Origin of the sequence: Rhodanobacter sp. Root627, assembly GCF_001427835.1 — a bacterium.
In the GTDB taxonomy this organism is placed as follows: Bacteria; Pseudomonadota; Gammaproteobacteria; order Xanthomonadales; family Rhodanobacteraceae; genus Rhodanobacter; species Rhodanobacter ginsenosidimutans.
Genome location: NZ_LMGW01000001.1, coordinates 270,146 through 385,488 on the forward strand (window position 1 = coordinate 270,146; position 115,343 = coordinate 385,488).

At 63.9% G+C, this 115,343-nt stretch carries 97 protein-coding genes and 3 tRNA genes (1 of these 100 cut by a window edge); 24 read left to right on the top strand and 76 right to left on the bottom strand.

Features of this window, described 5'->3' with window-relative positions:
- From ASD68_RS01325 to ASD68_RS01350, 6 genes are all read right to left on the bottom strand, one after another.
- Window positions 1–759: the 5' end (the start) of an ABC transporter ATP-binding protein gene (locus tag ASD68_RS01325; RefSeq protein WP_082545915.1), read on the bottom strand. Its footprint begins 1,044 nt before the window's first position; the window shows 759 of its 1,803 coding nt (coding positions 1–759); the start codon lies at window positions 757–759; the stop codon falls past the left edge of the window.
- Window positions 760–1,295: 536 nt separating this feature from the next.
- Entirely contained in the window at window positions 1,296–3,314 is a 2,019-nt protein-coding gene (locus tag ASD68_RS01330; protein WP_056602686.1) for a hypothetical protein, read from the bottom strand.
- A gap of 26 nt (window positions 3,315–3,340) precedes the next feature.
- On the bottom strand, window positions 3,341–5,383 hold the full coding sequence (locus tag ASD68_RS01335) for a tetratricopeptide repeat protein (RefSeq protein ID WP_235578600.1): 2,043 nt from the start codon (window positions 5,381–5,383) through the stop codon (window positions 3,341–3,343).
- Between the two features lie 105 nt (window positions 5,384–5,488).
- A complete protein-coding gene (locus ASD68_RS01340; RefSeq protein ID WP_056602690.1) occupies window positions 5,489–5,950 on the bottom strand; it encodes a pilin in 462 nt (153 codons plus the stop codon).
- A gap of 340 nt (window positions 5,951–6,290) precedes the next feature.
- On the bottom strand, window positions 6,291–6,722 hold the full coding sequence (locus ASD68_RS01345; protein WP_056602693.1) for a pilin: 432 nt from the start codon (window positions 6,720–6,722) through the stop codon (window positions 6,291–6,293).
- Between the two features lie 174 nt (window positions 6,723–6,896).
- Complete coding sequence (locus ASD68_RS01350; protein WP_056602695.1) at window positions 6,897–8,888, bottom strand: acyltransferase family protein; 1,992 nt, start codon at window positions 8,886–8,888, stop codon at window positions 6,897–6,899.
- A gap of 163 nt (window positions 8,889–9,051) precedes the next feature.
- Here ASD68_RS01350 and ASD68_RS01355 point away from each other — a divergent pair, with 163 nt between their 5' ends.
- Both ASD68_RS01355 and ASD68_RS01360 read left to right on the top strand, forming a co-directional pair.
- Entirely contained in the window at window positions 9,052–11,172 is a 2,121-nt protein-coding gene (locus ASD68_RS01355) for a S9 family peptidase (RefSeq protein ID WP_056602697.1), read from the top strand.
- Between the two features lie 301 nt (window positions 11,173–11,473).
- Window positions 11,474–11,971 (top strand): transposase, encoded by a 498-nt coding sequence (locus ASD68_RS01360; RefSeq protein ID WP_235578601.1) that lies wholly within the window; start codon window positions 11,474–11,476, stop codon window positions 11,969–11,971.
- A 113-nt stretch (window positions 11,972–12,084) separates the two neighbouring features.
- Here ASD68_RS01360 and corA read toward each other — a convergent pair whose 3' ends face one another.
- From corA to ASD68_RS01385, 5 genes are all read right to left on the bottom strand, one after another.
- The gene (gene corA / locus ASD68_RS01365) at window positions 12,085–13,101 is read right to left on the bottom strand and encodes a magnesium/cobalt transporter CorA (RefSeq protein WP_056602698.1); all 1,017 of its coding nucleotides are present in this window, start codon (window positions 13,099–13,101) and stop codon (window positions 12,085–12,087) included.
- A 54-nt stretch (window positions 13,102–13,155) separates the two neighbouring features.
- Complete coding sequence (locus ASD68_RS01370) at window positions 13,156–14,367, bottom strand: DUF4105 domain-containing protein (RefSeq protein WP_056602700.1); 1,212 nt, start codon at window positions 14,365–14,367, stop codon at window positions 13,156–13,158.
- A gap of 128 nt (window positions 14,368–14,495) precedes the next feature.
- A complete protein-coding gene (locus ASD68_RS01375) occupies window positions 14,496–15,341 on the bottom strand; it encodes a transporter associated domain-containing protein (RefSeq protein ID WP_056077928.1) in 846 nt (281 codons plus the stop codon).
- Between the two features lie 134 nt (window positions 15,342–15,475).
- Complete coding sequence (gene ybeY / locus ASD68_RS01380) at window positions 15,476–15,931, bottom strand: rRNA maturation RNase YbeY (RefSeq protein ID WP_056602702.1); 456 nt, start codon at window positions 15,929–15,931, stop codon at window positions 15,476–15,478.
- 86 nt (window positions 15,932–16,017) lie between these two features.
- A complete protein-coding gene (locus ASD68_RS01385; protein ID WP_056077931.1) occupies window positions 16,018–17,001 on the bottom strand; it encodes a PhoH family protein in 984 nt (327 codons plus the stop codon).
- Window positions 17,002–17,114: 113 nt separating this feature from the next.
- Between ASD68_RS01385 and ASD68_RS01390 the strand changes: the two genes are divergently transcribed.
- Window positions 17,115–17,510 carry a S4 domain-containing protein gene (locus ASD68_RS01390; RefSeq protein WP_156458303.1) on the top strand — a complete coding sequence of 132 codons (396 nt, stop codon included), beginning with the start codon at window positions 17,115–17,117 and terminating at the stop codon, window positions 17,508–17,510.
- 180 nt (window positions 17,511–17,690) lie between these two features.
- On the opposite strand, the gene mutS is transcribed toward ASD68_RS01390, so the two are convergent.
- Together mutS and ASD68_RS01400 are read right to left on the bottom strand one after the other, a co-directional pair.
- Complete coding sequence (gene mutS / locus ASD68_RS01395; protein ID WP_056602704.1) at window positions 17,691–20,231, bottom strand: DNA mismatch repair protein MutS; 2,541 nt, start codon at window positions 20,229–20,231, stop codon at window positions 17,691–17,693.
- Window positions 20,232–20,344: 113 nt separating this feature from the next.
- A complete protein-coding gene (locus ASD68_RS01400; RefSeq protein WP_056602706.1) occupies window positions 20,345–22,150 on the bottom strand; it encodes an FAD-binding oxidoreductase in 1,806 nt (601 codons plus the stop codon).
- A 142-nt stretch (window positions 22,151–22,292) separates the two neighbouring features.
- Between ASD68_RS01400 and ASD68_RS01405 the strand changes: the two genes are divergently transcribed.
- The 11 genes from ASD68_RS01405 to ASD68_RS01455 all read left to right on the top strand — a co-directional run bounded on the left by ASD68_RS01405 (window position 22,293) and on the right by ASD68_RS01455 (window position 33,546).
- The gene (locus ASD68_RS01405) at window positions 22,293–23,144 is read left to right on the top strand and encodes a LytTR family DNA-binding domain-containing protein (RefSeq protein WP_056077942.1); all 852 of its coding nucleotides are present in this window, start codon (window positions 22,293–22,295) and stop codon (window positions 23,142–23,144) included.
- A 100-nt stretch (window positions 23,145–23,244) separates the two neighbouring features.
- Window positions 23,245–23,754, top strand: coding sequence for a CinA family protein (locus tag ASD68_RS01410; protein WP_056077945.1), 510 nt, complete (start codon window positions 23,245–23,247; stop codon window positions 23,752–23,754).
- 117 nt (window positions 23,755–23,871) lie between these two features.
- Window positions 23,872–24,909, top strand: coding sequence for a recombinase RecA (gene recA, locus ASD68_RS01415; protein WP_056077948.1), 1,038 nt, complete (start codon window positions 23,872–23,874; stop codon window positions 24,907–24,909).
- A 142-nt stretch (window positions 24,910–25,051) separates the two neighbouring features.
- Entirely contained in the window at window positions 25,052–25,558 is a 507-nt protein-coding gene (locus ASD68_RS01420) for a regulatory protein RecX (protein ID WP_200945310.1), read from the top strand.
- A gap of 78 nt (window positions 25,559–25,636) precedes the next feature.
- Window positions 25,637–28,264, top strand: coding sequence for an alanine--tRNA ligase (gene alaS, locus ASD68_RS01425; RefSeq protein WP_056602710.1), 2,628 nt, complete (start codon window positions 25,637–25,639; stop codon window positions 28,262–28,264).
- A 272-nt stretch (window positions 28,265–28,536) separates the two neighbouring features.
- Window positions 28,537–28,746 carry a carbon storage regulator CsrA gene (csrA, locus tag ASD68_RS01430; protein ID WP_056077959.1) on the top strand — a complete coding sequence of 70 codons (210 nt, stop codon included), beginning with the start codon at window positions 28,537–28,539 and terminating at the stop codon, window positions 28,744–28,746.
- A gap of 69 nt (window positions 28,747–28,815) precedes the next feature.
- Window positions 28,816–28,908 (top strand) — tRNA-Ser (locus ASD68_RS01435).
- A 384-nt stretch (window positions 28,909–29,292) separates the two neighbouring features.
- Complete coding sequence (locus ASD68_RS01440; RefSeq protein WP_056602711.1) at window positions 29,293–29,802, top strand: arsenate reductase ArsC; 510 nt, start codon at window positions 29,293–29,295, stop codon at window positions 29,800–29,802.
- Between the two features lie 5 nt (window positions 29,803–29,807).
- Window positions 29,808–30,887 carry an ACR3 family arsenite efflux transporter gene (gene arsB, locus ASD68_RS01445; RefSeq protein WP_156458357.1) on the top strand — a complete coding sequence of 360 codons (1,080 nt, stop codon included), beginning with the start codon at window positions 29,808–29,810 and terminating at the stop codon, window positions 30,885–30,887.
- A gap of 128 nt (window positions 30,888–31,015) precedes the next feature.
- Window positions 31,016–31,384: a metalloregulator ArsR/SmtB family transcription factor gene (locus tag ASD68_RS01450; RefSeq protein WP_056604985.1), complete on the top strand. Its 369-nt coding sequence runs from the start codon at window positions 31,016–31,018 to the stop codon at window positions 31,382–31,384.
- A 218-nt stretch (window positions 31,385–31,602) separates the two neighbouring features.
- The gene (locus ASD68_RS01455) at window positions 31,603–33,546 is read left to right on the top strand and encodes a cytochrome c/FTR1 family iron permease (RefSeq protein WP_235578602.1); all 1,944 of its coding nucleotides are present in this window, start codon (window positions 31,603–31,605) and stop codon (window positions 33,544–33,546) included.
- A 125-nt stretch (window positions 33,547–33,671) separates the two neighbouring features.
- On the opposite strand, the gene ASD68_RS01460 is transcribed toward ASD68_RS01455, so the two are convergent.
- The 8 genes from ASD68_RS01460 to ASD68_RS01495 form a co-directional block, all read right to left on the bottom strand.
- Complete coding sequence (locus ASD68_RS01460) at window positions 33,672–34,574, bottom strand: cation diffusion facilitator family transporter (protein ID WP_056602714.1); 903 nt, start codon at window positions 34,572–34,574, stop codon at window positions 33,672–33,674.
- On the bottom strand, window positions 34,574–35,194 hold the full coding sequence (locus ASD68_RS01465; RefSeq protein ID WP_056602715.1) for a cation transporter: 621 nt from the start codon (window positions 35,192–35,194) through the stop codon (window positions 34,574–34,576). The genes ASD68_RS01460 and ASD68_RS01465 overlap by 1 nt, the downstream gene beginning before the upstream one ends.
- Before the next feature lie 3 nt (window positions 35,195–35,197).
- Window positions 35,198–35,431, bottom strand: a complete 234-nt coding sequence (locus ASD68_RS01470) for a hypothetical protein (protein ID WP_156458304.1) — start codon at window positions 35,429–35,431, stop codon at window positions 35,198–35,200.
- 97 nt (window positions 35,432–35,528) lie between these two features.
- A complete protein-coding gene (locus ASD68_RS01475) occupies window positions 35,529–35,852 on the bottom strand; it encodes a P-II family nitrogen regulator (protein ID WP_056602717.1) in 324 nt (107 codons plus the stop codon).
- Window positions 35,849–38,983, bottom strand: coding sequence for a CusA/CzcA family heavy metal efflux RND transporter (locus ASD68_RS01480; protein WP_056604990.1), 3,135 nt, complete (start codon window positions 38,981–38,983; stop codon window positions 35,849–35,851). Before ASD68_RS01480 ends, ASD68_RS01475 begins: the two co-directional genes overlap by 4 nt.
- Window positions 38,983–40,080, bottom strand: coding sequence for an efflux RND transporter periplasmic adaptor subunit (locus tag ASD68_RS01485; RefSeq protein ID WP_040670371.1), 1,098 nt, complete (start codon window positions 40,078–40,080; stop codon window positions 38,983–38,985). Before ASD68_RS01485 ends, ASD68_RS01480 begins: the two co-directional genes overlap by 1 nt.
- Window positions 40,077–41,240: a TolC family protein gene (locus tag ASD68_RS01490; RefSeq protein ID WP_235578660.1), complete on the bottom strand. Its 1,164-nt coding sequence runs from the start codon at window positions 41,238–41,240 to the stop codon at window positions 40,077–40,079. The genes ASD68_RS01485 and ASD68_RS01490 overlap by 4 nt, the downstream gene beginning before the upstream one ends.
- A 212-nt stretch (window positions 41,241–41,452) precedes the next feature.
- Complete coding sequence (locus ASD68_RS01495) at window positions 41,453–41,785, bottom strand: hypothetical protein (protein ID WP_235578603.1); 333 nt, start codon at window positions 41,783–41,785, stop codon at window positions 41,453–41,455.
- A 329-nt stretch (window positions 41,786–42,114) separates the two neighbouring features.
- On the opposite strand from ASD68_RS01495, the gene ASD68_RS01500 reads away from it, so the two are divergent.
- Window positions 42,115–42,579 carry a DUF305 domain-containing protein gene (locus tag ASD68_RS01500; RefSeq protein ID WP_056602721.1) on the top strand — a complete coding sequence of 155 codons (465 nt, stop codon included), beginning with the start codon at window positions 42,115–42,117 and terminating at the stop codon, window positions 42,577–42,579.
- 68 nt (window positions 42,580–42,647) lie between these two features.
- Here ASD68_RS01500 and ASD68_RS01505 read toward each other — a convergent pair whose 3' ends face one another.
- The 15 genes from ASD68_RS01505 to ASD68_RS01575 form a co-directional block, all read right to left on the bottom strand.
- The gene (locus tag ASD68_RS01505) at window positions 42,648–43,001 is read right to left on the bottom strand and encodes a copper-binding protein (protein WP_056602723.1); all 354 of its coding nucleotides are present in this window, start codon (window positions 42,999–43,001) and stop codon (window positions 42,648–42,650) included.
- 3 nt (window positions 43,002–43,004) lie between these two features.
- Complete coding sequence (locus tag ASD68_RS01510) at window positions 43,005–46,181, bottom strand: efflux RND transporter permease subunit (RefSeq protein ID WP_056602725.1); 3,177 nt, start codon at window positions 46,179–46,181, stop codon at window positions 43,005–43,007.
- Window positions 46,178–47,467 (bottom strand): efflux RND transporter periplasmic adaptor subunit, encoded by a 1,290-nt coding sequence (locus ASD68_RS01515; protein ID WP_056602727.1) that lies wholly within the window; start codon window positions 47,465–47,467, stop codon window positions 46,178–46,180. Before ASD68_RS01515 ends, ASD68_RS01510 begins: the two co-directional genes overlap by 4 nt.
- Entirely contained in the window at window positions 47,464–48,735 is a 1,272-nt protein-coding gene (locus ASD68_RS01520; protein WP_056602730.1) for a TolC family protein, read from the bottom strand. The genes ASD68_RS01515 and ASD68_RS01520 overlap by 4 nt, the downstream gene beginning before the upstream one ends.
- A gap of 82 nt (window positions 48,736–48,817) precedes the next feature.
- A complete protein-coding gene (locus ASD68_RS01525) occupies window positions 48,818–49,231 on the bottom strand; it encodes a hypothetical protein (protein WP_056602732.1) in 414 nt (137 codons plus the stop codon).
- Between the two features lie 289 nt (window positions 49,232–49,520).
- A complete protein-coding gene (locus ASD68_RS01530; RefSeq protein WP_082545916.1) occupies window positions 49,521–51,869 on the bottom strand; it encodes a heavy metal translocating P-type ATPase in 2,349 nt (782 codons plus the stop codon).
- Between the two features lie 137 nt (window positions 51,870–52,006).
- Window positions 52,007–52,336 (bottom strand): four-helix bundle copper-binding protein, encoded by a 330-nt coding sequence (locus ASD68_RS16435; RefSeq protein WP_082545917.1) that lies wholly within the window; start codon window positions 52,334–52,336, stop codon window positions 52,007–52,009.
- 108 nt (window positions 52,337–52,444) lie between these two features.
- Window positions 52,445–52,897 (bottom strand): DUF411 domain-containing protein, encoded by a 453-nt coding sequence (locus ASD68_RS01540; protein WP_056604997.1) that lies wholly within the window; start codon window positions 52,895–52,897, stop codon window positions 52,445–52,447.
- A gap of 14 nt (window positions 52,898–52,911) precedes the next feature.
- A complete protein-coding gene (locus ASD68_RS01545) occupies window positions 52,912–54,027 on the bottom strand; it encodes a c-type cytochrome (protein WP_056602739.1) in 1,116 nt (371 codons plus the stop codon).
- Between the two features lie 13 nt (window positions 54,028–54,040).
- Window positions 54,041–55,279: a copper resistance protein B gene (locus tag ASD68_RS17080; protein ID WP_200945311.1), complete on the bottom strand. Its 1,239-nt coding sequence runs from the start codon at window positions 55,277–55,279 to the stop codon at window positions 54,041–54,043.
- Window positions 55,276–57,099, bottom strand: a complete 1,824-nt coding sequence (locus tag ASD68_RS01555; protein WP_056605004.1) for a copper resistance system multicopper oxidase — start codon at window positions 57,097–57,099, stop codon at window positions 55,276–55,278. Before ASD68_RS01555 ends, ASD68_RS17080 begins: the two co-directional genes overlap by 4 nt.
- A 1,241-nt stretch (window positions 57,100–58,340) precedes the next feature.
- Window positions 58,341–59,234, bottom strand: a complete 894-nt coding sequence (locus ASD68_RS01560; RefSeq protein WP_056602741.1) for a hypothetical protein — start codon at window positions 59,232–59,234, stop codon at window positions 58,341–58,343.
- Between the two features lie 14 nt (window positions 59,235–59,248).
- Complete coding sequence (locus tag ASD68_RS01565; RefSeq protein WP_056602744.1) at window positions 59,249–60,226, bottom strand: lambda-exonuclease family protein; 978 nt, start codon at window positions 60,224–60,226, stop codon at window positions 59,249–59,251.
- Window positions 60,227–60,309: 83 nt separating this feature from the next.
- Window positions 60,310–60,750: a hypothetical protein gene (locus tag ASD68_RS01570; protein ID WP_056605009.1), complete on the bottom strand. Its 441-nt coding sequence runs from the start codon at window positions 60,748–60,750 to the stop codon at window positions 60,310–60,312.
- A 24-nt stretch (window positions 60,751–60,774) separates the two neighbouring features.
- Window positions 60,775–61,731, bottom strand: coding sequence for a DUF932 domain-containing protein (locus ASD68_RS01575; RefSeq protein ID WP_056602746.1), 957 nt, complete (start codon window positions 61,729–61,731; stop codon window positions 60,775–60,777).
- A 1,223-nt stretch (window positions 61,732–62,954) separates the two neighbouring features.
- Between ASD68_RS01575 and ASD68_RS01585 the strand changes: the two genes are divergently transcribed.
- Window positions 62,955–64,196 (top strand): inovirus-type Gp2 protein, encoded by a 1,242-nt coding sequence (locus ASD68_RS01585; RefSeq protein ID WP_056602749.1) that lies wholly within the window; start codon window positions 62,955–62,957, stop codon window positions 64,194–64,196.
- Here ASD68_RS01585 and ASD68_RS01590 read toward each other — a convergent pair.
- Both ASD68_RS01590 and ASD68_RS01595 read right to left on the bottom strand, forming a co-directional pair.
- On the bottom strand, window positions 64,162–65,304 hold the full coding sequence (locus tag ASD68_RS01590) for a hypothetical protein (RefSeq protein ID WP_056602750.1): 1,143 nt from the start codon (window positions 65,302–65,304) through the stop codon (window positions 64,162–64,164). The genes ASD68_RS01585 and ASD68_RS01590 overlap by 35 nt on opposite strands.
- On the bottom strand, window positions 65,297–66,511 hold the full coding sequence (locus ASD68_RS01595) for a site-specific integrase (protein WP_056602752.1): 1,215 nt from the start codon (window positions 66,509–66,511) through the stop codon (window positions 65,297–65,299). Before ASD68_RS01595 ends, ASD68_RS01590 begins: the two co-directional genes overlap by 8 nt.
- 1,036 nt (window positions 66,512–67,547) lie before the next feature.
- Here ASD68_RS01595 and ASD68_RS01600 point away from each other — a divergent pair.
- Window positions 67,548–68,528: a polysaccharide deacetylase family protein gene (locus tag ASD68_RS01600; RefSeq protein ID WP_056077963.1), complete on the top strand. Its 981-nt coding sequence runs from the start codon at window positions 67,548–67,550 to the stop codon at window positions 68,526–68,528.
- On the top strand, window positions 68,518–69,288 hold the full coding sequence (locus tag ASD68_RS01605; protein WP_056602754.1) for a formyl transferase: 771 nt from the start codon (window positions 68,518–68,520) through the stop codon (window positions 69,286–69,288). Before ASD68_RS01600 ends, ASD68_RS01605 begins: the two co-directional genes overlap by 11 nt.
- Before the next feature lie 62 nt (window positions 69,289–69,350).
- Here ASD68_RS01605 and ASD68_RS16730 read toward each other — a convergent pair whose 3' ends face one another.
- Window positions 69,351–69,722 (bottom strand): hypothetical protein, encoded by a 372-nt coding sequence (locus ASD68_RS16730; protein WP_156458305.1) that lies wholly within the window; start codon window positions 69,720–69,722, stop codon window positions 69,351–69,353.
- A gap of 530 nt (window positions 69,723–70,252) precedes the next feature.
- Here ASD68_RS16730 and ASD68_RS01610 point away from each other — a divergent pair.
- Together ASD68_RS01610 and ASD68_RS01615 are read left to right on the top strand one after the other, a co-directional pair.
- A complete protein-coding gene (locus ASD68_RS01610) occupies window positions 70,253–71,281 on the top strand; it encodes a polysaccharide biosynthesis/export family protein (protein WP_056602756.1) in 1,029 nt (342 codons plus the stop codon).
- Between the two features lie 378 nt (window positions 71,282–71,659).
- Window positions 71,660–72,955, top strand: a complete 1,296-nt coding sequence (locus ASD68_RS01615; protein WP_235578604.1) for an undecaprenyl/decaprenyl-phosphate alpha-N-acetylglucosaminyl 1-phosphate transferase — start codon at window positions 71,660–71,662, stop codon at window positions 72,953–72,955.
- A gap of 44 nt (window positions 72,956–72,999) precedes the next feature.
- On the opposite strand, the gene ASD68_RS01620 is transcribed toward ASD68_RS01615, so the two are convergent.
- The 16 genes from ASD68_RS01620 to ASD68_RS01695 form a co-directional block, all read right to left on the bottom strand.
- A complete protein-coding gene (locus ASD68_RS01620; RefSeq protein WP_056602761.1) occupies window positions 73,000–74,433 on the bottom strand; it encodes a glycosyl hydrolase family 28-related protein in 1,434 nt (477 codons plus the stop codon).
- 136 nt (window positions 74,434–74,569) lie between these two features.
- Window positions 74,570–75,727, bottom strand: coding sequence for a glycosyltransferase family 4 protein (locus tag ASD68_RS01625; protein WP_056602763.1), 1,158 nt, complete (start codon window positions 75,725–75,727; stop codon window positions 74,570–74,572).
- A 43-nt stretch (window positions 75,728–75,770) separates the two neighbouring features.
- Window positions 75,771–77,738: an asparagine synthase (glutamine-hydrolyzing) gene (asnB, locus tag ASD68_RS01630; protein WP_056602765.1), complete on the bottom strand. Its 1,968-nt coding sequence runs from the start codon at window positions 77,736–77,738 to the stop codon at window positions 75,771–75,773.
- Window positions 77,738–78,823 carry a glycosyltransferase family 4 protein gene (locus ASD68_RS01635; RefSeq protein ID WP_056602767.1) on the bottom strand — a complete coding sequence of 362 codons (1,086 nt, stop codon included), beginning with the start codon at window positions 78,821–78,823 and terminating at the stop codon, window positions 77,738–77,740. Before ASD68_RS01635 ends, asnB begins: the two co-directional genes overlap by 1 nt.
- Window positions 78,820–80,139, bottom strand: a complete 1,320-nt coding sequence (locus ASD68_RS01640) for a hypothetical protein (protein ID WP_056602769.1) — start codon at window positions 80,137–80,139, stop codon at window positions 78,820–78,822. Before ASD68_RS01640 ends, ASD68_RS01635 begins: the two co-directional genes overlap by 4 nt.
- Window positions 80,136–81,413, bottom strand: coding sequence for a glycosyl transferase (locus ASD68_RS01645; protein ID WP_056602772.1), 1,278 nt, complete (start codon window positions 81,411–81,413; stop codon window positions 80,136–80,138). The genes ASD68_RS01640 and ASD68_RS01645 overlap by 4 nt, the downstream gene beginning before the upstream one ends.
- A 98-nt stretch (window positions 81,414–81,511) precedes the next feature.
- Window positions 81,512–82,969, bottom strand: coding sequence for a lipopolysaccharide biosynthesis protein (locus ASD68_RS01650; protein WP_056602776.1), 1,458 nt, complete (start codon window positions 82,967–82,969; stop codon window positions 81,512–81,514).
- A gap of 31 nt (window positions 82,970–83,000) precedes the next feature.
- Window positions 83,001–84,302 (bottom strand): glycosyltransferase, encoded by a 1,302-nt coding sequence (locus ASD68_RS01655; protein WP_056602778.1) that lies wholly within the window; start codon window positions 84,300–84,302, stop codon window positions 83,001–83,003.
- On the bottom strand, window positions 84,299–85,402 hold the full coding sequence (locus tag ASD68_RS01660; RefSeq protein WP_056602780.1) for a hypothetical protein: 1,104 nt from the start codon (window positions 85,400–85,402) through the stop codon (window positions 84,299–84,301). The genes ASD68_RS01655 and ASD68_RS01660 overlap by 4 nt, the downstream gene beginning before the upstream one ends.
- Window positions 85,399–86,520, bottom strand: a complete 1,122-nt coding sequence (locus ASD68_RS01665) for a DegT/DnrJ/EryC1/StrS family aminotransferase (protein WP_056602782.1) — start codon at window positions 86,518–86,520, stop codon at window positions 85,399–85,401. Before ASD68_RS01665 ends, ASD68_RS01660 begins: the two co-directional genes overlap by 4 nt.
- Window positions 86,517–87,104, bottom strand: coding sequence for a UDP-2-acetamido-3-amino-2,3-dideoxy-D-glucuronate N-acetyltransferase (gene wbpD, locus ASD68_RS01670; RefSeq protein ID WP_056078004.1), 588 nt, complete (start codon window positions 87,102–87,104; stop codon window positions 86,517–86,519). Before wbpD ends, ASD68_RS01665 begins: the two co-directional genes overlap by 4 nt.
- A gap of 12 nt (window positions 87,105–87,116) precedes the next feature.
- Window positions 87,117–88,076, bottom strand: coding sequence for a Gfo/Idh/MocA family oxidoreductase (locus ASD68_RS01675; protein ID WP_056602784.1), 960 nt, complete (start codon window positions 88,074–88,076; stop codon window positions 87,117–87,119).
- 62 nt (window positions 88,077–88,138) lie between these two features.
- Complete coding sequence (locus tag ASD68_RS01680; RefSeq protein ID WP_056602790.1) at window positions 88,139–90,340, bottom strand: polysaccharide biosynthesis tyrosine autokinase; 2,202 nt, start codon at window positions 90,338–90,340, stop codon at window positions 88,139–88,141.
- A 31-nt stretch (window positions 90,341–90,371) separates the two neighbouring features.
- Window positions 90,372–90,806 carry a low molecular weight protein-tyrosine-phosphatase gene (locus ASD68_RS01685; protein WP_056602791.1) on the bottom strand — a complete coding sequence of 145 codons (435 nt, stop codon included), beginning with the start codon at window positions 90,804–90,806 and terminating at the stop codon, window positions 90,372–90,374.
- 607 nt (window positions 90,807–91,413) lie between these two features.
- Window positions 91,414–91,489 (bottom strand) — tRNA-Ala (locus tag ASD68_RS01690).
- A gap of 51 nt (window positions 91,490–91,540) precedes the next feature.
- Window positions 91,541–92,656: an HRDC domain-containing protein gene (locus tag ASD68_RS01695; RefSeq protein ID WP_056602793.1), complete on the bottom strand. Its 1,116-nt coding sequence runs from the start codon at window positions 92,654–92,656 to the stop codon at window positions 91,541–91,543.
- A 115-nt stretch (window positions 92,657–92,771) separates the two neighbouring features.
- Here ASD68_RS01695 and ASD68_RS01700 point away from each other — a divergent pair, with 115 nt between their 5' ends.
- Both ASD68_RS01700 and ASD68_RS01705 read left to right on the top strand, forming a co-directional pair.
- On the top strand, window positions 92,772–94,709 hold the full coding sequence (locus ASD68_RS01700) for an SUMF1/EgtB/PvdO family nonheme iron enzyme (RefSeq protein ID WP_056602795.1): 1,938 nt from the start codon (window positions 92,772–92,774) through the stop codon (window positions 94,707–94,709).
- A 213-nt stretch (window positions 94,710–94,922) separates the two neighbouring features.
- The gene (locus ASD68_RS01705; RefSeq protein ID WP_056602799.1) at window positions 94,923–95,351 is read left to right on the top strand and encodes a response regulator; all 429 of its coding nucleotides are present in this window, start codon (window positions 94,923–94,925) and stop codon (window positions 95,349–95,351) included.
- A 92-nt stretch (window positions 95,352–95,443) separates the two neighbouring features.
- On the opposite strand, the gene ASD68_RS01710 is transcribed toward ASD68_RS01705, so the two are convergent.
- The 20 genes from ASD68_RS01710 to ASD68_RS01805 form a co-directional block, all read right to left on the bottom strand.
- Window positions 95,444–95,529: transfer RNA gene (locus tag ASD68_RS01710), tRNA-Leu, on the bottom strand.
- 56 nt (window positions 95,530–95,585) lie between these two features.
- The gene (locus tag ASD68_RS01715; RefSeq protein WP_056602801.1) at window positions 95,586–96,728 is read right to left on the bottom strand and encodes a homoserine O-acetyltransferase; all 1,143 of its coding nucleotides are present in this window, start codon (window positions 96,726–96,728) and stop codon (window positions 95,586–95,588) included.
- Window positions 96,725–97,774, bottom strand: a complete 1,050-nt coding sequence (locus tag ASD68_RS01720; RefSeq protein WP_056605012.1) for a hypothetical protein — start codon at window positions 97,772–97,774, stop codon at window positions 96,725–96,727. Before ASD68_RS01720 ends, ASD68_RS01715 begins: the two co-directional genes overlap by 4 nt.
- Window positions 97,771–98,148, bottom strand: coding sequence for a cytochrome c-type biogenesis protein (locus ASD68_RS01725; RefSeq protein WP_056605015.1), 378 nt, complete (start codon window positions 98,146–98,148; stop codon window positions 97,771–97,773). Before ASD68_RS01725 ends, ASD68_RS01720 begins: the two co-directional genes overlap by 4 nt.
- A 146-nt stretch (window positions 98,149–98,294) precedes the next feature.
- Entirely contained in the window at window positions 98,295–98,837 is a 543-nt protein-coding gene (locus ASD68_RS01730) for a DsbE family thiol:disulfide interchange protein (protein WP_056078032.1), read from the bottom strand.
- Window positions 98,834–100,810 carry a heme lyase CcmF/NrfE family subunit gene (locus ASD68_RS01735; RefSeq protein WP_056078034.1) on the bottom strand — a complete coding sequence of 659 codons (1,977 nt, stop codon included), beginning with the start codon at window positions 100,808–100,810 and terminating at the stop codon, window positions 98,834–98,836. The genes ASD68_RS01730 and ASD68_RS01735 overlap by 4 nt, the downstream gene beginning before the upstream one ends.
- Window positions 100,811–100,942: 132 nt before the next feature.
- Complete coding sequence (gene ccmE, locus ASD68_RS01740; RefSeq protein ID WP_056078037.1) at window positions 100,943–101,404, bottom strand: cytochrome c maturation protein CcmE; 462 nt, start codon at window positions 101,402–101,404, stop codon at window positions 100,943–100,945.
- 5 nt (window positions 101,405–101,409) lie between these two features.
- Complete coding sequence (ccmD, locus tag ASD68_RS01745; protein ID WP_200945341.1) at window positions 101,410–101,628, bottom strand: heme exporter protein CcmD; 219 nt, start codon at window positions 101,626–101,628, stop codon at window positions 101,410–101,412.
- A gap of 5 nt (window positions 101,629–101,633) precedes the next feature.
- Complete coding sequence (locus ASD68_RS01750; protein WP_056602805.1) at window positions 101,634–102,392, bottom strand: heme ABC transporter permease; 759 nt, start codon at window positions 102,390–102,392, stop codon at window positions 101,634–101,636.
- 5 nt (window positions 102,393–102,397) lie between these two features.
- Window positions 102,398–103,084 carry a heme exporter protein CcmB gene (gene ccmB, locus ASD68_RS01755; protein WP_056602807.1) on the bottom strand — a complete coding sequence of 229 codons (687 nt, stop codon included), beginning with the start codon at window positions 103,082–103,084 and terminating at the stop codon, window positions 102,398–102,400.
- A 198-nt stretch (window positions 103,085–103,282) separates the two neighbouring features.
- Window positions 103,283–103,918 carry a cytochrome c biogenesis heme-transporting ATPase CcmA gene (gene ccmA, locus ASD68_RS01760; RefSeq protein ID WP_056602809.1) on the bottom strand — a complete coding sequence of 212 codons (636 nt, stop codon included), beginning with the start codon at window positions 103,916–103,918 and terminating at the stop codon, window positions 103,283–103,285.
- Between the two features lie 209 nt (window positions 103,919–104,127).
- Window positions 104,128–104,535 (bottom strand): DUF3293 domain-containing protein, encoded by a 408-nt coding sequence (locus ASD68_RS01765; protein WP_056602811.1) that lies wholly within the window; start codon window positions 104,533–104,535, stop codon window positions 104,128–104,130.
- Window positions 104,528–105,931, bottom strand: a complete 1,404-nt coding sequence (locus tag ASD68_RS01770) for an NAD(P)/FAD-dependent oxidoreductase (RefSeq protein WP_056602814.1) — start codon at window positions 105,929–105,931, stop codon at window positions 104,528–104,530. The genes ASD68_RS01765 and ASD68_RS01770 overlap by 8 nt, the downstream gene beginning before the upstream one ends.
- Window positions 105,932–106,041: 110 nt before the next feature.
- Window positions 106,042–106,803 (bottom strand): acetoacetyl-CoA reductase, encoded by a 762-nt coding sequence (phbB, locus tag ASD68_RS01775; RefSeq protein ID WP_056602816.1) that lies wholly within the window; start codon window positions 106,801–106,803, stop codon window positions 106,042–106,044.
- Between the two features lie 111 nt (window positions 106,804–106,914).
- On the bottom strand, window positions 106,915–107,415 hold the full coding sequence (gene phaR / locus ASD68_RS01780) for a polyhydroxyalkanoate synthesis repressor PhaR (protein ID WP_056602818.1): 501 nt from the start codon (window positions 107,413–107,415) through the stop codon (window positions 106,915–106,917).
- Between the two features lie 90 nt (window positions 107,416–107,505).
- Window positions 107,506–109,062, bottom strand: a complete 1,557-nt coding sequence (locus ASD68_RS01785; RefSeq protein WP_056602819.1) for a DHA2 family efflux MFS transporter permease subunit — start codon at window positions 109,060–109,062, stop codon at window positions 107,506–107,508.
- A 14-nt stretch (window positions 109,063–109,076) separates the two neighbouring features.
- A complete protein-coding gene (locus ASD68_RS01790; protein WP_056602820.1) occupies window positions 109,077–110,276 on the bottom strand; it encodes an HlyD family efflux transporter periplasmic adaptor subunit in 1,200 nt (399 codons plus the stop codon).
- Window positions 110,263–111,753 carry an efflux transporter outer membrane subunit gene (locus ASD68_RS01795; protein WP_056602821.1) on the bottom strand — a complete coding sequence of 497 codons (1,491 nt, stop codon included), beginning with the start codon at window positions 111,751–111,753 and terminating at the stop codon, window positions 110,263–110,265. Before ASD68_RS01795 ends, ASD68_RS01790 begins: the two co-directional genes overlap by 14 nt.
- Before the next feature lie 10 nt (window positions 111,754–111,763).
- Window positions 111,764–112,288, bottom strand: a complete 525-nt coding sequence (locus ASD68_RS01800; RefSeq protein WP_056602822.1) for a MarR family transcriptional regulator — start codon at window positions 112,286–112,288, stop codon at window positions 111,764–111,766.
- A gap of 69 nt (window positions 112,289–112,357) precedes the next feature.
- Window positions 112,358–113,137, bottom strand: coding sequence for a TatD family hydrolase (locus ASD68_RS01805; protein WP_056602823.1), 780 nt, complete (start codon window positions 113,135–113,137; stop codon window positions 112,358–112,360).
- A gap of 186 nt (window positions 113,138–113,323) precedes the next feature.
- On the opposite strand from ASD68_RS01805, the gene ASD68_RS01810 reads away from it, so the two are divergent.
- Both ASD68_RS01810 and ASD68_RS01815 read left to right on the top strand, forming a co-directional pair.
- Complete coding sequence (locus ASD68_RS01810; protein ID WP_056078110.1) at window positions 113,324–113,914, top strand: glycine zipper 2TM domain-containing protein; 591 nt, start codon at window positions 113,324–113,326, stop codon at window positions 113,912–113,914.
- A 50-nt stretch (window positions 113,915–113,964) separates the two neighbouring features.
- Window positions 113,965–114,447 carry a glycine zipper 2TM domain-containing protein gene (locus ASD68_RS01815; protein ID WP_056080771.1) on the top strand — a complete coding sequence of 161 codons (483 nt, stop codon included), beginning with the start codon at window positions 113,965–113,967 and terminating at the stop codon, window positions 114,445–114,447.
- Window positions 114,448–114,540: 93 nt separating this feature from the next.
- Here the strand turns inward: ASD68_RS01815 and ASD68_RS01820 are convergent, their stop codons facing one another.
- Window positions 114,541–114,963, bottom strand: coding sequence for a cell wall hydrolase (locus ASD68_RS01820; RefSeq protein WP_056078113.1), 423 nt, complete (start codon window positions 114,961–114,963; stop codon window positions 114,541–114,543).
- Window positions 114,964–115,343: the final 380 nt, after the last annotated feature.

Consider the following 115,343-nt stretch of genomic DNA (forward strand, 5'->3'; position numbering starts at 1 on the left):
GTGGCGTGAGAGCTGCCTGGAAGCTTGTTCGAATTGTTGCTGGTACGCGCCGGCGGAATGGGTGATCTTGACATCCTTGATGCCGCTCAGGGCTTCGTTGCACGCTTGATAGCGCTGCCCGTTGGCGGCTGCGCGTTCATGACCGATGATGCCGAGGCGCCTGCGTACCAAGCCGTAGATCACCCCATACAGCAGCCCCAGCACCGCGATGATGCATATGGCGGTCAGCGGGTCGTAGATGAAGATAAGTATGGTCATGGCCAGCACCACGCAGCCCTGCGCCAGCAACTGTGATAGCGGCTGGATCGACTGGAACATCAACTGGTCGACTTCGGACAGCACATTTTTCGCGAGGGCAGATGGGTTGCGGGACAGAAAAAACTCGTAGGGCTGGTGCAAATAGCGGGACAGCAAGCGCGAGCTGATGGCGTGTCGCAGCAGGTGAACAAAACGATTGAGTATGTGCTGGGTTACCGTTTTGAATATCGAGGACGCCATTACCAATACGATGGAGGCCAGCCCCAGCGCCAGGATGAAATCACGCGTGTCGTGAAAGTTGAACCTCTCGTAGGCGGCGCTCAGGAATGCGTTTTCGTGGATGACAGCGGGCCGGCCCATCACCGACAGGAACGGCATGATGGAAAGCACGCCAAGGGTTTCCACCATGGCCATCAGTACCGCCAACGCCAGCATCCAAACGGCCTTGCGCCGCTCAGACGGGGTGAATATGGTCCAGATTTTTTTAAGGTCAGTAGTCATTTAGAAGTGGTCGGACGGCGCGCTGTGGGAATGTTTGGCGATCGCTGACTTTTGGGGTTTACACGCAATGGCTGGTCGGATGCCGGTGGCGTATCGTGATCGCTAGATCAGCCTTGCTGCGAATGGTCTTGTAGGACACGGGCAGAATTCTCGATGCGTCAGATGGCTGGGACGTGTCGAATGACGCGGCGTGTCCCCAGTGCGTCATTGCGCCAGTTAATACGGTGCAATTCAAGCATTGTGTAACGGCGGTGGCGGTTTGTGTGGCGGGGTTCCGATTCTTTCGTGATGGAACGAGGGCGTCGATATTTGCTACCGGCCCGCTGCTCTCGGAGCGCTGCGGTTCGGGTTCGCGAAGATGGCACTTGGCCATGTGGCTTGGTCGAGGCGCGGTTGGTGGCATCGGTGTCGGTACAGCAATGTGGCACGAGGTCTGAATTGGGCCACTTCAACCCAGTGCGTGATGCTTTCCGGTGACGTAACAGGGAGCATCGTGCGCTGGGTGCGCTCCTACAGTTGGCCACAGCTTTTAGTAGCTACCGCAAATCGAGCAGCGCCCGAAGCTCGCTCAAGCTGCCGTCTAACCGCCCGCCAATGTTCATCGCCTCCAACGGCTTGAGCGCCTTCTCGGCATCCGCCTTGCGACCCTGCGCCGCCAGCATGCGCACCAGGGTGATGCGGTAGGCCGGTTCGTCGGGCTTTGCCCGAACAGCTTCCTCGGCCATGCGCTCGCCGAGGGCGTGATCGTCCAAAACGTTCCAGGCGTAATCGCCGTAGGTGGCGAGCAACCGGGGCCTTGGGTTCGGGTGGGAGAGCGCAGCGATGAACGCCTCCGTCATCCTATCAGGGGGCAGGTCGCAATTTTTCTCCCGGGCGCACTGCGTCAGCGCGCCCAGCGAACTTTCGTCTTGTACCCCGGGCTGGGTCGCTTTCAGCTTGGTGATCATGCTGTCCCACCACGCGTCCTTCAGTGGCAGGTGCATCCGCGCGTTCATGAAGATCAGTGCCTGCTCCGGAAGGATGGAGGAGTTGGGCAGTGCAGCGGATTTCTCCAACGGCGCATACGCCAGCCGGGTGAACGGCGAGTCGGGTTGGTAGTGGGAATAGATGATGTAGGTGCGACCCAACTCGTATTGCGCGCGGGGTGACTGCGGGGCGCGGGCGGCGAGATCTTCGGCGAGTCGCAGCGGGTTGCCCCAGGCATGCGCGGTGAGGGCGGTGAGGGCGGCCCAGCTCAGCAGCAGGCCGGCGAGCAGGGTGTAGCGGGGGAGGGCGAAAGGTTGGGATTGGCCAGGGTGTTCGTCGTGTGCGGTCGCGACTGAAGTCGCTCCTACAGGTGGGCGGGGCGGGGCGGCGAGGTAGGGAATGATGGCGAGCATCAAGCCGAAGCTGGCGAAGTAGTTGCGGTGCTCGTAGATCAATTCCAGCGGCAACACGGTACCGGTAAGAAGGTGGCAGCCGAGGAACAGCGCAATGCCCAATGCCGTCAGCGGCCTGCGCTTGCGCATCCAGAACATCAGGGCTGCCATGCCGGCAAGAAACAGCATGCCGGCCAGCGTGGTCCACGGTGTCAGAAGACCCGTGGAGACGGAGAAATCATCGTGATAGAACGAGAGCGCTCCCGGCGTCGGGAACAGGGTCCACACAACGTAATCGGCGACGATGCGTGCTTCGCTGAGCAGGCGCGTGCTCATGGTGAAATCGCGGGTGGACCACTGGTTCGGGTGGAACAGTCCCGGCAACAGCCAAACCAGACCGACGATCAAAGGCAACAGCAGCACCACGACGAACAGGCCGATGACGCGGTAGTCGGGCTTGTTGCGACGGGTGGGGTGCGTCCCGCCTGCCTCTGATGTGGCGGCCATTGCTGGTGGTGCCCGGAAATTCAGCACGATCCATTCGACGAGGAAGGCGTATAGCGGCAGCATCACTGCCGTTTCCTTGGCGAGCAACCCGAATACGGTGCCCAGGATGAGGCTGGAAACGCAGAGCAACAGGCCCGTGCCGGCTCCCTTGCCGGTACGAGCTGCCAGCATGCGCTGACGCCCGGCCATGTAACCGATCAGGCCCAGCAGCACGAACAGGTTCGCCATGCTCTCCATGCGCTGCACGACATAAACCACTGCCGTGAGGTTGATCGGCAGCAACATCCAGGCTCCGGCAATCAGTGCCGCTGTGACACCAGCTCGACCCACTGCCGTTATAGGAGCGGCTTCAGCCGCGATGCTTTTGCTTCCAACAACCACCAACGCCCGCGCCAGCAAAAACACCAGCAAGCCGTTCAGCAGATGGATGATCAGGTTGGTCAACTTCATCCAGTACGGGTCTAGCCCGGTCGCCAGGTAATTGGCGGCAAAGCTGAGCGACGCCAGTGGACGCTTGAACTCGCTGGATGGGGAGGAAAGCGCGGCGCGAACCAGCGAAGGCAAGCTGGCATCGGGTGGTTGCACGCCGCGGTTCTCGACGATATTGGGGTAGTCGTCGAACAGGAATCCACCGCTGAGGCCGGACCAGTAGACGGCGGTAGTCGTCAGGAAGAAAAGCGCGAGCCACACATATCCCCGACGATTTTTCTTATGGCTCACGGGAGCGTTCTCGCGTTCTTCGCGTCGGAATATTTTAGGTCGCCCTGCAAGGTGGTGCGTAGGTAGACCAATTCATTGTCCCAGTAGCGTTGTTTGTGAAGTACCCAGGCGTGGAGTCTTGGCATGCCGAAAATCGTAGCTGGCTTTGTCCAACTATAGCTTTCGAAAGAATCGAGGTGCCTCAGACCCAAGGCGGGATACCCAGCGCTGCCGAGATGAGCCGCCTGTTCGAAAGCCATCTGGGGGCCGGGGCGGAGCGCCAGCGCTTTTTGATACCACATCAGGGCTTCGTCAGGTTGGTGCAGCGACAGCGCAAGTTGCCCGCGCAGGTGATAGATATCCTGCATGCGTCCGATCACACGACGTAACCGGGGATTGCGTTCGGTTGCATCCAGCATGGAAGCCACCGCCTGGCTGGTGAGGCCCGGGCAGGAGTGTGTGGCCGACAGTGCAATGGCGTTACCCAGCCAATGAAAGATCACTGATTCGCCGCCGCGCAAATGCTCGAATGTGCGTTCTGCCAAACGCAGATCGTCTTCGGTCATGCCGCCCAGTTGGCAATGAGCGCTCAGGATGTTCAGGGTGATCTGCGGGTCGTTCGGGTGATCGCGAAGTATGGCTGCAAGGCGAATCTCGGCGGCGCGTGGTTGCCCCATCGCCATTTCGTGATTGGCGGCATTGGCTTGGGCACGCGCTGACGCGGGGTTGAGCTTGGCCCATAGCAGCGCTTGCTGCTGTCCATTACCCCACAGGTCAGCGCGGGCATGGGTCATCGTCGCCAAGCCGGCAATCAATATGACGATGAGCGCGATCTTCATGCGAATCCATTCGCCTGGATGTCTGCCGACATCCCATAACCAGAGCGACAGCGGCCAGAACATGAACATCGCCGGGATGTAATTCCGATGTTCGAAATACAGTTCAAGCGCCACCGTGCTCGATTCCAGCAGGTGTGCTGTGAAGAAGAAAAGGATGCCAAACGCGAGGATGGGCCTGCGGCGGCGGAGAAGCCAGGCGGCAGTGAGCAAGGCTACCAGGCCAAACAAGGCAATTGCCGTACTTACTGGTGACAGGAGTGAGCTGGAAGCGACGATCTGATCGTTGAACAGCCCAGGCGTGAACGGTCGCGGCATCCACAACAGATCAAGGTAGTCGAACAATACCCTCGGTTCGGTAAGCAGCCGCTGCCCTATGGACCATGGTCGCCCGACACCATGCAAGGCGCCCTGGATTCCGGTATTTATCAAATAGCCGAGCACTGCGATGGAAGGCAACCAACCGAATAAGGCCAGCGTCCGTCGATAGGCGGGCGGGCAATCGCAGGCGGTGGTTTCGGTGCGAGGGACACCCTTACCGTCCAGGGGGCCAGCAGGCGCGGATAGGCCTTCGGCTTGGGGTGAGCGACGAAGCAGCAGATATTCAATCAACACGGCGTACATCGGCAGCAAGATGCCGTTGGCCTTGCTCAGCACGGCCAGCCCGGTAAATCCGAACAATCCGATGGCTATCCAAGCAAAACCGGCAACGGTTCGCCCCTGCACCATTTGATTGCGCCCGTGCAGCCATAGAAGCAGGCCAATGAGCACGCATGTCATCGGCAGCATCGCTTCGCGCTGCACCACGTAAAGCACGGTCGATACAAAAAGCGGATGGATCATCCACAAGGTGGCTGCAGTAATCGACGACAGGATTACTCGCGTCTGTTCGCGTTTATTTGCGACGACGAAAAAGCTTGTGGCCAAACGCGCCATCAGAAGCGCCAGCAACGCACCGTTGATCAAATGCAGCAGCACATTGGTGCGTTTGAATGGGTATGCCGCTGTCGGCCAGTCGTGGCCATCCAGCAAGAAGGTCAGAAGAGTAAGAGGACGACCGGTGGGGTCTGCGGTACCCGAGGTGATGTAGCGGAAAAACGTATCCCAATGCGTTACCGGGCCGGTACTGCCGAGGGCAGGCATGTTGGCGAAATCGTCGAATAGAAAAACGCCGTGCAGGCCTGGGTGGTAAACGCACCATGCCAAGCCCAACAGGATGGGCAAGCAAAGCCACCACGCGGCTGAGGGAAATTTGAAGCGCATCGATTCGTTGCCTCAAAAAAAGAAGGGCCGCATAGCGGCCCTTCGATCATTGCTGTACCGACGCTATTAGCGGCAGGAAGACGGCAGATACTTGGCCGGGAGCGGCTTGCTGCCACCCGTCCTGCATGTCCACGCAATGCTACCAGTGCTGAACGTAGGCGAGAGTTCCAAGGTGTTTTCCGAGACCTTTGTGTTGGCTTTCGCGCCAAAGCCAGTGCCCGTGCCGGTACCCATTGTCGCCGTGATGATGCCGGTGGTCTCAATGTTGATCGACTTCACATAGTTGCCGCCGATGCTGGCCGCGGGCGCGACGCCTGCTTCCGCATTTGACTTCGGGACAGCGCCCTTGTTCTGGTAATACTCCGCAACAGCCGTTTCCGGACCGCTGCCCAGCACCAGCGCTTCCGAAACCTGCGAACGCACGATGTAGTCCTGGTAAGCCGGGATGGCGATAGCGGCGAGGATCGCGATGATCGCAACCACGATCATCAGTTCGATCAGGGTGAAGCCTTTCTGCATGTTCTTCATAGTGGTTCCCTTGTTTTGGTTAGCTAACCGGTGATGCCCCCTGAGCCCCAGTCCCGAATTCCCCCTAGTCGGGAACGGGTCCCTTACGCGCGGTCAGGAATGACCAGGGAAGCTCGCGACAGAATGAAGCAGATAATGTGCCACATCTGACGCGCATGTATTTCCGCACAATCATGCGTCTGGAGATTGTGCACATCGTCACGAAAGCTTACAAGCACGGCATTCCTTGGCGCTCTCGGTACTCTGGTGATGGCGGCGCCGCATCTAAAAATGGCTTGCCGAGAACAGTCCATTAGTGACCTTTTTTGTCACTTTGAGTGAATCGCTGTTTGGTCCGGCATCAATTTCGGCAGGACGATGGCAGGTACTTGCCTGAGATGGTGCTGCGACTGCAAGTCCAGGCGATGCTACCTACGCTGACCATGGGAGAGAGGACCAAGACTCCAGTGAGGTGAGTGTTGGCCTTGGGGCCGGCGAAGGTCGCCAAGATCTGGCCGTCCTTAACCTCGACCTTTGAAACGTAGTTGCCCGCGATCGACGTGCTTTGCGCCAAGCCTGCATCGGGATTGTCGTGCGGAAGGGTGCCATGGTTGGAGATGTAATCCCACACCGATGCCTTCGCGCCACTGATCAGACTCATTCCTTCTGTCACCTGCGCCCGAATCAGGTAGTCCTGATATGCAGGAATGGCTATAGCCGCGAGGATGGCGATGATTGCCACCACGATCATCAGTTCGATCAAAGTAAAACCAGCCGAGATACGTTGGCGCATGATGGACTCCCCTGTCAGTTGAGCGGAGGAGGCACGTTTTGTACCAAGGGCTCGCCAAGACGCTCCGAGGGTCGTAGCTGCAGGGGCTTTGGGACGGCAAGCGGCCTGGAATGCGACGGATGTCGCAAAACTGAAGCGGCGATTCGACCGACGAAAGCGTGTCGATGATAGGGGTCACTGGCGACGCGTCACCGGCTGGGTGGTCAATTGCCGGCCGAATTCGTCACTGAGTGACGCGACGAAGCTGGCAGTCAGATGCTGCGAATCGCGGAAGACGATCATTCCGCTTCGTTCAGCCTCGCACTCTCCACTGGGGCAGATGGCAGCGTTCATGTCCACGGTCGTGACGTTGTCGAACTGGCTGCTGGCCTGCGCCAACCATTGGTAGACGTCGTTGTCCCGCGTGCTGGATACGGATGCGCGGCATTGTTTCCTTCCGGGATGCAACCACGGCAACCAACGCTGTGAAGCCAGACAGTTCGGCCCATCGAAACCCAGATGTGGCGTTCCGCGCAGCAAGTAGATGTGGCCCGTGGCCTTGTCGATGACCTGCAGCACGCGGACAGTGCCTTCAACCCATTGGGATTGATCGAAGGGTGAGCTTTGAACGGAGCCAAGGATCACGATGTCGGGATGCAGGGCGGCAACGTGCTGCAACGCGTGCTTGCGCCAGACCGTACATTCGGCATAGTCCCGTCCAATTCTCGAGTAAAAAAACGGCTCATCGACCATGGGGCACGATGACTTGGTAAGCACCAACAAGCGCCAACCTTTTCTACTGAAGATTTTCGCAACCGCCGGAAACCACTGCGCGCCAATGCTGTCGCCCATCAGCACAACCGTGTGAGCGGCGTCCTCGGGGCCGAACGAACAAATACGCACCACATCGCTGTGGTACCAATCGTCACAACCCATGGCATAGATGGCCGGGGCATCGGCATGCGCCTTTGCGTAGCGCTGTTGATTCGGGCTGTGTGTCCAGTTCCACGTGGCGTTGAACCAGACGACGCAAAGCACGTTGGCCATCAGCATCAATGCGATCGCGGTCATCACGGTGATGCCGGGGCGAACGGTCCACCGTGTCTGTAAACGTATGGGCGATTCCACCCAGCGATACGACGCCACCGCCAGCAGCAGGGAGAGAGCCACCAGTCCCGTGCGAGCGATGCCGTCCAGGGGCGTCAATGCCGCGCCCAGCAGCAGCACAGGCCAATGCCATAAATACCAGGAGTAGGAGACGCGTCCCAAGGCTTGCAGCGGCGCCCATGACAACATCCTCGAAACGCCTGCAGCACGTCCACGAACGCCTACCGCAAGAACTATCGCCGCACCTGCAGTCGGCAATAGCGCCCGCCATCCGGGGTACGCCATGTTTGCATCAAACCAGATCCCGGCGACGACGATGAGTGCCAGGCCAACCCAGCCGGTCCGCGAGCGAATGCGGCCGACTCGGCTTTCCGGCGTGTCGGTCAAAACACCAGGACGTGGGGCATTGAATTGCAACCAAACCAAGGCGCCCAGTGAAAACTGCCATGCACGCAAGGGCATCAGATAGAAGGCCAGTTGCGGCGCCGTATGGGTAAGTGCCACGCAGGCGATCAGACTGGCGGCGGCAATCGCGACCATGGCGATCTTCAACCTCCGGATGCGGTTGCCTTCCCCGCCTCCGACGACTAGCGCCCAGACCATCAGCGCTGGCCAGACCAGATAGAACTGTTCCTCAACGCCGAGCGACCAAGTGTGCAGGAACAGATTGCTTGCTGCTCCGGGGCCGAAATAGTCCAGCTTGGCGAGGGCAAAGTGGATATTGCTCAACCAGGTCGCTGCCGTGGCGGCCCCCATTGCCTGTGGCCCTTGTTCGCCTGGCGCCATCACGACAATGGCGACCAGGCTGGTGCACGTCAGCATCAACAACAAGGCCGGCAACAGCCTGCGCAAGCGGCGCGCGTAGAAATTCAAAAACCGCAGGTGCCCGGTATTCTGGATTTCCTGCAGGATCAGGCCGGTGATCAAATAGCCAGACAGAACGAAGAAGACGTCGACGCCGACGAAGCCACCTGAAAACCATGAGGCTTTGGCGTGCGCGGCCACGACCAGAAGAACGGCGATTGCCCGTAAACCTTCGATGTCGGCCCGATAGCCAAGCTTGTACTTGCCAGCCTCCATGAATCCCTTCCCCTGTGGGCTTCGTTGCGAGAACGCATCATACCCACGCAGCGACACGCCACATCGGTGTTTGTTGTCGCGAATGTCCCAGCGTTGATGCAGCGCACCTTTGCCTGCCCCGCGTGCGCGGTTACCTTGGCGCTTTATTTACCAAGGACTCGCCATGAAACCTCTGATTGCCTGCCTGCTGCTTGCGCTGGCGTCCGCGCCTGCGCTGGCGGCGGATGTCGATGTGGTGGACACCACGTTCGCCAAGGTCCAGGGGGCGCATCCGTTCAACGTGCGTGATCTGGTGATGATGGATCGGGTGAGCGACCCGCAGTTGTCGCCGGACGGTCGTTATGCGGCGTTTGGTGTGCGCAGTACGGATTACGCCGCGAACAAGGGTGTCACCGCGGTGTACGTGCTGGACCTGGGCAAGGGTGGCCAGCCGGTGAAGGTGGTGGAGAAGGGCAGTTCCGCGCGCTGGTCGAATGATGGGCGCAGCCTTTATTTCCTGGCGGCGGCCAAGGGTGTGACGCAGTTGTGGCGGCTGGATCTGGCGGGCGGAAATGGGCTTGATCTTGCCCGGCACGCTGCGCCGGTGCAGGTGAGCCATGGCGTGCTGGATCTGGGTGGCTACAAGTTGTCGCCCGATGGCGGGCGGGCGCTGCTGTCGTATGAGGTGTTCACCGACTGCGCCAACCTGGCGTGCACGCATGAGCGGTTGGCCGCGCGGGAGAAGGACAAGGCCAGCGGCACGCTGTACACCAAGCTCTTTGTGCGGCATTGGGATACTTGGGCCGATGGCCGGCGCAACCAGTTGTATGTGGCGCGGTTCGACGGCAAGGGGCAGTTGCCCGCGGAGCCGACCTTGCTCAGCCGCGGCATCGATGGCGATGTGCCGAGCAAGCCGTTCGGTGACGATAGCGAATTCACCTTTGCGCCGGATGGCAAGAGCGTGTTTTTCGACGTCCGCATCGCGGGCACCACGGAGCCGTGGTCGACCAATTTCGACGTGTATCGCGTACCGGTGGATGGCTCAGCGGCGCCCACCAACCTCACGGCAGACAACAAGGCGTGGGATGGCTTTCCGGTGGCATCGCCCGACGGCAAGACGCTTTATTACCTCGCGATGAAGAAGCCGGGCGCCGAGGCCGATCGTTTCGCGATCATGGCGCTGGACCTGGCCACGGGTGCAAAGCACGAGGTCGATCCCAAGTGGGATCGCTCGCCTGGTGGCTTGGCCATTTCGGCCGATGGCAAGACGCTTTACGCCACGGCCGATGACGAAGGCCAGCATCCGCTGTTTGCGATCGACACGGCCAGCGGCAAAGTGCGCAAGGTGGTTAGCGATGGCACGGTGGGCGGCTATTCGCTGGCGGCGGGCAAGCTGCTGCTGTCGCGCGACGACCTGAAGCGGCCTGCCGATCTGTACCTGGCGGGCACTAATGGCAGCCACTTGAAGCAAGTCACCCATTTCAACGCAGCGGACCTGAAAAACGCCCAGGTCGGTGACGCCGAGTTCTTCAACTTCAAGGGTGCCGATGGCGCGAATGTGCAGGGTTACGTGGTGAAGCCGGCGAACTACCAGCCCGGTAAAACCTATCCAGTGGCCTTCATCATCCACGGTGGTCCGCAGGGCGCGATGGGCAATGGCTGGAGCTACCGCTGGAACCCGCAGACCTACGCCGGCCAGGGTTTTGCGGTGGTGACGGTGAACTTCCACGGATCCACCGGCTACGGCCAGGCATTCACCGACTCTATTTCCGGCGACTGGGGCGGCAAGCCATTGGAGGATCTGAAACTCGGCTGGAAGGCCGCGCTGGACAAGTACAGCTTCCTCGACGGCGACCGCGCCTGCGCCATGGGTGCCAGCTACGGTGGCTACATGACCTACTGGATTGCGGGCGTCTGGAACGAACCCTGGAAATGCCTGATCGATCACGACGGCGTGTTCGACACCCGCGCCATGTACTACGAAACCGAAGAGCTGTGGTTCGAGGAAATGGAGAACGGCGGCACCCAGTTCGACCACCCCGAAAACTACGAGAAATTCAACCCGATCAACTACGTCAAGGATTGGCGCGTGCCGATGCTGGTCATCCACAGCGCCAAGGATTTCCGCATCCCCCTCACCCAGGGCCTCAGCGCATTCACCGCCCTTCAGCGCCGCGGCATCCCCAGCGAATTCCTCACCTTCCCCGACGAAAACCACTGGGTGCTGAAGCCGCACAACAGCGTGCAATGGCACGACGCGGTGAATGCGTGGTTGAAGAAGTGGACGGCGGAGGGGGCACGCTGAGACCGGCGGCCCAAATTGTAGGAGCGGCTTCAGCCGCGACCCGGCAGCCCCGTCGCGACTGAAGTCGCTCCTACAGCGGGCTTGAGGTCTTTTTGTAGGAGCGGCTTCAGCCGCGACCCCGCAGCCCTGTCGCGACTGAAGTCGCTCCTACAACGGCTTGAGGTTTTTTGTAGGAGGGGCTGCGGCCGCGACCGATAGGTTCACCCGTAGCGTTGCGCTTACCCAAGTTTCCTCCGGTAGCCACAGGCAGAACCGCTTGGGCCCATTCCCGCGTCATCGGTTTTTCGGTCATGTTGACCGGATGATCATGACGTCGGGTCAGGGACACCACAGCTTGCGGATTGGGCGCCGTTCGTTCGCTGGCCAGGTTTATTTGCTCACTACGGTCACCTATCTGCGCAGGCCATATTTTCTTGATGCCGACGTGGCCCGGTTGGTAGCCCGTTCGCTTTCATCTCCGGAGCGTTGGTTTCCCAGCCGTTGCTTGGCTTGGGTATTGATGCCGGACCATTGGCATGGGCTGGTGGAATTGGGGGACGACGAAACGCTGGCTGTCGCCATGCAGCGAATGAAGGGTGTCACGGCGCGGCTCACTGGAATACACGATCGACAGGTCAAGCCGCTTTGGGCGAAAGGGTTTCATGATCGCGCTTTGCGCCGCGATGAATCCGTCCGATGCGCGGCTCGCCACATCGTGGCCAATCCGGTGCGCGCAGGGTTGGCTGAAACGGTGAAGGATTATCCCTATTGGGATGCGTGCTTCATGGACCAGGAGGGCGCAGTCGAGGGGTTCGACTGACCGCCGCGGCACGGACGTCGAACCACTTTTGTAGGAGCGGCTTTAGCCGCGACCTGGTAGTCCTGTCGCGACTGAAGTCGCCTACAGAGGGCTGAGGTTCCGTAGGAGCGTCATCACAACCACTTCGCTCGCTTCAATCCCAGGTAGATACCGCCCACGATGCAGCCCATGACCACGATGATGGCGGGGTAGGCCCAGGGGCGGCTGAGTTCGGGCATGTGGGTGAAGTTCATGCCGTACCAGCTGGTGAGAAGGGTCGGGGCGGCCAGCATGGCGGCCCAGCCGGCGAGTTTTTTCATCACCTCGTTCTGGCCGAAGGTGACCAGCGAGAGGTTGACGTTGATGGCGGCGGTGAGCATCTCGCGCATGGCGCTGATCGACTCGTTGACGCGGAACACGTGGTCGTAGACGTCGCGGAAATAGGCGCGCAGCTTGTCGGGAATCAGGTTGGGGTGCAGCCGCACCAGCTGGCTGATGATGTCCTGCAACGGCGCCACCGCCAGGCGCAGGGTCATCAGGTCGCGTTGCATGTCGTACAGGCGTCGCACGGTGGTGCGTTTGAAGGTTTCGGCGAAGATGTCCTGTTCCAGTTGCTGCAGCTCTTCGCGGAAGTCGCGCACGATCGGCAGCAGGTTGTCGACGATGAAGTCGAGCACGCTGTAGAGGCCGTAGCTGGGCCCTAGCGCCAGCAGTTCGGGGGTGTGCTCGCAGGTGCGTCGTGCGGGCGCGTACGACATCGATGCGCCGTGCCGCACGGTCACCAGATAGCGCGGGCCCAGGAAGATGTGCGTCTCGCCGAAGGTCAGTTCGCCGCCGGTGAGTTGGGCGGTCTGCACCACCAGGAACAGGGAGTCGCCGTAGGTCTCGAGTTTGGTGCGCTGGTGGGCGTTGTGCGCATCCTCGATGGCCAGGTCGTGCAGGCCGAACTCCTCCTGCATTTTCTCCAGCAGCGTTTCGTCGGGCTCATACAAACCAACCCATACGAAGGTGTCGGGTTGCGCCAGCACGTCGCTGATTTCATCCAGCGTGATCTCGCCGATGCGTTGGCCATCGCGCCGATAGGCGATGCAGTTGACCACTTGCTGGTCGGGCGGCGTGGACGGGGCAACGGGTGGCGGGGCGAGATTCATCGACGCATGATGCCCCGCTGCCCCAAGTGGGGCAATGAAACGTAGGGCGTTGCCCTAGCAGGGGCGACGCAAACGCCAGGCCAGCATCAGCCAGATCGGCAGCGCAAACAGCAGCCAGGGCTGGTTCTGCTGCACTACGCCAGGTAGCAGGTGCAGCAGGACCGCGACGATCGTCGCCAGCAGTTGCACCGCGATCACGCCGTCGATGAAACGCGATGGGGTTATGCCACGGCGCGCGCGCCACAGCGAAGGCAGCAACAGCCACGCCAGCGGATTGAACAGCAGCAGGTTGGCATTGGCCCAGGCCGAGTGATGCGCGGTCAGCGTCCACAACACCAGCAGCACCAGCCCCACGATTCCGGCGGCCAGCGCGTAGAGCGAGCCCAGCAGGGTGAATCCGGTGGGCCAGAAGCGTCGCGCCAGCAGCATCAGCAAGGCGATACCCAAGCCCGCCAGCGCCAATGGTCCGCGCAGGTCGGGTGCACTGGCCGGTGGCGTGTCGAGACGGTTCGCCGACACGATGCGGTTGTCCGACACCAGCGGTTGCAGTCCACCTTTGCCATCGTCAATGCGCACGTTTTCGACGGCGCGCTGCAGGACCATCGGTATGAAGCTCTCCTGCCACAGCGTCAGCGGGTGGTCGGCGTACGGCCCCAGGCCCAGGTCGAGCACCAGCATCAGCGCCGGTTGGTTGCTCATCAGGCGCAGCGTTTGCTGGCGGTAGGTCATGCCACCGGGCCGCGCTGCGAGCTGGGCCTTCAGCGCGCCGCCCAGTGCCTGGTCCAGCGCGTTGCGTACCCGCGTGGCGCAATTGTCGACGTAGTAGTCGTAGCCGTAGTGGCTGTTTTCCGGGCGCAGGTTCCACAACAGGAAATCGCGCAGCGCGCCGGCCTGTGCCGCATTCAGCGCCAGGCGTTGGCGGGTGATCGAGCGGCCGGTCTCGATGTAATAGCTTTCGTCGATGTTGCTGAGCGCCGCGCCCATCATGTAGTTCATGCGGCCGCGGGCGAAGTTCAGGAAGAAATTCTCCTGGTCGAAATCGAACTCGCCGTAATTGAAATTGACCGACTCACCCGAGACCGTGTCGCGCACCTGAAGCGCGTCGTGGCCGAAGCGCTCCCAGTAGGTTTCGCCCGGGCCGTAGGTGATCAGTGCGATCTCCAGATTGGCCGCCGGCGCGTTGGCGACGCTGGCGTGGGTTGGCGAAGCCAGCAGCCATGATATGGCGATGAAGAGCGCGAGGGCGATGTGGCGCAGGGGTGTCATCGCAGGGTTCCGGTTGCGGTAGGTGAGGCGGTACTTGTGGGAGCGACTTCAGTCGCGATGCTTTTCGCTGATCGGGCAAAGAGCATCGCGACTGAAGTCGCTCCTACAGGGGCGGCATCCGCAAGGATCTACTCGGCCTGGCGGGTGACGCGGAATTGCTGCACGCGGCGGTCGTCGGCCTGGGTGACGTGGAACAGGTAATCGTCGATGGCCACTTCCTCGTCCACTTCCGGCAGGTGGCCGAACTCGGAGGTGACCAGGCCGCCCACGGTGTCGTATTCCTCGTCGGAAAACGCCGCGCCGGTCTCTTCGTTGAAGTCCTCGATCGGGGTCAGCGCGCTGACCAGCCAATCGCCGCCGGGCTGGGCGTACATGAGGACGGGTTCTTCCTCGTCGTCGTGTTCGTCGTCGATCTCGCCCACGATCTGTTCCAGCACATCCTCGATGGTGATCAGACCGGCCACGCCGCCGTACTCGTTCACCACCAGCGCCATGTGGTTGCGCGACAGGCGGAACTCGGCCAGCAGCACGTTCAACCGCATGGATTCGGGAATCAGCACGGCCGGGCGCAGGATGGCGCGGATATCGAAGTCGGCACCGTTGCCGAAGAACTTCAGCAGATCCTTGGCCAGCAGGATGCCCAGGATTTCGTCCTTGTCCTCGCCATGCACGGGGAAGCGGGAATGGCCCGATTCGACCACGGCGGCAAGGATGTCGGGGAGGGTGGACTCGGCGGCGATCATCACGATCTGCGCGCGCGGCACCATCACATCGTCCACGCTCAGTTCGGTGACCTTGATCGCACCCTCGACCATGGTGAGGGTGTCAGCGGACAACAGTCCGTTGGTCTGGGCGGCGCGCAGTTCGTCGAGCAGTTCGTCGCGGTTGCGGGCTTCGCCAGCAAAAAGATGGCCCAGTCGATCCCACCAGGTACGGTGGGCCGGGCCGCTGGTACTACCAGGGTCGTCGTTCATTACTCGTTTGAATTCAGCCCGAAAACGGGCGGAAGGCCGATTCTAGCGGAAAAATTTTGATGGTTCAGTGGCATGGGCGAGGGTTTGGGCTTCGGCGGCCGCGTGGCGCTCCCGATCGCGCAGAGGGCACGCTCCTACGCGGGGGTGTACGGGTCGGGGATGCCCAGGCCGGCCAGGATGCGGGTTTCCAGCGCTTCCATGGCTTCGGCCTGCGCCTCCTCGATGTGATCGTGGCCCAGCAGGTGCAGCACGCCGTGCACGGTGAGATGCGCCCAATGGTCGCGGGGTGGCTTGCCCTGTTCGGCCGCTTCGCGGGCCACCACGGGCGCGCAGATCGCCAGGTCGCCGATCAGCGGCAGCGCCACGCCGGGCGGCAGTTCGGCGGGAAACGACAGCACGTTGGTGGCGTAGTCCTTGCCCCGGTAATCGTGGTTCAGTGCGCGGCCTTCGTCGGTGTCGACGATGCGGATCGCCAGCTCGGTGGATTTGCGCCGCCGCGCGCCGCGCAGTGCGGCCTCGACCCAGCGGCGGAAGCTGGCCGCTGCCGGTATGCCTGCGCGGGGTACGGCGTAGCCGACATGGAGCTGCACGTTTTCTTGTGGGGGCGATTTCGGTCGCGACGCCTCCTTCTTCGGGCCGGTCGCGACTGAAGTCGCTCCTACAGGGGTGTGGCGGCTCATTCGGCATCCCCGTCTTTCTGCTCGAACGCCTCGTACGCGCGCACGATCTTCGCCACCAGCGGGTGGCGCACCACGTCGCGCGAGGTGAAGAAGGTGAAGCTGATGCCGTTGACGTCGCGCAGCACTTCCACGGCCTGGCGCAGGCCGGATTTAGTCTGCCGCGGCAGATCGACCTGGGTGACGTCGCCGGTGATCACCGCCACCGTGCCGAAGCCGATGCGGGTAAGGAACATCTTCATCTGCTCGACGGTGGTGTTCTGCGCTTCGTCCAGGATCACGTACGAATCGTTGAGGGTGCGCCCGCGCATGTAGGCCAGCGGGGCGATCTCGATCACGTTGCGCTCGATCAGCTTGGCGACGCGCTCGAAACCCAGCATTTCGTACAGCGCGTCGTACAGCGGGCGCAGGTAGGGATCAACTTTCTGCGACAGGTCGCCCGGCAAAAAGCCCAGTTTCTCGCCGGCTTCGACGGCCGGACGCACCAGCAGCAAGCGCTGCACCCGATTGGCTTCCAGTGCCTCGACCGCGCTGGCCACCGCCAGGTAGGTCTTGCCGGTGCCGGCCGGGCCCACGCCGAAATTGATGTCGTGGGTGGCGATGGCGTGCAGGTAGCGCTCCTGGTTGGCCCCGCGGCCCTTGATCAGGCCGCGTTTCACCTTGATCAGCACCTCGGGCGTGTTCTCGGCCGCATCCGCCGTGATCGCGTCGACGCCGGATTCGGCCAGGTGCAGGTTGATGCGGGCGCCGGTCAGCGATTCGTCCTCAGTGCTGGCGTACAGCGCGCGCAACACTTTCTCGGCCGCGCGCGTGGCCACGTCCTCGCCGATCACCTGGAAGATGCTGCCGCGATGGTTGATCTCCACGCCCAGGCGCAACTCGATCTGCCGCAGGTGCTCGTCGAACGGGCCGGACAGGTTCGCCAGGCGGGCGTTGTCTTCGGGATCGAGGGTGAAATCGCGCTGGTTGAGGCCGTTGGTCATGGTCGGGCGATGCGTAGCCGCGGAAAAAGGGCTGTCAGGATAACTGATGCGCGTAGCGGCACTGTCGAGAAGCGGCGGTTGCGGCGGGCGCAGAACACCCCAAAATGGCAGGCATGAACAAGCCGCAGACCCCGATCCCCGAAGTGCGCGTCGACGTGTGGCTGTGGGCCGCGCGTTTCTTCAAGACCCGCAGCCTGGCCAAGCAGGCCATCGATGGCGGCAAGATTCAGGTCAACGGTGGCAGCTGCAAACCGGCCAAGGTGCTGCATGCGGGCGACCGGTTGAACATCAGCCGCGGCGAAGAAAAGCTGGAGGTGGATGTGCTGGCGCTGGCCGACAAGCGCGGGCCGGCAGCGGTGGCGCAAGGTTTGTATGGCGAGACGGCAGCCAGCATGGCGCTGCGTGAGGCGGCGCGGGAGCAGCGGCGGCTGGTGGGGGCGAGCGGGCCGGTGAAGCGGCCGGACAAGCATGCGCGGCGGGAGTTGATGCGGATGAAGGATGGGCGCTGAGATAGCGCAAAAAAGCGGGCCCTCTTCCGCCCTTCGGGCACCTTCTCCCGCAAGCGGGAGAAGGGATTTGGTTGCGCTGATTCGGGGCGCGCGCCCCACGACCTCAAGAAACTTCACCGCTCCCTTCTCCCGCTCCGCGGGAGAAGGTGCCCGACAGGGCGGATGAGGGCGCCTTTCAGCTCACCCCAACGCCTTCAGCCGATACAACGCCTCCAGCGCCTCACGCGGCGTCATGGCATCCGGATCGATATCCTCCAGCGCCCGCTCCACGGCGGATGGTTGCGTCGATGCAAACAACCCCAACTGTGGCGATGTTTCCGGTGACGACACTGGCGCACCAGCATGCTGATGCATGCCCTTCTCCAGCTCCGCCAACGTGCGCCGCGCATCGGCAATCACCGATTTCGGCAGGCCGGCCAGCGCCGCCACTTGCAGCCCGAAACTGCGATTGGCTGGGCCTTCCTTGACCGCGTGCATGAATACCAGTTGTTCGCCGTATTCGACGGCGTCCAGATGCACGTTGGCGATGCCGGTGTACGTGGTGGCCAGTTCGGTCAGCTCGAAATAATGGGTGGCGAACAGCGTGTACGCACGGCTGTGCTGGCCCAGGTGCACGGCGGCGGCGCGGGCCAGCGAGAGGCCGTCGTAGGTGCTGGTGCCGCGGCCGACTTCGTCCATCAGCACCAGGCTGTTCTCGGTGGCGTTGTGCAGGATGTTGGCGGTTTCGCTCATTTCCACCATGAAGGTGGACTGGCCGCGGGAGAGGTCGTCGCCGGCGCCGATGCGGGTGAAGATGCGGTCGATCGGGCCGATCACCGCGCGCGTCGCGGGCACGTAGCTGCCGATGTGGGCCAGCAGCACGATCAGCGCGTTCTGCCGCATATACGTGCTTTTACCGCCCATGTTGGGGCCGGTGATCACCAGCATGCGGCGGTGGTCGTCCAGCACCAGGTCGTTCGGTTCGAACGGTTCGTCGCGCACTTTCTCAACGACGGGATGGCGGCCGCGTTCGATCGTGATGCCGGGGTCGTCGGTGAGTCGCGGCGCGCTCCAGTCCAGCGCCTCGGCACGCTCGGCCAGCGTGGCCAGCACATCGAGCTCCGCGATCGCGGCGGCAGCGGATTTCAGCGGTTCCAGCGTTTCGGTGAGGGTGTCGAGCAGCGCTTCGTATAGCGCGCGTTCGCGCATCAGCGAGCGCTCTTTCGCCGAGAGCACCTTGTCCTCGAAGTTCTTCAGCTCCTCGGTGATGTAGCGTTCGGCGTTCTTGGTGGTCTGCCGCCGCGTGTAGTACGTGGGCGCCTTGTCGGACTGGGCCTTGCTGATCTCGATGTAATAGCCGTGCACGCGGTTGTAGCCGACCTTCAGCGTGGTGATGCCGCTGGCGGCTTTCTCGCGTTCCTCCAGCTCCACCAGGTACTGGTCGGCGTGGGTGGACAGCCGCCGCAGTTCGTCGAGTTCGGCGTCGTAGCCGTTGGCGATGATGCCGCCGTCGCGTTGCAGTACGGGTGGCTGCGGCACGATGGCGCGGGCCAGAAGGTCGGCGGTTTGCGCGTGGTCGCCGATGCGTTCGACCAGGTCGCGCAGCAGCGGGCTGTCCATCGCGGCGATCTGTTCGCGCAACTGCGGCGCGGTGGCCAGGCCATCGCGCAGGGTGGACAGGTCGCGTGGCCGCGCCGAGCGCAACGCCACGCGGGCCAGGATGCGTTCCAGGTCGCCGATGCCGCGCAGTTGTTCGCGCAGCGGTTCATGGCGGCGGCCGTCGATCAGGGTGCCGATGGCCTGATGGCGGCGGCGCAGCACTTCGCGCGAGCGCAGCGGACGGGTCAGCCAGCGGCGCAGCGCGCGGGCGCCCATCGGCGTTACGCTTTCGTCGAGCACGCCCAGCAAGGTGTGTTCGGTGCGGCCGCTGGGGTGGGTGTCCAACTCCAGGTTGCGTCGGGTGGCGGCGTCCAGCGCGATGGTTTCGCTGGCCGCTTCCACCGCCATGCCGGTGAGATGCGGCAGCGCGCTTTTCTGGGTTTCCTCGATATAGCCGAGCAGGCAGCCGGCGGCGGCCAGGCCCAGCGGCAGGCCGTCGACGCCGAAGCCGCCAAGGCTGCTGGTGCGGAATAAACGGTTCAACTCGCGCCGCGCCGCATCCACGTCGAAATGCCACGGCGGGCGCTTGCGCAGGCCGGGCAGGGCGCTGACCATGCGCGGCCAGGCCACGTCTTCGCACACCAGCGTCTCGGCCGGCTGCAGTCGTGCCAGTTCGGCCGCCAATGCCTCGGCGGTGGGCACTTCGCTGAGCAGGAAACGGCCGCTGGAAAGGTCCACCCAGGCCAGGCCGTAGGCGTGGTTGTGGCCAGCGTGGATGGCCAGCAGCAGGTTGTCGCGCCGGTCCTCCAGCAGTGCCGCGTCGGTCACCGTGCCGGGCGTGATGATGCGCACCACCTTGCGCTCGACGATGCCCTTGGCCTGTGCCGGGTCACCGATCTGCTCGCAGATCGCCACCGACTCGCCCAGCCGCACCAGCCGCGCCAGATAATTTTCCGCCGCGTGATAGGGCACGCCAGCCATCGGGATCGGCACACCGGCGGATTGCCCGCGCTGGGTCAGGGTGATGTCCAGCAGCCGCGCCGCCTTGCGGGCGTCGTCGTAGAACAGCTCGTAGAAATCGCCCATGCGGAAGAACAGCAGCACGTCCGGGTGCTCGGCCTTGGCCGCGAGGTATTGCCGCATGAAGGGTGTGTGTTCTTTCAAGAGCGCGTTCTTTGGGCAGTGGCGGTCGACGTTGGGGGTGCCATCGTAGCCGCTCTGGCCGCCCGTTGTTTCGTCGCGCCGCGGCTTCGGCCCTAGCTGCGCATGTTGGGCACGAAGCCGTCGGCGCTCCACGCCTCGCTGCCCACGCCGTGGTGCACCACGAACAGGCCATCGGGATCATGGCGCCGCTTGGCGCGCGCCAGCCGCGGGTAGTTCGCGCCCCAGAAACCCTGCTGCCAGTCGCGCAGGAAATAGTCGCTTTCGGAGACGTAGGAGCCGGCGCCGGGCGCCACCTTGCGCAAGGCGGCCATCGCCTGATCCACGCCGCTGGCGTCGCGCCTGGCCTTGGCCAGATCGGGCGGCGTGCGGTGCAGGCCGGGGTAGGCGGGGTCGCCACTGCTGCCGATGATCGCCAGCGCAAACGCGCCCAGCACGTCCGGGTGCGTGGCCGTGTCGTGGGCTCGCTTGATCGCATCGGGCGCGCCGCCGGCCAGACCCTTGTTGAAGTGAAGCCCCACGTTCCATGCCTGCGAGGCGTCGAACAGGGCGTCGACCAGCTTCGTGTTGGTTTCAAGCAGCGTGGCGGGCAGCCAGGCTGACTGATAGGCGTGGATGAACCAGCCGACCTGGCCCTGGTCGCCGGCCCACAGCACGTGGTTGCGCGGCGCGTCGGCGCGGTCGTCCGCCACCATTACTCCGGGGGCGTGCTGGCGGAAAAATTCGGCGTCCCAGAAATGCCGCGCCGGCACGGCCAGCACCTTCAGCGGTTCGACGGCGGTGTACTCCGGGCGCGCCGCCACCCACGCCATGAATGGCGCCCAGCAGGTTTCCGCCTCGGCTCTGGTCAGGCCCTGGAACACCATGGAGATGACCAGCGTGTCGCCGTCACTCAGCGTCATCTGCTCGCCCCAGTGCGGGTTGAACAGCGCCTCGCGGTAGAAACGCATTGCCTCGGCAATCAGGGCACGGAAGGCGGCGGGCGAGGATGCCTTGATGCGACCGAACGCGCCGCCGAAGAACTCGGGCAACTCGAACGTGCGCAGCGTCAGCCGCGTCACCACGCCCAGGCTGCCGCCGCCACCGCCCTTGATGGCCCAGAACAGGTCAGGGTCCCGGTTTTCATTGACCACGCGGACCCGGCCATCGGCCGTGACCACTTCGGCCTCCAGCAGGTTGCTCGCGGCCGTGCCCCAGCGCTTGGAAAAACTGCCGAAGCCCCCGCTCTGCACCAGCCCGGCCACGCCCACCGTGGTGCAACCGCCGCCTTGCACGTAACGGCCGCCGCGCGTGGTCACTTCGGTGTACGCATCGATCCACATGGCGCCGGCGCCCACGCTCACCGCGGGCTGGGGCGCCACGGCGCAATCGCGCGGAACGAAGCCGTCGTGCATCTGCACCTGGTTCATGTGCCGCGTCCATACCAACAGCGAGTCGGGAGCGTCGGAGGTGCCTTGATAGCTGTGGCCGCCGCCTTTCACCACCAGCCGCAGCCGGTGCTCGCGGGCGAAATCGACGGCTGCGGCGACGTCGGCTGCCGTCTCGGCAGCCACCGCGTAGACGCTGGGTCGGGAGATCCACGCGTCGGCCCAGCCGCTGGTCTGGGTCAGGGCCGGCTGGTCGCCGAGGTAGAACGGATTCTTCAGGTGTTTCACTGCCTCGGCCCTGACGGCCGCCGGCGCTTCGGGATCGAATGGCGACTGCAGTTTCTGCAGGCGACCTCCGGTTTTGCGCCGCAGTTCGTCCCAACGTGCCTCGCTGGGCCAGCCCGGTTCGCCGGGGCGAACCTTGCGCTGCAGGAGCGGCACGAACTCGGGGGTGCTGGCCAACAGGCGCTGGGCCGGCAACAGCGAAAGGAGCGGGGCGGCCAGGGCGGCCTTGAGCAGGTCACGGCGATGCATGGGAATGTCCGGCGCGGGAGAAGTGGGGCCATGGTGCGCCAGCGAAAGCGCGCCATCGCTGGCAAAGTGACCAATCGATCCGTCCCGGTGACGGATCGCGGGCGGCGGGGACGGTGCGTGATGCTTTGCGTAGAATCCGCGCATGAACCAGCAGCCGCATTTCGATTTCCGCGACTTCCAGCGCTGGCGGCGGCCCATCGAAGTCGGCTTCTGGGTGACGCTGGTCGTCCTCAATACGGTGTTCAACGGTCTGGTCGCGCGCATCGACCATGCCCGCGCGGCCGCATGGGAGCCGTGGGTGTCGGAATGCAGCAGCGGCCTGCTCATCCTGGCGCTGATCCCGCTGGTGGTGGCGCTGGAACGCCGCTGGCCCGTCCGCTTCGATACCTGGCGGCGCAGCCTGCCGCTGCATTTGCTGGCCACCATCCCGTTCAGCGTGGTGCATGTGGCGGGCATGGTGGCGCTGCGCAAGCTGGCTTACGCACTGGCCGACGCCCAGTATCGTTTCGGTGCGCAGTGGGGCTACGAGTACCTGAAGGACATCCGTACCTATTTCCTGATCATCGCGCTGATCTGCCTGTCGCGGTTGTGGCTCATGCGCTGGCAGGGCGAGGCGCGGCTGCTGGTCGAACCGGATGAGGGCCAGGCGGCCGAGCCGGTGGATCGGCCCGATCGCTTCCTGGTGCGCAAGCTGGGCCGGGAATTCCTGTTGAACGCCAGCGAGGTGGAGTGGCTGCAGGCGTCGGGCAATTACGTGAACCTGCATGTGCGCGGCCGCGACTATCCGTTGCGCACGACCATGGCGGCGATCAGCGAGCGGCTGCACCCCGAACGCTTTGCGCGGGTGCACCGCAGCTATTTCGTCAACCTGGATTACCTCGTGCAGATCGAGCCGCTGGACACCGGCGACGCCCGCCTGACACTGCGCGACGGCACCACGATCCCCTGCAGTCGCCGTTATCGCGCCAGCTTGCGCGAGCGTTTCGGCGGTTGATGGTGCGGCACCGGACGGGACGGGGCTTGGCGTGATCGCCTTGAGCGGGTAGAACAGCGTGCTTATGCGCGGCACCGCGCATTCCCGTACGGAGAGTTGCATGGAATCGTCGTCCATTCCCACCGACGCCCAATTGATGACATTGGCCGCCGAGGTGGCCACCGAGGTGCTGCAGCACCGGCTGATGCTGGTAACGGCGGAGTCCTGCACCGGCGGTTGGGTCGCCAAGACGCTGACCGACCTGGAGGGCAGCTCGGCCTGGTTCCATGCCGGCGTGGTCACCTACAGCTACGAGGCGAAGGAGGCTTTGCTGGGCGTCAATCCGCACACGCTGGAACAGACCGGCGCGGTCAGCGAGGAGACGGTGCTGGAGATGGTTTCTGGCGCGTTGGCGCGTCTGGGCGCGGGCGTTGCGGTGGCGGTGACCGGTATCGCCGGACCGTCAGGCGGCACCGCGGACAAGCCCGTCGGCACCGTCTGGATCGGCTGGAAACGCCGCGGCGGCTACGCGCATGCGCAGCTTTTCCAGTTTTCCGGCAACCGCGAGGCGGTGCGACGGCAAACCGTGGCGGCGGCGCTCAAGGGCTTGCGCAAAACGCTGACGGAATAGGGCGACGTGGCCCGCAAGGCCGGGTTGACCGGTGTGGGATAATCAACCCTTATCGCAGCCCGTGAGACACCGCCCGGGCATCATGCTTCCATTCACAGCCCAACCGGAATACCTACGATGGATGACAACAAGCGCAAGGCGCTCACCTCCGCCCTCGGCCAGATCGAAAAGCAGTTCGGCAAGGGCGCCATCATGCGCATGGGCGACCGCGTCAACGAGGCCATCGAGACGGTGTCCACCGGGTCGCTGGGTCTCGATATCGCCCTCGGTGTCGGCGGCCTGCCGCGTGGGCGGGTGGTCGAGATCTACGGTCCGGAATCGTCCGGCAAGACCACCATGACGCTGCAGGCGATCGCCAGCTGCCAGCGCGCCGGTGGTACCGCCGCGTTCATCGACGCCGAGCACGCGCTCGATCCCACCTACGCCGAAAAGCTGGGCGTCAACGTGGCCGACCTGCTGATCAGCCAGCCCGACACCGGCGAGCAGGCGCTGGAAATCGCCGACATGCTGGTGCGCTCGGGCGCGGTCGACATGGTGGTGGTCGACTCGGTCGCTGCGCTGACCCCGAAGGCGGAAATCGAGGGCGAAATGGGCGACTCCCACGTCGGCCTGCACGCCCGCCTGATGAGCCAGGCGCTGCGCAAGCTCACCGCCAACATCAAGAAATCCGGCACGCTGGTTATCTTCATCAACCAGATCCGCATGAAGATCGGCGTGATGTTCGGCAGCCCGGAAACCACCACCGGCGGCAACGCGCTGAAGTTCTACGCCTCGGTGCGGCTGGACATCCGTCGCATCGGCGCGGTCAAGCGTGGCGACGAGATCATCGGCTCGGAAACCCGCGTCAAGGTGGTCAAGAACAAGGTGGCACCGCCGTTCCGCCAGTGCGAGTTCGAGATTCTCTACGGCGAAGGCACCTCGCGCGAAGGCGAGATCATCGAGCTGGGCGTGGCGCAGAACCTGATCGAGAAATCCGGCGCCTGGTACAGCTACAACGGCGACCGCATCGGCCAGGGCAAGGAGAACGTGCGCCAGTACATGCGCGAACACCCGGACATGACCAACGAGATCGACCGCCTGCTGCGCGAGCGCCTGCTGGTGCCGGTCGGCAAGCCCGCCGCGGCTGCGGCCGAAGAGGCCCTCGAGGAAGCGTGATCCCCGTTCGGCAGCGATACGTTGCAGCACATGGCCCGGCTCGTCCGGGCCATGTGCGTTTGGTGGCTGGCAAGCCTCTTGCGACGCCGTTGCACTACGCTCATGGCGAACGGTTGGCGCGATCCAGCCCCATCGGATGTGGATGCCCATGAAACGCCGTCCCGGCCCGGATGATCCCGCCAAGCCCAAACGCAGCGCCTACGACAAGGCGCTGGGCCTGCTGGCGCGCCGCGAACATTCGCGCAAGGAGCTGAAAACCAAGCTGCGCCAGGGCGGCTATGAAGGCGAGGAGACCACCGACGCGATCGATCGTCTGGGCGAGCAGCACTATCAGGACGACGACCGTTTCGCCGAAGTGCTGTTGCGCAGCCGTATCAGCCAGGGTTACGGCCCGATGCGCCTGCGGGTGGAGCTGAAAAGCCACGGCCTGGCCGACGCCCGCATTCGCGAATTGATGGATGAAGCCGAGGTCGACTGGGACACTTCCGCCGCTGCGCAACTGCGCCGCCGCTATGGCGGCGCGGGCACATCCGACCCCGCCGAACGCAACCGCCGGGCGCAATTCCTCTTGCGCCGCGGCTTTGCCGCCGCCACAGTACGACGTGTTACCCACGCCGATGTGGACGAAGCCGCCGACGATATTTCCTGAAACCCCCCGCGGGATCATGGAGAAACCGCCGGGGCGCGTCACGGTGTGGCCTTTTGTCGTCCGCCATTCCTGATCCGCATGAAAACCTCCGAAATCCGCTCCACCTTCCTCGATTATTTCCGCGCCAAGGGCCACACCATCGTGCCGTCCAGCTCGCTGGTGCCTTCCAGCGACCCCACGCTGCTGTTCACCAACTCCGGCATGGTGCAGTTCAAGAACGTGTTCCTGGGCAGCGAAAAGCCGGGATACGTCCGCGCCGCCGATGTGCAGCGTTGCCTGCGCGCGGGCGGCAAGCACAACGATCTCGATGCGGTGGGCTACACCGCCCGCCACCACACGTTTTTCGAGATGCTGGGCAACTGGTCGTTCGGCGATTACTTCAAGCGCGATGCGATCGTGTTTGCATGGGAGTTGTTGACCGGCGTGTTCAAGCTGCCGGCGGACAAGTTGTGGGTCACCGTGTACCAGACCGACGACGAGGCGTTCGACATCTGGAACAAGGAAATCGGCGTGCCGGCCGAGCGCATCGTGCGCATCGGCGACAACAAGGGCGCGCCGTATGCGTCCGACAATTTCTGGCAGATGGCCGATACCGGCCCCTGCGGCCCGTGCACCGAGATCTTCTACGATCATGGGGAGAACATCGCCGGCGGCCCGCCGGGTTCGCCGGACGAGGATGGCGATCGCTACATCGAGATCTGGAACCTGGTGTTCATGCAGTTCGACCGCGCGCCCGATGGCACGCTGAGCCCGCTGCCGGCGCCGTGCGTGGATACCGGCATGGGCCTGGAGCGCCTCGCCGCGGTACTGCAGCACGTGCATTCGAATTACGAGATCGACCTGTTCGCCAACCTGATCCGCGCGGCGGGCGAGTTCACCGGCACGGCGGATCTGGCCAACAAGTCGCTGCGTGTGATTGCCGACCACATCCGCGCCTGCTCCTTCCTGATTGTCGATGGCGTGTTGCCTTCCAACGAAGGCCGCGGCTACGTCCTGCGTCGCATCATCCGCCGCGCCCTGCGCCATGGCTGGATGCTGGGCGTGCGCGGCGACTTCTTCTGGAAGATGGTCGCGCCGCTGGTCGCCGAAATGGGTGTGGCGTATCCGGAGCTTGCCGCAAAACAGGCGTTCGTCGAGGACGCCCTGCGCACCGAGGAGCATCGCTTCGGCGAGACCCTGGAACACGGCATGCGCGTGTTCGATGAGGTGGCGCAGAAGTCGACCAAAACCATCGCCGGCGAAGATGCGTTCCGGCTGTACGACACCTACGGTTTCCCGGTCGATCTCACCGCCGACATCGCGCGCGAGCACGGCCTCGATGTGGACATGGATGGCTTCGAGCAGGCCATGGACGCACAGCGCCAGCGTGCCCGCGCCGCCGGCCGCTTCGAAGCGAAGGGACAGATGCCGGCGGAACTGGCCAGCCAGCTGAAACCCACCGTGTTCCTGGGTTACGAGGCGTTGCACAGCGAAGGCAGCAAGCTGCTGGGCATCGTTCGCGATGGTCGCCAGGTGGACCAGCTGGGCGAAGGCGAGGAGGCGCTGCTGATTCTCGACCGCACGCCGTTCTACGCCGAGTCCGGCGGCCAGGTGGGCGACCAGGGCGAACTGATCCACGCCCACGGCCGTTTCGACGTCGATGACACCTTGAAGATGGGCGGCGTGTTCTTCGGTCACGCCGGCCGCTGGCATGGCGCGCAGCCATTGCGCACCGGCGATCTGCTGGCGCCGCGCGTGGATGCCACGCGCCGGCAGGCGATCGTGCTCAATCATTCGGCCACCCATTTGCTGCATGCGGCGTTGCGTCAGGTGCTGGGTGATCACGTGGCGCAGAAGGGGTCGCTGGTGGCACCGGAGCGGCTGCGTTTCGACTTCTCCCATTTCAAGCCGATGAGCGCGGAGGAGTTGCAGCGGGTCGAGGCGATGGTCAATGCCGAAGTGCGCCGCAACGCCACCGCGGAAATCCACAACATGGGCTACGACGAAGCGATCGAATTCGGCGCGATGGCCTTGTTCGGCGAGAAGTACGGCGACGAAGTGCGCGTGCTGAAGATGGGCGATTTCTCCACCGAACTGTGTGGTGGCACCCACGTGGGCCGCACCGGCGACATCGGCCTGTTCAAGATCACCGGCGAAGCGGGCGTGGCCTCCGGCGTGCGACGTATCGAAGCCGTGACCGGTGCGGGCGCGCTGGCTTGGGTGGCGGACGAAGAGCGCCGCCTGGCCGAGTTCGCGCATCTGCTTTCCAGCAGCGGTGACGACGCGGTCGAAAAGCTGCGCCAGTTGTTCGATCGCCAGAAAAAACTCGAGCGTGAGCTGGACGCGCTGCGCAGCAAGGCCGCCGGTTCCGCTACCGCGGACCTGGCCGGCAGTGCCGTTGATATCGACGGCGTCAAGGTGGTGGCGGCGCGGCTGGAAGGGCTGGATGCCAAGTCGTTGCGCGACAGCGTCGACCAGCTCAAGCAGCAGCTCGGCGATTGCGTTGTTCTGCTGGCTGGCGCCTCCGACGGCCGGGTGTCGTTGATCGCGGGCGTGCACGGCAAGGCGCTGCAGCGGATCAAGGCGGGCAACGTCGTTGGCCACGTCGCGGCACAGATCGATGGCAAGGGTGGCGGGCGTGCCGACATGGCGCAGGGTGGCGGTTCCGATGCGCCCGGGTTGCCTGCCTTGCTGGCGGCTTTGCCGCAATGGGTGTCGGCCCAATAAGCCAGCATGAACGCGAGCTTGCCTATGCCATTAGTTACTGTTGCCGCGCATTGCGCGTGGTAATGACGCTCAGTTAGTATCAATGACAGTGTCGGCGCCACCGGTAACGGTGGTGTCGCCAGTCAGGACGCCATGGAGTGTTTTGGCTGTGAGCCGGGAAGGCGAGAGGGCCTTCGACGGATCAATCGTCGAACTGCGCAACGAGGAACTCAGGGGTGAGGTTCCTCCCACCGCAGGCCTGTGAACAACAGCATTAATGGAGTAGCAAAATCATGTTGATTCTGACCCGCAGGGTCGGTGAAACCCTGATGATCGGCGACGAGGTGACCGTTACCGTTCTCGGAGTAAAGGGCAATCAGGTGCGTATCGGTATCAACGCGCCCAAGACCGTCGCCGTCCATCGCGAAGAAATCTATCAGCGGATCAAGGGCGAAAACGATGCCGGCGGCACGCCGGACGCGCCCACCGAACACGATCACTGAATTAAGCCTTTACCTCGAGCCCGCCGGTCAGTATCCTTGCCGGCTCCGCAGCAGTGCGGCGAAAAATCCGGAGAGATGCCCGAGAGGCTGAAGGGGCTCCCCTGCTAAGGGAGTATAGGGTCAAAAGCCTTATCGAGGGTTCGAATCCCTCTCTCTCCGCCAGATACATCAACTAAAGCCATGATTTTCGTGGCTTTTTTTGTGCCCTAAGGAAAGCTGGTGTGCCATTGGGTATGCCAGTGATTGTTGCTTCTGGTTGGGTCTTGTTGGGCTTTGTTCAAGAGATGGTTCCGACCTATGCGTCCGACGAGGAAGCGAGGTGCACGGGCGCAGGGAGCCATACAGGATCAGGAAGCGTGGCGGATGGGTGGAGTCGGCCGGCAGGGGCCAGCTTGGCCAAGCTGGGCGTTTCCAGCACATCGGCAGCAATGTGGGGCAGGTCCTGCATCGTCATGAACACGGTTCCCGTTACCTTGAACGGGTCCCGTTGCCTTGATTTGATTATTCTACCATTATGGAATTATAGAATTTAACCCGAGACCGTCATTGCAGCCGTGCCGCGTTCTGTTCATCTGCACGGGCAATTCCGCCCGCAGCATCCTGTCCGAAGCGACCCTCAACCATTTGGGCAAGGGCCGCTTCGAAGCGTTCAGCGCCGGCAGTCAGCCGACCGGCCGCGTCAATCCCCATGCGATCGAAGAGCTCAAGGCATTCGGCATCTGTACCGAAGGTCTCAGTAGCAAGTCGTGGGACCGTTTCACCGGGGAAGATGCCCCACCGCTGGATATCGTGATCACGGTTTGCGACAACGCCGCCAATGAGACGTGTCCAGTGCTGTTCGGCGATTTCGTAAAGGCCCACTGGGGCCAGCCCGATCCGGCGGCGGCCCAAGATGCCGGTGCTGCGATCGAGGCTTTCCGCTTGGCCCACACGCTGGTGCTTTATCGAGTTACCGCACTGGTGAACCTGCCGGTGGAAACGATGAGCCGGGACGCATTGAAGCAGGCGCTGGATCACATCGGCACCCTCACCGACGTCGAAGAGGCACACGCGTGAGCCAGCTGTCTGCCGATGTGATCAAGGCCCATCCGGATGCGGCCAGCGGCACCCGCATCGGCTTCTTCGAGCGCTACCTCACGGTCTGGGTCTTGCTGTGCATCGTGGCGGGCACGGTTCTGGGCCACTGGCTACCTGGCACCTTTGAAGCCTTGGGAGGCATGCAGGTTGCCCAGGTCAATCTGCCGGTGGCCGTGCTCATCTGGTTGATGATCATCCCAATGCTGTTGAAGATCGATTTCAGCGCGCTCGGTGGCGTGCGCCAGCAATGGAAAGGCATTGGCGTCACACTTTTCATCAATTGGGCCGTCAAACCGTTCTCGATGGCGCTATTGGGTTGGATCTTCATCCGTCACGTCTTTGCCGGGTATCTGCCTGCGGACCAACTCGATTCCTACATCGCCGGCCTGATCCTGCTGGCCGCGGCGCCGTGCACGGCGATGGTGTTCGTGTGGAGCAATCTGTGCCACGGCGAACCGAACTTCACGCTGAGCCAGGTCGCCTTGAACGACACGATCATGGTGGTCGCGTTCGCACCCATCGTGGCGCTGCTGCTGGGCATTTCCTCGATCACGGTGCCGTGGAACACGTTGCTGTTGTCGGTACTGCTCTACATCGTCGTGCCGGTGGCCATCAGCGTGGTGCTGCGTCGCTGGATGCTTTCACGAGGTGGCGAGGCACGGTTGCAGGCATTGCTCCAACGGCTGGGGCCGGCGTCCCTGTTAGCGCTGCTGGCCACCCTTGTGCTGCTGTTCGGTTTTCAGGGCCAGCAGATCCTGGCCCAGCCGACAGTGATCGCCATGCTGGCTGTGCCGATCCTGATCCAGGTGTATTTCAACTCGGGGTTGGCCTACGTGCTCAACCGTCGGTTCGGGGTAGCCCATTGCGTGGCCGGACCGTCGGCGTTGATCGGAGCCAGCAACTTTTTCGAGCTGGCTGTTGCCACTGCCGTGGGTCTGTTCGGTGTGCACTCCGGCGCCGCGCTGGCCACCGTGGTCGGCGTCCTGATCGAAGTGCCGGTGATGTTGTCGGTGGTTCGCATCGTCAACGGCAGCAAGCGTTGGTATGAAACAAGGCAGGCTTGAATGGAGCATCGTCATGCGAGGTCATTACAACGTATTGTCCGTGTGCGGCCGGCTGATCCGTGATGAGCGCAAGCATTACACTGCCCACGACGATCACCGCACGCCGTTATGAGCCGACCACCCCCATCATGCAGACCAAACAAGCTCTCACGATCCTTTCCGCGCTAGCGCAGGAGTCGAGGTTGGCGGTCTATAGGTTGCTGATCGAGCACGCTCCGGACGGTCTGGCCGCCAGTGCGATTGCCGAGAAGCTGGGACTGGCCAATGCCACGCTTTCGTTCCATCTGAAGGAGCTGTCGCACGCCGGTCTTGTGACCAGCCAGCAGAGTGGGCGTTTCGTCTACTACACGCCGGTCATCGAAGCCATGAACGACCTGATTGGCTATCTTACGGACCACTGCTGCAATCAGTCTGACGGCAGCTGTGGGGTCGCCAAAACGCCGTGCAAACCACTAATCGTTGCCAACCCTCGTAAGCGTCGAACGTCGTCGCTCTGACCATCGAGACTCGGTAATTACTTCGATTGCAATCGGCTAGGCAACACCAACCTTCGGGTGACATCAGTCACCGACATGCCTTCCCGCGGCACACTGGCTCCTGATACAGGCTCGGTGGACGCCCTGGCGGAGGTGATGTGCTGGCGAATTCCTCAAGGACGAGTATCATCTATTAGATGATAACGAATCGTATTCGCACCGCTTTTCGTGGTCTTTCCATGGCGCTGCTTCTCTTGTTCGGCACGATGGCCTTTCCGATCTTGGCTCAAGATGTCATCGCGTCGGTGCCGCAAACCTGGCAGATGCTCGACTATCTGGCGACGGACTACGCGGGTGCGGTGAAAGATGGCGCGGTGATCAGCGCATCCGAGTACGCCGAGATGCGGGAATTCACATCGACGGCGCGATCACGCATCGGCGCGTTGCCATCGACCGCGACCACGCCTGCACTCATGAAGCAGGCCGATAAACTGGTGGCCTCCGTCGATGCCAAGGCGGCGCCCGCCCAAGTGGCGACGCAAGCGCATGCGCTGGCCGATGCGTTGCTGCAAGCGTATCCGGTGCCGACCGCACCGGAACACGTCCCCGACCTGGTGCGTGGGGAGGCGCTCTATCAGAACCAGTGTGCCGCCTGTCATGGCGTCACCGGACACGGTGACGGGCCCGCTGGCATGCAACTGTCGCCTCGTCCGGTGAATTTCACCGATCAGACGCGGGCAGATCAGCGCAGCGCGCTGTCGTTGTACGAGGTGATCAGCCAAGGCGTGGAAGGCACGCCGATGGTGAGCTACGAGCAGCAGCTGTCGTCCGATGATCGTTGGGCACTTGCGTATTACGTGGGCTCGCTGGCGTATACGAAGGAGGCGTCCACCGGTGCCGATATGTGGCAGCACGACACCGCCGCACAAGCACAGGTTGCTGACCTGAAGGAGCTGTCGCGCGCTCGCGTCACGCAATTGACGCCCACGCTCGATGCAGCGCGCGCACGGGCGATCCTAGGCTATCTAAGGGCACACCCTGAGGCCATTCAGCAGCAGGCCCTGGCGGGAATTCCTCTGGCACGAGCGCGACTGACGGCGAGCCTGACGGCTTACCGGGCCGGTGCCAAGGCGCAAGCCACCCAGCTGGCGCTGTCCGCCTACCTCGATGGCGTGGAGCCCGTCGAGCCGCAACTCAATGCACGGGACGGCGCACTGCGCGCCCAGCTTGAAACGGCGATGGGTGCCTATCGCACCGCGCTGACGAGCAGCACCTCGGTTGCATCGGTGTCGAAACAGGCCGATGAGGTCGATGGTCTGTTGCTGCGCGCGCAAGAAGTCACCGCCGATGCTGCAGGCGATGCGGCCACCACCTTCCTGGGTGCTTTCACCATCCTGGTGCGTGAAGGTCTGGAAGCTCTGCTGGTCGTTGTCGCCTTGCTCGCCTTCTTGCGCAAGGCCGCGCGGCCCGAAGCGCTGCGCTACGTGCATGCCGGCTGGAGCCTGGCGTTGGTCGCCGGGGGTATCACCTGGGCGATCGCCAGCTACGCAATTTCCATCAGTGGTGCCGGTCGTGAGTTGACCGAGGGACTGTCATCGCTGTTTGCGGCGTTCGTGCTGCTTGGGGTCGGTCTGTGGATGCACCAGAAAAGTATCGGTGGTCGCTGGCAGGCGTATTTGAAGGAAAAGATGGCCGCCGCACTCGACCGGCGTTCGGCGTGGTTCCTGTTCGGGCTGGCCTTCATCTCGGTCTATCGCGAGGTATTCGAGAGCATCCTGTTCTATGCGGCCCTGTGGAATGACGGCCAGGAAGTGTGGCTACTCGGCGGCATCGCCGCCGGTGCGGCCGTGCTGGGGCTGATCGCCTGGGTGCTGTTGCGCACCAGTCGTCGGCTGCCGATCGGTACGTTCTTCTCAGCCAGTTCCGCGCTGATCGCTGTGCTCGCCGTCGTGCTGACCGGCAAGGGCGTCGCCGCCCTGCAGGAAGCCGGCTGGGTGGCAGTGAGTGTCGCGCCGGTGCCGCATATCGAACTGCTGGGCATCTATCCGACCTGGCAATCCTTGCTGGCCCAGTTGGCGATTCTGATACTGCTGGCGGTCGGATTCGTGTTCAATATCCACCGAGGCCGTCAGCCGATGCCTTCATGCCCTACGACTAGGGAAGTATTACCCGATGCCGATTGAAGGCGACGCGATATGAGTGACTGCGGTTGCCACGCAGAAGCATCCAATGCGACGGAACACGGATCCCGTGTCTCGCCCTGGGGCTCAATGCCACTCGGCTGGTCCAAGCCCTGACCATACCGCCGTCATCCGTTACCCTTTTCGCATCCCGGCCCGCAAGGCGTGGCTTCGATTTGCAGCGTCACGTGATGGATCTCAAAACGTGCCTCAAGCAGTTGCTCCAGCTGAATTCGCAAGGCATCGCCATCAGATGCGTCTTCTTCGGCGACCACATGAGCCGCCAGGGCCGGCTTGGTACTGCTGAGCGCCCAGACATGCAGATCATGCAATGCGGCCACGCCCGGCGTGGCCAACAGCGCCGCGCGAACTTGCTCGGTGTCGATGCCTCGGGGCGCACCCTCCATCAGCACGTTGCCTGCCTCCCGCAACAATATCCAGGTTCGCGGCAAAACCCACAGCCCAATCAGTACCGCGATGATCGGATCGGCGATGTAGAAGCCGGTGAACGTGATGATCAGCGCTCCGACGATCACGCCGACCGAGCCGAGCATGTCGGCCCACACTTCCAGATAGGCGCCCTTGACGTTCAGGCTCTCGCCGCTGCCTGCCTTGAGCAATCGCATCGAGATCAGGTTGATGACCAGGCCCAGCGCCGCGATTACCAGCATGCCGGTAGAGGCCACCGAGGGCGGTTCGCTGAAACGCCGCACCGCCTCCCACAGAATGTAGCCGGCGACCAGGAATAGCAGACCGCCGTTGACCATCGCGCCGAGCGCTTCCAGGCGCGCATAGCCGTAGGTGCGTTTGGCATCCGGCGGACGCCGGCTCAAGCGTACCGCAGTCAATGAAATGCCCAGCGCGATCACATCGGTCGCCATGTGTGCCGCGTCCGACAACAGCGCCAGGCTGTTGGTCAGCAGGCCACCCACAACTTCAGCGATCAGAAAGGTGGCGGTCAGGCCGAGCGCCCACCACAGCGGTTTCTCGTGCTTGATCCCGCCGCCGCCGTGATCGTGTCCAGCTCCCATCACGCCTCTCCCATCTGGTAGCTGCGCCAAGCCGAGCGGAACACCCGCCACGCCGAGCGCAGAAACATCACCAACAGCGCCGCGGCGATGACCAGATCGGGCCAACCGGCCGCAAACAGCCAGACGCCAGCGGCCGCGAGCAGAACCGCAAAGCCCTCGAATACGTCGTTGCGCGAGCATTCCCACGCCGAGGCCATGTTCACGTCGCCATGACGGTAGGGTGTCAGCAACCACAGGCAAATGCCGTTGAAGGCCAGGTTGATCACCGCGGCGAGACCGATGGCCTCGAAGATCGGCACGTTCGGATGCGCCAGCCGCCAGCCGATCTGAATGGCGACAGCTACCGCAGCCCCGAGAATCAAGGCACCCTTGAGCAGCGCTACCTTGGCCTTGGCCCGTCCGCTGGCGCCGATCACCGCCAGACTCAGCAGGTAGGTCAACGCATCGCCCAGATTGTCCAGCCCACCCGACAGCAGCGACGAGGAGCCACTGTAGATCGCCGCCGAAATCATCATGGCGAAGGTGACGACATTGATCGCCAGCACGATCATCAGCACCCGCCGCTGCTGCGCCTGCAAGGCGCGGATGTCGACGGTGCCGCTGCAGCAACAATCGGCCATGACTCAACCCTCCAGCATCTGCTGACGCGACTCGGTATCGCCATGCAGCCAACGGTAAAGCGCCGTCAGCGCCGGAGGAATGCCACTGAACACAATCGCTACGTCCTTGACCGAGCCGAAGGCCATGAACTGCAGGCCGCAGATCACGAATCCTTGCCGGCCCTGCTTCTCGTTTGCACCGCACAGCACGCCGTGACCGTGGCCGCGATCGTGTTCGTCGGAGTCTGTCGTGCTCATGCGGGTCTCCTGTGCGGTGGTCACTCTACGCGAGCACCGCGGTGTTATGACATGACACCGAAAATGATGGGCGGGGAGTACCCCCGCCCAATCATCGTCAGCCCATTTGGCCGTCGATCGGCCACGCCCGATCCACCGTGCTCTGGTAGACCCAGCCCGCCACGCTCTGGCCGGTGCGCCCGTGCAAACGGATCAGTTGCACGGCACGCTCTGCCTGGTCGTCTTCGCAGAACACCTCCAGCTTGATCTGCCTGGTCACGCGTTCGCCCAGTTCCATCGAATAGCTCTGTTCCTGGGCACTGAGTGCAGTCAACTGGCCTTTGACATCGCTAAACGACAGGTAGTGGAATCCACCGTCCTCCAAGGCGTGGATGACGTCGACCACGCGGCCGCGATGGATGAATGCCTTCACTTCTTTCATGGGGCGTTCTCCTTGGTGAGGCGCCGGGCGGCGCGTTCTTCGATCCAGTCGTAGAGCACTGGCAGCAGTACCAGGGTCAGCAGGGTCGAGGTGATCAGACCGCCAACCACGACAGTGGCGAGTGGACGCTGGGTTTCCGCACCGACGCCGCTGGAAAGCAGCATCGGCACCAGGCCCAGGATCGCCACGCTCGCGGTCATCATCACCGGCCGCATGCGCAACGCGGTGCCGCGGATCACGGCTTCCCGGACGGGCAGCCCCTTTTCACGTTGCTCATTCAGGAAGCTCACCAGCACGATGCCGTTCAGCATCGCCACGCCGAACACGGCGATGAAGCCGATCGCCGAGGGTACCGACAGGTATTGCCCGGTGATCGCCAGCCCGACGATGCCGCCGATGGTGGCGAACGGCACGTTGGCCAGGATCAGCGCGGCGTACTTCACCGAGTTGAAGGCGGTGTAGAGCAAGACGAAGATGAAGAAGATCGTTGCCGGCACGATCAGCGACAACCGCTTCAATGCCCGCTGCTGGTTCTCGAACGCGCCACCCCATTCGCTGTAGTAGCCCGTCGGCAACTTCACCTGCTGCGCGATCGCGGCATTGGCGTCCTTGACGAAGCCGTCGATGTCGCGGCCGCGCACGTCCATCTGGATGACGGCGTAGCGCTGCAGCTGCTCGCGACGGATGAACGAATAGCCTTCCGCATCACTGACCTCGGCCACCTGCGACAACTGCACCAGCGCGCCGCTGGCGGTGCGGATCGGGATGCGCTGGATCGCTGGCAGGGATGCCTTGTCGGCATCGTCCAGCCGCACCGCGATGTCGAAGCGCTTCACGCCATCGAGCAAAGTCGTCACCGGCTCGCCGCCGATGCCGTTCTTCACCACGGTCAGCACGTCGTCGGCGTTGAGGCCGTAACGGGCCAGCGCATCACGATCCACCTTGATGCGGATCTGCGGCTTGCCGATGTTCGCCTCCAGTGCAAGATCCGCCACGCCGGGTACACCGGCCAGCACGTTCTTGATGCGACCGCTGAGACGATCGAGCTCGCCCAAGTCATCGCCGTAGATCTTCAACGCCAAGGTGGCACGCACACCGGAGATCAGCTCCTCGATGCGCATCTGGATCGGCTGGGTGTAGCTCACCACGGCAGTGGGCAAGGCGGCCGACAACTCTTTCTGCATCGCTTCCTCGATGCTTTCCAGCGTTTCGCCCTTGCGCCATTGATCCTTGGGCTTCAGCGGCGTGTACACCTCCATGTAGTTCACGTCGGCGGTCTCGCCTTTTTCAGCGCGGCCAATCATGGCCAGGGTGGTCTCGACCTCAGGAAACTTTTGCTTGACCAGCGCCGATACTTGCTTGGAGATGCGGATGGATTCATCCAGCGAGGCCGAGGGAATCGAGGTGATGCGCCACATGATGGCGCCCTCTTTCAGGTTGGGCATGAACTCCTTGCCCAGGAACGGAAACAGCGCGAGGCTGCCGATCAAGGCCCCGGCGGCGATGCCCAGCACGAGCTTGCGCCGTGCCAACGCCCAGGCGAGCACCGTGGCGTAGTGGCGTTTCAGGAACGCGACCAGCCAGGTGTCCTTCTCTTCCTTGGGTTTCAGTACCAGGGCGGCCAGTACCGGAATCAGCGTCAGCGCGAGGATCAGCGAGCCGGCCATCGCAAAGCTGATGTTGAACGCCATCGGCTTGAACATCTTGCCTTCCAGCCCCTGCAGGCTGAACAGCGGCAGGAACACCACGATGATGATCAGAATCGCGAACGCCATCGGGTTGGCCACCTCGCGGGCGGCCGCCAGCACGGCCGACGTGCGATCCACCGGGCCGCCATGGGACTTGCGCTCGGCCATGATGCGGTAGGCGTTCTCCACCATCACCACCGCACCATCCACCATCATGCCGATACCGATGGCCAAGCCTGCCAGTGACATCAGGTTGGCCGACAGGCCGGCCTGACCCATGCAGATGAAGGCGATCAGCATCGCCAATGGCAATGCCACCACCACCACCAGCGCGCTGCGGAATTCGCCCAGAAACAGGAACAGGATGATCGCCACCAGAATCGAACCTTCGATCAGGGCGCGCACCGCCGTCCCCACGGCCGCGTTGACCAGTTCGGTACGCTCGTACACCGGCTTCACCACCACGCCGGGCGGCAACGACTGCTTCACCGTGTCGAGCTTGGCCTTGACAGCATCGACCACGCTCTTGGCATTCTCGCCGATGCGGGCCAACGCCATGCCAAGGACCACTTCCTCGCCATCGCGCGTCACCGCACCGGTACGCGGTGCGCCCGCTTCGGTGATCGTGGCGACGTCACGCACGAAGACTGGCGTGCCGTCTTCCGTCTTCAGCACGATGTTGCCCAGATCCTTCGCGTCCTGGATCAACCCGAGGCCGCGCACCAGATACTGCTCGCGCCCGACGTCGACAAAGTTGCCGCCGACCTGCGCGTTGTTCGCCTGCAGCGCCTCGATCACCTCCTTGAAGCCGAGCTTGTGGGCGATCAGTTTCATCGGATCGATGCGCACCTGGAACTGCTTCTCCTGACCGCCCCACGAGGTGACGTCGTCGACGCCGGGCGCGGTGCGCAGAATCAGGCGGATGGTCCAATCCTGCAGCGTGCGCAGATCCATGTCGTTCGGTGCGGTGCCGGCCTTGGCACTATCCAGCTTGTCATCAGCGCGTTCGACGGTATACCAGAACACCTGTCCGAGGCCCGACGTGTTCGGGCCCATCTCCGGTTTGCCATACCCAGCCGGCAGCCGATCACCAACCTGCTGAAGGCGCTCGTTGACCAGCTGACGGGCGAAGTAGATGTCCATGCTGTCGTCGAAATACACCGACACGAACGACAAGCCGAACAGGCTCACCGAGCGGATCTGTTCCACCTTGGGCAGGCCGGCCAAGGCTGACTCCACCGGCGTGGTGAGCAGTAGCTCCACATCCTCCGCCGCGAGGCCCGACGCCTCCGTGTAGACATTGACCTGCACCGGCGTGACATCCGGAAACGCATCGATGGGCAGCTGACGTACCGCCTGAAAACCGAGAAAGCCGATCACCACGAAGATGATCAGCACCAGCACCTTGTAGCGCAGGGAAAATTCAACCAGACGTTCCAGCATCATTCTTCTCCCAGCTGCGAACGCAGCAAACGGGCCTTCAAGGCGAAGGCGCCCTTGCGCACATAGGTGTCACCGGCCTTGAGGCCTTGCGTGACGACCGTCCAGCCATCGCGCGTGTCGCCGACCATCACCGGTGCCGGCTCAAACTGGCCCTTGCCCTTGGCGAGGAACACGGTCGGCTGGTTCTGCAGCAGCACGATCGCGTCGGCCGGTACCGCGAGCTTCTGCACCGCACTACCTACGGCGATGCGCGCTTCGACCAGCTCACCGGGATGCAGTAGATCCTTGCGGTTATCGACCTCGATGCGTACCGGCACCGTGCGCGTGCGCTCATCGGTTTGATGCGAACGCTGCACGACCTTGCCGGGTATTTCGGTGTCGTGCACGAGAATGCGGACATCGGCGTCGGGCTTGACCCGTTCGGCATCGGCTGGGGCCATCTGCGCGACGACCCAAACCGAATCTTCCTTGACTAGGGTGAACAGCGTGCGGCCGGGCTCCACCCGCTCGCCCACCAGAAACTCATCGGTGGTCACACGACCGGCGGCCGGCGCGAGCAGCTCGAAACTGCCGTCGGCACCGGCCGATCCCTTGCGCAGCAAGCCGCCGATCTGTCCCTCGGACAGACCGTAGGCGCGCAACTTGGCGCGGGCCTGATCGCGTTGCACCTTCGCCTCGTTGTAGCGTCGGGCCGACACCGCCTGTGGCCCGAGCGACGCGATCCGTTGCCAGTCCTGCTCGGCCACAATCAGCGCACCTTGCGTGGCGGCCACCTCGACGCTGGAGAGCACCACCAACGGCGCGCCCGCTTTCACGACGTCGCCCAGCCGAGCCTTGCGGTCGAGCACCTGCGATTCCACCCGCGGCGACACCAGCACGGTGGAATAGGCATCGGCTTTCACTTCGCCGGGGGCTTTCAGTTCATCCGTCAGCGCGCGTAGGGCGGCCTTGTCGAGGACAAGGCCGGCGTCCTTGATCGCCTTGGCGTCCAGCGCGAGCGGATTGGCGGGTGCCGGTTCCTGCGCCATGACGGGGCCGGCCAGCGCAGTAAACAGTGCCATGCCCAGCAGGCTGCGTTTCAAAAGAGAGAGATTCATCGGGAGACTTCCAGATTGGGGCCGTTTTGAGTACGGCCGTCGAGCCAGTCGGTCAGACGGCCCGCAGCGGTGAGGTAGTCGAACCAGGTCTGCCAGGTCTGGCTTTCCAGTTCCTGGCCGGACAGTGCGGTGTCGAGACTTTGCTTGAGCTGTACGAGGTAATCGGAGGTGCTGATTTCGCCGGCACGCCAGAGCTTTTCCAGCAGCGCGGTGCGATCCTCGAACGCGGCGGCACGGCCGGTGCGGAATGCCTCGGCGGCACCGCGCAAGGCGGCGTAGCGCGCTTGCGCTTCCTGCTGTCCGGCACGCAGCACAAATTGGCGCGAGCGCACGTCCGCGGCGGCCGCATCGGCTTCCGCACGAGCGGCATCCACTTCGGCGCGTCCCGTATTGAGCACCGGCAAGGGAATGGACACACTCACGCCGATCACCTGATCGGTCCGTGGCCCGCTGCGCACCTGGCCACCCGTCAGGCTGAGCGTGGGATCGGGGATGCGCGCCCGGCGTGCGACCTGCACGCCGGCCTCAGCGCTCGCTTGCCGGGCGCGGGCCTGACGCAGTTCCGGCAGCTCGTCGACGGGCAACGGCGCGGCACTTTCGAGTGCCGGTGACAGGCCCTTGGGCAACGGAGGCAGCGCGGTCAGTTGATCGCCGCTGATGGCCAGCAGCGCCGCACGGGCCGCGGCCTCATTGCTCGCGAGCGTCGCCTGTTGCACCTGCGCCTCACCCAAGGCCAAGCCGGCCAGATCGCGCTCCGGACTGCTGATATCGCCGACCTTCAGTCGCTGCGCGGCCAGGTCATCGAAGCGCTGCATCAGCGCTAGGCGACGCTGACCCAACTCGCTCTGTCGAGCCGCAAGTGCGGCCGTCGACCACGCTTTCAGCCAGCGGGTGGCGACGTCACGGCGCCGCAGGTTGTACCCAGCTTCGGCAGCCAGCAGGTCGGCCTCACCCTGGCTGGCCCGGGCACGACGCTTGCCGGACAGATCCAGCGGCAGGCTGATGCCCGCCGTGCGCCGATTGGCGTCCGCGTTCTCCGCATCGAGCGACAGTGAGGGGTTGTACAGCGGCTGCGCAGCGGCACGCGCACGGGCCTGGGCAGCATCAAGGTCTGCCCGCGCGGCCTGCACCTCGGGACTGGCTTGCCAGATACGGCGCACCGCATCCTGCAAGGGAGACGTCGCCAACGATGTCGGCGGAGAAGCTACCGGTGAGGAAGGATGGGATACGGGGGCGGCACTGAGCATCGCCGCATACAACAGACACACGGCGCCGATCGGCACCGAACGAAAAACAGACATGAAGCCATCTCCTGAAAACGATCACGAGGCGACGCACCGCACAGGCGGTGGCATCGCGAAACGGAACGGGTTCAGACGATGGGGGGGCGTAGCAGCGAGCCGGTCGTGGCCGGCGTGAATCCCGAATGGAGGGTGAGCGGTGCGAAGCGTGCTTCCATCATGGCGATGGGGAGCGGCGTGCTGGCCGGCAATGTCACCGAATGCGCACAGGCACAATGGCAGCTGCGCCCTTCACCCAGAAGACAGGGGTTCGCATCGTCAGCCGATACCGTACTGACGGCGGTATCCGCCAACAAGGTGGTCGGGGCAGCAGCGGTCGCCGAAGCGAATTGCGCCCCCGGTCCATCGGCCACGCAGATCGATCCACTGACCAGTTTGATCAGCAACACGGCCACGGCCAACACCCACAATCCGCGGTGGCGGCGCAGGCGAGTCAGCAGTGATGGTGCAGACCGATACATCGTTCGATCCTATACGACAACCGCGCTGTTAGACAATTTCATTTGGGCGCCGGTCGTGATGAATTCAGACAGCCACTACCGGCACCGTTTGACCCCTACGAAGGATGGTCTATCCGCAGCACGGCGTCAGGTGCAGTCATTTCGATCGCCGCCCGAGCGCGGGCGCGCTGCGCGGAAGCGCGAGACGGCGCGTCGGCATAGCCGTTCCGCTCGGTCACGAACTTGCGACAGGCTATCGCCTACCTTGTTGCCGTTTCCTACGGAGATCCGCGATGAAGAATTCCTACGTGCGTTTCCTCGCCATGATTGCCACCGCCACGGTGGTCATGTTCGGCGTGATGTACCTCAACACTTACCGGCTGGATCACGTGTTCTGGAGCCAGACCCGCGCCTGGATGGCGCTGGTGATGGGCGCGACCATGGCGGTGATCATGCTGGGCTTCATGCTGCACATGTACGCCAGCCGCACGGTGAACCTCGCCATCGTTGGCGGCGCCGTGGTGGTGTTTGCCGCGGCGCTCTATCTCGTGCGCAGCCAGGCTACCGTGGAAGATATTTCCTACATGAAAGCGATGATTCCGCATCACTCGATCGCCATTCTCACCAGCGAACGTGCCCACATTTCGGATCCGCGCGTGCGCAAGCTCGCCGATGAAATTATCGCTTCGCAAAAGCGCGAGATCGGCGAGATGAAGGCACTGATCAAGGATCTGGAATCGAAGCAGGCGCAGCCGTAAGCATTTGTTTGGCGGCCGCCACCGTGACGGGCGCTGGTCTATGTCGATAGATGCATGCGATCTGCCGCTTATGGCTGTGCTGGCGCGATCGCGGTCACCGTGCTGGCCATGCCGGCCGGATGCAGGCTGAAGCGCACTTTGTCGCCGACCTTGACGCCCTTGAGCAGATCCGGTGACGCCAGCTTGAAGGTCATCGTCATCGCCGGCCACCCGATCGCGGCGATGGCTTCATGCTGCAACGTGACGGTGCCCTTGGCGGTGTCGATCGCCTTGACCACGCCCACGCCCTGCACGTCGGCGGGTGTGGCTTCGTGCATCCCTGCCATGCCCGGCATATTCGGATCCATCTGCTGAGGGTTGGCAAACACCGGAGCGGTGAACAGCGCTGCGGTAATCGCAAGGGTGATGAATGGCTTTTTCATGGGTCAGTTTCCTTGTGGGTTGGAGTGAAGTGTGGCGTTTGTCTTGCTGGCTTTACGCAGCCGATAACGGACCAGCAGGCGGTACGCCGCGGGTATAACGAGCATGGATAGCAAGGGTGCAGTGACCATGCCGCCGATCATCGGGGCGGCTATGCGCTGCATTACTTCTGAGCCGGCGCCATGGCCGAGCAGGATCGGAAACAGGCCGGCGAGGATCACCGCGACGGTCATCGCCTTCGGGCGCACACGCTGCACGGCGCCTTCGCGAATTGCTTCATCAAGCGCTTCTGGGCCGGCGTGCGGATCGAGCGCAAGTTGGTGCTCCCACGCATGGTGCAGGTAAAGCAACATCACCACGCCGAATTCGGCAGCCACGCCGGCCAACGCAATGAAGCCGATGATCGTGGCCACCGATACCGCATGCCCAAGCAACCAGATCAGCCACAGGCCGCCGACCAGTGCCAGCGGCACGCTGGCCATGATCAGCGCGGCTTCGCTCACGCGGCGGAACACGGCATAGATCAATAGAAAAATGATCACCAGCGCAATCGGTACCACCACCTTGAGTCTTTCCATGGCGCTGGCCAGGTATTCGAACTGACCGGACCAAGCCACGGTCGTACCCGGCGGCAAGGTGACTTGCTGCGCCACCGCGCGTTGCAGGTTGGCCACTACCGTGCCCAAATCGCTGCCGGCCGTATCAACGTAGACATACGTGGCCAACCGGCCGCCCTCGCTTTTCAGCATGGACGGTCCTGCTTCAACGGCAATGTCCGCGATCTGGCCAAGTGTGATCTGTGCACCGTTGGCAGCGACGATCGGCAACTGCCGCAGCGCTCCGATGGAATCGCGCTCGGCACGCGGGTAGCGCACCACGATGGGATAACGCTCACGCCCTTCGACGGTCTGACTGATCGGATCGCCGCCGACCACGGTCGCGATCAGTTGCTGCACGCGCTCCTGGGTCAGCCCGTAGCGCGCGGCAGCGTCACGGCGGATGGCTAAATCGACGTAGCGACCACTGGTCGGACGCTCGGCAATCGCCGAACTGACACCGGGTACGGTCTTTGCCACCGTCTCGATCCGATCGGCCACGGTCTGCAGCGTGACCAGGTCGGTGCCTAGCACCTTGATGCCGATCGGGCTCTTGATGCCGGTGGAGAGCATGTCGATGCGGTTGCGGATCGGCGGCACGAACAGGTTGGTGAGCCCCGGCACATGTACCGCCTTGTCCAGTTCCGCCTTGATCCTGTCCATCGTCATGGCCGGCCGCCACTGGTCCTTCGGCTTGAAGGTGATCGTGGTCTCGAACATCTCCAGTGGCGCCGGATCGGTGGCGGTGTCGGCGCGCCCCGCTTTGCCAAACACGTGATCAACCTCGGGCACGGTCTTGATCATGCGATCGGTCAACTGCAGCAACTGCGAGGCCTTGCCGGCGGACAGCCCGGGCAGCGCGGTGGGCATGTACAACAACGTGCCTTCATCCATCGCGGGCATGAATTCGCTGCCTAGCTTGGCCATCGGCACGAGCGCGGTAAGCAGCAGCACACCGGCCAGCACCAGGGTCGCTTTCGGATGCTGCAGCACGGCTTCAAGGAGCGGGCGATAGCCGCGGATCAAGCCACGGTTGAGCGGATTGTCGCCCTCGGCACGGATACGCCCGCGGATCAGATAACCCATCAGCACCGGCACCAGCGTCACCGCCAGCCCGGCCGCTGCCGCCATCGCGTAGGTCTTGGTGAAGGCCAGGGGTTTGAACAGTTTGCCTTCCTGTCCCTGCAGCGCAAAGACCGGCACGAACGACAGCGCGATGATCAACAGGCTCACAAACAGTGCCGGGCCCACCTCGGCGGCGGCATCGGCGACCAGCGACCACCGCTGCGCACCTTGCGGTTCACGGCCGTCGTTCGCGTTACGCCAATGCTCCAGATGCTTGTGCGTGTTCTCGATCATCACGATCGCCGCATCCACCATCGCGCCGATCGCGATCGCGATACCGCCGAGCGACATCAGGTTCGCCGTGACGCCTTGCAGATGCAGGGCAATGAAGGCCACCAGCACGCCCAGCGGCAGCGTGATCACGGCCACCAGCGCCGAGCGCAGGTGCCATAGAAACAACACGCAGACCAGTGTCACGACCAGAAATTCCTCGAACAACTTGGTCCACAGATTGCTCACCGCGGCGTCGATCAGTTGCGAGCGGTCGTAAGTCGGCACGATCTCGACGCCGGCCGGCAGGCTGCGCTGCAGTTCCGCCAGTCGTGCTTTCACGGCGGCAATGGTGGCCTTCGCGTTCTTGCCCGTGCGCATCACGATAATGCCGCCGACCACTTCACCTTGCCCGTCCAGCTCGGCGAGGCCGCGACGAAACGTCGGGCCACGCCGCACCGTCGCCACGTCGCGCAGCAGCACCGGCACGCCGCCGGCGTTGGTCGTGATGGGTACGTTTTCGAAGTCCGCGCGACTCTTCAGATAGCCTTCGCTACGCACCATCAGTTCCGCTTCACCCTGTTCGATCACCGAACCGCCGTTGGCGCCGTTCGCACTGCGGATGGCATCGACCAGTTGCTCCACGGTGATGCCACGCGCGGCCAGCGCCTGCGGATCGGGCACGATCTGCCACGCCCGTTCCATGCCGCCCAGGGTGGCGACTTCGGCGACGTTGGGTACGGTCTTGAGCTGATAGCGCAGGAACCAGTCCTGCAGCGCACGCAACTGGCCAAGATCGTGCTGACCGGTGCGATCAACCAGCGCGTATTCGTAGATCCAGCCGAGTCCCGTGGCATCGGGACCAAGGGCGGGCGTAACGCCGGCCGGCAGTTGATCGCGTGCCTGGCTCAGGTATTCGAGCACGCGCGAGCGCGCCCAATACAGATCGGTGCTGTCATCGAACAACACATCGACGTAGGAGTCGCCAAAGAACGAAAAGGCACGCACCGTCGTCGCGCCGGGCACCGAGAGCATGGTGGTGGCCAGTGGATAGGTAACCTGTTCCTCGACCACCTGCGGCGCTTGACCCGGGTAGCTGGTGCGGATGATCACCTGGGTGTCGGACAAATCGGGCAGCGCATCGACCGGCGTGCGCGTCACCGAGAACATGCCCATCAGGGCCAAGGCCAGGGCAGCCAACAGCACGAACACGCGATGGGCGATCGCTGCTCGAATCAGGGCGGCGATCATTGGCCGTCTCCCATCGGCATGTCGTGCATGGGCGTGCTCGCGGTCGGCGCCGGTTGGTCGGCGGTGCCGTTCAGGCGTTCCAGAGCGCCGGACAGGCTCGCCTCCGAATCGATCAGGAACTGGCCGGAGACCACCACTTTCTCGCTCCCATGCAGGCCGTCGAGAATTTCCGTATAGCCGCCGGCTGCGCGCCCAGTGCGTACCGATACAGCACGGAAATGACCATCTCCCTCGGCGAGAATGACTCGCGTGTGGGTGCCCGTCGCGATCAGCGCGTCGTCCGGCACCACCGGTACTGCCTCATCCGGAGTCGGGTTGAGTTGCACGCTGGCGAACATGCCTGGACTCAAGGCACCGTCGGGGTTGTCAAGCACGATGCGCGCGCGCTGGGTGCGTGTCATCGCATCCACATCCGATAGCAAGGTTTCCACGGTGCCGTGGAACGATCGACCCGGCAGCGCATCGACCGTGACAACCACCGGCGTGCCGCTGCGCACCGTGCCTGCCGCCGCCTGCGGCAGCGCAGCCTCGATCCACACGGTGGACAAGCCATTCACGGTCATCAAGGTCTGGCCGGCCGTGACACGCTGGCCTTCACGCACATCCAGTGTCGTGACGACGCCCGCCTGTGGTGCATGCAGGGTGATTGCGGCACCCGAACCACGGCGAGCTGCCCGGATGTCAGCAGGGGTCAGGCCCAGCACCTGCAGCCGTTGCCGTGCGGCGGCACGCAGGTCTTTCGCGTCGGCCGATTGCGCTTGTTGAAGCGCGCCATATTCGGCCAGCGCGCTGCTCCATTGCGGAGCCAGCAACTGGGCCAGCGGTTCGCCGGCTTTGACCACGGTGTAAGGCGCGCGCACGTCAAGCTTGCTCACCACCGCATCGGTGCGCGCACTGATGGTGATGGCTTGCCGCAGATCCCAGGTGATGGTGCCCGGCACCTGGATGGCTGATGCCAGCACGCGACGCTCGACCGGGGCCGTGCGCACACCCAGATTCTGCACCGTCGCGGGGTCGATCCTGACGACATCCTCGGCCGCGCCCTCGTCGGCATACTTGGGCACCATCTGCATGCCCATCGGCGACAGGCCCGGCTTGTCGAAGTGTTGCTGCGGCACCATCGGGTCGTACCAGTACAGCACCTTGCCGGCCGTGCCCGGCGCAGTCACCGACGAATGCGCCGGCGCCGGCGCCGTGGTGGCTTGGTGACGGCCACCGAGATAGCCGGCGACGAGCAGTGCAACCGCCGCGACGACGGCGGCAAAGATCACCAAAGGACGCTTCATGGCGTCACCTCCGAAGGCAGCAGATAGGCAAGCGAAGCCCACAACCGTGCGCGTGCGGCCAACGCATCGGCATAGCTCAGGCGCAATTCAATCTCGTCGCGCCGGGCATCCAGCCATGGCTGCAATGTGCCGCCTCCGCGGTAGCCGGCCAGCGCCGTGGTGGCGCGATCCCGATCCAGCGGCAGCAAGGTGTCCTGGTAGCGCTGGATTTGCTGATTCCATCCCTGCCACGTCGCTACGGCGCGTGTGACTGCCTCGCGCTGGGCGCGCCGCGCGTCCTCGTGGTCGGCCTGCACCGCGTCCCACTGTGCCTGCCGGGCGCTGATGCCACGATCCTGCCGATTGCGCGTGAACAGCGGCAGGCTGACGCCCACCTCCAGCATCACCATGTCCGACAGGCCCGGCGCGCGCCGACCATAGCTGGCAGTCACGCTCCAGTCCGGATGCTTGGCCGCACGTGCCCGCTCGAGCGCCGCCTGAGCAACCTGCTCGCGTGCCTGCCACGCCTGCATCGGCGCCTGCTGGTCGATGCGCTCCTCCAGGTGATCTGCCGCGACCGGCAGTTGACCAAAATCCGGCGCTTCGGCGAGGTCGAAAACGCTCGGACCAAGCCAGCGCTGCAGGCCGGCTTGGGCAGCGACAAGATCCGCGTCAATCGCTTCCAGACGGTTATCGAGTGAGGCGGCTTCGGCACGGGCGGCCAGCGCGTCGGTCGCGTTGCCTTCGCCGCCCCGCAATCGCGCCTGCGTGACCTGGACAGCCAGCACGCTTTCGCTGCGCAACGTGGCCAACACCGTACGTTTCTGCTGAGCCGCCCACACGTCGATCCACGCATCGGCGATGCGTTCTTGCACGGTCTGCATCGTGGCCGTGCGGTCAGCTTCCGCCGCATCGATCTGCGCAGCGGCCAGCCCGCGCTCGGCGTCGCGCGCCGCTCGCGATGGAATCGTCTGCATCACACCGACGGTACGCGCCGTCATCCCGTCCGAACGCAGGCTGAAAGCGCCCGGATTGGTGACGGGGAAATTGGAAAGCCCGAACGTCAGAGTGGGATCCGGCAACTGCCCGGCACGCGCGGATTCCTCGCGGGCTGCCGCCGTATCGGCGGCACGCGCATCGAGTTGCGGTGCCCGTGCCACGCCTTGCTGGACAGCCGCTTTCAGCGTCAGCGGCGGTTCGGCGGCATGCGCCGTCGCAGCCACGGCTCCCCACAGGAGCGCGGCCAGACCCGTCACCATCAGGTGCCGGGCAGAGTGAAAGGAGAACATGGTTGAACACTCCGTCGATCTGCGGTTTGCGGCGCGCCACGCAGGCGCGACGCCACGTACGTCGATGCCTCGACGTGTCAGATCAGATCAGGAGTGAGCAGAACAACAATATGGGCGGAGGTGGTGACGCGCGCAAATGCCCGACCCGTTGGAGCGCGCGATTCGATGACAGTGTGACGGCCGCGGCCGATATCAGCATCGGCGGCATGGCCGGCAGTGGGCTCAGGGGCACCGACGCGGTGTGCGCCTCAACCTGCGTGGTGTGCTCGGGCGCGCAATGCTTCTGGCACAGCGGGCTGGCTGGGGACTCTTGATGCTGCGCACAGCCGTCGTCCATGCCCGGCATCGAGTTCACCAACGCGGTCGCCGTCGCCGCTTTGGGTACAGTCGGACAAACATAAGCAGCCAGTGCCGTCTGCTGCCAAAGCATCAGCAGCGTCACCAGCCAGAACAGGCGGCGACGTGTGGTGCGATGCATGCGGAAAGGACGGGCCATGGACACCACTTTATCTCGAAAATATCAAGGTTTGCGTTGACTTGAATCAACTACGGATTGTCCGTCGGGTCTCCTGCGCTGTTCTCATTGGTCAGCTCGAAAACCCCGGGGAGCATCGTAATGGTGAGCCAGACGTGGACGACACCCCCGAAATCACGGGCCAGCGCCTGCCGGGTGAACAGTTACGAAGTAGCCGGAGGTGAGGAAGGAAAACACGGGGTGGGGCGCTCCCGCATTTGCCGGCGACGGCATCGCGCTGGGTCCGCTCCGCTCGCCGGCGTTGGTCAATTCAGCCATGCCGCTTTCGTCCCAGCCGCAACGCGTTGGCAACCACCGACACAGAGCTTAGGCTCATCGCCAACGCGGCGATCATCGGACTAAGTAACAGGCCAGTCAGAGGGTAGAGCACGCCGGCCGCGACCGGTACACCCAATGCGTTGTAGAGAAATGCGAAGCCCAGGTTCTGCTTCATGTTGGCGACCGTGTCGTTGGAAATCGACCGTGCCCGCACGATGCCACGCAAATCGCCTTTCACCAGCGTCACCTGTGCGCTCGACATCGCCACATCGGTGCCGGTGCCCATTGCGATGCCGACATCGGCGCCGGCAAGCGCGGGGGCGTCGTTGATCCCGTCGCCGGCCATCGCCACCCGATGTCCCTTGGCTTGCAGCTCTCGCACGAGGTCGATCTTGTCCTTTGGGCGAACCTCGCCATGGACTTCGTCGATGCCCAGGGTGCGTGCGACCGCATGGGCCGTGGTAACGCCATCGCCGGTGGCCATCACGAGGTTCAAGCCCGCCTCATGCAGCGCCGCGATGGCGTCGGCAGTGCTGCCCTTGATCGGGTCGGCCACCGCGAGCAGGCCAGCCAGGACACCGTCGACCGCCAAATACATCACGCTGGCACCGGCTCGGCGCAGCTCCTCGGCCGGAATGGAAAGCACGGAGGCATCGACCCCGGCGTCGTGCATCAACGCGGTATTGCCTATCGCCAAGGTGGCGCCTCCCACCTTGCCGCGGACCCCGATGCCGGTGGATGACTCGAAACTCTCTGGCGTTTCCAGCGTCAAGTCACGACGGCGGGCTTCGGCGACGATCGCGTCGGCCAGGGGGTGCTCGCTGCCTTGATCGAGGCTGGCCGCCAGGCGCAGCACCTCCTGCTCAGTGAACCCTTTGGCCGCGAGTGCGGTATGGAACGCCGGACGTCCCTCGGTCAGGGTTCCGGTCTTGTCCACAATCAGGGTGTCGATCTTGCGCAGGTTCTCGATCGCTTCGGCATCGCGGAACAACACGCCTTCCCCGGCGGCACGGCCGGTCGCCACCATGATCGACATCGGCGTGGCCAGTCCCAGCGCGCAGGGACAGGCGATGATCAAGACCGAGATCGCGTTGAGCACCGCGAACGTCCACGACGGTTCCGGTCCAAACAGCCCCCACACGACAAAGGTGGCAACGGCAATCGCCAGGACCGCCAGCACGAACCAGAAAGCCACCTTGTCAGCCATGCGCTGCATCGGTGCGCGTGAGCGTTGCGCCTGGGCGACCAGTTGCACGATTTGCGACAGCACCGTCGCCGAACCGACTTTCTCCGCCCGGATCACCAGGCTGCCAGTGCCGTTGAGGGTCGCGCCGATTACGCTGGAGCCGAGGGACTTCTCGACCGGGACGGGTTCCCCGGTCAGCATCGACTCGTCGACATGGGAGCGTCCCTCGATCACTTCGCCGTCCACCGGCACCTTTTCGCCGGGGCGCACCCGCAGGCGATCGCCGACGTGAACGTGGCCGAGTTCGACATCCTCCTCGCCGCCATCGTCGCGCAGGCGGCGCGCAGTCTTTGGCGCCAGCCCCAGCAGGGCTTTCAGGGCAGTCGAGGTCTTGGAGCGGGCACGCAGTTCGAGCAACTGCCCAAGCAGGGTCAGCGAGACGATCACCGCTGCGGCTTCGAAATAGACACCCACGCGGCCATGTTCGTGAAACGACTCCGGGAACACGTCCGGTGCGAGGGTGGCGACGATGCTGTAGCCGAATGCCGCGCCAACGCCGATGCCGATCAGAGTCCACATGTTGGGGCTGAGGTTGCGGATCGACTGCACGCAGCGAACGAAGAACGGCCAGCCTGCCCACAACACCACCGGTATTGTCAGTACCAGTTCGATCCAGGTTCGGGTGTTCACCGGCAACCGGGGTAAGTAATGGCCGAACATCGCCAGCACGAGCACCACCAGCGTCGCCGGCAAGGTCCACCAGAAGCGACGGCTGAAATCACGCAGTTCGGGATTGTCCTCGTCGTCCAGCCCCGGCATTTCCGGTTCCAGCGCCATGCCGCAGATTGGGCAGATGCCGGGGCCATCCTGGCGCACTTGCGGATGCATCGGACAGACATACATCGTTCCCGCCGGTGCCGGCGCGGGAACGTCATCGGGTCGGCGGGTCAGATATTCGGCCGGGTCCGCCACGAAGCGCTCCAGGCAGCGCGCCGAACAAAAATGGTGCGTTACCCCTTCATGCTCGGCGTGATAGGCAGTCTGATTTGGGTCGACCTGCATGCCACAGACCGGATCAACTGCGGTTGTCCCCGCACCGGGTTGGGTGTGATGTCCGTGCTTGTCGGCGCCCGTGTGGTGATGGTGGGTGTTCATGCATCCTCCCATGACGATGACAATGGGTTGACGTCGATCGATGTGTCAGTACGTCTAACCGGCGAGGTGGGTGTGGTGTCGAGGTAGGCGTTGAACCGGGTGGCCCGCTTGCTTGCGCGCAGGCGGGCCACGATCGATCAACCGCCCATAGTGCGGCATGCCTCGGCACATCGACGACACGCCTCAGCGCACCGCTTGCAATGGTCCATGTCGTGCGCGTCGCACTGCTCGGCACACCAGTCGCAAATCTTCGCGCACAGCGCGCAGATTTCCTTCTGGAACGGACTATTGCGGGCCATGGCGTCCGCGCACATCCGGCACATGGCCGCGCACTCGATGCAACAGCCCGGACAATCGTTCGAGCTTGCCTTGCCGACCATGTGCGTAAAACAGTTGCCGCATTCGGTGGCGCAGTTGTCGCACGCGGTGATGCAGGCTTTGACAGCTTCAGTCAGGTGATGGCTCATGATGAGACTCCTCAGAGGTATCGCATGAACGGATATTTCCCCCAGGCGTTTCCGTGAGCACGCCTATTCGGTCCCGTTACGTGGCTAACCGATGGATGACGTGACCGATCACGCCTTGGGTCCGTGGGTGGTGAATACCCGCGACGATCCGTCCTGGTTGATCAGCACGACGTCATAGCGCTCGGGCGCGCCGACCTCCATGCCGGGTGAACCCATCGGCATGCCGGGTGCGGCTAACCCGCGCGCGTTCGGGCGTTCGGCGAGCAGCCGGCGGATGTCCTCCACGGGCACATGCCCTTCGATCACGTAGCCTTCAATCACCGCGGTGTGGCACGACATGGCGTCAGGCGGCACGCCGAGGCGCGCCTTTACCGCCGCCATCGGCTGATCCTGGTGCACGGTGACCGTGTAGCCCTGCGCGCGCATGTAGTGGACCCACGCGCCGCAGCAGCCGCAGGACGGATCGCTGTAGACGTCCATCGCATTCGCCGCCATCGCCGCCGGCGCGAACAGCACGGCAAACAGCAGGCTGATGCCCATACGGGGGAGCCATCGTTTCATCGTCATTCTCCTGGTCATTGTTCTGGCATGGGGGCGGTTTGCCACTGGACGGACACGATCTTCCAGCCGCCGCCGTCATTTTTTAGATTGAGCATCTCGCGGCTGTGCAGCGTGACCGGCTTGCCCTTGATCGTGGCCTGCATGGTGCTTTCGCTGCCGACCATCGCGGTATCGCCCATCGGCATCGAGCCCAGTGAGACGGGCGTAATCCGCGCGGCTTTCAGGAAGGCAATGTCCTCGTCCAAGTGGCCGCTCGCGTATTCATCACGCGACTGCGTGTTGCCGCCTTCGCTGATGCGGACGTCCGGTGCCAGCAGGGCGAGCACCGCCGTACTGTCGCCACGCTGCAAAGCCGCCTGAAAGGCCTGCGCCACGGCCTCGGCTGCCGGTACGGCCTTGGCTTTCATGCCATCCATCGACAATGGCGCTTCAGGTGCGGGCGCCGCATCGACCTGTTCATGATCGTGCCCGGCCGTAGTGGCCGCATCGGGGCTGTGCCCGGTTTCCGGTTTGGCAGGCATCCGCATGCCCTGCATGTCGGCAGCACCGTGAGTGTCTTCGTCGGTGGATCCACCATGGCTGTGGCCACCTTCGCCCATGTCCATGTCGTGATCGGCGGGAGCCCTGGCCACCATGTCCTTGTACTGCTGCGGGGTCAGGTCCGGAAGCTTTTGCAGGAAGGCGACCATGCTCCACATCGTGGCATCGTCATGGCTGCCACCCCACGCCGGCATTGCGCTCATCTTGATGCCATGCTTGATCACCCAGAATGCTTCCTTCGGATCGACCCGTACCTGCGACAGGTTAGGCGGCTGCGGATACAGGCCGGGACGAATCTCCGAGTCCTGCATGCCGGGCTTGAGGTGACAGACCGTGCACATCGCTGCGTACTGGCCGGCGCCTTTCAAGATCAACTGCTCGTCGTTGAGGTCCGGTACCGTGATGTCTTTCGAGCGGGCGCGGATGGATTGCTCGCGCAGGGTCTGCATCACCGCCTGCACCGGTTTGGTGTGATGGTCGTCCGCACCGACGTTGTAGATGCCCGAATACACGAACACCGCCGCGCCGGCGATGATGATGGCGAGCAGTGCGACGACCGCGATGCTGTAGTGCTTGACGTGTTGTTTCATGATGTTCCCTTGGTCAGAACCAGATGCGGAAGCCGGCGACCCACTGCCGGTCAAACAGGCCTCGGCCTTGCTCGCGGGCGAAGTCGGCTGTGCCGCCAAAGCGACGCGCCCAAACCACGCCGACATAGGGCGCGAACTGTCGATTGAACTCATAGCGCAGCCGCAGCCCCAGCGAGACATCAGACAAGCCGCTACCCAGCCGCCGAGCTGGATCGTCCTTGCCGTAGGCGTTGGCTTCGAATTCCGGCTGCAGGATCAGCCGTTGCGTGAAGAGCAGTTCGTATTCGGCGCGGAAGCGGGCAGCGGTACGCCCGGAAGGACCGATGTAGGCGGTGGCCTCCAGCTCGAACCAGTACGGCGCCAACCCCTGGATGCCGAACGCGGCCCACTGGCGATTAGGCCCCTCACCCGCTTCGCTGCGTACGCCTAGCTGGGTACTCCAGAACGTGGCGACGGTGTGGTTCCAGAACGCCTCGATATCGCCCTCTTCCAAACTGCCTGCGCTGCGTTCACCTTCGGTGCGCAACCAGAGCTTGTCGTAGTCGTTGCCGTACCAGCCCTGGATGTCCCACTGCTGGCCGTTGCCGTCCTTGCCGTGGAAGGCTTCCAGTTGATCAATCAGCAGCATGGCGTTGGGGGCGTTGTCGTCCATCGCGTCGTGGATACCTCCTGCCGGGCCATAGCCAACGCCAGCGGAGTAATCAGGATTTCGGGCATCCGGCGGTGGGCTGCCGCCTTGCATGGGGCCCATTGTCATGCCCGACATCGAGCCATGATCCATACCCTGTGCGGAGCCATGATCCATGCCCTGCATCAAGCCATGGTCCATGCCTGACATGCCCGGATGCTCCGTCGCTTTCATGGACTGCGGACTCATGTCGGGCATCGACGAATGATCCATTCCTGACATCTCGCCAACGGGTGCCGCCGATGTCGCTGGCTTGGCCGGCGTCGACATACCAGGCATCGCACTGTGATCCATGCTGTGCATGTCGTGGGCCGCGGGTTCCGCCGCGGTGGGAACGTCTTTCTTTCCGGTCTTTTCTTCGGGCACGTTCGTCGCCGGCTTCTGCATGCTGCTCGCGGAAGCAGGGACGACCATGCCGGGCATGGAGCCTGTAACCATGGGTGATGTACTGCTGGAGGCCGGCGCGCTCTGCGCGGCGACTGCTAGTGGTAACGCCAGCAGGAGCGCGACCAACAACACCTGCCAATGTGTGCGGCGGAGCGTGATGCAACGGTTCATCGTCATGACACGACCACCTCGCGGAACATGCCCGCCTCCATGTGGTACAGCAGATGGCAGTGGTAGGCCCACCGCCCCGGGGCGTCCGCGTTGACGCGATAGGTGACCCGCTGCGCCGGCTGCACGTTGATGGTGTGCTTGCGTGCAATGAACTGCCCGCTGGGATCCTCCAGCTCGCTGAACATGCCGTGCAGATGGATGGGGTGATTCATCATCGTGTCGTTGACCAGCACGATGCGCAGGCGCTCGCCGAAGCTGAAATGCACCGGCTTGGCCTCGGAAAACTTCTGCCCATCGAACGACCACATGAAGCGCTCCATGTTGCCGGTCAGGTGCAGCTCGATCTCGCGCTCGGGCTCGCGTGGGTCGATCGGCCCATCGAGCGAACGCAGATCGGCATAGGTCAGCACGCGCCGACCGTTGCCGCGCAGGCCGATGCCCGGATCATCGAGATTGGTGCGCGGCATGTCGACGTGCATGTCGACGCCCGGGCCGTATTCGGTGCGCGCATGGCGAACCTTCGGCATGCCGGCGGGCGTGAGGTTGCTTATGGCGCCCATGTGCATGCCTTGCGTGTCGCCCATGTCCGGCATTTCCATTCCGCGCATGCCTCCCATGTTCACGCCAGACATGGCTCCCATGCCGCCCTGCTTGCCGCCGTGCCCCATATCGCCCATCGGCATCGCGCCCATCATGTCCTGCATGCTCAGCCACACGCGCGGATCCATCGCCGGCACCTCCGCCTCCATGCCCGGACGCGGCGCCAGCGTGCCGCGGGCGTAGCCGCTGCGATCGATCGACTGGGCGAACACGGTGTAGGCGCGATCATCCTGTGGTTCCACGATCACGTCGTAGGTCTCGGCTACCGAGATGCGGAACTCGTCCACCGGTACCGGCACGATGTCCTGGCCGTCGGCGGAGATCACCGTCATCTTCAAGCCCGGAATGCGCACATCGAAGATGCTCGTTGCCGAGCCGTTGATGAAACGCAGGCGGACCTTTTCGCCGGGCTTGAAGACCCCGGTCCAGTTGCCGGCGGGCGCCGCGCCATTCATCAGGTAGGTAAAGGTATAGCCCGAGACGTCGGCGAGGTCGGTCGGGTTCATGCGCATCTCGTTCCACATCTTGCGCATGGCGAGCGCTTGGCTGAGCCCTTTTTCGCGGACATCGCGGAAGAAACCCGGCGCGGTGGGTTGAGCGAAGTTGTAGTAGTCGCTCATCTTCTTGAGTTTGGCGAAGATGTGCTCGGGGTCCTCGTCGGTCCAGTCGTTGAGCATGACCACGTAGTCGCGGTCGCTCGGATAGCGCTCGGGGCCGGCAGGCTCGATGACCAGCGGGCCGAACACGCCGGTTTGCTCCTGGAAGCGCGAGTGAGAGTGGTACCAGTAGGTGCCCGACTGGCGAACCTCGAAACGGTAGACGAAGGTCTCGCCCGGCGCGATGCCGTCGAAACTGATGCCCGGCACGCCATCCATCTGAAACGGCAGCAGGATGCCGTGCCAATGGATTGAAGTCGGCACGCGCAGGTGATTGCTCACCCGCAGATTCACGGTGGTGCCCTCTTTCCAGCGCAGGACCGGGCCGGGCAAGCTGTTGTTGATCGTCGTGGCCATGCGCGGCGCCCCGGTGTAGTTGACCGGGGTTTCGGCGATATCCAAGGCAAATTCGGTACCGCGGAGCACGGTCGGCTGCCCTGTAGAAGCTGGTTGCGCCCAGACCTTGCCGGGGCGCAACAGCCCGAGGCCGGTCACGGCACCGCCAAGGGCAACACCTTGCACAAAACGACGCCGCGTCAAATCGATCGGGGGCGGGGGGAACAAGTTCATGGAAACTCTCCAGGTGGCGATATCGCGCGTGCCGATACCGATCACTGCCAATTGCCGGATGGTCGACGCGCGACCATCGCGAGCAAAGCTCATGGAAAACGAGGGAGAGTCAGACCGCCGGTGGTCGCAACGGAGGGGCGGTATTCACCGAAGGCGCATTGCCGGGCAGCGGCGTGGCATAGCTGGCAATCATCGCGGCCGGGGCCGGGACGACAGCCGTTGAGGGCGGGATCGTCGTACTGCACATCGCCGCACAAGTACACGCGTGACCTGCCATGCCACCGCAGCAACCGGGCTGATCGTCGCAACAGGAGCGGGATCCCTGGTCAGCGAGTTGGTGATGACAGTGTTCACTGACTGCCGCAACCGTTGTTTGCATGGGATGGGAATGAGGAGCTCCCGTCATGCCCATCGGTGCAGCGGCCAATGAGTTGATGACCAACATCAACCACGCCAGCACGCCCATCGCCCGAAGGCGACGTGAGCGAGCGAGCGGACGTAACGAGAAGGTCATGGAGCGAGCTTACCCGTGTGACTTGACGTCCTCAACTCAGGAGGTGGGTTCAGATGACTCACGGTTTGCTGAAGTCCATATGCAAGGTGATCTCTGAGCTTGCCCGGCTTCCGCAGACACCTAAGAGAGCGCTTCAGCTTCGGTCTGCACGGGCGTTCGATAGCCGTTGAACGAGTGCAGACGTTGGCGATTGTAAAAGACCTCGATATGGTCAAAGACCTTGTCCATGACTTGCACATGCGTTTGGTGGCGGCGCACCGCCTGCAGTTTCCGCCGGCCAACGCCAATTCAGTGGCTAATTGCCGGGCGTAGGGTCGAGCTCAATCCTGCAGGAGAAGGCACGTGGTCAACACGAAGTTGTTGCAGTCCATGCTCGAATTCGCCCTCGATTTGAGGCGTATGCACAGCTGTGCACCGGACGCACGTATCGGGAAGCATTCCAGGCACTTGCTTCCAGAATTGGACGTCGACGCCTGCTCGCGCAGCAAGTGAGCGAAGCATTCGAAAAGGTGTCATCGCAAGATGAGGCGTTTTTATTCGCTTCATCGAGGATGTCCTGGACTTTGCACGGACCTTCGTCGTCATGCAGGCTGCGATGGAACGAGTCCAGCAAGCCGCATCGGAAAAGGCAGGGGTCCCACCTTGACGACACACCCTTTTGGGAATCAAAAAAAAAGACTAGGTGCGGAGGTGAGCGTCACCCACCTCCGCGTACCAGTTCGTTGCCTCAAACAGAATTCAGCCGCGCAACTCTGTCCTCCAAGTGACCCTGGAGGCTGGAGTCCGCTTTGGTAGTTCCCTCAGTCTTCCCACCGTGGGCGTTGCCCGGGAAGAACTCCTCGACCACGGCCGGCACGTCCTCTGCCAGATCTTCGAATGCACCGTTGGCGAAGCCCTTGCGCGCGGCTTCGTCCAGCGCACCCTGGTCAAAGCCGCAGACTCGCCGCTGTTCGTCCAACTCCCGTGCCTGTGCGATGGCTTGCTCCAACGTGAGCCCAGAGCGCACCACTAGATCGACGTAGTAGATCGGCGTCCCGTAGCTCATCGTGGTGGATTTGCCACGCAGCTTCAGTTCCAGTGGCAGGCAGGCCAACAAGCCGCCCGACACGGCGCTGAAATACTCGAGCCGCGCCGCCAGCGTGCGGATGGTGTTGAAGGACGTGGTGCGCAGCACGAAGCTACCCAGCGCATCGTCATCGCCGACGACCACGTTTAGCCTTGCGTACGCCTTGCATGCCCCTTGCGAGAACGCACAGGCATCTGGCCCCGGGCAGGGCAACGTAGCTACACCTTCCTTGCCCGCGCGCCGGCAGGTCTCACCGTTGCCCACGCAGACCGGCCGGCCCGTGGTGCGGTCAAACAGTGAATAGTCCGCCCGCAGGTTGAGGCCCGGGTCGTTGAACAGCAACCGCATCGAGATTGCGCGCAACTTCTGACCCTCGGCTTCCTTGCGCAGCTTCTCGTCCAATGGGTGCAATATCCAACCGTCGCGCCCTTGCACCTGGCTGGTCAGGGTGAACTGATCGTCCTTCTCCGGCAGGCGCTTGCCGTTGCGCTCCATTACCCGGCCAATGGATATCCGCCCGATCACCGGCGGGGTAATTGCCAAACCTTTCAACATGTCGTTGACCTCTGTCAGTTGTTGGAAGACCGCGACAACACAAACCGGCGAGAGCCGGGGCGAGTCACGGAGTACATGGCGGCAACATCCGGGCACTCGGCCACCAGTCGCTTCGTATCCAGCGCGGCGCTGTCCTTGGCTCGCTTGAATGTCACCTCGCCGTGAGCGAAGACCGCCTTACTGGCGTCGCCCATCGCTTGCTGGATCACCTGCTTGAACGATTCGGCTTCATGCTCCATCGCTTCCAGCTCACCCTTGAGCGTTGTCAGTGCATCGAAGGCACGACTAAGGTCTTCGTCGCCGGAGAAGTCCAGGCTGGTGTCGTTGCCTCGATACAGTTTCCGCAAGGCCTTCGCCGCCGATTCACTGCCATCGGCCGGCGGCTCGATGTCCTTCTCCACGTACCCCCAGAACCGGGTTTCCAGCACGACCAGACGGGCGATCACTTCGTCGTCTCGTTCGATGCGGTGGATTTCCAGTTGCTGACCGCACAGCAGCACTGCCACGTCGGCAGCGACTTTGCCGGTGACGGCCAGTTGGTGCTGCACCTGCAGTTGGACGTATTCAGGCACACCGTCCTTCCAAAGTCGCGAACCGAACTCGCCGGCGGTCTTGCACTCCAACACTTGCACGCCGGGCACGCCGACGATTTCCCTGTCGATGTTCGCCAGCATGAAGGGGAACGTCGGATGCTGGAGCACGGCATTGAGCTTGCGCACCTTGTGACCGGTGCAATCCTGGTAGGCGGTCGCCACCATCGGTTCCAGAAGGGTGCCCCAATAGCGTGGATCGTCCTGACCGGGGCGAACTTCTTCCGGCGGCGTGCGGCCGGTCTTTTCCATCCACAGTTCGAGCTGGCTCTTGTACGGGCACAGGCCCACGGCGGCAGCGGCATCCGAGCTGCCGATGCCATTACGACGCACATCGAGCCACTGCCCATAGGGCAGCTTCTTGGTATCGACCAGCCTCACGGCGGCGTTTTGTTTGTTCATCGGTTTCCTCCAGGCATAAAAAATCCCGACCGATGCATGGGCATCAGCCGAGCGGCAGGTAGTTCGTTTTTTTCGAGGTGTCGTTACCAACTGGCGCGGTAGTAAATGTCCCAGCCTTGCTCCTGCAATTGCTTGGCGTGATGCAGGACTTTCAACGTGTAATCCACTTCGCCGTCCTCCAGCGTTTCATCGACGTCGGCGGTGAAATGATCGCTGGCACTGACCGAGGCGTCGCTTGCCTGTTCGAGCTTTCCTTCCAGCTCGATCAAGGTGTCTACCGAAACGAAAGCCGGACGGCAGTCGTCGACGCCCTCCTGCACGTTGCTCACAAACCACCGGTGCAAGGCATCGAACTTGCGCCAGTAGCCCACCCGCACCGTCACCCCGCTGACTTCCAGCAGGGAGGCATCCTGGCCCGGCTTCTCCTTTGGCGGCATATAGCCGATGGCCGTACCAATGGCGCGGCGCGTCGGTTCCGTCCGTGGATCGCAGGGGGCAACGTGCCGCTTGGCTTCCAGATACATATCCAGTCCCATCGTCGATCTCCGTCAGGCCAGCAGTTTCATCGCTTCGTCCCAGGCACGCTGCTTGATCTGCGCCCCTTGGCCGAACCACGCTGCATCACGGCGGTGATCGTCACTGCGCGCCCGACGGTGGTGATCGACGAACTCGGTCACGCTGTTGACCACACCCCATGCCGTCCCTCGACTGGACGCCATCAACGCACCGCGGCCTCCGCCTTCGTACAGTGAACGGACGGTGGCAAGCGCTTGCTCGTTGACCACCACGGCCTTGCCGTCCGGCGCGGCGTAGGTGAGTACCCGACGCAACAGCCCTTCGACCGTATCGGGGTCGACGGGCCGCTCCACCAACGCCTTCATGCGGGCAACGAAGCCATCCCACGACGAAACGGTGATGCCCAACTGGCGCTTGACCACATCGGGATCGAACTGGCTTCGATGCGGCACTTTGATGGCGCCGTTGGCGTTCCCCAGCGCAATGGACAAGGTGTTGTTGCAAACCACCCGCACCGACGTGAACTGTGCCGTAGTTGCCAACGTGCCGTCGCAAGCGGTGGCCAGCAGCAAGTAGCCATCGACGCGGTCACGGCCCTTGAGCGTGGTGCTCTGACCGGTCTTCGCCAACGCCCAGAACTTGCGGCCCTCGCGCAACACGCCGGCCGTCTCCAGCTCAAAGCCATTGCAGGCCGTCAGGTCGCGATAGAACTCCAGAATCTCGCCTGGCTGCACCACATGAAAACGCTTGGAGACCACGGCCAGCGGCGCCTTGGTGTCCGAGCGGTACAGCACCTTCTGCTCCGGAAAGGCGTTGATAACGCCCATGTGGTTGTTGCCGGAGATGTAACGGACTTCGGAGGCTTCGATCTGCCAGTCCATGCCCGCCTGCTGCTTCCATGTGTCGATGGATTGCTGCGGGGCCAATCTGTTGCCAAGACCGTGCCACGGCTTTTCGCCGGCGTAGGCCATCGTTTCAACCAGATGCATTGTCGTTTCCTCGTAAGTTGGCGGCATAAACGCACAAGGCCCGGACATGCCGGGCCTTGTGCGATGTGCGTGTGTTGGGTCGGATCAAGGAGCTTTGAGGCCACCGCAGTTGGTGCATTTGATGATGCCAACCAGAACTGCCGTGGCAACGACCAGAATGCAATAGACCGTGTCAATTTTGCCGCTCATGTCGTCGGATACCCTTTGCGAACGCTGCGATGCGGAGCGTCCAGACGCGAAGCCGGAGAACATAGACTTCACATGGGTAATATGGATGTGAAATTCCGTCGAATCGGTGGCATTCAGTTTGCTGATTGTCGCGGTTCCGGACTATGGAAGCCGTTGAAATACATTGAAAGTCGTTGAAACGAAAGTGGGGTGTTCTTTGAGTGCCCCGCTTTCGTTTTGTGCCTGATTCGGGGTCGGCGGTTGTCGGAAAACTAACTCGACGTCTAGAAACTAACTCAACGGAGGGGGTCCGGAGGGGCGAGGGTGCGGAGCCCTTCCGCACTTCTTCAATCGTGGAAAGCTAGTCGTGGCGCGGCCTAACGGGTCGTCAGACTTTGGCTGCCCATGGAAGTGCGGATTTCGTACATCGTCAAACCACAAATTCGGCCTCAGTATCGCTGCGTCACCACCGCAGAGCCGCGATATGTGCGATGTAAGTGATCCTTGTTCCACGCAGGTACTGTCGGGAGTCATTGCCCAAGCTGTCCGAGAAGCGATTGGCGATTCCCTCAAGAAATGGGATGTACAGCCCAGGCTGGTGTTGCGCATCGACGAAGTCGCCGCCCAGATCGGCTTGAGTCCGTCCACCATTCGGAATCTCTTGGACTCGGAGGGGCAGTGGTTCGACCCGGAGTTCCCCAAGCCTATCCGTCTCGGAAATGGAGCTGGAGTGCGATCCGCGATCGGCTGGCGGCGTGCCGACATCCTTGGGTGGGTTGACTCGCGCCCCACCCATGAAATATCGCACCAAGTCAGCAAGAAGATCTCGGAACCTAATATCCCGTCGATCCGGAGGAAGTCCATATCGAATAACTAACCTTGGGGCAAATAACGTATTGCGAATTCAGGAACTATATCTAATAGCCATATATCACCGTTGTTAGTTTAAGACAATAACTCCATCAAGCAAGTCCATTGATTTGTGATGGAAGTAGCTGTGGGTCTACTGTCTACATTACACCAGTGATTGGACTTTAAATCAGGTCAATGCACAAATGGACAAACATATGGGGAAAAACATCGTGAACTGTGACACCGTTAGTGACGAGCATATTGAGCGCGCCATTGAAAAAGGGGAGAGGCAGCACGCGCATATCGCCAAAGGCATGTGGCACACGACAGATGGAAAAGCTGTCGTCACGGAAGACCTCGATTGGCAGATGTATCTGAGGGTTTTTGAGCGAGCGGCTAAACGATTGACCACCGGAGGCGGCGCTATGGTCGTGCCTTTCAAATCCGTACGCGGTATGGCGCATAAACTGTCAGCCCTGGGAAATGACGTGCGCTTACTGTGTGTAAACGCATTGCCATTGGTCGAGCGTGCCGAACAGGGCTTCCATATGAAGGGTCACTCCTTCCGCAAAGCAGATGGAACGATAGCCGGTCTGGCTGAAGGTGAGCCCTACACATTCATCCACGCCATACCCAACCCCCACATCACGGTGATGATCCGTGCCTGCATGCAGATCGCCGAGAAGCTGAGCGACTTCCATCCCGGCGAATGGGCAGACGTCAACGAGCCGAAGATTCGAAATGCGTTTGTCCAGGCGGCTAGGTTTGTAAAGCGCGTCTGCAATTCCAGGCGGTTCAGGACTGTGGTTCTCAATCACGAGAGGAGCGAGCGTAAGAACTTGAAGTCCTGCTGGGCTTATGCCGGCAGTCTGTTCGAGAAGTACTCAAAGCTCCTGGTACTCAGGATTGACCTTTACATCCATCCCGACAGTCACGCTTGGTCAGAGTCAGATCGTGCAGAGTGGTGCGTCAGCCAGTATCTACGTGCCTTACGGGAGAATCGCCTCATTGAACCTGACGTCAAGGGGTGGATCGTGAAGCGCGAAGGCGGTTTCCGCCGCGGCATTCATTTCCATCTCATGGTTTTCCTCGACGGCCACAAGCACCAGGAGGGCCACGTTTACAGCCAGCAGCTTGGCGAAGCCTGGACGAGCCGCTTCAGTGAAGGGAAGGGTACGTTCTTCAACTGCTGGGTACTGCGCAAGAAATACGAACACAACGCACTCGGCGTGGTGCGCATCAGTGATCGGGTCATGCTGACCGGCCTCCTGATCGCGCTGGCTTATATGACGAAGGAGGACTGCGCCCTGGAAACCGGGCGCTCGCGTAACCTCCGGCGTGGCATCATTGAGTCCAGCGATGGCCCGAAGCCGGGTGCCCCGCGAAAGACCGAGAATGATCTTTCGGTGCTCAAGAGCGTATTTTCTGATTCGCCTTTTGCTTGAGGCGAATGTCGCGAATGTCGATCGGGTAGATCGCTATAGACCAGACGGCCTTGTGTTCACCCTCGCCAGTAAACCCCCAGTCGTCTAGCCATTTACCTAAGTTGCGGGTCATCCGCATCTGGTCGTCTGGACTAACGTCCTCCCAGGGTCTCTCCTGACCGCTGACAATCTGTTGCCAGCATCGTGCTGCGTGGACAGTCAACATCAATCGTTTGCTCATCCAGTGAAGCTGGCCGAAAGCGCGAGCTTCGTTATCACTCAATACGCTGAGATCGAACTCAGCAGGAGACGGCACTCCCTGACGCTCGTTATGCTTCGTGTTGATGAGTTTCCTGACCAACTTCAGCACCCCATTGTTAAACAACCAGTCATTAACGCCGCAGGCCCTAGCTTCGTTCCGCACCCATTCTTGGACAGCAGGCTGCTGCTCCTGTACGCCTTTTTCCGGATCGTTGAAACGCGCAGCTGCGCGGCACAAGACGTACACCCCAGGCGAGGTCCCCCTTAGCCCCATTGGGTCTTCCTTCGCCCGCAATACGGTGTCCAAGGCATTCTGTTCAACGAAAACATCACGCAGCTCGATGGCTAGCGCATGCCCTGGGTCATGACCTATCCATGGCCCCCGCTTTGGCTGCCCGTCATTGGGCCGAAGGCAACATAGAGACTGCCATGGAATCAGTCGTGTGAGATGTTTCGAACCCGTCCCTGAGTCCGGCGAAAACTGGACGGCGAAAGGAAACCAGCAGACTTCCCTCCGCTCCATCTCTAGCAGCAAGCGGGCGTCCTTCGGCGCCATTGCTAGATAGATCGCATCTGGCACTATCATCGGATTCTGGATGGCTGGGATACCGGACTTCCTAGCCTTCCGCACCTGGCTAAGGTCGTAGGGCGACAGGGATCGGCTCCAGGAATTAGCGGCATCACTAAACGTTGCCGGCAGCAGCCGGATGCCATCCATGTACACCACCTTGCCCGCGGGTACACGGACGTAGAGTACAACCTCGCCATCGTGCACTAACGCAGGCAAGGTGCCGCGCATCTCGGCAGGAGATACTTCGTCTAACAGCGGCACCAGCTTCGACAGCCGCCTCGCATCGATCTCAGTCATGCGCCTCTGGCTTCCCGTTAGGCATTACGAAATCGGCCCATGCTTGCATGAGTGGTCGGCGTTGCTCCAGCAGATCCGTCCGGTGGTAGGCTGCCTCCACTTTGTTCTGCACGGTGTGGGCCAGTGCCCGTTCAGCCAAATCGCGCGCATACCCCTTCTCGCTGCACCAGTCGCGAAAGCTGGATCGGAAGCCGTGGGCGGTAGCCACACGTCCCGGTACGTCGCTAACGGCCTTCATGCGTCGCAGAAAGGCTGTCAGAACCATGTCCGACAACGGGACGCCTTTGCGTACGGACGGGAACACAAACGTGTGGTGCAGCCCCTGTTGGTGCTTGAGGAGCGCTATGGCTTGCTGAGAAAGCGGCACGCGGTGGCTTAGCTTGGCCTTCATTCGCTCCGCAGGCACCGTCCAGAGCTTGTTCTTCAAATCCACCTCATCCCACGTCATGTAGCGTACCTCGCCCGAACGGGCTGCCGTCAGGATCACAAACCCTAAGAGCTGGCGCGTGACTTCAACGCTTGGCGGCAGGTGGTCGGTCACGAACGCGGGCATCAACGCCCAGGGCATCGCAGGCTGGTGCTGTGTGCGAACCGTCTTGCCCGGTTGGAGTGGCAAGAGGTGATTCACTACGTCGACCGGGTTGGACTGACAGAAGCCGTGTGCCCACCCCCATGCCATGACCGCGTGTAGCCGTTGCTTGACCCTCCCAGCCGTCTCGGCTTTTTCCAGCCAGATGGGCCGCAGCACATCCGCGATGTGACGCGGCTGGATTTGATCAAGCGGCATAGCCCCGATCAACGGAAAGGCGTACTCGGTAAGGGTGTTGATCCATTGCTGAGCGTGCTTGGCGTTCTTCCAACCCGGTGTCAGCTCTTTGTGAAGGATTTTCGCCGCCTCGCGCAAAATGGGCATGTGTGGCTTGACTGCCTCGTTGGCTTTGGCCTCCAGTGGGTCTTGTCCGTTGGCAAGCTTTTCACGCATGAAGCGCCCCTGCTTGGCGGCTTCGGCAATGCCGATGTCTGGGTAACTGCCCAGTCCTGCGTTGCGGCGCTTACCGGTGACGGGACTGACGTAGCGGAGAACCCACTTGCCTTGCCCCTTGTGGCTGGGGGAAGGGTGAAGTGCCAGACCAGTGACTCCGCCATGGGCGAGGGGCGTGCTTCCAGCTTTGACGTTGCGAGCCTTGGTGTCCGTAAGGAGTGTCATAGACGGAGGTTCCGGGTTGGTAGCTGGTATGCCAAGCAGTATGCCATCCTGAATTGGTTGTGGCTGAGTTTGGTTGTGGCTTGTTGGGCTATGACTCGACAATAATGGCTTTACTTGGCCATTTATCTTGTATTCTGTTGGTATCCCTTGATCCTTGTTGCGTACTTTGCAGGCGGTCTCTCTCTCCGCCAGATACGCAAAGCGCCCCGAAAGGGGCGTTTTGCGTATCTGGCGGAGAGAGAGGTGTGGACGAACCCTCTTGGGTTCGACAAATTCGCCGGGAGCGAATTTGGACAGCCGAAGGCTGGCCCCGCAGCGCGCAGCGCGAAGGGGTTGGGCCCATGGATGGGCCCAACAATCCCCGCGGACCTCACGCCTCAGTGCAGCGCACCGAAGCGACGCTTTACGTATCTGGCGGAGAGAGAGGTATGGACGAATCCTCTCGGGTTACTCGGCGCATCCTGCACCTCGCCCTTCGGGCCAGCGGCTTCGCCACTGTTCGTTACAGCATCCTGCCTTCGCGAGCGACAAATTCGCCCGGAGCGTCAAGGACAGCCGAACGGCTGGCCCCGCAGCGCGCAGCGCGGAAGGGTTGGGCCCATGAATGGCCCCAACAATCCCCGCGGACCTCACGCCTCAGTGCAGCGCACCGAAAAGCGCGTGTTTTGCTGGCGGTGAAGGGGTGCGGACGGATTCTTCCACCTCACTCGACGCATCCCGCGCGCGCCTCGCCCTAAAACCAGCAAGAGTCCCCGTTCACCTCAATTTCCCGACAACCCCACGATTTTCACGCCACCTGCCCAACAATGGGAGCTTGGAAACGCGGCGATATCGCCATGAGGCCACGGCAAGGCCGGCGATGCCCCTCATCGCCCCTTCAGGTTCTGCCCTGAGAATACGATCAATTCGCTCGACGCACGCCTTGCGAATAAACACGGGGAGATGAGCCGGCGGTATCGCGGCTTGACTCGATCGTGCGTCGGTACCGCCAATGCTTCAGGAGACGGCGTCCTGACTAACGAGGTGTGGCTGACATATGCCGGGTGTATTCACTGTCTCGTTGGATCTGGAGTTGTATTGGGGCGTGCGCGACAGCCGCAGCTTCGAGGACTACGGAGCGAACCTGCGCGGCGAACGCGATGCCATTCGCGGCATTCTCGACCTGTTCCAGACCCACGGCATTCACGCCACCTGGGCCACGCTCGGGTTCCTGTTCTTCAAGGACATCGCGCAGTTGCGGCAGCAACTGCCGGGCGTATTGCCGGATTACCAAAACCAGCAGCTTTCGTCCTATCGCTACATCGACGAACGCACGTGGGGTGATGACGACCTCTACCACTTCGCGCCTGACGCGATCGAGCAGATCCTTCGTTGCCCCGGGCAGGAGGTCGGCACGCACACGTTCTCGCACTACTACTGTCTGGAAGAAGGGCAGACCATCGAGTCATTCCGCGCCGACCTGCGCGCCGCGGTGGAGGTTGCGAAGGGCGTAGGCATTCCCACCACGAGCCTGGTGTTTCCGCGCAACCAGGCGAACCCGGCCTACCTTCCGGTGCTCGACGAATTGGGTATTGCCTGTTACCGGGGCAACGAAAGGATGTCGTTCTACAAGCCGAGAAACCAGCAGGGGCAGAGTCCGCTGGTGCGCGCGTTGCGCTTGCTGGATACCTACATCAACCTCAGCGGTCACAACACCTACAGTCTGGAGGAGTGTGCGCGCAGCCGGCCGTTTGACATTCCGGCCAGTCGATTCCTGCGTCCGTGTTCGCGTTCACTCGCACCGCTGGAGAGCCTGCGGCTGCATCGCATCAAGCGCGCCATGCACGAGGCCGCGACCGAAAATCGGCTGTTCCACCTGTGGTGGCATCCGCACAACTTCGGGGCCGACGTGAAGCGCAACCTCGATTTTCTGCGGAAGATCCTGATCCACTACGACCAGCTCCGTCAGCGCCACGGGATGCAGTCGCGCAACATGGGTGAGGTCGCGGCGCTGCTGGAACGCATGCATGTCGGCTAGGGCGCGGATCGTGCTGCTCGCCGGTGATGGGTTGTCCACGCGGGTGATGTACCACGGCCTTCGGGAGGAGTTCGACGTCGTCGAGGTGGTGCTCGAAGACAAACCTTCGGCGCTCAGGATGCTGCGCCATCGCGCCCGCAAGCTCGGCGTGATGCAGACATTGGGACAACTCGGTTTCATCCTGTACAGCCGGCTGCTCGTTCGCGCGTCCCGCTCGCGTATCGAACAACTTCTGCATCGGCACGGCTTGTCGGACGCACCGATTCCCACGCAGGTGATCCGTCGTGTCGCCAGCGCCAACGGGCGCGGCGTGGCGGATCGTCTGCGCCAGCATGCGCCCCAGGCTGTGGTGGTGAACGGCACACGCATCCTGTCGAAAAAATTGTTGGCGGCCGTGGATGCGCCTTTCATCAATACGCACATGGGTATCACGCCGGCCTATCGCGGGGTGCATGGTGGTTATTGGGCGCTGGCGAACAATGATCGCGCGCATTGCGGCGTCACCGTTCATCTGGTGGACGCGGGCGTCGATACCGGCGGCATCCTGTATCAGGCGACCATCACGCCCGAGGCGGACGACAATTTCGCCACCTACCCGATCCTGCAGCTGGTGCAGGGGCTGTCACTGATGAAAGCCGCGCTGCGCGATGCCGCCATCGGGCGCATGGTTCCTCGCGTCGGCGAAGGGCCGTCGCGGCAGTGGTATCACCCCGGTTTGATCGGATACTGGAAAACGCGGCTGCGGCACGGCGTCAAGTGAGTGCGCTTGTGCGACCTGGCCGGGGTCGAGCGAAACCTTGCCGGCGGGCTGGGTGGTCGCCGTCAGCGCAGAAGCCCAAGATGAAACATCAGCCACCCGGCCAGTGCGCTCAGAACCAGACAAACAGCGAGCCAGAATCCTCGAGAATTTTTCTCCCAGACGGGCTTTTTCTTGTTGTTTCCCATGTTTTCTTGCACCAGTAACGAGCGGCAGCCGAACACGACGTGGATGGTTGCAGACGAAAGCCAATATCGTGCCAAATCAGGACACGGACCTCGTCGGGTATCGAATATTGTGGTTTCGGACACGCGAATCGGACGAATGCCGCAGTTTTTCCCCTGTGCCTGAACGAGGCCGCGGACGACCGAGTGCGTCGAATCGCATGGTAGCGCAACGATCTGACGCTTTCGCCGCGTGCCAGGTGACAAAAGCATGGCGGTCGTCCTTCCTTGGTGGCGGAAAGGGAATGCGCCCGACGAGCGCTCAAGTTGTTTGAATGCTGTGCGGGCGGATGGTCTCGGCATGCGTGGCGATCGCCGGCGGTGTCGACGCTGATCCCGCTTGGTTCAGCTATCCCGATATCGCCGCAGCGCCTTGCGGGGCAAGGCATTTGGCCGTCCAATTCATGTTGATGCCGCCATTGATCCGATGACGCTGTGATGTTCTCTTCACGTGGCGTGTGGCATTTACTATCCCATTTTTTTTCTGCCGATTATCCCTTCACATTTGAATGGTGCCATTCATATACATCCGTGTCAGGAAAATGAATTTGCGCTTTACCGATAACCTGGATTTTTAATGCGAGCTCTGAATTCGACGCGAACGTGTTGTTTAATGTTTATTCCAGGATGCCTAGTGGATCACCATCTTCGAGGCCTAATTAAACATGAAAACAACTCGCGCCTTTATCATTCTCGGATTCGTGTTGCTGGTTAACGGTTGCGTTTGGGCGCCGGGACAACGCATGCGTAGCGAGGGACTGGTTCGTGGTACGCCGACGGACAGCAGCCAGATCCAGCTGGTAACGATCACCCCGCAACTGTTGACGACGAACAACGCGACAACGCTGGCCGCCACGGTGCCGCAGGCGCTGTTGTCGTACAAGCCGGAGCCTTATCGTGTCGGCCCCGGCGACACGCTTTACATCACCGTATGGGATCACCCGGAGCTGACGTCGCCGGCGGGTTCGCAGCAGCAGACGGCCGCCAATGGCCGCCTGGTCCGGTCCGATGGCACGATGTTCTATCCCTACGTGGGCGCGGTGAAAGTCGCCGGAATGACGATCGAGCAGGTGCGCGACGCCATCAGCACGAAGATCGCCAAGTATGTCGAGCGGCCGCAGGTGGACGTCGGCGTGGTCGGTTACAACAGCCAGCATGTGCTGCTGCAAGGTGCGTTCAAGAAGACCGATCCACAACCGATCACCACGGTTCCTCTGACCCTGGGGCAGGCGCTGGGTACGGCATCGGTCAATGCGGACGAGGCCAACATGTCCGATCTGATATTGACGCGTGACGGACAGGACTATCACCTGGACCTGACCGCGCTGAGCAACGGCCACAGCATCGCGCAAAGCATCTATCTGAAGCCGGGGGATCGCCTGATGCTCCCGTACAACGATACGCAGGAGATCTACGTGCTGGGCGAGGTGCTGCGTCCACGCGCGGTCACCTTCAGGAGCGCTTCGGACATCTCGCTGACGCAGGCCCTGGGTCGCGCCGGTGGCCTCAATCCCGTCACGTCCGACGGCAAGGAGGTCTATGTCATTCGCGGTGCGAACAACCTGGAAAACACCCCGGCCAAGGTCTTTCAGCTTGACGCCCGTTCACCTTCGGCGTTCGCGCTGGGGGATCAATTCAGGGTGAAGCCGGGTGACGTGGTGTTTGTGGGTGCGGCTGGTGTGACGCGCTGGAATCGCGTGTTGAGCCAGTTGCTGCCGTCGGCCTCGATACTCAGCAGTGCGGCCAATGCGAACTACAGCGCCACTCACTGAGGCGAGGCGGTTGCCTGACGTATAAAGCGATCATCGACCGGCAGCGAAGGCTGTCGGTCGACGTCGTGCGTGCAGCTTGAGGTTTCGGAGCCGTTGGTCGTTTCATCATTTGGACGTCTATTCAGCGCAGGGACAGGCGACATTCAGTTCGTATGGCAACACGATATGAATGATTGATTGACAAAATCATCATCTAACGATGGCGGGCCTGAATCAGGATTTTCACCATGCAAGCGGCGCTGTCCAAAGATGGTAGGTTCACCGTTCGGCGTTGGCTCCGATTTGTTTCATCGGAAATGGTTGCCGGATTATCTCTTGGCTTCAGATCGCTTTCCGCCACCTAAAGGCGGCGATCCGTCAGTCCATCAAAATCAATAGATGCGGGGCGTCGGGTTTCTGGCGTGTCCGCACCACTCACAACTCGAGCTCGGCTGGACCAGGGGGATCCGTTCGAGGTTGGTCGGAGGTAGGAATGCCATGCACGAGTCGCGGCTAGTCGTTGATTGCCTGGTTGCTGCATGCACGTCGGCAATGGCCATTGTCGTGCTGCGTCGGTTCGCCGTTGTGTGGGGTCTGGTGGATCACCCTGATCAACGCAAGCAGCACCATGGTGACGTGCCCCTGGTGGGCGGGCTCGCGATCTTCATCGGCATGGCGGCGGGCGCGGCTTGCTACGGGCAGTTCCAGGGGTTTGAAATGATCTTGCTGGGTACCGCCGCCGTGCTGGTGCTGCTCGGTGCGCTGGATGACCGCTTCGATCTCAGCGTGCGGGACCGCCTGCTGATCCAGACCATTGTCATCCTGACCGTCATTGCCAGCAGCGGTGTGTATATCCATACGCTGGGGCGCATCTTCGGTCACGAAGTGACGTTGGGCTGGTTCGGTGTTCCGGTGACGGTGGTTGCCGTGATCGGGCTGGTGAATGCGTTCAACATGATGGACGGTATCGACGGCCTGGCCGGAAGCCTGGCGCTGGTGAGCATCGCCGCCATCATCCTGTTTGCCGACCCGTCACCCCTGCATGGCGTCATCGCGTTGCTGGTTGTGCTGGCCGCGGCGTCGCTGCCCTATCTCGTCGCCAACCAGGGTTTCATGGGCGGGAAGATTTTCCTGGGCGATGCCGGAAGCATGTTGATCGGGTACTTGCTGGCCTGGGCGCTGATCAGCATGAGCCAGACACCCGGCACGCAGTTGTCGCCGGTCAACGTGCTGTGGTGCGTGGCGCTGCCGGTGTTCGACACGTTTGCGGTGATGTATCGGCGCATGCGGCAGGGCAGGTCGCCGTTCAAGCCGGATCGCGGACACATCCACCACATCCTGCTCGGGTTCGGCCTGACGTCCCGCACCACGTTGGCCCTGTTGATCCTGCTTGCTACCGGCCTGGCGTTCATCGGCGCCTTCTTCAGCAGCGCGGCCCATTCGGCGGGTACCAACCTGACAACGTTCTGCCTGACCCTCGGTGTGTACGTCATCACGGTCACACATGTGTGGCTGCGCCAGGAAGCGCGTCGGCACGGGGCGGCTGATTCGCAAACCATGGTCGACGCGGGCGCCGTCGCGTCGGAAGCGACGGCCCGGGAAGTCGGAACACCCGTGCCGGAGGACGAGCTCATGTTCAGGGAGGACGACCATGCCGAGGTCTACCATTCGCTGCGGCGGTCGTCGCGTCGTTGATCACTATGGCTCGTGTGGCGAGCGGCGCTACCGGGGCGTGGCCCTCACGTCGTTGGTGTCGTTCCGCGGAACTCGATCGTTGCGCCGTTGGCGATCTTCTTTACGCTGCCCCCGACGTCGTTCTCGTACTCGAAGGAATGCTCGAGCTTCAGCCGGCCCTTGCTGATGCGCATGTCGTTGCTCGTGCTCATGAACGACATGGAGCCGGTGCGCGCGCCGCGGCTTACCACGTTCCCGGAGATCACGATCCTGTCGATGACTCTTTTGTCGTCGGGTGATCCGTCGTCGGCGAAATTGATGCACGTTGCATGGATGTCGGTGAACACGTTGCCCGCGCATACAAGGCCGTCGGCGCCAAGTACGCCGATCGCGCCCATTTGTGGACGTATGCCGCTGAACATGTTGCCGGTGATCACCGTGTTGATGGCGTTGCGGCTGGTCCGCGACGCGATGGTGCCGAGACGGATCGCGTCGCCGCCAGGCCCCGAGCCGGGTGGCGAACGGCGGAAGGTGCAGCAGCTGATCTGCGTCCCGCTCAAACCCTTGACCGCCACGTCGACGCGTATCGAATTGAGGAAGTCGCAATCGAGTACGCGAAGATTGTCCGGCCTGCTCGCGACGGTCTTCGCCTTGGTGGAAGAATCGATGCCCCAGTAGCAGTTCGTGAATTCGCAATCCGACACGGTCCAGTCGTGGATGTTGTCGCCGGTCTGGTGTCCGTTGAAAAACGTAATGCCCGCCGTGTTGACCGTGTCGATGTCGATGAACCTGCAACCGCTGATGGTCACGTTGCGATAGATGCTCCAGTCGTGGTCGGGTTCGAAATCGATGCCGCCCACCGAATGGGAAAGTTTTGCGTTGCCGATGTTGCGGAAGACGCAGCGTTCCACCATCAATCCATCGCAGTCGATGACGGACAACCCGTTGCGGTTGTCCTTCACCGCACCGTCGAAGACGCAGTCGCGCACCACGATGCGCTGGTTGTGGCGCTCGGTACGGGCGAGCGTGCCCGAGCCGACATACATGCCGTCGCCGCGAAAGCCGTGGAACGTCACCCGCTCGACGGTGAGGTCCGAGGTGGCATTGACGGCGAGCAGGTAGTAGAACTGCGCATAGCCGAACTCGGCCACCCGTCCGTCGAGTTTCAGGTCGTGCAGATGGATGTCGCGCATGTTGTCCGCGACCCGGTGGCTGCCGCCGTCGCGGATGTGGGTGACGAGCATGAATTCGCTGGCCAGTGACGCGTCGTAGGCTTTCAGCTGGCTGGACGGTCCTTCGCCGTACAACTCGAAGCCGGACTTGAGGTTCAGCTGCTTCACGAGGTAAACGCCGGCGGGCACGAACACCTTGTCGGCTGCGGCTATCGCGGCCTGGATGTCGCCGGTGCAGTCGTATGTGCTGTTGCCGGCGCGAAGGGCAGCGTGTTCGGAGGCGGGGAGGTAATCCAGTACGTTCGCCTGTTTCAACGGGGATGGCATGATGCGGCCTCCGGTTGTGCGACTTTCGTGGTGGGAGTGGTGGCTACGTTGGGGCCATCGGCCGAGTCTACTGCGGCAGATGCCGGGGCCATGAACCGCACATGACCCGACCGTGCGAGACGTGGCATATGGACGTCTAGACGGATGATTCAACAGATGCCTGCGACGCGGTGCAAAGCTCCGTGTAGACCGCCAGCGTGCGCTCGACCACGATGCGTTCATCGAACTGCGCTCTCGCCTTGCGCCTCGCCGCGTCACCCAGCTGGCGTGCGAACGCGGGATCATCCTGCAACCGGGCCATGGCCCGCGCCAGCGCCTCGCTGTCTCCCATCGGCACCAGCAGTCCATCGACGCCATCGGTCACTACCTCGCGACAGCCGGGCACATCGGTGGTGATCAACGGAAGTCCGCAAGCAGCGGCCTCGACCAATGTTCGCGGCAATCCCTCGCGGTAGCTCGGCAGCACCACGATGTCGACCGCGCCGAGCAGGCCGACCATGTCGTCGACGTGGCCGAGCCAGGTCAGCAGGCCTTCGTCGACCCATCCTCGTATCGTGGCCTCCGGCACGGCGGCCGGGTTGCCCGGGTCTGGCGTGCCGGCGAGCAGAGCCCGGAAGGTGCGGCCCTGCTTTCGCAGTTGCCGGATGGCGTCGACGTATTCAGCGACGCCCTTGTCCCACAGCAGGCGACTGGCCAGCAGCATGCGCGGGCATCCGTCGGTGGGTGCCTGCGGGGATATCCCGGCGAACTGCGCGCAGTTCACGCCCGAGCCGCGAATCAGCCGCACATGCGCCGGGTCGACCAGGCCGGCCTGCCGGAACAGTTCGACATCGTCCGCGTTCTGCAGGATCAGCCGCGCATCGCGACCGCCCAGCGCCAGCCGCAGCAAGCCGCGCACCACCGGCCGCAGCAAGCGCGCCTTCCACTGCGAACTGGTGAAAACGTAACCCATGCCCGCCACCGCATTCACCCGCGCGTGGATGCCGGCCAGTCGCGCCGCCAGCGAGCCGTACACGGCACACTTGATGGTGAAACCGTGGACCAGCGCGGGTTGTTCGCGCCGCAGCAGGCGCACCAGGTGCCACAGCAAGGCCAGCTCGCGCAGCGGGTTGAGGCTGCGCCGTTGCATGGGAAGGGATTCCCAGCGCAGGCCCAGGCCGCGCAATTTCTCGCCATACGGTCCGGGCGGGGAGATCAGCAGCACGTCGTAGCCGGCCCGCTGCAGCGCCAGCGCCAGCGCGCGTCGGAAGTTGTAGAGGTACCAATCGGTATTGGCGAACAGCACGGCCTTCATGAGCGTGCCCCGTGCGCCGTAGCGGTGTGGGTGCCGGCAGCGATCATGCGGATGCCCTCCGTTCCTGTTCCAGCCAGGCCTGGAACATCAGCACCGTCCACAACTGGTGCTGCCAGTTGCGGCGACCGCTCAGGTGCTCGGTCCACTTCTGCCGGATGGCGTCCGGCTGGAAATAGCCTTCGTGGCGCAGACGATTCTCATCGAGCAGGGCTTCCGCCCAGTCGCGCAGCGGGCCGCGCAGCCAGCTGTCCAGCGGTATGCCGAAACCCATCTTGGGCCGTTCGATCAGTTCCTTCGGCACATGCCGATACAGCACCTGGCGCAGCAACCATTTGCCCTGGCCGTGGCGGATCTTCTGTTGCAACGGCAGGCGCCAGGCTAGTTCGACCACGCGGTGGTCGAGCATCGGTACGCGCGTCTCCAGGCTGTTGGCCATCGCGGCGCGGTCGACCTTCACCAGGATGTCGTCGGGCAGGTAGGTTTGTGCGTCCATCGCCATCATCCATTGCGCCAGGTTGTCGGTAGGCGGCCACGCATCAGGCATGGTCAGCAGCGTGGGCGGCTCCTGCGCGCCCAGCACGACACGGGCCGGGTCCTGCCATTGGCTGGCCAGGTTGAGGAAATACGCCTGGCCGCTCGACAACGTGAGGACGTCCGCCAGCTTCTGCGCCTTGTCGCCCGGCGTGGCCAGTTGCCAACGTTTGGGCAGCAGTGGACCGATGCGCTGGAACCATCGATCCCAGGTTGCCGGCGCCACGGCGTGCAGCGCAGCCGCCGCGGCGCGGCGTGCGGGCGGTGGCAGGCGCTGCGCCTTTTCCCACGTGGTGCGTGCGCCCAGGTAGCGGTTGTAGCCGCCGAACAGTTCGTCGCCGCCATCGCCACTCAAGGCCACAGTCACCGCACGGCGGGTCAGCTGGCTGATCAGGAAGGTGGGGATCTGCGAGCTGTCGCCGAACGGCTCGCAGAAGATGCCGGGCAGTCGCGGAATCACGGCGAGCGCGTCTTCGGGCCGCACGTAAAGTTCGGTGTGTTCGGTGCCCAGGTGTCTTGCCACGGCCTTGGCGTGCACAGCTTCGTCGTAGCCGTTTTCGTCGAAGCCGATGGTGAAGGTCTTGACGGGCCGCGCGCTGCGCGCCTGCATCAGCGCCACGACCGTGCTGCTGTCGATGCCGCCGCTGAGGAAGGCACCCAACGGCACGTCGGAAAGCATCTGCGCATCGACGCTGGCGCCCAGCTGCGCTTCCAGCGCATCCGTGGCGGCAGCGTCGGTGGCGATGAGCGGCTCGCGCAGGCCCGCGCTTACCGCGTCGTTGTAGCGCCAGTACGGCATCGGCTGCGCCTCGCGCGGCGTGTCCGCCGAAATGCGCAGCAGGTGTCCGGGCCGCAGCTTGGCCGCGCCGCGGTAGATGGCATGAGGCGCGGGGACGCAGTCGTGGCGCAGCAGCAGCGCCAGCGCGCCGCGATCGATGTCCGCCCGGAATGCCGCATGCGCCTTCAGCGCCTTCAATTCCGAACCGAACAGCAGGGTGTCACCCTGCCAGCCGTAGTACAGCGGCTTCTCGCCCATGCGGTCGCGCGCCAGCGTCAGCGTGCGCTGCTCACGATCCCACAGGGCGAACGCGAACATGCCGACGCTGGCCTGCGCGGTGCGCTCGACGCCCCAGGCGGCAAAGCAGGCCAGCAGGGTTTCGGTATCGGCGTGCCCGCGCCACGGCGGTGCGACGTGCTCCGCGCGAAGGCGTTCGCGCAGGGCGAGATGGTTGTAGATCTCGCCGTTGAACACGATGACGTAGCGTCCGTCGGCCGAATGCATGGGCTGGTGGCCGGCCGGGGAAAGGTCGAGGATCGAAAGGCGTCGTTGTGCCAGCGCCACGCCGGCGGCTTCGTCGCACCATTCGCCGCTGTCGTCGGGGCCACGGTGGCTGAGCCGGGCCGACATCGCCCGCGCCTGTGCCAGCAACGCGTCCTGCGCGCCACCGTGCCGTTGCCAGAAGCCCGTCATGCCGCACATCAGGCATGCCCCGCGCGGCGCAGTATGTCCGCGAGCCGCGGCACCTGCGCGCCCAGGCTGTATTCCGCTTCGACCCGGGCACGGCCAGCCGCGCCCATGCGTTGGCGCAGCGCCGGGCTCGCGATCAGCCGCTCCAACGCGTCCCGCCACGCCGCTTCATCGGTGGCCAGTAAACCGTTTTCGCCGTGATGCACGATGTTGACGTTGACCCCGACCGGCGAGGCCACCACCGGCAGGCCGCAGGCCATGTACTGGATGATCTTGTAGCCGCACTTGCCGCGCTCCCACGGACTGTCGAGCAGCGGCATGATGCCGATGTCCATCCGCGCGATCATCGCCGCCTCGGTGGCTTCGGACCACGCCACCACCTCCGGCGTGGTGCCGTCGAACAGGTTCGCCGTTTCGGGCCGCGCGCCGACCAGCAGCAACCGCGCATGGTTCCCGGCGCAGACCTGCTCCAGTGCCGGGCGCATGTCCAGCATGTAGTGCTCGGTGGCGGGCGAGCCGATCCAGCCGATCACCGGCGGCTGGTCGTCCGTGGTATTCGCCGCTGTGTAGCGTTGCTCATCCACCACGGTCGGGATGATCTCGATCCGCGCCGCGCCCGCCTGCCGCGCACGCGCCGCGAGGTAGCGGTTGCCCGCGATCACGCAGGCCGCACCACGCATGATCCGGTCGATCTTGCGGCCCAGCAGGCGGCGCACCAGCGGGTTGGCGGACTGGTCGTACTTGTGGAACAGCGCGTCGTCGTAATCGACCACGTACGACTTGAACGAGCGCGCCAATGTCGCCTCGACCCAGTAGGGCAGGTAGGGGAAGAGCTCACCCTCGATCCATGCCAGGTCGTGTTCGCGGCGATGCAGGAGCTGCACGAAGCGCCGGCCGAAGTAACCCCAGGCACGCTTCCTGGCGGCTTCGGGGCGACCGGCATACAGCGCTTCGAGATAGGCATCCGGAAACAGTGCATGCACTTGCACGTCGATGCCGTGGTCACGCAGTGGCGCGAGGTACTGCAGGCTGCGCAAGCGCGAACTGGGGCCGCGCCGCGAATATTTGGAAAACAGCAGAACCTTGAGGCGCTTCATTCGCGGCCCTTCTTCAATGCCTTCGGATACTCGATGGCCAGCGCCACCAGCGGGATGACGTACATCCACTGGAAGACGAAGGCCTCGATGTACGGGTTGGTGTTGGTGCCGAGAAAGGCGCAGACGAAGCCGCAGAACATGAACTTGTGCCGCGGCGGCAGCCGGTGCCGATATGCCAGCCGGATCACCGAGGCCATGTACAGCACGAACGGCAAGGCGTAGATCAGCGCACCGATGATGCCGACCCGATAGATCGTGGCCAGCCACACCAGTTCGTAGCGCCAGGGGTGGACGGCATCACTGACGAAATCCACGCCCACGCCGTGGCCGGAGCCCAGCCCGCCGTTGGCAAGAATGCCGGCAAACAGCGAGTGGCCCATCCCCACGCGCGCACTGCCGCCGCCGGAGGCGAGCTTGGTCGAGACGGCGTCCAGCACGCGCGTCAGGCTGATTTGCGTATAAGCCTGCAGCAGGAACAGCGCCGTCGTCACCGCAATCAGCATCGGCACGCCGTAGCGGATCAGGCGGAAGATCGGAGATTTCTGTCGGCGGTCGGTGGTGCGCGAGGACAACATCAGGCCGAGGAACCAGCCCAGCGGTACGGCCAGGATAAGCGCCGTGCGGCCTGATGTCAGCGCGCAGACCAGCAGCATCGCCAGCAGCACCAGCCGCATCAGCCGGTTCCTGATGAGTTCGGGCGAACCGAAGAATCCACCGCACAGGAAGATCAGCGAACCATATACATGCATGGTGGCGCCGGCGAATCCCTCGGTGAGATTGACGTTGGCGCCCTCGAAGAAAAACGTCACCGCCGCCGCGCCGCGCGTGAGGTACAGGTAGAAGAACAGGCCCACGCTCAGCGCGCACAGCAGGCTGAGCACGGCGAGCCAGTCGATCAGCCGGTCGGTTCCCAGCCGTCGCAGCAGGCCATCGGCAACCAGCGTCCACAGCAGCGGCGAAAGGATGTAGATCGCCACCACCTGGAGCTGGGCCTCCTGCGGCGCGTCGTGCACGCCACCGACGACCATGTAGAGCAGGGTGACGATCACCGTGCAGGCGTACAGCGCCAGCAAGGTCCGGAAGCCGGGGCCGATGCGCAGCCCCGGCAAGGCCAGCATGGCGGCCAGCACCATCGCCGCCGCGGTGATGTCGGGGAGCGAGTTGGGCACCACCACGGCCAGCACCAGCAGCGCAAACGCCACGCCCAGAAACAGGTGGCGCACGGTGAACCGGTAGCGACCCGTGAACGACTGCGCTGCCGGTGCCATGAACACCGACGGCTCCGGCGTCAGCGCCGAATCGTTGCCGGGGTTCATGGCAACACCATGGTGGAAAGCCAGCCGTCGAGCATGTCGGCCTGGGCCGCGCGGCTGTAGATGGCGATGTCGCGTCGCGCGCCGCTGCGGTGGGGTGACAACGCGCCGCGTACCGCTTGGTAGCCGGATACGCCCGCGCCGGTGAGGATGGTCTGGCCGGCCCCGGTCCGCGCGAGGATGGCGGTGGCCTCGTTGCTCACACCCGAAACGCAGACGACGTCGGCGCCGGTAGCGAGATACTCGAACAGTTTTCCGGTGGCGCAGCTGGCGCGCGAGCCGGTCAACAGCAGCAACTTGTCGCAACGTTTCATGAGCTGCAGCGCCAGCGTGCGCTCGACCGGCCCCAACACGCTGACCGGAAAGTTGGCGCGCCGCAGCGTGGCCTGCTCGCCTTCCGTCAATTCGCCGGCAAAGATCAGGTGGCGGTTCGCGTCGGTTTCGACCGAGTCGTTCAACGCATCGACCAGGTAATCGAGGCTCCTCGACGCCGACCCGTCGCTGGCACCGATGCGCCCGAAATGGCCGATCAGCAACGTGTCGGCCGGTACCTCGCGGGCGAGGATGGCGGCGGCGCGCGTGCTGCCCACCACGTCGTCGTCGAGCGCGGCGAAGTCGTCCGGGTCGTAGCCGTTGGGCAGGATCGCCGTGGCCTTGCCGGGATAGCGTTGCTGGAAGTCATCGACCAGCGGGCCGCTTACCGACGTGACCAGATCGCTGGCGGCCACCACCCGCGCTTCGATCAACTGGCGCATCACTTTCCGCGACCAGCCGGGTTTGCCCAGCGGCTCGAAGACCAACCCGTCGCGGAAGTCCTGCAGGCAGCCGATGTGGTGCTTGCTGGACAGCGCGGCCGCGGCTACCAGCGCGTCGACCGGCGAATACGTGCCGATGACCACGCATTGCTCGCCGGCGGCCAGCTTCCTGGTGCATAGCTCGTTGGCCTTGGCCAGCGCGTGGACAAACCATGGGCGCGCATGCGAGCGACCTTCGCCCAGCAGAAACGGCAGCGGACGCACGAAGGCGGCCGCCAGCGCCAGCAGCGAAGCGGCGGCGGATGATTCGCTGCCCACGCAGCGCCCGGGCAGCGGAAAGATGGTGATGTCGGTACCCGGCGGCGTGACTGTTGCGGTCATGGCCGAGGGCACTTCGCGGGCAAAAACGAAGATGCGGTATTTCGCCGGGTCCAGGTATTTCAGCAGGCTTTTGAACCGTTGCGCGGCGATATTGCCGGCAAGGTGATGCGCCGCGAACACGAACAAATTGATTTTCTTCATCGATGAATCCTCAATCTGTCGGTGGCATCGCCATCAGGTGTGCTGGAGAAACCGGTTGATCCGCGCCCCGGCGTCGAGACGGCGCGGCGTCGCCCCGCTCACGGCAGCGCACCGGGGCCTCCTTCGGCTTGCGGGCAGGCGGGCTGCGGTTTGAGCGCCACGCGCAATGACTGGTACATGCCCATCCATTCCGCGCGGAAACACGCGAAGGCGACCGGCAGCAGGGCCAGCCAGACCAGGCTGAAATGCACCGGCAGGCGCGGGCCGAACACCAGCGTCGCAATGGAAAGTCCCACGCAGGCGGTGACGAACATGTACAGCCGCGCGCGCGGGAACGGCCGCCACACGTAGGCCGACGCTTCGGTGCGGGCCACGAAGAAAACCAGGAATGCGATCGCGTTGGCCACCACCGCGCCGGCCGCGCCGTGCGCGGGGACCAGCCACACGCTGAGCGCGACATTGACCACCAGCGCCGCGAGGGTCGACCACAGCGACAGCATGGAGCGGCGCGTGATGCCGATGCCCACGCACGTCACCTCGGAGAGGGTGTAGAGCAGCGGCTGGCCAATGCAGCACAGCATCAGGTACTTCACCTGCGCGTAGTGCGCCGGCAGCACGAAATCGGCCAGCCAGGAGAAGGCGCCCGTCAGCACCCATATCGCGCACACCACCGCCAGCGCCTGCTTGGCGATGGTGTCGACCCGCCGCATGTCCACGCCATGTGCCACCCACTTGTAGACGAGTGGCGCCCACAGCACGGTGAAGATGGTCTGGAAGACCACGCCCACGCCGGCGAAGCTCATGGAGACCGAATAGATCGCCAGCTCCGGCAGGTTGGACAGCGAGCGCAGCGTCAACGTGCTGGTGGCGTCCAGCCCCCAGTAGGCGACGCCGGCGAAGATCAGCGGCGTGCCGTAGGCGAGTACCCCGCGCACCTGTGCAGGCGCCACCGGCGCGCGTATCGCCGGGCTCCATTCGCGCCAGGTGTTCCAGCCATAGGTGATCAGCACCGACAGCAGCGAAATGAAATACGCCGCCTCCAGTTCCACGAACGTGGTGTGGATATTCGATGCGGCGATCACCGTCACCACCAGCAGGAGCAGCACCTTGGGCAGGATCTGGCTGATCGAGAACGCCGCACCGCGATCCTGCATGCGCAGGATCAGCGAGAGAAAGCGCGAGACGAAACTCGTCGCCACGCAGGCGAGCAGCAGCCAGAAGTAGGCGACATGGCCCACCCCGAACAGCCATTCGGCGATGCGGTCGTCGAACGGCGCGGTCACCAGCATCGCCAGCAGCAGGAGCGCGCTGCCTGGTGCGAAGCAGGCTTTCAGCAAGGCCGCGCGATCGGCCGATTCGTGGTACTCCCGCACATAAGCGCGGTCGAGCCCGAGGCCGAACAGCAGGACGCCGAACGAGACGGCGATCTGCACGATGTTCAGCCGACCCACGTCGGCTGGCGGAAACACCCAGGCGATCACCGGCACCGTCACCAGGCCGAGCGCGGCGGTGGCGATGGGGCCAACGGCAAATGCCAGAGCGGTGCGTAGATTCATCCGTTGATCGATCCGATGGGGCGCGTCGCAATTACCTGCCCGCCGCATGCTGGATGGCCGGTGCCGCCTGCTTCCGGCAGCGCGCGGGGCTGTCGTCGGCGGCGCCGAGGGCGGCGATGCCGGCGACGAAATCGCGGTAATTCCTGGCGGCGTCGAAGCCCGCCTCGATCACCTGCCGCGCGTTGGCGCGCAAATGCGCGTGCCCATCGGCGAAGGCGACCCGCGCCATCGCGTCGGCGATTTCCTCCGCGTCCGGTTGCGGGCCAAGCAACACACCGCAGCGCCCGGACACCAGGCTGGAGATGCCGCCCACGTCAGGCGCAACCACCGGCACGCCCGCACTCATCGCCTCCATGATGGACACCGGAACGCCCTCGGACTCGCTGGTGTTGACCAGCATGTCCACCGCTGTATCGCGATAAAGCGCCGCGACGGCGGGGTGGGGCAATTCGCCGGTGAACGTGAACTCGAGGTTGTCCAGGCCGCCCAGCTCCCGTGCTGCCAGCGCCCGGGTTTCTTCCAGCAGCGGGCCGCCGCCGACATGCGTCCACGTCATGCGGGTATCGCGGTGCCGGCCGGCGAGCAGGCGCAGCGCGCCGATCATCCGATCCAGCCGCTTCACGCGCATGCAGGACGCCACCGACACCACGTGCAGGCAACCGGCCGCGCTCGGACGGTTGAGTGCGTTGGCCAGCGGTACACCCAGCGGACTGATGCGGATGTTTTCCGCTGGCGCGCCGTAGGTTCGTTGCAGGTACGTTTTCGCTTCGCGGGACAGCGCGAAGACCGCGTCGAAGGCGGCGATGAATTGTCGCTTGAGCGGCATGTAGCCGTGATCACGGCGTGCTTCGTACAGGTCGTAACCGTGCGCGCGGGAGACGACCTTGCGCACGGCGCCGGCTTCCCTGGCGAGCACGGCGGCGCAGGCCTGGGTGTCGTTCCAGTAGCAGTAGGCCACGTCGATGCGGCCGTGGGCTTTGGCGTACCGTTGCAGTTGTGCGGCTTGTTCGAGCGCCTTGGACGTGTGCAGCAGGGCGCGGCCGATGGTGCGCGGCTGGAGCTTGCGCGACCGCCGCAGATAACCCAGCTCGCGCCAGAAGATGGCCGAACGCAGCGCCGCCAGCGCATGCCACAGACGCCCGATCCCGACGGTGCCTGCCATGCCTGTATCAACCGCAATGCGTGCCGGCACGGGCCGCGGGGTGCCTGTCGCCAGTGCAGGCAACAGGGTCACGCTGATGTCGTCGCGCGCGGCCCAGTAGCCGATCTCGTCCTCGATGAACTGCTCGCCGGGGAGGTAGGGATAGGCGTTGGTCAGGATGGCGATTCTCACGACGTCGCGGCCATGCCCGAGGTGATGATGTCAGTCACGCGCTGCTGGTAGGTGGCGTGGTCCACCTTCAGCGGAATGCTGATCTTGAAACAGCCAACCGCGGCGAGGCTGCCCGAGAGCACCCGGCGCCAGTTCGCGGTGACCTCTTCCATCGTCAGCATGGCGGTGCGCGCGGTGGCCAGCGCGTTGTATTTCTCCCAGTACAGGTGGTCGTGGAAGACGCTGTATTCGGCGCTGACCACGGCGATCGTCATGTCCACGACGTTGGCCTGGCTCAGCTGCGACAGGCGGATGTCCGGCACGTCCTCGCGCACCACGTAATACAGGCGCGACAGCGGGGCCGACGTGGAATCCACGCGCGGGTACAGGCGGTCGGGCGACATTTTGCGTCGCACGCTGGCGGGGTTCAGGCGGTTCTTGATGGCGAAGTGGGCGCGGTCGATCCAGCCGCGTCCGGCCAGCAGCTCGTGCTTCATCTGGTTGCCGGCGCAGTTGTAGCCGTAGATCTTCGGCCAGGCCATGTTGCCGTGGACGCGGCCGGTGTCGGACATGACCACGATGTCGTCGCTGACGAAGCTGGCGCCGGGATGATTGCGCAGCGCCAGCATCGCCGACGACTTGCCGGCACCGCCGGTGCCGGCAAGCAGGCAGGCGCTGTCGCCGATCGTCACTGCCGAGGCGTGGATCGGCACCATGTCGCCAAAGAAATACACCGACGGCACCAGCACCAGCTCGTGCAGGATCTGCTCGAACGCCTCGGTTTCGCGCGCGTATTCCATCGACAGCAGTTTGTGGACCACGCGCCGCATCCCGCGGCGACGCCGGATGGCAACCTCGACATTGAGGCAGCCGTCGGCGGAGCGTTCCCAGCAGACGTCGACACCGGGAAACACGGTGCGCATGCCGTGCTCGAAGGCTTCATGCACGCGCGGGTTGATCGCCGTGGGACGGCGCGCCTTCACGGCGTCGACGATGCGGATGTTCACCTCGGGCGCGCGGCCGGGCGCGTCCGCATACAGGCTCAGGCTTTCCGCCAGCGGCGCCTCCAGGCTCGTGTCGCAGGAAAAGGCATAACACTTTCCGAAAATGATTTTCTTCATGCAGGACAAACCCGGCGCGACGGCAGATGGGAGAGGACCGACGCCAGCGCCGCCACGATGGACTGCTGCTGATCGGCGCCCAGGTAGGGCGACATCGGCAGGCTGATGACCTGCTCCGCGAGGGTGTCGCCCACCGGCAACTGCCGTTTGCGATCGGCCACGGCCGGCTGCCGGTTGAGCGGCAGCGGGTAGTGCACGGCGGTGGGGATGCCGGCCTGCTTCAGCCGCGCCTGCACCTCGTCGCGCTCGGGTACCCGCACGGTGTACTGCGCCCAGGCGCTGCGGTTGTGCGTTTCGACGAAGGGGGCGATCGCCAGCTCGGCGTCGGCGAACAGCCGGGCATAGGTCTGCGCCACCTGCTGGCGCAACGCGATCTCGTCGTCGAGGATGTCCAGCTTGGGCAGCAGGATCGCCGCCTGCAGCGTATCCAGGCGGCTGTTCACCCCCACGCGTACGTGGTGGTAGCGCCGATCCTGGCCGTGCCGTGCGATCTGCCGCACGAGGCGGGCCAGCTCCGCATCGTCGGTCAGCACGGCGCCGCCGTCGCCGTAGCAGCCCAGCGGCTTGGTCGGGAAGAAACTGGTACAGGCCAGGGTGCCGAGGCTGCCGCTGCGGCGGTTCTTGTAGCTGGCGCCGAAACTCTGCGCGGCATCCTCGATGACCGCGATGCCGTGTTTCGCGGCGATCGCGTTGATGGCGTCGAAATCGGCGCACTGGCCGTACAGCGAGACCGGAATGATGGCCCGCGTGCGTGGCGTGATGGCCGCTTCCAACAGCTCGGGATCAAGGTTGAAGGTGCGCGGGTCGACGTCCACGTACACCGGTTTGGCGCCGAGCAGCGCCACGGTTTCGGCAGTGGCGATATAGGTGAAACCCGGCGTGATCACCTCGTCGCCGCGACCGATGCCCAGCGCCATCTGCGCGATCTGCAACGCATCGGTGCCGTTGGCCACGGCGATGCAATGCGCCACGCCGGCGTAGTCGGCCAGCTTTTCCTCCAGCTCGCCCACTTCCGGGCCGAGAATGTACTGGCCGTGCGCCAGCACGCGGGCGATGCCCGCGTCGAGGCGATCCCTGATGCGCGCCTGCTGCGTCCTGAGGTCGATGAAGTCGATCATGCTGCCGCCTCCTGCCGCTGCAAGGTGCGCCCATCAAGCACGTAACGCGTGCCGGTGTGCGCGCAGACATCCTCGGCGTGGCCTTCCAGTGGAAGGTTCAGTTGCTCGCCGAATTCACTCATCCAGCCAACCTGCCGCGCCGGCACGCCGACCATCAAGGCGTAGGCGGGCACGTCCCGGTTGATCACGGCGCCGGCGCCGACGAAGGCGAACTCGCCGATCGTCACGCCGCAGACGATGGTGCAGTTCGCACCCAGGGTGGCGCCCTGGTTGACCACGGTGTCGCGGAATTCGTTCTTGCGTTCGATCAGCGAGCGCGGGTTGTACACGTTGGTGAACACCATGCTGGGGCCGCAGAAGACGCCTTCCTTCAGCGTCACGTTGTCGTACACCGACACGTTGTTCTGGATCTTGCAGCGGTCGCCGATGACGACCTTGTTGCCCACGAACACGTTCTGCCCCAGTGAAACACCGCTGCCGATGCGCGCGCCGCCGCAGACATGGGTGAAGTGCCACACGCGGGAGCCGGCGCCGATCTGGGCGCCCTCGTCGACGATCGCGGAGGGGTGCAGGTAATAGTCCATGCGGCTCTCTCTTCAGGCTTGCCGTGCGAGGAAGGGGTGCGCTTCGCCAGCGCGGGGGGCGGGCTTGCCGTTGCGGATGGCCGACACCGTTTCGATGGCGACGCGGTTTTCATCCAGGCCGAAACCGCGTCCGGCGAGGATCTCCTCGTAGCTGCGGTTGTGCAGGTCGGTGAAGCCGCCGGAGAACTCGATCTCCTGGCCATCCACGGTGATCGAGCGGTAAGTGCGCTGGCCCGCTTCGCGCAGTGCGGCCGGCACGTCCTCGATGTCCACCGACAGGAACCAGCGCACGCGGGCGTTCTGGTATTCGAGATAACCGGCAGCCTTCGTCTCGCTGTCCAGGTGCACCACGTTCATCTGCAGCGCGCCGAAGATGTGGTGCAGCATGTCGAAGAAGTGCACCCCGATATTGGTGGCGATGCCGCCGGATTTTTTCGGGTCGCCCTTCCAGCTTTGCAGGTACCAGTGGCCGCGCGAGGTGACGTAGGCGAGATCCACCTCGTGCTTGTGGTCGTGCGGGCCGTGTTGCACCTGCTCGCGCAGGGCCACGATGGCCGGGTGCAGGCGAAGTTGCAGGATGGTGTTGACCCGCTTGCCGGTGTCGCGCTCGATGTCCTGCAGGCCGTCGATGTTCCAGGGGTTGAGCACCAGCGGTTTTTCGCAGATGGCATGGGCGCCGGAACGCAGCGCGAAACGCATGTGCGAGTCGTGCAGGTAGTTGGGCGAGCAGATGGCGACGTAGTCGATCTGGCCGCCGTTGCCGGCACGTCGGCGCAGGTCCACGTGGCGGTCGAAGCGTTCGAATTCGGTGAAGAAATCGGCGTCGGGAAAGTGGCTGTCGATGACACCGACCGAGTCGTTGGGGTCGAATGCAGCCAGCAACTGGTTGCCCGTGGTCTTGATGGCCTGCATGTGGCGGGGGGCGATGTAGCCGGCGGCGCCAATGAGGGCGAAGTTCTTGGAGCTAGGCATGGATGGTCCTGCGTGTTGCGTGATCCCTGTTTTTGTTCTTGCGCGCGTTGCTGCGGCAGGCGTCATCTCGACGGCAGGCCGACGCCGTAATAGGCGTAGGAGTAGTAGCCCCGGCTGCGCTTCTCCACGGCATTGAAGATGGCGCCCTTGAGCGGCACGTTGTTCTGCTCGAAACGCTGCCTTGCCAGCGCGATCTCGCGCGCCTGGTTGATGCCGAAGCGCACCACCAGCAAGGCGGTGCCGGCGTGATGGCCGATGATGGCGGCGTCGGTCACCGCCAGGATCGGTGGAGTGTCGATGATGATCAGGTCGTACAGCGGTTTCAGGTGTTCGAGCAGCGCGGAGAAGCGGGCGTTCATCAGCAGCTCGGAGGGGTTCGGCGGCAGCTTGCCGCGGGCGATGAAATGCAGGTTCTCCATCAGCCCGACCTGACGCGTCGCCGCCGCCAGCTCCGCCTGGCCGGTGATCAGTTCGGAAAGGCCGACCTCGGCCCTGCCGCCGACCAGCTTGTGCAGCGAACCCCGGCGCATGTCGCCGTCGATCAGCAGCACCCGCTGGTTGCTCTGGGCCACGACGGTGGCAAGGTTGGCCGCGACAAAGGTCTTGCCGACGTCCGGGCTGGAGCCGGAGATCATGAGCACGTTGTTCTTCGCTTCCAGCCGCGCGAAATGCAGGCTGGTGCGCAGGCTGCGCAGGGCTTCGGTGGCCAGGTCCGCGGGCGCGTCCATGACCAGCAGGCGCTGCTTGCCCCGCCCATGCAGGCGCATGTTCTGCTGCAGCGTCTGCTCGCGCGGGCTGATCGGAATGGTGGCGTACACGGGCAGGCCGATCTTCTCGATGACGGCCGGGTCCTCGATGCCGCGATTGAGCATCTGCCGGATGAATACGAAGACGAGGGCCACGAAGGCGCCGAGCAGCGTGCCGCCCAGCACGATGATGGTTTTCCGCGGCCATACCGGTCGCGTGATGTCCACCGCCGAGCTGTCGATGATGCGCACGTTGCCCACCGTGCCGGCACGCGCGATATCCAGCTGCTGGGCCTGGTTGAGCAACCCGGTATAGGTGTCGTTGCTGACCTGCACGTCACGCTTCAGCTTCAGCAGCTGTTGCTGGGTATCGGGCAGGTCGCCCACCCGCTTGTCGATGCCGCCCTTTTGCGCCTCAAGCTGGCCGATCTGCTGGACCAGCGCCTTGTACGCCGGATGCTCGGGCGTGTACTGGCGCTGCATGTCCGCCAGCTGCAGGCGCAACTTCTGGATGTTGGACTGTATGTCCACTTCCTGATCCAGCAGCCCCTGGGTCTGCATGCTGATGTCGACCGAGTGCGCCTTGATCTGATACGCGTTGAGCGCGGCGGTGGCCCGTTCCAGGTCGCGGCGCACGTTGGGCAACTGCTCCCGCACGAACTTCAGGCTGTTCGCCGCTTCGGCGGAGTTGCGGTTCACGTCCTGCTGCACGTAGAGCTCGCCGACCTCCTTGAGCACGTTGGCGGCCAGCTGCGGGTCGGGGTTGTCGTAGGTCATCTTGAGGATGCCCGACTCCTTGCCCTCCTCATTGACGTTGATGGCGCTCTGCAGTCCGTTGATCACGGTCAACCGGCGATGACGGAACACGCGGAACTGCGTGCCCGGGTTCGCCACCAGTGTCTGGACCTGCATGGTCACGCCGTGGCCGCTGGAGGTCTGGCCAAGCTTGCCGGAGACCAGGACATTCTCGTCGGCATCCACCAGCTCGTAGGCACCGTTCCTGCCGGCGATCAGGGTGAGCGGCTGATCCAGCAGGCTGTCCGGAACGTCCAGCTGGAAAATCTCCAGCTTCGAGCCGCCCCAGTCGTATTCGACCTTGTTGAACAGGGGCGGGGACACCAGGCCGGGGTTGCTGGCCGCATATTTGCGCGCGAAGTACTTGCCGATGATGGGCATGCGCCGCGGGTGCGCCTCGATGGCCAGCTTGAGCTCGTCCACCGCGGCGCCAAGCACCATGCGCGAGGTGATCAGCGCGGTTTCCGTCGTGGCTTCGGGGCTGGACGCCCCCAGGGTCTGGGTCAGCGCGCTCAGCCCCGGCAGGCTGGGCACTTTCTGCTCCACCTGCACCACCGAGGTGGCCTGGTAGATCGGCGTCGTCAACATCGCGTAGGCGATGCTGAGCAGTACGAATACGCCGGTGATGATGCCAATCAACCATTTGTGGTCGCTGAGGGTGCCGAGCAATTCGCTCAGGTCAATCTCGTCATCGCGCTGCACAGGGTCTTGAATGGCGGCCATAGGGGCAATCAACTCGTGGCATGGGTGGGAATTACAAATAGGGCTCCCAACTGCTGACACCCTGCGTGATTATCTGGTGAACATGTTCGAATGCGGCTCGGTGTTGTCGATATGGGTCGGGGATGTCACTCCCGTTCAACCATTTGTCGAGTAGATAGACCTTTCCATTGATCTCCGGCGAAAATTGAATCATTGCGCCCAAATGGCTCTTTTCCATACCCAGGATCAGGTCGGCCTCGCGCAGCATTGGCGGCGTCAATTGCTGCGCCCGATGCATGCTGCCGTCGATGCCGTCCTCGGCGAGCAACTGCAGGGCATTCGCGTCCATGGGCCTGCCCACGAGTGCGCCAATCCCGGCGCTGCTGAAACTGACGTCGCGCGATTCCATGCGCTGGCGAAACAGGTATTCCGCCGTCGGGCTGCGGCAGATATTGCCCATGCAGACGATCAGTACACGTTTGAACACAATATCGAAGCACTCCCGCAGTCCGGGTCAGGGTCGATCAGGCGCTAGACGTGGCGGAGTCATGCTTCATTCCGTCCCTGTGAAGCATTGCAAGGAAATATATGGCTTGCCAAAGGCCTGCCATTGTCGATGCATGCAAGTTTGGTAATTAGGTGGGTTCGACGCCAACAAGATTGGTGGTGCCAGCTTGATTATCTTGTTGTCTCACGTTGAATAAGAAGTGGATGCATTGTTGCAAGGCCGTCTTGTCATCGCGTGGCTGAAATGTGGTCTTCGATGATTGCATGGTCGAACGGTCTTACAGTGAATGTAAGCCAAATGATCCATTCAATAGTCATGATTAGTGTGAATACAAATGTGAATTCACATGTCGATTACATCGGTTATGTCACGCCTGTACGGCTCGGCTTGGCGGGAACGTTGCGTGAGGACGTTCAGACGGCTGAACGCGCGTCGCGCAGCGGTGAATGCGCGGTGTCAGGCGGCGTGATCGCGCCGGCCTGCGGGCACGTGAACAGGGCTGATGGCGGGCGGCTCGAGGCCATCACGCGCCCAAACAAAAACGCTCCACGCCACGAGGGCATGAAGCGTTGTTTGTCGACATGAGTGGTGGAGCGGATGGGGATCGAACCCACGACCTTCGCATTGCGAACGCGACGCTCTCCCAGCTGAGCTACCGCCCCACGTAAGCGGCGAATATTAGCAGCGCATTCCGGATTCGCCAAGCATCATGATCATGCGGGCAGCAAGGCCGGCAGCTGGTCGTGCAGCACCTCGCGCCGCCAGCCTTCCAGGAATTCCGGCCATTCGGTGGTGACCACGTATTCTTCCAGCACCTTGCGCGGGCACAGCAGGCCCGATGGCAGATCGAGGGCGGTGGCGCGGTCGTCGACCTCCTGCTTCATCGCCGCCAGCGCCTTTTTCGCGTTGCCCTGGGGGTGGGCGGGGATGCGGGCGGTGGCGGCGATCTCGTCTGCCTCGACCGGCTGGCTCATCAGCTCGAACAGTTCGCTGCGCTGGGCCGAGCGCAAGGCGCGTTGGCCGCGGCTGCGCTGTTCAAGATCGGACAGCGTGGTGGCCGGCTGCGCTGCCAGGCTCAGGGCCAGCGTGTCATCCATCAGCCAGGGGCGGGGGCGATCGAGGTTGCGCGCACTGCGGTCGCGCCACAGCAGCAGCCGTCGGAGCAGCGCCTGTTTCTCCCGCGGCCATTCGGCGGCGGCGCGCAGGGCGCGTTGGGGTTGCGGGTCACCGTCGCGATGGCTGGCGCGACGCTTCAGCCGCTCGCAGTCCTCGGCATGCCAGGCGCTGCGGTCGCGCTGTTGCAGGCGTTCGCTCAACTGTTCGTGGATGGTCTTCAGGTAGACCACGTCGAGCGCGGCATAGGCGCGTTGCGAATCGGTCAACGGGCGCTGCAGCCAGTCGGAGCGGGTTTCGCCCTTGTCCAGGTCCACGCCCGCCAGTTCGGCAACCAGCGCGCGGTAGCTGATACCCAGGCCCATGCCGACAAAGGCGGCGGCGATCTGGGTGTCGAACAATTGCCGCGGGCCGTCGGGCAGCAGGGGCGCCAGCGTTTCCAGATCCTCGCTGGCGCTGTGCATCACGGTGACGGCCGTGCCGTCGCCCAGTCGCGGCTGAAGTGCATCGCCGATCTCGAATGCCAGCGGGTCCACCAGGGCATGCCGACCGTTCCATCCCAGTTGCAGCAGCGCCAGTTGCGGATGGAAGGTATTGCGACGCATGAATTCGGTATCGACGCCCACTGACGCCGCGACGGGCAGTGCGTCCAGCCACGCCTGCAGTGCATCGCGGTTATCGATCCATTCGGCGTCAGCGGTGACGGGCAAGAGCATGCAAGATCCTTGATGTGCTGCGGGCAGGATGTGCGACGGGCAGATTGCCCTGCCAGCAGTTTGTGCCTAAGGTGAGCAGCGCACCATAACAGGCCGCCCCGAGGACGCCCAACCCATGCCAAGCAATACCGTCTTGCGCCGCCAGCGCGCCATGGGTGGCGCGCTGGGTGTACTGGTGCTGGCGTTCGCGCTGACTTATCACTTTTTTCCGCGGCTGTTTCACGTCACTCCCGAACAGACGACTCCGCGCGGCATGTCGCTGGGCGGCCCCAACGCGGGGCAGCAGCAACGCGAGCAGGTACCGGCGATCGCCGAGGTCAATGCCGGCCCGCCGATGACGCTGGCGCCGGCCAGTGTCATCGCCGCGCGCATGAAACATGGCAACGCCCATCTTCCCGAGCAGTTGAGTGAGGACCCACCGGCGGTGCGCGCACTGTTGGCGCGGGCCACCAAGGCGTTGCGCGCCGGCGAGCTGGTGGGCGCCAAGGAAAGCGCCGCCGCGTTGTTCACCCAGGCGTTGAAGGAAAAGCCGGACAGTCGCCGCGCCGCGCAAGGCCTGTTCGATGTGCGTGCGCGGCTGGTGGCGCAGATCGGGCAGGATATTGCCGTGGGCGACGCCGAAGGCGCGGTGGAATTGCTCGATGCGCTGCGCACGCTGCCGCATGCCAGCGATGACGTGGCGCAACTGGAAACCCAGCTGAAGACGCTGCTCACCATGCGCCCGATGCTGGCCAAGGCGGCCAGCCAGTTGCAGCAGGGCAAGGCCGATCAGCCGGCGGGTGACAGCGCGCTGGATACCTATCGCGAAGTGCAGAAGCTCGATCCGCAGAACGCGGTGGCGGAGCAGGGTATTTTCCAGGTGCAGCGCGTGGTGCTGGATCGTGCGCTGGCGGCGGTGGCGCAGAACAAGTTCGACGAAGCCGACAAGGAACTGGCGCGGGCGGCCGAGATCCACCCCGGCTCGCAGCAGTGGCAGGACGTGAGCAAGCGGGTCGACGACATTCGCGGTCAGCGCGCCAACGGGATACTGGCCCAGGGGCGCTCGGCGCTGGATGGCGGCAATCTTGCGCTGGCCGAAAAGCTGGCGCGGCAGGCGCGTGACGTCGATCCCCACCTGTCGTCGCTGGACGAGTTCGACGAACAACTGGTCAACGCGCGCCTGTACGCAAGCTACCGCCCGGGCCAGGTGTTCAACGACCACTACATCGACTTGCCAGGCAAGACGCCGACGATGGTGGTCATCCCCACCGGCAGCTTCCAGATGGGTTCCCCGGCCAGCGAGCCCGGTCACAACGATGCGGAAACGCCGCAGCATGCCGTCACCATCGCGACGGGTTTTGCGATGGCCCGCAGTGCGATCACGGTGGCGCAGTTCCGCGAATTCGTGCGTGCGAGTGGCTATCGCCCCGACTCCGAGAAACTCGGCGGCGCCAGTGTCTACGACGAGCGCAGCGGCACCATGCGCGACGATGCCGATGCGAGCTGGGAGGACGACTACGCCGGCCACAAGGCGGCGGATGACCTGCCAGTGGTCAATGTTTCCTGGAACGACGCCAGCGCCTACGCGGCTTGGCTGGGCGAGCGCACGGGCAAGATCTATCGCCTGGCGAGCGAGGCCGAGTTCGAATACGCGCTGCGCGGCGGCACCACGACGCGTTACTGGTGGGGCGACGGCACGCCGCGGAAGACGGTGGAGAACCTAACCGGGTCGGGCGACCACTCGCCCAGCGGCCGGCGCTGGAGCCATGCGTTCCGCGGTTATCGCGACGGCTATTGGGGGCCGGCGCCGGTGATGAAATTCGCACCCAACCCGTTCGGCTTGTACGACATCAACGGCAACGTGTCGGAGTGGGTCGCCGATTGCTGGCACGACAACTACAACCGCGCACCGGTGAATGGCGGCGCCTGGATCAACCCCGGTTGCACGGCGCGTGTGGTGCGCGGCGGTTCGTGGGGCAGTTCGCCGGATCAGGAGCGCTCGGCGTATCGGCAGGGCGTGGACGCCACCGTGCGCAGCGGCAGGGTGGGGTTCCGGGTGGTGCGCGAGCTGTGACGTCGCCGCTACCCATGGCCTGCCGCATCTGCAAAAATGACAACCCCTGTCGTACATGCACGCTGGTGGAATCCACCCGCTTGCAGTTTTTTACGGAGGTGCCATGACTCCCGAGATGATCATTGCGTCGCGACCGCACCCCGTCCGCTGCGGACGTTTCGACGCGACGCTCTCGATATGTGGCTCGTCCACCGTTGCAACCGGGCACGACGCATGACGGCGCCTTCGCGAACCCTGCCACCGCAAACCACCCCGCCGCGGCGCATCCTGCTGGCGGAAGACGAGATGCTGGTGGCGATGCTGCTCGAAGACATCCTCATCGACCAGGGCCACGCGCTGATCGGTCCGCTGGCGCACCTGGACCAGGCGTTGCAGGCGGCGCAGCACGAAGCGTTCGACCTGGCCATCCTGGACGTCAACCTCAACGGTCAGGAGATCTACCCTGTGGCGGAGGTGCTGATGGAGCGCGGCATCCCGTTTGCGTTTTCCACCGGCTACGGCGTACAAGGCTTGGCGGAGCGCTGGCAGAAACATCCCACGTTGCAGAAGCCCTATCACCGCGACGAGCTGTACCGCATGGTCGACGAGCTGGCGCTGGCCGGCACGCTGAAGGGCGCCGCTTCGGAAGCCTCCAGGAGCTGAGTCCGCCCGCGAAACACCTGACACGAAAAAGCCCGCGCGAAGCGGGCTTTTTCGTGTCAGCGCATCCAGCGAAGAACGCTGGATGCCATCATTGGTACCGGTGATAGGACTCGAACCTACACGACATCGCTGCCAGCGGATTTTGAGTCCGCCGCGTCTACCATTCCGCCACACCGGCATGTGAGCGACGCATTATGCCGGGTTAGTTGGGCGCGGTCGAGCCCCGTCAGCGGGTCAATCCGCGCGCAATCGGTCGAGGAAGCCGCCGATGGCGCGGCTGTAGTTTTCGATGTCGACCAGGAACGCGTCGTGCCCCTGTGGGGAGTCCAGCGCCACGAAATCCACCGTGGCGCCAGCCGCTTCCAGGCCCTTGGCGATTTGCTCCTGCTGCTCCAGCGGGAACAGGATGTCGGTGCTGACGCCGATCACCATCGCCCGCTCGATGCGGATGCGTTGCAGCCCTTCGTGCACGCTGCCGTTGCCGTATTCGGCGATGTCGAACCAGTCGCTGGCGCGCGACAGGTAGAGGTAGCAATTGGGATCGAAGTGGCGCACGAAGCGTCGAGCGTGCCCTTCAAGATAGGACTCGACCTGGAACTCGCGGCCGAACGGATCGTCGTCGCGCTGTTCCGGGTCGAGCCGGATGCGGGCGAAGCGGCCGTTCCATTCCATCGCCGAGCGGTAGGTAATTACGCCCAGCTTGCGGGCGATGCTCATGCCGATGTCGGGGTAGCGGTCGCCGTCCTGGGCGTGGATGTCGTAGCGGCCCTCGTCCCAGCGCGGGTCCAGCCGGATCGCCTCGCGCTGCAGCGAGCGGATGGCGATGGCGAACGGCTGCGCCTGCGGTGCGGTGTCCACGCTGATGTGCGCGCGCGCGCCGCCGGGGTGCAACAGCATATAGGCCAGCGCGCTCATGCCGCCCATCGAGCAGCCGATCAGGCAGGCGAGCTGGTCGATCCCCAGGCTGCTGACGGTGGCGTGCGCGGCTTCGGCAACGTCTTCCAGTGCCAGGTCGGGGAAGTTCAGCCGGTACGGTTCGCCGCTGGCCGGGTCGATCGAGGCCGGGCTGGTCGAGCCCTTGTCGCTGCCCAGCGAGTTCACGCAGATGACGAACCAGTGCGTGGTGTCGATCGCCTTGCCCGGCCCGATCATGCCTTCCCACCAGCCGGGGGCGGGGTCGTTGGCGGACGAGGCGGCGTGGGCGCTGGGCGACAGGCCGGTGAGAATCAGCAACCCGTTGTCACGCGCCGCGTTCAGCTCGCCCCAGGTTTCGTAGGCAACGCTGGCGCCGTGCAGTTCGCCGCCACGCTTCATGCGAAACGGTGAGGGCAGGGCGAAGTAGCGGCGCGCGTCGCGCGCGGTGGCGGGGCCTTTCATGGATGCACCCTGTCGATGACGAGGGTGACCGGCGTGCGGCGGTTCACGTCGACGATGCCGGCGCTGCCTTCCAGATCACCTGCGCTGGCGATGGGCTGGCCGTCGTGGCTGATGCGCGCGCCCACTTCCACCTTGGTCGCCGACGACAGCCGCGCGGCAGGCGTCATCGCCATGGCGTCGGTCAGGGTGACTTCGAGTGGCAGTTTGCCGGCGTCGCGCTTGACCGCGGCCAGCGGCATCGGCGGACCGCCCGCGGCGCGGGCGTAGACGAACACGACGTCGCCGGGTTTCAGCTTCTTTTCCAGCGCCGGTGCCAGTGACACCTGCACCCGCAACGCGGGTTGCTCTGCGGTTGCCGCGGCGCCGACCGAAGACGCGCCGGCCGGCGATTTCCCGGCGCGGGATTCCGCTACCCCGATCTGCATGGCCACCGCTTCGGCCACCTTGGAGCCTGGCTCCAGCTGCGGCTGCAGCACCCGCCAGGTGGCGGCGGCGTTGCTGTAGTCACCCTGCTGGAACTGGCCGATACCGAGCAGCCACAGGCCGCGCTGGCTGTCTGGCTGCAGCGATACGGCATGCTTCAGCAGCTCCAGCGCGCGGCCGGTGATCTGGTGGTCGCTGCGCGCCATCGAATCAGCTTCGGCCCAGCCGACCATGGCCTCGGCATTGTTGGGCGCGAGCTTGAGCACGTGGTCGTAGGCGTCGCGCGCGTCCGCGGGGCTGTGCAGCATGCTGTTGGTCTGCGCCAGCACCATCCAGCCCCGCACGTCATCGGGCTGCTCGGTCAGGTGCGTGCGCAATTGCACCAGCGCCTGCTCCATGCTGACCGGCGCCTGGGCCTGGATGGTATTGAGCGCCACCGGCGTTCCCACCATCAGATAGAGGCTGGCAGTGCCCAGTGGCAGCACCAGCGCGATGACCAGGGCCAGCGCGAAAACCGCGCGTGGCCGGGTGGACGTGCGGCCGTGTCGCATCAATGGCAGCAGCAATACAGCCAGCGCCACGGCGATCATCGCCGCGGCGGCGATGTAGAAAGCGATTTTCACCAATCATCCCCGTTGTCGATCGAGGGGCGTGGCCCCGACGATCCATTGGCCGGCATGCGGCCGCGTTTGCGTATGGCCACCAGCACCACGCCGGCGCCACCGAGCAGGATCAGCAGCGGACCAAACCACAACAGCCAAGTGCCGCGTGTCAGCGGCGGGTCGTACAGCACAAACTTGGAATACCGAGCCACCAGGTACTGCTTGATCTCGTCGTCGGTCTTGCCCTGCTGCATCATCTTGAAGATCTGGTTGCGCAGGTCCCGCGCGATCGGTGCGTTGGAGTCGGCCAGCGTCTCGTTCTGGCACATCGGGCAGCGCAGCTCATGGGTGAGGTGCTGGAAGCGCAACTCCTGCGCGTGGTTGGCGAACGGCATCGGCTCGATCGCCTGGGCGTGCGCAATTCCGGCGAGCAGCAAGAAAGCCACCAGCAACGGCCGTAGGAGCGCACCCTGTGCGCGAAACACGTCGCCGTATCGCAGGGCTTTTCGCGCACAGGGTGCGCTCCTACGGAACAGACGCATCACGGGGTCTCCTTGCGCAGCGCCGCGATGGCCGGCTTCAATTCCTTCGCCACCACCTCCGGCGTAAGCGGCCCGATGTGCTTGTAGCGGATCACGCCGCGCGCATCGATCAGGAAACTCTCCGGTGCGCCGTAGACGCCGAAATCGATCGCGGTCTGGCCGGGTTCGTCGGCGATCACCACGGCGTACGGGCTGCCATGTTCCGCCAACCAGCGCTTGGCATCGGCCGGCGCATCCTTGTAGTTGTAGCCCACCAGTTGCACGCCCAGCGTCGGGCCCTCGGCCTGCAGCACCGGGTGCTCCACGCCGCATTCGATGCACCAGCTGGCGAACACGTTGAGCAGGTAGGGCTTGCCCAGCAGGTCGGCCTTGCTCACCGTCTGCGTCGGCTCGTACAGCTTGGGCAGGTTGAACGCGGGTGCGGGCTTGTCCAGCAGCGGCGTGGGGATGGCGTTCGGATCGTGCTGGGTGTTCCACCAGATGCCGAAGCCGAACAGCGCGGCCAGCAGCATGAAGCCGATGAAGGGCAGCAGCCGACTCATGCGCGGGTTTCCTGCAGGCGCGTTTCGATGGCCGGCTCCGCACGGGTGACAGTGCGCTTGAGGCGGAAGCGCTTGTCGGCGGCGCAGACAAAGCCGCCCAGCATCATCAGCAGGCCGCCGGCCCAGATCCAGCGCACGAACGGCTTGTAGTACAGCCGCAGCGACCATGCACCGGCGATGTTGCCCGCGTCCATCGGCTCACCCAGCGCCACGTACAAGTCGCGGGTGATGCCGGCATCCACCGCCGATTCGGTCTGCACCTGGCCGCGCGGATAGGTGCGCTTCTGCGGGTGCATCACGGCGATGTCCTTGCCGTCGCGGGTGACCGTGACCACGCCCTGGTCGGCGCGCCAGTTCGGCCCGGTGGTGCGGTGGGCGCCGTCGAAACGGAAATCGTAGCTGCCGATGTGCTGGGTCTGCCCCGGCGCCATGCGCACGTCGCTGGTGACGCTGAGCGATTCGGACAGCAACACGCCGACCACGAATACCGCCACGCCGAAATGCGCCAGCAGCATGCCGGCCATCTCGGCCGGATAGCGGCGGCCACGCGGTACTTCGCGCCAGCGCTTGTACGCGTACAACAGCACGCCCACGCCGATCCACACCGCCGCGGCCACGCCCACGATCGCCTTCATGTGACCGTCCACGAAGAACGCCGCCACGATGGCGCAGGCCAGCGCGGCGATGGTCACGCGCAGCAGCATGCTTTTCAGCATGCCGGCATCGCCCTTGCCCCAGCGCAGGAACGGGCCGAACGGCAACAGCAGCACCACCGGCAGCATCAACAGCGGGAACAGGAAACCGAAGTAGGGCGGGCCCACCGAGATGCGGCCCATGTGCAGCGCGTCGCCGATCAGCGGGAACAATGTGCCCAGCAGCACCATCGCGGCCGCCACCGCAAACATCAGGTTGCCGATCAGCATCGCCGTTTCGCGCGACAGCAGGTTGAACGGCTTGCCCGCGGCGACCTTGGGCGCGCGCAGCGCGTAGAGCAGCAGCGAGCCGCCGACGATGATGGTCAGGAAGGCCAGGATGAACACGCCGCGGCGCGGGTCGGAGGCGAAGGCGTGCACCGAGGTCAGCACGCCCGAGCGCACCAGGAACGTGCCCAGCAGGCTCAGCGAGAACGCGAAGATCGACAGCAGGATCGTCCACGCCCGCAGGCTGCCGCGCTTTTCGGTGATCGCCTGCGCGTGGATCAGCGCCAGCCCGACCAGCCAGGGCATGAAGCTGGCGTTTTCCACCGGGTCCCAGAACCACCAGCCGCCCCAACCCAGCTCGGCATATGCCCACCAGCTGCCGGCGACGATGCCGCAGGTGAGAAACGCCCACGCCACATTGGTCCACGGGCGCGCCCAGCGCACCCATGCCTGTTCCAGTTCACCACCCAGCAAGGCCGCGATCGAGAACGCGAACGCCACCGAGAAGCCCACGTAACCCATGTACAGCATCGGCGGGTGGAAGGTCATGCCCGGGTCCTGCAGCACCGGGTTCAGGTCCGCGCCATCGCCGGGCATCGGCAACAGCCGTCCAAACGGATTCGAGGTGAAGATGATGAAGGCGAGGAAACCCACCGCGACCAGGCCCATCACGGCCAGCACGCGTGAAGCGAAAACCTCGGGCAATTTCTGGCTGAATGCCGCCAGCGCCACGGTCCACACATTGAGGATCATGATCCACAACAGCAGCGAACCCTCGTGCGCGCCCCACACCGCCGCGATGCGGTAATACCACGGCAGTTCCAGGTTCGAGTTGTCGGCCACGTACTGCACCGAGAAATCGAAGCGCAGGAACGCCCACACCAGGATGCCGAACGCGATCGCCACGAACACTGCCTGTCCCGCCGCCGCCGGCCGCGCCACCGCCATCAGTGCGCGATTGCCACGCCACGCGCCGATCAACGGCAAGACGCCCTGCGCCAGCGCCAGCAGCAAGGCGAGGATAAGCGCGAGTTGGCCGAGTTCGGGGGTCATGGGTTTGTGCCGGGAATGGGGAATGGGGAATAGGGAATGGTCAAGAGCAAGGCGCTCCGCCGCTTCGGCGTACTTCGGTGCAGGAAGTGGCAACAAGAGTTGGCATACATGGCTTTTCCTATTCCCTATTCTCTATTCCCGATTCCCGGCTTTCTCGATTCCCGGCTTCTCGGCATGTGCCTTCGCCATCGCGTCCTTCAGCTCCTTGGGCATGTAGGTTTCGTCATGCTTGGCCAGCACTTCGGTGGCGATGAAGCGGGCGTTGGACATGTGGCCGGTGGCGATGACCGACTGGTTGTCGCGGAACAGGTCGGGGAGGATGCCGGTGTATTCGACCGGCATGGCGCCGCCGGCGTCGACCACGGTGAACGTCACCTTCAGCGAATCGCTGCTGCGCTGGATGGAGCCGGCCTTGACCATGCCGCCCAGGCGGAATGTCGTGTAGCTCGCCGCCTGGCCCGACTGCACCTGACTGGGCGTCAGCAGGTAGTTCATGTTGTTCTGCAGCGCGTACACGCCCAGGCCGGCAGCCACGGCGGCGGCCACGGCAACCAGTACAACGATGGTGAGTCGGCGCTTGCGGGTGGGATTCATGATGCTCACTGACCGTCGATGGCGGCTGGTGGTGTGGGAGAGGAACCGTTGCCGGCCTGTGGCTGGCGGGCGCTTTGACGGGCAAACCGGGCGCGAAGTTCACGCAGCAGACGCTGCCGGCGCAGACGCGGCGCGATCGTGTCGGCAATCAGCACGATGAAGAACACCGCGTAGGCGGGCCACACATAGGCGGCATAGCCACCCATCGCCAGAAAGCTTTGCACGGCATTCATCGCGCGTCCTCGTCCTGGGCAATTTGCCGCACCCAGTCCTTGCCGCCTTCCAGTGAAAGCAGGTCGGTGCGCGCACGCCGGAACAGGCTGGCGGCGTAGTAGAACTTGGTGGCCAGGGTCATCGTCAGCAGCGGCCACAGCATGTCCCAGGACATGGTGGATTTGCCGAACACGTTGACCGTGCTGCCCTGGTGCAAGGTGTTCCACCAGTTCACCGAGAAATGCACGATCGGCACGTTGATGATGCCGATGATGGCCAGGAAGGCCGCGGCGCGCGCGCCTTGGCGGCGATCCTCGAAGGCGCGATAAAGCCCGATCACGCCGAGAAACAGGAACAGCAGCACCAGCTCGGAGGTGAGCCGCGCATCCCAGGTCCACCAGGTGCCCCACATCGGCTTGCCCCACAGCGAGCCGGTGACCAAGGTGATGAAGGTGAACGCCGCGCCGATCGGCGCCGACTCCATCGCCACCACTTCGGCCAGCTTGATCCGCCACACCAGCGCGATGAACGAGGCCACGCCCATCACCGCGTAGATGAACATGCTCATCCACGCGCTGGGCACATGGATGAAAATGATGCGGTAGGCATCGCCTTGCTGGTAGTCGGCGGGCGCAAGCACCAGGCCGCCATAGAGCGCGATCGCGCCCAGCAACAGGGCCAGCGTCATCGCCCACGGCTGCAGCGTTCCGGCGAAGCGATAGAAGGTTGGCGGCGAGCTGAGCCGGTGCAACCAGAGGGGGATCCAGTTAGCCATAGGGATCACGAATCCAGGGCAATACGAAGGGCCGCGGCGCAAGCCAGCGGCGCCAGCACCACAGCCAATACCAGTGCGGCGGCAAGCCAGCTGATCGGTGCCAGCCAGGGCAGACCCTGCTGGGCGGCAGCTACCGCGCCCGCGGCGAAAATCACGGCCGGCACGCACAAAGGCAGCAACATCAAGGCGAGCAGCATACCAGAGCGCCGGGTGCCGACCGTCAGCGCAACCAGCACCGCGCCCAGCAGGCTGAGCAGTGGCGTGGCCAGCAGCAAGGCCAGCAACAACACCGGGATGACCGGCGCGGGCAGGTGCAGCAGCGCCGCCATCAGCGGCGAAATCACGATCAGCGGCAGGGCGATGGTGAGCCAGTGGGCCAGGATCTTCATGCCCAGCATCAGCGCCAGCGGTTGTGGTGCCAGCACCAGTTGTTCCAGCGAGCCATCCTCGATGTCGCTGGCGAACATCGCATCCAGCGCCAGCAACATCGCCAGCAACACGGTGACCAGCACCACGCCGCCCGCGATCCGCTGCAGCAAGGTGTCCTCCGGCCCCAGCGCGAACGGAAACAGCATGGTGACGATCAGCGCGTACAGCACCGGCATCGCGATATCGCCGCGGCGACGCCAGGCCAGCGTCAGGTCGCGGCGCAGCATCGCGGCGCAGGCGGTGGTGAGGCTTGGCCGGCTCATGATTCTGCTCCCTCCCCTGCTTGCAGGGGAGGGTTGGGGAGGGGTACAGCTTTTCCGCGAAGCGCGACCCCCTCCCAACCTGCACTCGGGCCATCCATGGCCCTCGCCCTTCGGGTGGCTGACGCCGTGCAAATCGGCAGTCCTACCGATTTGTCCCCTGCGAGCAGCGCGAGGAGCCTGCGTCCGATGTGCCGTGCATTAGCCATGCATGCGGATCCGTCGCGGCTCACCGCCGTGGAAACTCACCGTGCCATGGCTGGTCACCATGGCGGCGCCACCGGCCGCGGTGTGCCGCTCCAGCATGTCGTTCACCAGCGCGATGCCGGCACGGTCGAGGTTGGCGTAGGGTTCGTCCAGCAGCCACAGCGTCGCCGGCAGCATCGCCAGCCGGGCCAGCGCCGCGCGCTTCTTCTGCCCGGCCGACAGGCGGCGCACGGGTTCGTCCTCGTAACCTCGCAGGCCGATCTCGGCGAGCAGGGAGGCGATGTCCGTGCCATCGCGGGTGCCATGCAGGCCGGTGGCGACGCGCAGGTTCTCGCGCGGGCTGAGGTCGGCCTTGAGGCCGAGCTGGTGGCCGAGGAACAGGATGTCGCCGGCGCAGAGGTCGCGTTGCAACGCTTCACCGCGCCACAGCAACTCGCCGGCACCCAGGTGGAGCAGGCCGGCGAGCATGCGCAGCAAGGTGGTCTTGCCACTGCCGTTGTCGCCCTCGACCAGGGCCAGCTCGCCCGTGTGCAGCTGGAAATCCAGCGGCGCGAACACCGGTTCGTCCTGGCGATGGAAACTCACGGCCCGCGCTTCAAGCAGGGGCGCAACGGTACGGGCGGCAGTCATCTCCGTGATTGTCCGCAATGGTGTGGCCGCTTGTCCATGCGGCGCAGTGCCGCTGAGAGGTTGTGCTTCTCAACCTCTCAGCTCGGCCATGGAATGGCCGGACGCGGATCGGTCACGTAAGTGACTGATCCGCGTGAGCGGGTCCGGGCATGTACCGGGCCTGCGATAGAAGAAAACCACAGGAAGTGGTTTTCTTCACAAGCTCTGAGTCAGTCCAGCGCGCGCAACGTGGCTGCGCCTTCGGCCGCGCCGTGCACGTAGGCGAGTTGCCCGTGCGTGCGGGCCAGCTGGTCCAACGTTGCCACATCGGGGCCGATCGCGAACAGACTCGGCTCGCTCCAACCGCTGTTGCCCACGCCGATGGCCGGCAACACGATGCAGCCGGGCAGCGCCTGCAGTTCGCTCAGCAAGTCGCGCTGGGCGGCGAGATTCTCGGCGGGCGGACGTCGGCGCGCCTGCGGGTTCCAGGCGGTGATGAAGGCCCACGAGCGCCCCTTCACTACATCAACCAGTGCGCTCGGCAAGGGCAGGTCGACGCGTATCGTGGCCCAGCTGACGGTGTCGATGCAGACGTTGTAGGCAGTGGAGCGGAAGGCTTCGAGCAGGGCCTCATCCATGACGCAACTCCGGCAGTGGCGCCAGGGTGGAACGGAGACGTTGTGCGGCGGCATCGAGGTCGATCGCCGCCACGCTGCTGTTCTCGCGCAGCAACTGTTCCAGCAGTGCGTCCTGGGCTTGACCGCGTTCGAGTGCGTAACGGTAGGGAAGATGGGTAAAGGTCACCATGCGATAACGTGCCATGTAATGGGTGGGAATGCGTGCGGCCAGCAAGGCGCCGAGCTCACGCTTGGCAAGATAATGCGGATCGGCCACCGAGTCGCGCATTTCGATGTAGTTTTCCAGCGCCATGCGGGCGATGGCGTCGGCGTTGGGTTGGCGCTGGCGCTGGAATTCGGCGAATACTTCGGCGTGGTCGTCGCGCGCTTCGGCCAGCAGGTTGGCCAGCACCACGGTGTCTTCGAAGCCGCAATTCATGCCCTGGCCATGGAACGGCACGATCGCATGCGCCGCATCGCCGATCAGCAGGGCGCGGCCATCGAGGTGCCAGCGTTGCAGATAAAGCGTGGACAGCGTGCCGATGGGGTTGTGTTCGAAATCCTCGGCGAAACGCGGCATCAGCGGCAGCAGGCCGGGGAACTGTTCCGTGAAGAATGTGGCCGCTGCCGCGGCATCGGGCAGGGTGGCGAAGCTTGGCGCGGCACCTTGGCTCGGCAGGAACAAGGTGACCGTGAAACTGCGTTCGGTGTTCGGCAACGCGATGCACATGTAGCTGCCGTGCGGCCAGATGTGCAGTGCGTTCGGCTCCAGCGCGAAGCCGTCGCGGCCGTCACCGGCTTGCAGCACGGCCGCGGGCAAGTCGCTTGCGGGAGGGATTTCCAGCTCCTTGTAACCGTGATCCAGCGGCTCGACCCGCTCGCCCAATGGCGTGTGTGCGTTCATCGCGGCGCGCAAGGCTGAGCCGGCGCCATCAGCGCCGATCAGCAGGCCGGCCGACAGTTCGCGCTCGACGCCGTTGGCGTCCGCCAGCCGGATGCGCTGCCGGTCGAAGTCCACGGTGGTCAGCGCCTGGTCGAAGTGGAACTTCGCGCCAGCGGCTTCCGCCGCATCCAGCAGCAAGGTGTTCAATGCGCCGCGCGAGACCGACCAGATCACTTCGCTGTCGTCGATGCCATAGCGCTGCAGGCCGTGCTGGCCATCGCGGTCGTGCACCATGCGCCCGCGCATCATCACCGCGCGTTGTAATACGTCGTCGGCGAGTCCGGTGCTGCGCAAGGCGTGCAGGCCGCGTTCGGCCAATGCCAGGTTGATCGAGCGACCACCGAGGAATCCCGCCTGGCGCGGATCGGGTCGCTTCTCGAACACATCGACCGCAAACCCGCGCTGCGCCAGTTGCTGCGCCAGCAGCGCGCCAACCAGGCCGCCGCCGATGAGGGTGATGGGGTGTTGCGACATGCGGCGATCCGTGGAGGGAATCCGCCCACTGTTCCGCAAGCGCGCTCAGACTGCAATGCCGCCGTGGACGCCGTTCGTGCCGCCCGTCTGTGGATGGATCGGCGTGGTGCTCAGAAGCTCATGAAATAGCCGCCGTTCACCGGCAGGTTGGCGCCGGTGATGTAGCCGGCGTCGTCGGCGGCAAGGAAGCATACGGCGCGGGCGATGTCGGCGGGCGAGCCGAGCCGGCCCACCGGGATGCCAGCGATGATCTGTGCGCGCACCTCTTCGGCCACGGCGGCCACCATTGGCGTATCGCAATAACCGGGCGAGACCGTGTTGACGGTGACGCCCTTGCGTGCCGTCTCGCGCGCCAGCGCCATGCTGAAGCCATGCACGCCGGCCTTCGCGGCTGAGTAATTGGTCTGTCCGAACTGGCCGGTCTGGCCGTTGACCGAGCTGATGTTGACGATGCGGCCGAAACCACGCGTGGTCATGCCCTCGATCGTGTTGCGGCACATGTTGAACACGCCGTCGAGATTCACCTGCATCAATTCGTGCCACTGCTGCGGTGTCATCTTGCGCAGGCTGGCGTCGCGGGTGATGCCGGCGGCATTGACCAGGATGTCCACGCCGCCATGCTGTTGCTCGATGCGGGCGATCAACTGCTGGCAATTGTCGAAGTCGCTGATGTCGCCCGGTTCGAACGTGACCGTGCCGGCGACGTCCGCCATTTCCTGACGGAAGGCGGCGATGCGTTCGTCGCGTGCGGCCAGATCGACGGCGATCACCTGCCGACCCGCCTGCGCCAGCTGACGGCAGATCTCACTGCCCAGGCCACCGATGCCGCCGGTGACCAGCGCAACGCGTTTCGGGGAAGTCGCTTCGTTCATGGGGTGCTTTCCACGCGTGATCATGCCGCAAAGCAGCACGAATCATGCTGCAGTTGCGATAGGGGAAATCGGGTGCGCAGCACGCGTCGCGTGCTGCGCGGGTAACACGGATCAGCCGGCTTTCTTGCCGCTGCGGCTGGTGCTGCCGGGCGGGGTCGGAACGACCTGCGCGGCGGTGTTCATCAGGCCTTCCTGCATCGCCTTCCACGCGGCCATGTTGCGCTCGGTGAGGTCGTTCAGGGTGTTCCAGGGCGTTTGCCCCATCAGGCTGTTGAGCTGGCTGCGGAACTGTGTCTGCTGGTCGAGAAACACCTGCAGGCTGCGCTCCAGATAAGGCCCCATGAAGCCTTGCAGCGAATTGCCGTAGAACCGGATGATCTGGCTGAGCAACTCGGGTGACAGCATCGGCTGGCCCTTGTCCTCGTGCTCGGAGATGATCTGCAGCAGGACCGAGCGGGTCAGGTCCTCGCCACTCTTGGCGTCCCTGACTTCGAAATCCTCATTGTCGAGCACCAACTGACGGATCTCTTCCAGCGTGATGTAGCTGGAAATTTCCGTGTCGTACAAACGACGATTCGGATACTTCTTGATGATGCGTTTGGTTTGTGCCATGCAGAACAAGCTAACAGAAGGTATTGCATTGCACCAGTTCCAACGGGGTGGTCCATGTTGCACTTGCCGAACGCAGCAATTGGTGGTTGGTCAATGACCTGCAGCGCCGCTGGCGTTGCCAAAAGGTGGCTTGGCGAGCCACAGCAGCGGGATCATCGCCAGGAACATCACGGCGCATACCAGGTACACATCGTTGACCGCCAGGGTCAGCGCTTCGCGGCTGATCAACTGCTCGACCACGCCCAGACTTTGCTGCAGTGAGAAGCCGCCGTGCTGCAATTGCTGCAGGAAGCTGTCGGCCGCCGGCGCGGCCGGCGTGATGTGTTCGGTCAGCACCGCATGGTGATAGTCGCCGCGGTGCTGCCACAGCGTCACCGTGGCCGCGGTGGACACGCTGGAACCCAGCGTGCGGCAGAAATTGGCCAGGCCCGACGCGCTGGCAATCTGGTCCGCTCCCAGTCCCGACAGATACATCTGGTTGAGCGGGATGAAGAAGCACGCAATGCCGATGCCCATCACGAAGCGCGGCCATACCAGGGTGGAGAAGGAGGCCGAACTGTCGAAGCTGGCGAACCAGAACGAGGTGGCGGCGAACACGATGAAGGCGAACGTCACCACTGCACGCAGTTCCAGTCGCTGGATGTTCGCGCCGATGATCGGTGCCATCAGGAACGCCAGCACACCCACCGGCGCGCTGGCCAGGCCGGCCCAGGTGGCGGTGTAACCCAGGGTGATTTGCAGCCACAGCGGGAACACCACGTTGATGCCGAAGAACGCCATCATGCCCAGCGACAACGCCACCACCGCCACGGTGAAGTTGCGACTCTTGAACAGCGACAGCTCGATCACCGGATGCTTGGCGTACAGCTCCCACACGATCAGGAACGTCAGGCACACCAGCGCGGTGATGCCCAGCGCCAGGATCATCGGCGAGGCGAACCAGTCGTTGTCGTTGCCGTTGTCCAGCATGAATTGCAGCGCGCCCACGCCCACCACCAGCAGCACCAGCCCGATCACGTCGATCGGCATCTTGAAGGTCTTGGTTTCGCGCTTGCGCAGCAGTGTCCAGGTGATGATCGCCGCCAGCGCGCCTACCGGCACGTTGATGTAGAAGATCCATGGCCACGAGAAATTGTCGGTGAGCCAGCCGCCCAGGATCGGTCCGAAGATCGGCGCCACCACCACCGTCATCGCCCACAACGCCAGCGCGATGCCTTGTTTCGCCTTCGGGTAACTGGCCAGCAGCAGCGACAGTGACAAAGCCACCATCGGGCCGGAACCGGCCCCCTGCATCAGCCGGCAGATCACCAGCATCGGCATGCTGGTGGCCAGGCCGCACAGCATCGAGAACAGCACGAACAGCAACACCGATCCCACGAAGGTTTTCACTTCGCCGAAGCGGCGCGCCAGCCAGCCGGTGAGCGGCTGCATGATCGCGCTGGCCAGCGCGTACGAGCTGATCGTCCAGGTGCCCTCGCTGGGGCTCACGCCCAGGCTGCCTGCAATGTGCGGCACGGACACGTTGACGATCGTCATGTCCAGCACCTCCATGAAGGTGCTGAAGGCGACGGCGATGGTCAGCAGCACCAGCGCGCCGCCTTGCAACGGCTTCAGTGGCTGTGCGTCATCGTTGGGTGTGGCGGCCATGCGGTCGACCCGGTTCAGTGGATGTCGTCGGGGAGATTGGCGCGGATGACCTGTTCGGCTTCCGCGTCGGCCTTGCTCGCCATCTGCTCATAGACGGTGGTTTGCGCCACCGGCTGGTTCGCCGGCGTCGCCGCCAGCACGCGCCCATCGTCATTCGTGATATCCACCGTGACCGTGGTGGAGAGGCCGATGCGCAGCGGATGCTTGTCCAGCTCGGTGTTGTCCAGCGAGATGCGTACCGGTACGCGCTGCACCACCTTGATCCAGTTGCCGGTGGCGTTCTGCGCCGGCAACAGCGAGAACACGCTGCCGGTGCCGGCGCCCAGGCCGACCACCTTGCCGTGGAACTCCGCGTCGCTGCCGTAGGTATCCGATTCGATCGTGGCGGGCTGGCCGATGCGGATGTGGCGCAGCTGGCTTTCCTTGAAGTTGGCCTCGATCCACAGGTTGTGCAGCGGCACCACGGTCATCAATTGCTGCCCGGGTTGCACGCTGTTGCCAAGCTGCACGCTGCGCTGGGCCACGTAGCCGGACACCGGCGCATAGATGGCGTTGCGTTGCGCCGCCACCCAGGCAGCGCGGAAGTTGGCACGCGCCTGCATCACGGCGGGGTTTTTCGCCACGTCGGTGCCCGCGATCGCCGCGTGTGCCGCGTCCGCCTGCGCCTGGGCCGCGGTGACGGCAGCGCGGGCCTGCTCCACGCCATCGCGCAGATGCTGCACCACCTCGGGCGACTCGGCGTGCGCGGCCAGCAGGGGCAGGTGGCGTTGGAGGTCGGCTTCGGTTTTCTTCAGATCGATCCGGCGGGCCGCGAGCTGGGCGTCGGCGCCACTGGCCGAGCTGGTCTGCTGGCGCACGCCGCGCACGGCCTGCGCCAGCGCGCTGCGTGCCTGCTGCAGGCGAACTTCCGCATCGGTGCTGTCCAGCTTCACCAATACCTGGCCGGCTTCCACCCGCTGGGTGTCGTCGGCCAGGATCGCCACCACGGTGCCCGGCACCTGTGCCGATATCGCCACCTGGTTGCCGCCGACGTAGGCGTTGTCGGTTTTCACGCGGGTGGATAACACGAACAACCACAACAAAAACCAGCCGATACCGGCCAGCACGAACACGGCGCCGACGATCAGCAGAGCGCGCCGGCGTTTGCGCGGGTCGGTGGCCGCCATGCCGCTGTCGCCGGCCTGGGATGACTTGTCGGACTCAGTGGCGCTCATGATCGGCGGCTCCGGTAATGGGGGAAATGGGGGCAGTGTGCGCGGCGGCGGCGGGTGTGCCGGCACGCCGGTAACCGCCGCCCAGGGCCTTGATCAATGCAAGGTCGTTGCTCAACGCCTGCGCCTGCAATTGCACGGCGGCATCACGCTGTTGCAGCAGTTGGGCTGTCGCGGCGAGGCTTTCACGGGCATCGCGCACGCCCTGGCGGCGACGGGCTTCGGCGTTGGCCAGCAGTTGCCGGTTGGCATCCACTTCGGACTGCTGGGCTTGCCGCCGTGCCGCGATCTGTTCGGCGCCCAGGGCCTGCGTCGCCACTTCACGCGCGGCGGTCAGCACGGTGCTGTTGTATTGCGCCACGGCGCTGTCGAGCTGGGCTTTGCTCAAGCCGTAATTGGCCTTGAGCGAGCCGCCGTTGAAGATGGGCAGATGCAGGGCCGGCGTCAGCGCGAACGTGCGGCTTCCGGCGGTGAGCAGCTTGCCCATGTCGATGCTGGACAACCCGGCCATGGCGGTAATGCCGATATCCGGAAAGAAGGCCGCCCGCGCCGCATCGGTTTTCTTCAACGCCGCTTCCACCTGCCATCGGCTGGCCGCGATATCCGGTCGGCGGGCAATCAGGTCGAGGCGGGCGTCGGCGGGAATGCCGCGCACCACGCTGGGCAATGGGCGCGAGTGCAGTTCGGGCAGTTGCTCAGGGGCGATCCCCAGCAAGGCGGCGAGGGCCACCTTGCGGATCTGCGCCGAGCCATCGATGGCAATGCGCATGCCGCGGATGGCGGCCACCTGCGCCTGCGCCCGCTGTGCTTCGTCGGGGAGATCCACGCCTTGTTTCACGCGCAATTGCGCGATCTGCGCCAATTGCTGCTGGGTGGACAGCAACCGATCGATCAACTGCAGCCGCGCCTGGTCGGCCTGCCAGCCGAAGTAGGTGTCGGCGACGGCGTACTGGATCGCCAGCGCGGCGGCACTGCGTTGCGCTTCGGCGGCGTGGGCCTGGTCCAGCGCTGCTTCCACCGTGGCGCGCTTCTTGCCCCACCAGTCGAAATCGTATTGAAGCTGCAGCCCGATGTCGGCCTGATTGTACCAGGTGAAACCCAGAAACTCGGCGGGGATCAGCCCGTGCTCGCTCATCCGCTGGCGCGATACCTGCGCATTGCCGTTGATCGACAAGCCCATCTGTGCGGCCGCCAATCGCACCGACGCCTGGGCACTCTGCACTCGGCTCTGGGCCAGGGCGATATCCGGCGACTGCCGCAGCGCGCAATCCATCAGGCCATCCAGCTGGGGATCGTCGTAGTGGCGCCACCATTGCGCCGCGGGCCAGCCGGCGCGGGCGGGTGCGTTCAGGCCGGCCAGTGGCACGTCGTCGCGCAATACGGGGTGATCCAGTTTCGCGGGCGCCCGCGCGCACGCGGCCAGCGCCAGCACGATCGTCGCGGTCAGCAATGGCCGGCCGCGGAGCAGGGCATGCTTCATCGAATGTCCTTCATGGATGGGAGTGCTCGCTCAACCGGTCGAGGTTGCCGGCCAGTTTGCGCAACAGGCGGTCGAGGTGGCGTTTATCGGTGGCGCTGAAGCTTTGGAACATGGTGTCGATGCGGGGAAACATCGGCGGCAGCATCTCTTTCACGAAACGCCGGCCGGCAGCGGTGATGCGGATCACCACGCGCCGCCGATCCGCTTCGCTGGCGCCGCGCGTGATCAGGCCGCGCCTGGCCAGTGCGTTGGCGATGCGGGTCATGTTGGTGGCGCCCTGGGTGGCGAATTCGCACAGCTCGCCTGGCGTGGAGCTGCCATCCGGTCGGCTGTACAGGATCATCAAGGTCAGGAATTCGCTGTGGTTGAGCTTGTGCGGCTTGAGCTTGAACGCCAGCTCCTGGTCGATCCCTTCGCCCACCATGAGCAGCAACCGGCACAACCGTGCCTCGACGGCCGGCATCGTGGGGATGATCTGGCTGACGCGGTCGATGCCTTCGTCCATCAGATCGATGCATGTTGTCAGCTTGGCCATTTCACCAGCGGATATTTCATCGGTGAAGTAAACATAGCAAGGTGTGACGAATTCGTGCAAACGCGCCGGTCAGGCGTTGCGCTGCGCCAAGCCGAACAGCCGGTGGGCATTGGCGGTGGTGGCGGCAGCGATCTCCGCCTCGGATTCGTCGCGCAGCGCGGCGATGCAGCGCAAGACGTCCGCCACCCGCGCCGGCTCGTTACGCTGCCCGCGATGCGCCGCATCGGGTTGGTCGGGAGCGTCGCTCTCCAGCAACAGGAACTCCAGTGGCATGTGACTGACGATGCGGCGCAGGCGCTGTGCACGTTCATAGGTCACCGGGCCGCCGATGCCGAGGCAGAAGCCGATGTCCCACAAGTGCTGCGCCTGCTGCTCGCTGCCCGAAAAGCTGTGCACCACGCCGCGCAGGCCGCCGACGCGACGCAGGGTGAGGATCACTTCCTCCAGCGCGCCGCGCGCGTGCACGATGACCGGCAAGCCGCGTGCACGCGCGATGTCCAGCTGGCGCGCAAAGATGCGCCGCTGCAGATCGTGGTCGATACCCTCGACGTGAAAATCCAGGCCGATTTCCCCCACGGCAACGGCGTGGTGGTCGTCCAGCCATGAAGACAGTGCGTCCACATGTGCGGGCGCATCCTCGCCAAGGAACATGGGATGCAGGCCGTAGGCGGGGTGCGTCCGCGGGTAGTTGCTGCACAGGTCATGGATGTGCGGCCAGCTGGTTGTGTCGGTGGCGGGTATCACGACGTGGGCAATACCGGCTTCGGTGGCCCGCGCCATTACCGCATCGAGATCGGATTGGAATCGTCCGTCATCCAGATGTGCGTGGCTGTCCACAATTTCGATCATGGTTTTATCCAGAAGGGCCCGAACTGCGAATTCGATGTGAAAATGAGGCAGGGGTGCAAGCTAGCCCCGATTCAGTTGATTCAATGTTCAATGGAAACACGGTTATGGCGACGCATGGGCGTCCCCGGGGATCGTCGTTCAGGACAGTCGTTCGAAAACAACCGTTAAAACAGAGGAGAGGGTCTGATGAAAAGTTTGACGATCAATGCACTCACCATCGGTATGGCCGCGGCGTTGTCGCTGGGCCTGTCCGCCTGCAACCGCAATGCCGACGCGGGCACGTCCGCTGACGGCGGCACGGCAGCCAGCGGCGCCGCGGCCCAGGCGGAGGCTGACAATTATGCGCGGGTGGTGAGCGTCGATCCGGTACGCAAGACCGTCAACAACCCCAAGCAGGTATGCAAGGACGAAGTGATCACCCACACCACGCCACCCAAGGATGAGCACCGCATTGCGGGCACCGCGATCGGTGCCGTGGCTGGTGGCCTGCTGGGCAACCAGGTCGGTGGCGGCAAGGGCAAGACGCTGGCGACGGTGGCCGGTGCGATCGGTGGTGGTTACGCCGGTAACCGCATCCAGGCCAGTCGTCAGCACGCCAACACCACGTCCACCGTGGAGCGGCACTGCGACACCGTCAACAACACCAGCACCAAGCTGGTGGGTTATGACGTGCGCTACGAATACAAAGGCGTTACCCGCACTGTCCGCATGGATCACGATCCCGGCGATCGCGTGAAGGTGGAAGAAGGTGTGACGGCGGTTTCCGACGCCCGCTGAGTCGATCGAGGTCATCGACCGGAAGGCTTTTTCCCTGAGGAGTGATCGACATGAATGCACTATCGAGCAAACTGGCGCTGGCAGTGGCCATGGCTGGCGGTCTCGCAATGGCTGGATGCGCCACCCCCTACAACAACAGTGGTAACTACGGTTATCAAGGGCAGCCAACCGGACAAAGCAGAAACGCGCGCTGCAACAACTGCGGCGTGGTGCAGGAAGTGCAGCAGGTCTACACCCAGGGCAACAGCAGCGGCGGCACGCTGGGCGCCGTGATCGGTGCGGTCGCTGGCGGCGTGCTGGGCAACCAGGTCGGCAAGGGTGATGGCCGCAAGGCGGCGACAGTGGCCGGCGCGGTGGCCGGTGGCGTTGTCGGCAACCAGGTTGGCAAGCGCAGCGGAAGTGGTGACGTGGCCTACCGCATCGTGGTTCGGCTGGACAATGGCCAGTACGCCACGGTTACGCAGCGGGAGAACCCGGACGTGCGCAACGGTGATTACGTGCAGGTACGTGGCGATCACGTTTACCGTCTGTAATCATCCTTTGGTATGGACGTCCAGACGTCTGGACGTCTGAAAAACAAAAGGCCCTCATTCGAGGGCCTTTTGTTTTTGTTGCGGTTCGCAGTGTCAGTTGACGGCGTAAAAACGATGCTCGCCGATGGTTGTGCCTGCGCGGTTGACCGACCATGTCGGAGTGATGGCAACGGTGGCGAAATGATCGGCACGCGGCACCAGCATCTTTCGTTCGGCAACGGGCAACTGCCAGTTCTGGATCGAGCGCCCGGCGATCTGCCATGCCTTGTGGAAGGCTTCCAGATTGGTGATGTCGAACGAACCCGGGGTCGTGGTGGTGGCGAACTGGTGGGGCGCCGTGACGACCTTGCATACGGTGTCGCCCCAGCGCCCGCGTTCGCGTCGGCGCATGGCAACTTCAGCGACCGCGAGCTGGCCGAGTGTCGGTTCGCTGCGTGCTTCCAGGTAGACCGTGGTCGCCAGGCAAGCCTGGTCCGCAACGGGTTGCGGTAACAAGCTGGTGAGCCACAACAGCATGGAAAGTTTCATGGATCTGCCTCCAACGTGCTGTACGCGCAGCCTTTCAGGCCTGACACGCCGTTGCGGTGGACGGGCTGGCAGGCCGTTCCACCTGGATTGATCGCCAACCGGTGTATGCGGTTGAACGTTTTGCCACGGGTTTGTGGCGGGTCGAGCGGCGGGGTCATGCCGATCGGTGATTGCTGCAATGGCGCTGCGCGTGCCGTAGGGCCGTGTTGCCTGCAACTGCCAGCTGTGGCGTCAGCTGGGTATTCCATCCGGCTTTGGGCCGGGTCGCGCCGATCCGGATTCATCCGGTTCGTCGCGTACATCGGCACCCCGTTTTCCGGATGCCGCGGTAATCGATCGGCGGAGCCTAGTGGCGGATTTCGCTAAAG

Bases quoted from the DNA above. Each gene is read 5' to 3' on its own strand.
- ASD68_RS01340 (WP_056602690.1), bottom strand. From the start codon at position 5,950: ATGAAGAACATGCAGAAAGGCTTCACCCTGATCGAACTGATGATCGTG.
- ASD68_RS01345 (WP_056602693.1), bottom strand. From the start codon at position 6,722: ATGCGCCAACGTATCTCGGCTGGTTTTACTTTGATCGAACTGATGATC.
- ASD68_RS01350 (WP_056602695.1), bottom strand. From the start codon at position 8,888: ATGGAGGCTGGCAAGTACAAGCTTGGCTATCGGGCCGACATCGAAGGT.
- ASD68_RS01355 (WP_056602697.1), top strand. From the start codon at position 9,052: ATGAAACCTCTGATTGCCTGCCTGCTGCTTGCGCTGGCGTCCGCGCCT.
- ASD68_RS01360 (WP_235578601.1), top strand. From the start codon at position 11,474: ATGATCATGACGTCGGGTCAGGGACACCACAGCTTGCGGATTGGGCGC.
- corA (WP_056602698.1), bottom strand. From the start codon at position 13,101: ATGAATCTCGCCCCGCCACCCGTTGCCCCGTCCACGCCGCCCGACCAG.
- ASD68_RS01370 (WP_056602700.1), bottom strand. From the start codon at position 14,367: ATGACACCCCTGCGCCACATCGCCCTCGCGCTCTTCATCGCCATATCA.
- ASD68_RS01375 (WP_056077928.1), bottom strand. From the start codon at position 15,341: ATGAACGACGACCCTGGTAGTACCAGCGGCCCGGCCCACCGTACCTGG.
- ASD68_RS01385 (WP_056077931.1), bottom strand. From the start codon at position 17,001: ATGACCAACGGCCTCAACCAGCGCGATTTCACCCTCGATCCCGAAGAC.
- ASD68_RS01390 (WP_156458303.1), top strand. From the start codon at position 17,115: ATGAACAAGCCGCAGACCCCGATCCCCGAAGTGCGCGTCGACGTGTGG.
- mutS (WP_056602704.1), bottom strand. From the start codon at position 20,231: ATGCGGCAATACCTCGCGGCCAAGGCCGAGCACCCGGACGTGCTGCTG.
- ASD68_RS01400 (WP_056602706.1), bottom strand. From the start codon at position 22,150: ATGCATCGCCGTGACCTGCTCAAGGCCGCCCTGGCCGCCCCGCTCCTT.
- ASD68_RS01405 (WP_056077942.1), top strand. From the start codon at position 22,293: ATGAACCAGCAGCCGCATTTCGATTTCCGCGACTTCCAGCGCTGGCGG.
- ASD68_RS01410 (WP_056077945.1), top strand. From the start codon at position 23,245: ATGGAATCGTCGTCCATTCCCACCGACGCCCAATTGATGACATTGGCC.
- recA (WP_056077948.1), top strand. From the start codon at position 23,872: ATGGATGACAACAAGCGCAAGGCGCTCACCTCCGCCCTCGGCCAGATC.
- ASD68_RS01420 (WP_200945310.1), top strand. From the start codon at position 25,052: ATGCCCATGAAACGCCGTCCCGGCCCGGATGATCCCGCCAAGCCCAAA.
- alaS (WP_056602710.1), top strand. From the start codon at position 25,637: ATGAAAACCTCCGAAATCCGCTCCACCTTCCTCGATTATTTCCGCGCC.
- csrA (WP_056077959.1), top strand. From the start codon at position 28,537: ATGTTGATTCTGACCCGCAGGGTCGGTGAAACCCTGATGATCGGCGAC.
- ASD68_RS01450 (WP_056604985.1), top strand. From the start codon at position 31,016: ATGCAGACCAAACAAGCTCTCACGATCCTTTCCGCGCTAGCGCAGGAG.
- ASD68_RS01455 (WP_235578602.1), top strand. From the start codon at position 31,603: ATGGCGCTGCTTCTCTTGTTCGGCACGATGGCCTTTCCGATCTTGGCT.
- ASD68_RS01460 (WP_056602714.1), bottom strand. From the start codon at position 34,574: ATGGGAGCTGGACACGATCACGGCGGCGGCGGGATCAAGCACGAGAAA.
- ASD68_RS01465 (WP_056602715.1), bottom strand. From the start codon at position 35,194: ATGGCCGATTGTTGCTGCAGCGGCACCGTCGACATCCGCGCCTTGCAG.
- ASD68_RS01470 (WP_156458304.1), bottom strand. From the start codon at position 35,431: ATGAGCACGACAGACTCCGACGAACACGATCGCGGCCACGGTCACGGC.
- ASD68_RS01475 (WP_056602717.1), bottom strand. From the start codon at position 35,852: ATGAAAGAAGTGAAGGCATTCATCCATCGCGGCCGCGTGGTCGACGTC.
- ASD68_RS01480 (WP_056604990.1), bottom strand. From the start codon at position 38,983: ATGCTGGAACGTCTGGTTGAATTTTCCCTGCGCTACAAGGTGCTGGTG.
- ASD68_RS01485 (WP_040670371.1), bottom strand. From the start codon at position 40,080: ATGAATCTCTCTCTTTTGAAACGCAGCCTGCTGGGCATGGCACTGTTT.
- ASD68_RS01500 (WP_056602721.1), top strand. From the start codon at position 42,115: ATGAAGAATTCCTACGTGCGTTTCCTCGCCATGATTGCCACCGCCACG.
- ASD68_RS01505 (WP_056602723.1), bottom strand. From the start codon at position 43,001: ATGAAAAAGCCATTCATCACCCTTGCGATTACCGCAGCGCTGTTCACC.
- ASD68_RS01510 (WP_056602725.1), bottom strand. From the start codon at position 46,181: ATGATCGCCGCCCTGATTCGAGCAGCGATCGCCCATCGCGTGTTCGTG.
- ASD68_RS01515 (WP_056602727.1), bottom strand. From the start codon at position 47,467: ATGAAGCGTCCTTTGGTGATCTTTGCCGCCGTCGTCGCGGCGGTTGCA.
- ASD68_RS01520 (WP_056602730.1), bottom strand. From the start codon at position 48,735: ATGTTCTCCTTTCACTCTGCCCGGCACCTGATGGTGACGGGTCTGGCC.
- ASD68_RS01525 (WP_056602732.1), bottom strand. From the start codon at position 49,231: ATGGCCCGTCCTTTCCGCATGCATCGCACCACACGTCGCCGCCTGTTC.
- ASD68_RS01530 (WP_082545916.1), bottom strand. From the start codon at position 51,869: ATGAACACCCACCATCACCACACGGGCGCCGACAAGCACGGACATCAC.
- ASD68_RS16435 (WP_082545917.1), bottom strand. From the start codon at position 52,336: ATGAGCCATCACCTGACTGAAGCTGTCAAAGCCTGCATCACCGCGTGC.
- ASD68_RS01540 (WP_056604997.1), bottom strand. From the start codon at position 52,897: ATGAAACGATGGCTCCCCCGTATGGGCATCAGCCTGCTGTTTGCCGTG.
- ASD68_RS01545 (WP_056602739.1), bottom strand. From the start codon at position 54,027: ATGAAACAACACGTCAAGCACTACAGCATCGCGGTCGTCGCACTGCTC.
- ASD68_RS17080 (WP_200945311.1), bottom strand. From the start codon at position 55,279: ATGACGATGAACCGTTGCATCACGCTCCGCCGCACACATTGGCAGGTG.
- ASD68_RS01555 (WP_056605004.1), bottom strand. From the start codon at position 57,099: ATGAACTTGTTCCCCCCGCCCCCGATCGATTTGACGCGGCGTCGTTTT.
- ASD68_RS01560 (WP_056602741.1), bottom strand. From the start codon at position 59,234: ATGTTGAAAGGTTTGGCAATTACCCCGCCGGTGATCGGGCGGATATCC.
- ASD68_RS01565 (WP_056602744.1), bottom strand. From the start codon at position 60,226: ATGAACAAACAAAACGCCGCCGTGAGGCTGGTCGATACCAAGAAGCTG.
- ASD68_RS01570 (WP_056605009.1), bottom strand. From the start codon at position 60,750: ATGTATCTGGAAGCCAAGCGGCACGTTGCCCCCTGCGATCCACGGACG.
- ASD68_RS01575 (WP_056602746.1), bottom strand. From the start codon at position 61,731: ATGCATCTGGTTGAAACGATGGCCTACGCCGGCGAAAAGCCGTGGCAC.
- ASD68_RS01585 (WP_056602749.1), top strand. From the start codon at position 62,955: ATGGACAAACATATGGGGAAAAACATCGTGAACTGTGACACCGTTAGT.
- ASD68_RS01590 (WP_056602750.1), bottom strand. From the start codon at position 65,304: ATGACTGAGATCGATGCGAGGCGGCTGTCGAAGCTGGTGCCGCTGTTA.
- ASD68_RS01595 (WP_056602752.1), bottom strand. From the start codon at position 66,511: ATGACACTCCTTACGGACACCAAGGCTCGCAACGTCAAAGCTGGAAGC.
- ASD68_RS01600 (WP_056077963.1), top strand. From the start codon at position 67,548: ATGCCGGGTGTATTCACTGTCTCGTTGGATCTGGAGTTGTATTGGGGC.
- ASD68_RS01605 (WP_056602754.1), top strand. From the start codon at position 68,518: ATGTCGGCTAGGGCGCGGATCGTGCTGCTCGCCGGTGATGGGTTGTCC.
- ASD68_RS16730 (WP_156458305.1), bottom strand. From the start codon at position 69,722: ATGCTTTTGTCACCTGGCACGCGGCGAAAGCGTCAGATCGTTGCGCTA.
- ASD68_RS01610 (WP_056602756.1), top strand. From the start codon at position 70,253: ATGCGTAGCGAGGGACTGGTTCGTGGTACGCCGACGGACAGCAGCCAG.
- ASD68_RS01615 (WP_235578604.1), top strand. From the start codon at position 71,660: ATGCGGGGCGTCGGGTTTCTGGCGTGTCCGCACCACTCACAACTCGAG.
- ASD68_RS01620 (WP_056602761.1), bottom strand. From the start codon at position 74,433: ATGCCATCCCCGTTGAAACAGGCGAACGTACTGGATTACCTCCCCGCC.
- ASD68_RS01625 (WP_056602763.1), bottom strand. From the start codon at position 75,727: ATGAAGGCCGTGCTGTTCGCCAATACCGATTGGTACCTCTACAACTTC.
- asnB (WP_056602765.1), bottom strand. From the start codon at position 77,738: ATGTGCGGCATGACGGGCTTCTGGCAACGGCACGGTGGCGCGCAGGAC.
- ASD68_RS01635 (WP_056602767.1), bottom strand. From the start codon at position 78,823: ATGAAGCGCCTCAAGGTTCTGCTGTTTTCCAAATATTCGCGGCGCGGC.
- ASD68_RS01640 (WP_056602769.1), bottom strand. From the start codon at position 80,139: ATGAACCCCGGCAACGATTCGGCGCTGACGCCGGAGCCGTCGGTGTTC.
- ASD68_RS01645 (WP_056602772.1), bottom strand. From the start codon at position 81,413: ATGAAGAAAATCAATTTGTTCGTGTTCGCGGCGCATCACCTTGCCGGC.
- ASD68_RS01650 (WP_056602776.1), bottom strand. From the start codon at position 82,969: ATGAATCTACGCACCGCTCTGGCATTTGCCGTTGGCCCCATCGCCACC.
- ASD68_RS01660 (WP_056602780.1), bottom strand. From the start codon at position 85,402: ATGAAGAAAATCATTTTCGGAAAGTGTTATGCCTTTTCCTGCGACACG.
- ASD68_RS01665 (WP_056602782.1), bottom strand. From the start codon at position 86,520: ATGATCGACTTCATCGACCTCAGGACGCAGCAGGCGCGCATCAGGGAT.
- wbpD (WP_056078004.1), bottom strand. From the start codon at position 87,104: ATGGACTATTACCTGCACCCCTCCGCGATCGTCGACGAGGGCGCCCAG.
- ASD68_RS01675 (WP_056602784.1), bottom strand. From the start codon at position 88,076: ATGCCTAGCTCCAAGAACTTCGCCCTCATTGGCGCCGCCGGCTACATC.
- ASD68_RS01680 (WP_056602790.1), bottom strand. From the start codon at position 90,340: ATGGCCGCCATTCAAGACCCTGTGCAGCGCGATGACGAGATTGACCTG.
- ASD68_RS01695 (WP_056602793.1), bottom strand. From the start codon at position 92,656: ATGCTCTTGCCCGTCACCGCTGACGCCGAATGGATCGATAACCGCGAT.
- ASD68_RS01700 (WP_056602795.1), top strand. From the start codon at position 92,772: ATGCCAAGCAATACCGTCTTGCGCCGCCAGCGCGCCATGGGTGGCGCG.
- ASD68_RS01705 (WP_056602799.1), top strand. From the start codon at position 94,923: ATGACGGCGCCTTCGCGAACCCTGCCACCGCAAACCACCCCGCCGCGG.
- ASD68_RS01715 (WP_056602801.1), bottom strand. From the start codon at position 96,728: ATGAAAGGCCCCGCCACCGCGCGCGACGCGCGCCGCTACTTCGCCCTG.
- ASD68_RS01725 (WP_056605015.1), bottom strand. From the start codon at position 98,148: ATGCCGTTCGCCAACCACGCGCAGGAGTTGCGCTTCCAGCACCTCACC.
- ASD68_RS01730 (WP_056078032.1), bottom strand. From the start codon at position 98,837: ATGAGTCGGCTGCTGCCCTTCATCGGCTTCATGCTGCTGGCCGCGCTG.
- ASD68_RS01735 (WP_056078034.1), bottom strand. From the start codon at position 100,810: ATGACCCCCGAACTCGGCCAACTCGCGCTTATCCTCGCCTTGCTGCTG.
- ccmE (WP_056078037.1), bottom strand. From the start codon at position 101,404: ATGAATCCCACCCGCAAGCGCCGACTCACCATCGTTGTACTGGTTGCC.
- ASD68_RS01750 (WP_056602805.1), bottom strand. From the start codon at position 102,392: ATGGCTAACTGGATCCCCCTCTGGTTGCACCGGCTCAGCTCGCCGCCA.
- ccmB (WP_056602807.1), bottom strand. From the start codon at position 103,084: ATGAGCCGGCCAAGCCTCACCACCGCCTGCGCCGCGATGCTGCGCCGC.
- ccmA (WP_056602809.1), bottom strand. From the start codon at position 103,918: ATGACTGCCGCCCGTACCGTTGCGCCCCTGCTTGAAGCGCGGGCCGTG.
- ASD68_RS01765 (WP_056602811.1), bottom strand. From the start codon at position 104,535: ATGGATGAGGCCCTGCTCGAAGCCTTCCGCTCCACTGCCTACAACGTC.
- ASD68_RS01770 (WP_056602814.1), bottom strand. From the start codon at position 105,931: ATGTCGCAACACCCCATCACCCTCATCGGCGGCGGCCTGGTTGGCGCG.
- phbB (WP_056602816.1), bottom strand. From the start codon at position 106,803: ATGAACGAAGCGACTTCCCCGAAACGCGTTGCGCTGGTCACCGGCGGC.
- phaR (WP_056602818.1), bottom strand. From the start codon at position 107,415: ATGGCACAAACCAAACGCATCATCAAGAAGTATCCGAATCGTCGTTTG.
- ASD68_RS01785 (WP_056602819.1), bottom strand. From the start codon at position 109,062: ATGGCCGCCACACCCAACGATGACGCACAGCCACTGAAGCCGTTGCAA.
- ASD68_RS01790 (WP_056602820.1), bottom strand. From the start codon at position 110,276: ATGAGCGCCACTGAGTCCGACAAGTCATCCCAGGCCGGCGACAGCGGC.
- ASD68_RS01795 (WP_056602821.1), bottom strand. From the start codon at position 111,753: ATGAAGCATGCCCTGCTCCGCGGCCGGCCATTGCTGACCGCGACGATC.
- ASD68_RS01800 (WP_056602822.1), bottom strand. From the start codon at position 112,288: ATGGCCAAGCTGACAACATGCATCGATCTGATGGACGAAGGCATCGAC.
- ASD68_RS01805 (WP_056602823.1), bottom strand. From the start codon at position 113,137: ATGATCGAAATTGTGGACAGCCACGCACATCTGGATGACGGACGATTC.
- ASD68_RS01810 (WP_056078110.1), top strand. From the start codon at position 113,324: ATGAAAAGTTTGACGATCAATGCACTCACCATCGGTATGGCCGCGGCG.
- ASD68_RS01815 (WP_056080771.1), top strand. From the start codon at position 113,965: ATGAATGCACTATCGAGCAAACTGGCGCTGGCAGTGGCCATGGCTGGC.
- ASD68_RS01820 (WP_056078113.1), bottom strand. From the start codon at position 114,963: ATGCTGTTGTGGCTCACCAGCTTGTTACCGCAACCCGTTGCGGACCAG.